Origin of the sequence: Pseudomonas sessilinigenes (assembly GCF_003850565.1) — a bacterium.
In the GTDB taxonomy this organism is placed as follows: Bacteria; Pseudomonadota; Gammaproteobacteria; order Pseudomonadales; family Pseudomonadaceae; genus Aquipseudomonas; species Aquipseudomonas sessilinigenes.
The window spans coordinates 3,464,889-3,577,793 of the sequence record NZ_CP027706.1 but is presented as its reverse complement, the minus strand read 5'-3'; the positions used below and the strand labels follow the sequence as shown (position 1 = coordinate 3,577,793).

The 112,905-nt window shown below is 63.4% G+C and carries 108 protein-coding genes and 2 pseudogenes (2 of these 110 running past the window's edge); 49 read left to right on the top strand and 61 right to left on the bottom strand.

Going from position 1 to position 112,905, the window contains the following annotated elements; genetic code table 11:
- Positions 1–501, bottom strand: the 5' portion of a protein-coding gene (locus tag C4K39_RS16475; RefSeq protein ID WP_068579434.1) for a sulfite exporter TauE/SafE family protein. It extends 315 nt beyond the left edge of the window; only the first 501 of its 816 coding nucleotides appear in the window; it begins with the start codon at positions 499–501; its stop codon lies beyond the left edge, outside the window.
- A 114-nt stretch (positions 502–615) separates the two neighbouring features.
- Between C4K39_RS16475 and C4K39_RS16470 the strand changes: the two genes are divergently transcribed.
- A complete protein-coding gene (locus C4K39_RS16470; protein WP_068579439.1) occupies positions 616–1,398 on the top strand; it encodes an AraC family transcriptional regulator in 783 nt (260 codons plus the stop codon).
- Positions 1,399–1,507: 109 nt separating this feature from the next.
- Positions 1,508–1,825: a transcriptional regulator gene (locus C4K39_RS16465; protein WP_068579442.1), complete on the top strand. Its 318-nt coding sequence runs from the start codon at positions 1,508–1,510 to the stop codon at positions 1,823–1,825.
- A gap of 56 nt (positions 1,826–1,881) precedes the next feature.
- Here C4K39_RS16465 and C4K39_RS16460 read toward each other — a convergent pair whose 3' ends face one another.
- Positions 1,882–2,940 carry an MBL fold metallo-hydrolase gene (locus C4K39_RS16460; RefSeq protein ID WP_124347001.1) on the bottom strand — a complete coding sequence of 353 codons (1,059 nt, stop codon included), beginning with the start codon at positions 2,938–2,940 and terminating at the stop codon, positions 1,882–1,884.
- A gap of 202 nt (positions 2,941–3,142) precedes the next feature.
- On the opposite strand from C4K39_RS16460, the gene C4K39_RS16455 reads away from it, so the two are divergent.
- The 4 genes from C4K39_RS16455 to C4K39_RS16440 all read left to right on the top strand — a co-directional run bounded on the left by C4K39_RS16455 (position 3,143) and on the right by C4K39_RS16440 (position 7,282).
- Complete coding sequence (locus C4K39_RS16455; protein WP_124347000.1) at positions 3,143–3,751, top strand: TetR/AcrR family transcriptional regulator; 609 nt, start codon at positions 3,143–3,145, stop codon at positions 3,749–3,751.
- A 172-nt stretch (positions 3,752–3,923) separates the two neighbouring features.
- On the top strand, positions 3,924–4,994 hold the full coding sequence (locus tag C4K39_RS16450; RefSeq protein ID WP_068579449.1) for a diguanylate cyclase: 1,071 nt from the start codon (positions 3,924–3,926) through the stop codon (positions 4,992–4,994).
- Between the two features lie 351 nt (positions 4,995–5,345).
- Positions 5,346–6,665, top strand: a complete 1,320-nt coding sequence (locus tag C4K39_RS16445; RefSeq protein WP_124346999.1) for a methyl-accepting chemotaxis protein — start codon at positions 5,346–5,348, stop codon at positions 6,663–6,665.
- An 89-nt stretch (positions 6,666–6,754) separates the two neighbouring features.
- Positions 6,755–7,282, top strand: coding sequence for a DUF1003 domain-containing protein (locus C4K39_RS16440; RefSeq protein ID WP_068579456.1), 528 nt, complete (start codon positions 6,755–6,757; stop codon positions 7,280–7,282).
- A 15-nt stretch (positions 7,283–7,297) separates the two neighbouring features.
- Here the strand turns inward: C4K39_RS16440 and C4K39_RS16435 are convergent, their stop codons facing one another.
- Positions 7,298–8,176 carry a LysR family transcriptional regulator gene (locus C4K39_RS16435; protein ID WP_124346998.1) on the bottom strand — a complete coding sequence of 293 codons (879 nt, stop codon included), beginning with the start codon at positions 8,174–8,176 and terminating at the stop codon, positions 7,298–7,300.
- Between the two features lie 86 nt (positions 8,177–8,262).
- Here C4K39_RS16435 and C4K39_RS16430 point away from each other — a divergent pair, with 86 nt between their 5' ends.
- Together C4K39_RS16430 and C4K39_RS16425 are read left to right on the top strand one after the other, a co-directional pair.
- Positions 8,263–8,982 (top strand): CTP synthase C-terminal region-related (seleno)protein, encoded by a 720-nt coding sequence (locus C4K39_RS16430; protein WP_124346997.1) that lies wholly within the window; start codon positions 8,263–8,265, stop codon positions 8,980–8,982.
- Positions 8,979–9,302: an antibiotic biosynthesis monooxygenase family protein gene (locus C4K39_RS16425; RefSeq protein WP_124346996.1), complete on the top strand. Its 324-nt coding sequence runs from the start codon at positions 8,979–8,981 to the stop codon at positions 9,300–9,302. Before C4K39_RS16430 ends, C4K39_RS16425 begins: the two co-directional genes overlap by 4 nt.
- Before the next feature lie 46 nt (positions 9,303–9,348).
- On the opposite strand, the gene C4K39_RS16420 is transcribed toward C4K39_RS16425, so the two are convergent.
- The gene (locus tag C4K39_RS16420) at positions 9,349–9,684 is read right to left on the bottom strand and encodes a DUF2025 family protein (RefSeq protein WP_068579467.1); all 336 of its coding nucleotides are present in this window, start codon (positions 9,682–9,684) and stop codon (positions 9,349–9,351) included.
- Positions 9,685–9,929: 245 nt separating this feature from the next.
- Here C4K39_RS16420 and C4K39_RS16415 point away from each other — a divergent pair, with 245 nt between their 5' ends.
- Positions 9,930–11,057: a glycerophosphodiester phosphodiesterase gene (locus C4K39_RS16415; RefSeq protein ID WP_068579472.1), complete on the top strand. Its 1,128-nt coding sequence runs from the start codon at positions 9,930–9,932 to the stop codon at positions 11,055–11,057.
- Positions 11,058–11,738 carry an AraC family transcriptional regulator gene (locus tag C4K39_RS16410; RefSeq protein WP_068579476.1) on the top strand — a complete coding sequence of 227 codons (681 nt, stop codon included), beginning with the start codon at positions 11,058–11,060 and terminating at the stop codon, positions 11,736–11,738.
- On the opposite strand, the gene C4K39_RS16405 is transcribed toward C4K39_RS16410, so the two are convergent.
- Positions 11,707–12,627 (bottom strand): sterol desaturase family protein, encoded by a 921-nt coding sequence (locus C4K39_RS16405; protein ID WP_124346995.1) that lies wholly within the window; start codon positions 12,625–12,627, stop codon positions 11,707–11,709. The genes C4K39_RS16410 and C4K39_RS16405 overlap by 32 nt on opposite strands.
- 157 nt (positions 12,628–12,784) lie before the next feature.
- Between C4K39_RS16405 and C4K39_RS16400 the strand changes: the two genes are divergently transcribed.
- On the top strand, positions 12,785–13,102 hold the full coding sequence (locus C4K39_RS16400; protein ID WP_124346994.1) for a PepSY domain-containing protein: 318 nt from the start codon (positions 12,785–12,787) through the stop codon (positions 13,100–13,102).
- Between the two features lie 65 nt (positions 13,103–13,167).
- Here the strand turns inward: C4K39_RS16400 and C4K39_RS16395 are convergent, their stop codons facing one another.
- Positions 13,168–14,793: a methyl-accepting chemotaxis protein gene (locus C4K39_RS16395; protein WP_124346993.1), complete on the bottom strand. Its 1,626-nt coding sequence runs from the start codon at positions 14,791–14,793 to the stop codon at positions 13,168–13,170.
- Between the two features lie 272 nt (positions 14,794–15,065).
- Here C4K39_RS16395 and C4K39_RS16390 point away from each other — a divergent pair, with 272 nt between their 5' ends.
- Both C4K39_RS16390 and C4K39_RS16385 read left to right on the top strand, forming a co-directional pair.
- Positions 15,066–16,088, top strand: a complete 1,023-nt coding sequence (locus tag C4K39_RS16390) for a transporter (protein ID WP_068579494.1) — start codon at positions 15,066–15,068, stop codon at positions 16,086–16,088.
- Positions 16,089–16,333: 245 nt separating this feature from the next.
- Positions 16,334–17,944 carry an inorganic phosphate transporter gene (locus C4K39_RS16385; RefSeq protein ID WP_124346992.1) on the top strand — a complete coding sequence of 537 codons (1,611 nt, stop codon included), beginning with the start codon at positions 16,334–16,336 and terminating at the stop codon, positions 17,942–17,944.
- Positions 17,945–18,136: 192 nt separating this feature from the next.
- Here C4K39_RS16385 and C4K39_RS16380 read toward each other — a convergent pair whose 3' ends face one another.
- From C4K39_RS16380 to C4K39_RS16360, 5 genes are all read right to left on the bottom strand, one after another.
- The gene (locus C4K39_RS16380; RefSeq protein ID WP_124346991.1) at positions 18,137–19,111 is read right to left on the bottom strand and encodes a 5-oxoprolinase subunit C family protein; all 975 of its coding nucleotides are present in this window, start codon (positions 19,109–19,111) and stop codon (positions 18,137–18,139) included.
- A complete protein-coding gene (locus tag C4K39_RS16375) occupies positions 19,108–19,980 on the bottom strand; it encodes a 5-oxoprolinase subunit B family protein (RefSeq protein WP_053137130.1) in 873 nt (290 codons plus the stop codon). The genes C4K39_RS16380 and C4K39_RS16375 overlap by 4 nt, the downstream gene beginning before the upstream one ends.
- Positions 19,977–21,350, bottom strand: coding sequence for an acetyl-CoA carboxylase biotin carboxylase subunit (locus tag C4K39_RS16370; RefSeq protein ID WP_124346990.1), 1,374 nt, complete (start codon positions 21,348–21,350; stop codon positions 19,977–19,979). The genes C4K39_RS16375 and C4K39_RS16370 overlap by 4 nt, the downstream gene beginning before the upstream one ends.
- A 10-nt stretch (positions 21,351–21,360) precedes the next feature.
- Positions 21,361–21,603, bottom strand: a complete 243-nt coding sequence (locus tag C4K39_RS16365) for an acetyl-CoA carboxylase (protein WP_022640376.1) — start codon at positions 21,601–21,603, stop codon at positions 21,361–21,363.
- Positions 21,604–21,696: 93 nt separating this feature from the next.
- Positions 21,697–22,455 (bottom strand): 5-oxoprolinase subunit PxpA, encoded by a 759-nt coding sequence (locus C4K39_RS16360; protein ID WP_022640377.1) that lies wholly within the window; start codon positions 22,453–22,455, stop codon positions 21,697–21,699.
- 119 nt (positions 22,456–22,574) lie between these two features.
- Between C4K39_RS16360 and C4K39_RS16355 the strand changes: the two genes are divergently transcribed.
- Positions 22,575–23,492, top strand: coding sequence for a LysR family transcriptional regulator (locus tag C4K39_RS16355; protein WP_068579511.1), 918 nt, complete (start codon positions 22,575–22,577; stop codon positions 23,490–23,492).
- A 183-nt stretch (positions 23,493–23,675) separates the two neighbouring features.
- On the opposite strand, the gene C4K39_RS16350 is transcribed toward C4K39_RS16355, so the two are convergent.
- The 4 genes from C4K39_RS16350 to C4K39_RS16335 are packed head-to-tail and all read right to left on the bottom strand — an operon-like array spanning position 23,676 to position 27,160.
- Positions 23,676–24,257: a PqiC family protein gene (locus C4K39_RS16350; protein WP_022640379.1), complete on the bottom strand. Its 582-nt coding sequence runs from the start codon at positions 24,255–24,257 to the stop codon at positions 23,676–23,678.
- Complete coding sequence (locus C4K39_RS16345; RefSeq protein WP_053137139.1) at positions 24,254–25,945, bottom strand: PqiB family protein; 1,692 nt, start codon at positions 25,943–25,945, stop codon at positions 24,254–24,256. The genes C4K39_RS16350 and C4K39_RS16345 overlap by 4 nt, the downstream gene beginning before the upstream one ends.
- Positions 25,938–26,552, bottom strand: coding sequence for a paraquat-inducible protein A (locus C4K39_RS16340; RefSeq protein ID WP_068605563.1), 615 nt, complete (start codon positions 26,550–26,552; stop codon positions 25,938–25,940). Before C4K39_RS16340 ends, C4K39_RS16345 begins: the two co-directional genes overlap by 8 nt.
- Complete coding sequence (locus C4K39_RS16335) at positions 26,552–27,160, bottom strand: paraquat-inducible protein A (RefSeq protein WP_031320352.1); 609 nt, start codon at positions 27,158–27,160, stop codon at positions 26,552–26,554. Before C4K39_RS16335 ends, C4K39_RS16340 begins: the two co-directional genes overlap by 1 nt.
- 153 nt (positions 27,161–27,313) lie before the next feature.
- On the opposite strand from C4K39_RS16335, the gene C4K39_RS16330 reads away from it, so the two are divergent.
- Positions 27,314–27,961 (top strand): TetR/AcrR family transcriptional regulator, encoded by a 648-nt coding sequence (locus C4K39_RS16330; protein WP_124346989.1) that lies wholly within the window; start codon positions 27,314–27,316, stop codon positions 27,959–27,961.
- A gap of 9 nt (positions 27,962–27,970) precedes the next feature.
- On the opposite strand, the gene C4K39_RS16325 is transcribed toward C4K39_RS16330, so the two are convergent.
- A complete protein-coding gene (locus tag C4K39_RS16325) occupies positions 27,971–28,405 on the bottom strand; it encodes a multidrug/biocide efflux PACE transporter (protein ID WP_068579359.1) in 435 nt (144 codons plus the stop codon).
- An 89-nt stretch (positions 28,406–28,494) separates the two neighbouring features.
- On the opposite strand from C4K39_RS16325, the gene C4K39_RS16320 reads away from it, so the two are divergent.
- The gene (locus C4K39_RS16320; protein WP_124346988.1) at positions 28,495–29,349 is read left to right on the top strand and encodes a LysR family transcriptional regulator; all 855 of its coding nucleotides are present in this window, start codon (positions 28,495–28,497) and stop codon (positions 29,347–29,349) included.
- 19 nt (positions 29,350–29,368) lie between these two features.
- Here C4K39_RS16320 and C4K39_RS16315 read toward each other — a convergent pair whose 3' ends face one another.
- The 5 genes from C4K39_RS16315 to C4K39_RS16295 form a co-directional block, all read right to left on the bottom strand.
- A complete protein-coding gene (locus C4K39_RS16315; RefSeq protein WP_124346987.1) occupies positions 29,369–30,610 on the bottom strand; it encodes an RNA polymerase sigma factor in 1,242 nt (413 codons plus the stop codon).
- Complete coding sequence (locus C4K39_RS16310) at positions 30,610–31,101, bottom strand: SRPBCC family protein (RefSeq protein ID WP_068579350.1); 492 nt, start codon at positions 31,099–31,101, stop codon at positions 30,610–30,612. The genes C4K39_RS16315 and C4K39_RS16310 overlap by 1 nt, the downstream gene beginning before the upstream one ends.
- Before the next feature lie 22 nt (positions 31,102–31,123).
- A complete protein-coding gene (locus C4K39_RS16305; protein ID WP_068579348.1) occupies positions 31,124–31,468 on the bottom strand; it encodes a YciI family protein in 345 nt (114 codons plus the stop codon).
- A gap of 64 nt (positions 31,469–31,532) precedes the next feature.
- Positions 31,533–31,967: a YybH family protein gene (locus C4K39_RS16300; RefSeq protein ID WP_068579345.1), complete on the bottom strand. Its 435-nt coding sequence runs from the start codon at positions 31,965–31,967 to the stop codon at positions 31,533–31,535.
- Between the two features lie 165 nt (positions 31,968–32,132).
- Positions 32,133–32,630, bottom strand: a complete 498-nt coding sequence (locus tag C4K39_RS16295; protein WP_124346986.1) for a GNAT family N-acetyltransferase — start codon at positions 32,628–32,630, stop codon at positions 32,133–32,135.
- Between the two features lie 184 nt (positions 32,631–32,814).
- On the opposite strand from C4K39_RS16295, the gene C4K39_RS31545 reads away from it, so the two are divergent.
- Complete coding sequence (locus tag C4K39_RS31545) at positions 32,815–32,967, top strand: hypothetical protein (protein WP_164487301.1); 153 nt, start codon at positions 32,815–32,817, stop codon at positions 32,965–32,967.
- On the opposite strand, the gene C4K39_RS16290 is transcribed toward C4K39_RS31545, so the two are convergent.
- From C4K39_RS16290 to C4K39_RS16255, 8 genes are all read right to left on the bottom strand, one after another.
- Positions 32,946–33,641 carry a response regulator gene (locus tag C4K39_RS16290; protein ID WP_068579340.1) on the bottom strand — a complete coding sequence of 232 codons (696 nt, stop codon included), beginning with the start codon at positions 33,639–33,641 and terminating at the stop codon, positions 32,946–32,948. The genes C4K39_RS31545 and C4K39_RS16290 overlap by 22 nt on opposite strands.
- Positions 33,638–36,331: a DUF4118 domain-containing protein gene (locus C4K39_RS16285; protein ID WP_124346985.1), complete on the bottom strand. Its 2,694-nt coding sequence runs from the start codon at positions 36,329–36,331 to the stop codon at positions 33,638–33,640. The genes C4K39_RS16290 and C4K39_RS16285 overlap by 4 nt, the downstream gene beginning before the upstream one ends.
- A 56-nt stretch (positions 36,332–36,387) precedes the next feature.
- Positions 36,388–38,460: a potassium-transporting ATPase subunit KdpB gene (gene kdpB, locus C4K39_RS16280; RefSeq protein WP_124346984.1), complete on the bottom strand. Its 2,073-nt coding sequence runs from the start codon at positions 38,458–38,460 to the stop codon at positions 36,388–36,390.
- 12 nt (positions 38,461–38,472) lie between these two features.
- A complete protein-coding gene (gene kdpC, locus C4K39_RS16275) occupies positions 38,473–39,156 on the bottom strand; it encodes a potassium-transporting ATPase subunit KdpC (RefSeq protein WP_124346983.1) in 684 nt (227 codons plus the stop codon).
- 9 nt (positions 39,157–39,165) lie between these two features.
- The gene (gene kdpA / locus C4K39_RS16270; protein WP_124346982.1) at positions 39,166–40,872 is read right to left on the bottom strand and encodes a potassium-transporting ATPase subunit KdpA; all 1,707 of its coding nucleotides are present in this window, start codon (positions 40,870–40,872) and stop codon (positions 39,166–39,168) included.
- Positions 40,873–41,038: 166 nt separating this feature from the next.
- Complete coding sequence (gene kdpF / locus C4K39_RS16265; RefSeq protein ID WP_068579325.1) at positions 41,039–41,137, bottom strand: K(+)-transporting ATPase subunit F; 99 nt, start codon at positions 41,135–41,137, stop codon at positions 41,039–41,041.
- A 255-nt stretch (positions 41,138–41,392) separates the two neighbouring features.
- On the bottom strand, positions 41,393–41,881 hold the full coding sequence (locus tag C4K39_RS16260) for a GyrI-like domain-containing protein (RefSeq protein ID WP_124346981.1): 489 nt from the start codon (positions 41,879–41,881) through the stop codon (positions 41,393–41,395).
- A 68-nt stretch (positions 41,882–41,949) separates the two neighbouring features.
- Positions 41,950–42,612: a LysE family translocator gene (locus tag C4K39_RS16255; RefSeq protein ID WP_124346980.1), complete on the bottom strand. Its 663-nt coding sequence runs from the start codon at positions 42,610–42,612 to the stop codon at positions 41,950–41,952.
- Positions 42,613–42,893: 281 nt separating this feature from the next.
- On the opposite strand from C4K39_RS16255, the gene alaC reads away from it, so the two are divergent.
- Entirely contained in the window at positions 42,894–44,108 is a 1,215-nt protein-coding gene (gene alaC / locus C4K39_RS16250; protein ID WP_068579315.1) for an alanine transaminase, read from the top strand.
- Between the two features lie 156 nt (positions 44,109–44,264).
- Here the strand turns inward: alaC and C4K39_RS16245 are convergent, their stop codons facing one another.
- Positions 44,265–45,617 (bottom strand): GntP family permease, encoded by a 1,353-nt coding sequence (locus tag C4K39_RS16245; protein WP_058433322.1) that lies wholly within the window; start codon positions 45,615–45,617, stop codon positions 44,265–44,267.
- A gap of 84 nt (positions 45,618–45,701) precedes the next feature.
- On the bottom strand, positions 45,702–46,235 hold the full coding sequence (locus C4K39_RS16240; protein ID WP_124346979.1) for a gluconokinase: 534 nt from the start codon (positions 46,233–46,235) through the stop codon (positions 45,702–45,704).
- 217 nt (positions 46,236–46,452) lie between these two features.
- Between C4K39_RS16240 and gntR the strand changes: the two genes are divergently transcribed.
- Positions 46,453–47,484, top strand: coding sequence for an HTH-type transcriptional regulator GntR (gene gntR, locus C4K39_RS16235; RefSeq protein ID WP_068579305.1), 1,032 nt, complete (start codon positions 46,453–46,455; stop codon positions 47,482–47,484).
- A gap of 6 nt (positions 47,485–47,490) precedes the next feature.
- Here gntR and C4K39_RS16230 read toward each other — a convergent pair whose 3' ends face one another.
- Positions 47,491–48,111 (bottom strand): LysE family transporter, encoded by a 621-nt coding sequence (locus C4K39_RS16230; protein ID WP_124346978.1) that lies wholly within the window; start codon positions 48,109–48,111, stop codon positions 47,491–47,493.
- 66 nt (positions 48,112–48,177) lie between these two features.
- Between C4K39_RS16230 and C4K39_RS16225 the strand changes: the two genes are divergently transcribed.
- A complete protein-coding gene (locus C4K39_RS16225; RefSeq protein ID WP_124346977.1) occupies positions 48,178–49,113 on the top strand; it encodes a LysR family transcriptional regulator in 936 nt (311 codons plus the stop codon).
- Here C4K39_RS16225 and C4K39_RS16220 read toward each other — a convergent pair.
- Complete coding sequence (locus tag C4K39_RS16220; protein ID WP_068579296.1) at positions 49,110–50,027, bottom strand: LysR family transcriptional regulator; 918 nt, start codon at positions 50,025–50,027, stop codon at positions 49,110–49,112. The genes C4K39_RS16225 and C4K39_RS16220 overlap by 4 nt on opposite strands.
- 120 nt (positions 50,028–50,147) lie before the next feature.
- Between C4K39_RS16220 and C4K39_RS16215 the strand changes: the two genes are divergently transcribed.
- The 3 genes from C4K39_RS16215 (at position 50,148) to C4K39_RS16205 (ending at position 51,978) form a co-directional block, all read left to right on the top strand.
- Positions 50,148–50,579 (top strand): PACE efflux transporter, encoded by a 432-nt coding sequence (locus C4K39_RS16215; RefSeq protein ID WP_124346976.1) that lies wholly within the window; start codon positions 50,148–50,150, stop codon positions 50,577–50,579.
- 97 nt (positions 50,580–50,676) lie between these two features.
- A complete protein-coding gene (locus C4K39_RS16210) occupies positions 50,677–51,309 on the top strand; it encodes a glutathione S-transferase family protein (RefSeq protein WP_124346975.1) in 633 nt (210 codons plus the stop codon).
- 153 nt (positions 51,310–51,462) lie between these two features.
- Positions 51,463–51,978 carry a hypothetical protein gene (locus C4K39_RS16205; RefSeq protein WP_068579286.1) on the top strand — a complete coding sequence of 172 codons (516 nt, stop codon included), beginning with the start codon at positions 51,463–51,465 and terminating at the stop codon, positions 51,976–51,978.
- Between the two features lie 54 nt (positions 51,979–52,032).
- Here the strand turns inward: C4K39_RS16205 and C4K39_RS32250 are convergent.
- The 3 genes and pseudogenes from C4K39_RS32250 to C4K39_RS16195 all read right to left on the bottom strand — a co-directional run.
- Positions 52,033–52,464: pseudogene (locus C4K39_RS32250) on the bottom strand (methyl-accepting chemotaxis protein); the annotation flags it as partial.
- Between the two features lie 114 nt (positions 52,465–52,578).
- Positions 52,579–53,247 (bottom strand): annotated as a pseudogene (locus tag C4K39_RS32245) (PAS domain-containing protein); the annotation flags it as partial.
- Positions 53,248–53,918: 671 nt separating this feature from the next.
- Positions 53,919–54,779, bottom strand: a complete 861-nt coding sequence (locus C4K39_RS16195) for a LysR family transcriptional regulator (protein WP_068579280.1) — start codon at positions 54,777–54,779, stop codon at positions 53,919–53,921.
- Between the two features lie 97 nt (positions 54,780–54,876).
- Here C4K39_RS16195 and gstA point away from each other — a divergent pair, with 97 nt between their 5' ends.
- Entirely contained in the window at positions 54,877–55,479 is a 603-nt protein-coding gene (gene gstA, locus C4K39_RS16190) for a glutathione transferase GstA (protein ID WP_068579277.1), read from the top strand.
- Between the two features lie 96 nt (positions 55,480–55,575).
- A complete protein-coding gene (locus C4K39_RS16185; protein ID WP_124346974.1) occupies positions 55,576–55,995 on the top strand; it encodes a GNAT family N-acetyltransferase in 420 nt (139 codons plus the stop codon).
- A gap of 9 nt (positions 55,996–56,004) precedes the next feature.
- Here C4K39_RS16185 and def read toward each other — a convergent pair whose 3' ends face one another.
- The 3 genes from def to C4K39_RS16170 form a co-directional block, all read right to left on the bottom strand.
- Positions 56,005–56,544, bottom strand: coding sequence for a peptide deformylase (gene def, locus C4K39_RS16180; protein WP_068579270.1), 540 nt, complete (start codon positions 56,542–56,544; stop codon positions 56,005–56,007).
- Positions 56,545–56,546: 2 nt separating this feature from the next.
- A complete protein-coding gene (locus C4K39_RS16175) occupies positions 56,547–57,491 on the bottom strand; it encodes a YihY/virulence factor BrkB family protein (RefSeq protein ID WP_068579267.1) in 945 nt (314 codons plus the stop codon).
- Positions 57,492–57,667: 176 nt separating this feature from the next.
- Complete coding sequence (locus C4K39_RS16170) at positions 57,668–57,859, bottom strand: CsbD family protein (RefSeq protein ID WP_068579264.1); 192 nt, start codon at positions 57,857–57,859, stop codon at positions 57,668–57,670.
- Between the two features lie 212 nt (positions 57,860–58,071).
- Here C4K39_RS16170 and C4K39_RS16165 point away from each other — a divergent pair, with 212 nt between their 5' ends.
- Complete coding sequence (locus C4K39_RS16165; RefSeq protein ID WP_068579262.1) at positions 58,072–58,449, top strand: hypothetical protein; 378 nt, start codon at positions 58,072–58,074, stop codon at positions 58,447–58,449.
- A 60-nt stretch (positions 58,450–58,509) separates the two neighbouring features.
- Here C4K39_RS16165 and fadD1 read toward each other — a convergent pair whose 3' ends face one another.
- Positions 58,510–60,201, bottom strand: a complete 1,692-nt coding sequence (gene fadD1, locus C4K39_RS16160) for a long-chain-fatty-acid--CoA ligase FadD1 (RefSeq protein WP_068579258.1) — start codon at positions 60,199–60,201, stop codon at positions 58,510–58,512.
- 344 nt (positions 60,202–60,545) lie between these two features.
- On the bottom strand, positions 60,546–62,234 hold the full coding sequence (fadD2, locus tag C4K39_RS16155; protein WP_124346973.1) for a long-chain-fatty-acid--CoA ligase FadD2: 1,689 nt from the start codon (positions 62,232–62,234) through the stop codon (positions 60,546–60,548).
- Positions 62,235–62,448: 214 nt separating this feature from the next.
- On the opposite strand from fadD2, the gene C4K39_RS16150 reads away from it, so the two are divergent.
- Together C4K39_RS16150 and C4K39_RS16145 are read left to right on the top strand one after the other, a co-directional pair.
- Positions 62,449–63,393 carry an alpha/beta hydrolase gene (locus C4K39_RS16150; RefSeq protein WP_068579252.1) on the top strand — a complete coding sequence of 315 codons (945 nt, stop codon included), beginning with the start codon at positions 62,449–62,451 and terminating at the stop codon, positions 63,391–63,393.
- Between the two features lie 45 nt (positions 63,394–63,438).
- Complete coding sequence (locus C4K39_RS16145; RefSeq protein ID WP_068579250.1) at positions 63,439–63,909, top strand: MaoC family dehydratase; 471 nt, start codon at positions 63,439–63,441, stop codon at positions 63,907–63,909.
- Positions 63,910–63,924: 15 nt separating this feature from the next.
- Here C4K39_RS16145 and C4K39_RS16140 read toward each other — a convergent pair whose 3' ends face one another.
- From C4K39_RS16140 to C4K39_RS16125, 4 genes are all read right to left on the bottom strand, one after another.
- On the bottom strand, positions 63,925–64,791 hold the full coding sequence (locus C4K39_RS16140; protein ID WP_068579249.1) for an efflux RND transporter periplasmic adaptor subunit: 867 nt from the start codon (positions 64,789–64,791) through the stop codon (positions 63,925–63,927).
- Between the two features lie 10 nt (positions 64,792–64,801).
- Positions 64,802–65,008: a DUF1656 domain-containing protein gene (locus C4K39_RS16135; RefSeq protein ID WP_068579245.1), complete on the bottom strand. Its 207-nt coding sequence runs from the start codon at positions 65,006–65,008 to the stop codon at positions 64,802–64,804.
- Positions 64,995–66,983, bottom strand: a complete 1,989-nt coding sequence (locus C4K39_RS16130) for an FUSC family protein (RefSeq protein ID WP_068579371.1) — start codon at positions 66,981–66,983, stop codon at positions 64,995–64,997. The genes C4K39_RS16135 and C4K39_RS16130 overlap by 14 nt, the downstream gene beginning before the upstream one ends.
- Before the next feature lie 155 nt (positions 66,984–67,138).
- Positions 67,139–67,606, bottom strand: a complete 468-nt coding sequence (locus C4K39_RS16125) for a ferritin-like domain-containing protein (RefSeq protein WP_068579241.1) — start codon at positions 67,604–67,606, stop codon at positions 67,139–67,141.
- Positions 67,607–67,837: 231 nt separating this feature from the next.
- Between C4K39_RS16125 and C4K39_RS16120 the strand changes: the two genes are divergently transcribed.
- Positions 67,838–68,074: a DUF3820 family protein gene (locus C4K39_RS16120; RefSeq protein ID WP_068579239.1), complete on the top strand. Its 237-nt coding sequence runs from the start codon at positions 67,838–67,840 to the stop codon at positions 68,072–68,074.
- 45 nt (positions 68,075–68,119) lie between these two features.
- Complete coding sequence (locus C4K39_RS16115; protein WP_068579236.1) at positions 68,120–69,310, top strand: aminotransferase class V-fold PLP-dependent enzyme; 1,191 nt, start codon at positions 68,120–68,122, stop codon at positions 69,308–69,310.
- A 153-nt stretch (positions 69,311–69,463) separates the two neighbouring features.
- Here C4K39_RS16115 and C4K39_RS16110 read toward each other — a convergent pair whose 3' ends face one another.
- The 3 genes from C4K39_RS16110 to zwf are packed head-to-tail and all read right to left on the bottom strand — an operon-like array spanning position 69,464 to position 72,316.
- The gene (locus C4K39_RS16110) at positions 69,464–70,129 is read right to left on the bottom strand and encodes a bifunctional 4-hydroxy-2-oxoglutarate aldolase/2-dehydro-3-deoxy-phosphogluconate aldolase (RefSeq protein WP_022640431.1); all 666 of its coding nucleotides are present in this window, start codon (positions 70,127–70,129) and stop codon (positions 69,464–69,466) included.
- Positions 70,130–70,146: 17 nt separating this feature from the next.
- Positions 70,147–70,860 carry a 6-phosphogluconolactonase gene (pgl, locus tag C4K39_RS16105; RefSeq protein ID WP_124346972.1) on the bottom strand — a complete coding sequence of 238 codons (714 nt, stop codon included), beginning with the start codon at positions 70,858–70,860 and terminating at the stop codon, positions 70,147–70,149.
- Positions 70,847–72,316, bottom strand: coding sequence for a glucose-6-phosphate dehydrogenase (gene zwf, locus C4K39_RS16100; RefSeq protein ID WP_068579228.1), 1,470 nt, complete (start codon positions 72,314–72,316; stop codon positions 70,847–70,849). Before zwf ends, pgl begins: the two co-directional genes overlap by 14 nt.
- A gap of 304 nt (positions 72,317–72,620) precedes the next feature.
- Between zwf and hexR the strand changes: the two genes are divergently transcribed.
- On the top strand, positions 72,621–73,481 hold the full coding sequence (gene hexR, locus C4K39_RS16095; RefSeq protein ID WP_176719805.1) for a DNA-binding transcriptional regulator HexR: 861 nt from the start codon (positions 72,621–72,623) through the stop codon (positions 73,479–73,481).
- A 37-nt stretch (positions 73,482–73,518) separates the two neighbouring features.
- Here the strand turns inward: hexR and C4K39_RS16090 are convergent, their stop codons facing one another.
- The 11 genes from C4K39_RS16090 to edd form a co-directional block, all read right to left on the bottom strand.
- Entirely contained in the window at positions 73,519–74,373 is an 855-nt protein-coding gene (locus C4K39_RS16090; protein ID WP_068579223.1) for a D-hexose-6-phosphate mutarotase, read from the bottom strand.
- Positions 74,374–74,505: 132 nt separating this feature from the next.
- Complete coding sequence (locus C4K39_RS16085; protein ID WP_068579221.1) at positions 74,506–75,855, bottom strand: carbohydrate porin; 1,350 nt, start codon at positions 75,853–75,855, stop codon at positions 74,506–74,508.
- Between the two features lie 88 nt (positions 75,856–75,943).
- Positions 75,944–77,104 carry an ABC transporter ATP-binding protein gene (locus C4K39_RS16080; protein WP_124346971.1) on the bottom strand — a complete coding sequence of 387 codons (1,161 nt, stop codon included), beginning with the start codon at positions 77,102–77,104 and terminating at the stop codon, positions 75,944–75,946.
- A gap of 3 nt (positions 77,105–77,107) precedes the next feature.
- On the bottom strand, positions 77,108–77,953 hold the full coding sequence (locus tag C4K39_RS16075) for a carbohydrate ABC transporter permease (protein WP_068579217.1): 846 nt from the start codon (positions 77,951–77,953) through the stop codon (positions 77,108–77,110).
- On the bottom strand, positions 77,946–78,854 hold the full coding sequence (locus C4K39_RS16070; RefSeq protein WP_068579215.1) for a carbohydrate ABC transporter permease: 909 nt from the start codon (positions 78,852–78,854) through the stop codon (positions 77,946–77,948). Before C4K39_RS16070 ends, C4K39_RS16075 begins: the two co-directional genes overlap by 8 nt.
- A gap of 169 nt (positions 78,855–79,023) precedes the next feature.
- A complete protein-coding gene (locus tag C4K39_RS16065; protein WP_068579213.1) occupies positions 79,024–80,316 on the bottom strand; it encodes an ABC transporter substrate-binding protein in 1,293 nt (430 codons plus the stop codon).
- Positions 80,317–80,432: 116 nt separating this feature from the next.
- Positions 80,433–81,692, bottom strand: a complete 1,260-nt coding sequence (locus C4K39_RS16060; protein ID WP_124346970.1) for a D-mannose isomerase — start codon at positions 81,690–81,692, stop codon at positions 80,433–80,435.
- A 204-nt stretch (positions 81,693–81,896) separates the two neighbouring features.
- Positions 81,897–83,324 carry an ATP-binding protein gene (locus C4K39_RS16055; protein WP_124348367.1) on the bottom strand — a complete coding sequence of 476 codons (1,428 nt, stop codon included), beginning with the start codon at positions 83,322–83,324 and terminating at the stop codon, positions 81,897–81,899.
- 31 nt (positions 83,325–83,355) lie between these two features.
- The gene (locus C4K39_RS16050; protein ID WP_068579207.1) at positions 83,356–84,087 is read right to left on the bottom strand and encodes a response regulator; all 732 of its coding nucleotides are present in this window, start codon (positions 84,085–84,087) and stop codon (positions 83,356–83,358) included.
- A gap of 38 nt (positions 84,088–84,125) precedes the next feature.
- Complete coding sequence (locus tag C4K39_RS16045; protein WP_124346969.1) at positions 84,126–85,076, bottom strand: glucokinase; 951 nt, start codon at positions 85,074–85,076, stop codon at positions 84,126–84,128.
- A complete protein-coding gene (gene edd, locus C4K39_RS16040) occupies positions 85,073–86,899 on the bottom strand; it encodes a phosphogluconate dehydratase (protein WP_124346968.1) in 1,827 nt (608 codons plus the stop codon). Before edd ends, C4K39_RS16045 begins: the two co-directional genes overlap by 4 nt.
- Positions 86,900–87,122: 223 nt before the next feature.
- On the opposite strand from edd, the gene gap reads away from it, so the two are divergent.
- The 8 genes from gap (at position 87,123) to C4K39_RS16000 (ending at position 97,630) form a co-directional block, all read left to right on the top strand.
- Positions 87,123–88,127: a type I glyceraldehyde-3-phosphate dehydrogenase gene (gap, locus tag C4K39_RS16035; protein ID WP_124346967.1), complete on the top strand. Its 1,005-nt coding sequence runs from the start codon at positions 87,123–87,125 to the stop codon at positions 88,125–88,127.
- Between the two features lie 137 nt (positions 88,128–88,264).
- The gene (locus C4K39_RS16030) at positions 88,265–88,783 is read left to right on the top strand and encodes an RNA polymerase sigma factor (protein WP_068579200.1); all 519 of its coding nucleotides are present in this window, start codon (positions 88,265–88,267) and stop codon (positions 88,781–88,783) included.
- A 114-nt stretch (positions 88,784–88,897) separates the two neighbouring features.
- A complete protein-coding gene (locus C4K39_RS16025) occupies positions 88,898–89,866 on the top strand; it encodes a FecR family protein (RefSeq protein ID WP_068579198.1) in 969 nt (322 codons plus the stop codon).
- A gap of 122 nt (positions 89,867–89,988) precedes the next feature.
- Positions 89,989–92,607, top strand: coding sequence for a TonB-dependent receptor (locus C4K39_RS16020; RefSeq protein WP_124346966.1), 2,619 nt, complete (start codon positions 89,989–89,991; stop codon positions 92,605–92,607).
- 110 nt (positions 92,608–92,717) lie between these two features.
- Positions 92,718–93,326 (top strand): biliverdin-producing heme oxygenase, encoded by a 609-nt coding sequence (locus tag C4K39_RS16015; RefSeq protein ID WP_068579193.1) that lies wholly within the window; start codon positions 92,718–92,720, stop codon positions 93,324–93,326.
- Positions 93,327–93,438: 112 nt separating this feature from the next.
- Positions 93,439–93,840: a YbaN family protein gene (locus C4K39_RS16010; RefSeq protein WP_068579191.1), complete on the top strand. Its 402-nt coding sequence runs from the start codon at positions 93,439–93,441 to the stop codon at positions 93,838–93,840.
- A 186-nt stretch (positions 93,841–94,026) separates the two neighbouring features.
- Entirely contained in the window at positions 94,027–96,171 is a 2,145-nt protein-coding gene (locus C4K39_RS16005; RefSeq protein ID WP_068579189.1) for a methyl-accepting chemotaxis protein, read from the top strand.
- A 109-nt stretch (positions 96,172–96,280) separates the two neighbouring features.
- Complete coding sequence (locus C4K39_RS16000) at positions 96,281–97,630, top strand: CoA transferase (RefSeq protein WP_068579186.1); 1,350 nt, start codon at positions 96,281–96,283, stop codon at positions 97,628–97,630.
- A 12-nt stretch (positions 97,631–97,642) separates the two neighbouring features.
- Here the strand turns inward: C4K39_RS16000 and C4K39_RS15995 are convergent, their stop codons facing one another.
- Together C4K39_RS15995 and arcD (C4K39_RS15990) are read right to left on the bottom strand one after the other, a co-directional pair.
- Positions 97,643–98,533 carry a DNA-3-methyladenine glycosylase family protein gene (locus tag C4K39_RS15995; RefSeq protein ID WP_068579184.1) on the bottom strand — a complete coding sequence of 297 codons (891 nt, stop codon included), beginning with the start codon at positions 98,531–98,533 and terminating at the stop codon, positions 97,643–97,645.
- On the bottom strand, positions 98,530–99,957 hold the full coding sequence (gene arcD / locus C4K39_RS15990; protein ID WP_068579182.1) for an arginine-ornithine antiporter: 1,428 nt from the start codon (positions 99,955–99,957) through the stop codon (positions 98,530–98,532). Before arcD (C4K39_RS15990) ends, C4K39_RS15995 begins: the two co-directional genes overlap by 4 nt.
- Before the next feature lie 453 nt (positions 99,958–100,410).
- On the opposite strand from arcD (C4K39_RS15990), the gene arcD (C4K39_RS15985) reads away from it, so the two are divergent.
- From arcD (C4K39_RS15985) to C4K39_RS15940, 10 genes are all read left to right on the top strand, one after another.
- Positions 100,411–101,838: an arginine-ornithine antiporter gene (gene arcD, locus C4K39_RS15985; protein WP_068579181.1), complete on the top strand. Its 1,428-nt coding sequence runs from the start codon at positions 100,411–100,413 to the stop codon at positions 101,836–101,838.
- A gap of 49 nt (positions 101,839–101,887) precedes the next feature.
- Complete coding sequence (gene arcA, locus C4K39_RS15980) at positions 101,888–103,144, top strand: arginine deiminase (protein WP_068579179.1); 1,257 nt, start codon at positions 101,888–101,890, stop codon at positions 103,142–103,144.
- A gap of 77 nt (positions 103,145–103,221) precedes the next feature.
- Positions 103,222–104,232, top strand: coding sequence for an ornithine carbamoyltransferase (locus tag C4K39_RS15975; protein WP_022640460.1), 1,011 nt, complete (start codon positions 103,222–103,224; stop codon positions 104,230–104,232).
- A gap of 62 nt (positions 104,233–104,294) precedes the next feature.
- Positions 104,295–105,224 carry a carbamate kinase gene (gene arcC, locus C4K39_RS15970; protein WP_068579177.1) on the top strand — a complete coding sequence of 310 codons (930 nt, stop codon included), beginning with the start codon at positions 104,295–104,297 and terminating at the stop codon, positions 105,222–105,224.
- 68 nt (positions 105,225–105,292) lie between these two features.
- Positions 105,293–105,652, top strand: coding sequence for a DUF5064 family protein (locus tag C4K39_RS15965; protein ID WP_068579175.1), 360 nt, complete (start codon positions 105,293–105,295; stop codon positions 105,650–105,652).
- 165 nt (positions 105,653–105,817) lie between these two features.
- Positions 105,818–107,326, top strand: a complete 1,509-nt coding sequence (gene gcsR / locus C4K39_RS15960) for a transcriptional regulator GcsR (protein ID WP_124346965.1) — start codon at positions 105,818–105,820, stop codon at positions 107,324–107,326.
- 118 nt (positions 107,327–107,444) lie between these two features.
- Positions 107,445–107,858 (top strand): anti-virulence regulator CigR family protein, encoded by a 414-nt coding sequence (locus tag C4K39_RS15955; RefSeq protein ID WP_124346964.1) that lies wholly within the window; start codon positions 107,445–107,447, stop codon positions 107,856–107,858.
- A gap of 386 nt (positions 107,859–108,244) precedes the next feature.
- Positions 108,245–108,628: a glycine cleavage system protein GcvH gene (gene gcvH / locus C4K39_RS15950; RefSeq protein WP_068579169.1), complete on the top strand. Its 384-nt coding sequence runs from the start codon at positions 108,245–108,247 to the stop codon at positions 108,626–108,628.
- Positions 108,629–108,638: 10 nt separating this feature from the next.
- Complete coding sequence (gcvP, locus tag C4K39_RS15945; RefSeq protein WP_124346963.1) at positions 108,639–111,488, top strand: aminomethyl-transferring glycine dehydrogenase; 2,850 nt, start codon at positions 108,639–108,641, stop codon at positions 111,486–111,488.
- 115 nt (positions 111,489–111,603) lie between these two features.
- Positions 111,604–112,905 carry the 5' portion of an L-serine ammonia-lyase gene (locus C4K39_RS15940; RefSeq protein WP_068579164.1) on the top strand. The gene runs 75 nt beyond the window's last position, so only the first 1,302 of its 1,377 coding nucleotides appear in the window; its start codon is at positions 111,604–111,606; the stop codon falls past the right edge of the window.

The window sequence follows — 112,905 nt, the reverse complement described above, 5'->3', positions numbered from 1 at the left end:
ACTGCCACCCACCCCGAGAAAGGTGGCGATAACGCCTATGCCGACACCACCAAACATGGTTTCTCCGCCCCCCAGCCGACGTGCCTCCTGCCCACCTGCCTGGTCGAGAAAGCCACGCCGCAGCAGGCAATCGGCAATGGTGATTGCCAAATAAGCGATGAATGCGTAGCGGATCACCTCGCCACTGACCCACATGGCCGCTGCCGCACCAAACACCGCCCCCAGGCCAATGTACCCGCCCAGTGGCCACAGGTAATGCCGGATGAGATTGCCGGCGCGCTGGTGTCGGCGGCTGGCAACCAATGCGTTGACTATCATCACGCAAGTGGAGGTGGCCACGGCAATATGCATGGCCGCCTGCCCCGCCGCGGAACCGCTGCCCTGGCTCGCCAGCAACATCCAGTACAACAGTGGCACCACCACGAAGCCCCCGCCGAAACCGAACAACACGGCACTGATGCCTGTCATGCAACCAAAAAGTGCCAGCAGTAGATAGAACATCGAGCAGCATCCATCAGCCAAGGAATACCCAGACGATAGAACGCAGGCGCTTGGCCGACTTTAGCAAGTCGGCCAATAATGTTGGCGTTTACGCCAACTATGGAACGTCTCGGAATGCGCAATATTCCTGTCGACCAACTGGACCAGACACCACGCCCGGTGCTGGCCATTGGCACCGATTACGCCGATGGCCAACGTCTGCCACGCCACCGCCATCGGCGGGCGCAGCTGCTATATGGAGCCACCGGCGTCATGCAAGTGGGTACCGACCAGGGGAACTGGGTAGTGCCTCCCCAGCGAGCGGTATGGATACCACCCGAAGTGGAGCACGAAGTGCTGATGCTCGGGGTCAGCACCCGCAGCCTGTACATCGAGCCTGATGCGGCTCCGCTGGGCAACAGCGGCTGCCAGGTGATCCGGGTCTCGCCGCTGTTGCGTCAATTGCTGCTGGAGGCGGTGGAGATCCCACTTGAATACGATCGGCAAGGACGCGATGGGCTGCTGATCGAACTGTTATTGCTCGAACTGCAACGGTGCCCTCCACTGCCCCTGCACATCCCACTTCCGGCTGCTCGCCCCCTGCTGCAACTGTGCCAGGCCTTTCTCGCACACCCCGACATCCATCAATCCCCACAGCATTGGGCAGACCAGTTGCATGTCAGCCTGCGTACATTCAATCGAGGATTCCGCCAGCAGACAGGAATGAGCTTCACCCAATGGCGACAGCAGGCCTGTGTGGTCCAGGCCCTTGCACGCCTGGCAGCGGCAGAGAGCGTGACACGAATCGCCCTGGATTTCGGCTACGACAGCCCTGGCGCATTCTCCACCATGTTCCGTCGGGTACTTGGACAGTCTCCGACCACCTACCTGAATCAGCTGGAGCCAAACGCCAGGTAAGGCCCCACGACCAAGGGCCATAGAGCATCCACAGTCGAGTTTGATCTGGAAATCCAATTACTGTATATACATACAGTAATTCCAACGAATCGACCTTCCGGAGAAAGCCATGGCGTCTTTAGCGATGAAAATCACCCTGGAACGTATCGCGCTCTATCAGTTCACCCCACAACACTGTGCCCAGGCACGTGACATGCTGGACTGGGACATGGAGCGTCTATCTCGTGAATCCACGGTTTCGATACAAGCTATCCAGCGTTTCGAAGCCGGCTACGAAGTCCGTGATGTGACGCGCCTGGCTCTGGCGTTCTGCCTCGAAGGCCAGGGCCTGGTATTTTTCCCAGGTTTTACCCCCGGCCGTGGCATGAACATCAAGGGTGCAACCCCCAACCCCATGGAACGTCCAGACTACGCCATGATCGAGTAATCCCTGTCCTGGCCAGTCTTACCCAGAGGGACGCCGGGTGTACCAGACGTATCGAATCAGGCGGATGCCCCTTCCTGCTGTTCCAGCGTCCCATCCACCTCCAGCCACCACGCTGTGCCTCTATCGGGTTGCGTCAGGCTGAACGCCTGTCCCATCTGCGGGGTGGTGATATTGACGCTGCGCTCCCAGGCCAAGGACAGGATACGGTCGAACGGCTCATGCCAGGCATGCATGGCCAGGTCGAAGGTGCCATTGTGGATCGGTAGCAACCAACGGCCTCGCAGGTCGATATGGGCCTGTAGGGTTTGCTCTGGTTGCATGTGCACATGGGGCCATTCAACGTTATAGGCCCCCGTTTCCATCAGAGTCAGATCGAAGGGTCCATACTGCTGGCCGATACGCTTGAAGCCATCGAAGTAGCCGGTGTCGCCACTGAAGAAGATTCTCGTCAATCCATCGATCATGACCCACGATGCCCACAAAGTGTGGTTGCCATCGAACAGGCCACGCCCGGAAAAGTGCTGAGATGGCGTAGCGATAAAGCAGATGCCACCGATTTCACACCCCTGCCACCAGTCCAACTGCCGCACCTTGGCGGCAGGCACCCCCCATTTGATCAAGGTGTCACCCACTCCCAACGGGGCAAGGAAATGCCGGGTCTTGCTTGCCAGAGCCAGTACTGCCTGATGATCCAAATGGTCGTAATGGTCATGGGACAGGATTACCGCCTCGATTTCAGGCAACGCCTCCAGGCTGATGGGCGGTTGATGAAAGCGCTTGGGACCAGCCCACTGAAAGGGCGAAGCACGCTCGGCGAACACCGGATCGGTAATCCAGAATTTTCCGCGCATTTTCAGCAACACCGTGGAATGCCCAAGGCGATAAACGCTGTGGTCAGGCGCTTTCAGCAGTTGCTCGCGGGTCAGGGAGTGGACCGGAATGGACCCAGCCGGGCGAGTATTGCGGGGTTTGTGGAACAACATGTTCCAGAATATCTGCAGCGTCTTGCCAAAGCCGGCGCGACGCACAGGGGCATGGTTACGAAAGGCCCCCTGCTCCTGGCGAGAAGTTTCCTGACGGGAAACAGGGGTGACGCTGGACGAGACAGTGGCCATCACTCAACGACTCCATGGAACGTGACTAGGTTCCGAGGTTGCTCTGCAAAACGATTCATCGGCCCAGGCCAGCAAACATCAGCCGGCCATCGTTGCTCCGAAGACGAACTACACTACACAGTGTAGTTTCTGCATTGCAACAAGATTAAGACGAAGTAGACTGCCGAGTGCTTTCACCGCCCACCCTGACTGAACCCAATTTATGACAGCTCCGAAGCGCCTCACCGACCTCAAGCGCAAAGCCATCATCCAGGCAGCGATCAACGAGTTCCGCGCCAATGGTTTCGACCTCACCAGCATGGACAAGATCGCCGCCACGGCCGGGGTCTCCAAACGCACGGTATACAACCACTTTCCGAGCAAGGAGGAGCTGTTCGCCGAGATCCTGCACAAGCTCTGGGCCAGTATCAGCGCACAGGCGGAAATCACCTACCGTAGCAACGTCCCCTTGCGCGAACAGCTGGAACAACTATTGCAGGCCAAGCTGCGATTGCTAGCCGATGAGAATTTTCTGGACCTCGCCCGGGTGGCCATAGCCGCCGCTATCCATTCACCGCAACGAGCGCAGGACATGGTGGCGCGCCTGGGTGAACGGGAAGAAGGCCTGACCGCATGGATTCGCGCCGCTCTGGCCGATGGCCAACTCAAGTCGCTGGATGTGGAGATCGCCGCCCAGCAGATACACGGCCTTATCAAGAGCTTCGCCTTCTGGCCCCAGATCAGCCTGGGCCAACCGCCCCTGACCGCGGATATGCAAACCCGGGTCATCGAATCGGCCCTGGACATGTTCCTCAACCACTACCAGGCCTGAAACCAAACGTACCCCGCACGGCTCTCCAGCTCTTGAACACGATGAAATGGCTTCGAAGGACACTGATTATTCCTACTGGAATAAATGACAATATTCATCAGAGTGATCCGATAAACGGAAAAGCCGCAGAAACGTAACAACGCGTTTCACTACAAGAACTGGTGCAGCAATCATGGAAAACCAACGCGGCAAGGGCCTTTCATTCGCCCGACGCATCTACTGGCCAAGGATCATCGGCCTCGGAATCGGCAGCATCAGTGTCTGCGCCACAATCTATCCCCTACCACTCCCCGCTTGGGTATGGGCCCTGCTGCTGTTCCACGGCCTGCTTTGGCCGCATCTGGCTTGCCAACTCTCCACGCGCTCAGCCTTTCCCTACCAGGCAGAGCGACGCAACATGCTCTACGACTCGCTGCTCGGCGGATTCTGGGCAGCGACCATGCAGTTCAATCCACTACCGACAGTCACCATCTTGTCGATGATGGCCATGAACAACGTGGCGGCAGGCGGCCTGCGACTGTTTATCCGTGGCGGTCTGGTCCAGTGCGGCGGAATACTGCTGTCCTGGGCCCTGCTTGGAGCCAGTTTCAACACCCAGATCAGCGCACTGCAAATCTACGCCTGCCTACCCATGCTGACCCTCTATCCGCTAGCGGTGGGTATGGTCTGCTATCGCCTGGCGATCAAGCTGCACGAACACAAGCGGGCCCTGAGCGCCCTGAGTCGCACCGACAGCCTCACCGGCCTGCTCAACCACGGCTCCTGGAAAGACCTGCTGCACATCAAGTTCCATAAGTGCCAGCAGCGCCAGATCGAAGCCAGCATCGCCCTCATCGATATCGACCACTTCAAGGCCATTAACGACACCTACGGCCATATCGTGGGAGATTCGGTATTGCGCCACCTGAGTAATGAGCTGCGACGCAACCTGCGCCATGACGATCTGGCCGGCCGTTACGGCGGCGACGAGTTCTGTGTGATCCTGCCACGCATGAGCCATCAACAGGCCCTGGAGGTCATGGAACGCCTGCGCCGGGTGTTCAACCAGTATCGACATCCACAGGTAGCGGAATTGCAAGTCAGCCTGAGCATCGGCCTCGCCGCCTTCAGGCCGGCCTACCTCGATCCTTCGAGCTGGCTCCATGCTGCCGACCAGGCCCTGTACCAGGCCAAACACTGTGGGCGCAACCGCATCGCCAGCAACGACGACATGGAACATCTCGTGCAAGCACAAATGGCATAAGAGGCTAGAAAACTTATACAAAAAGGAAGTAAGAATATTTTTGTATAAGTTTATTTGGATTTTTAGGGACAACTGCCATCATAATGCCGCCACTTTGCCACAGTGCCTGCCGTTCCTGTACAGCACTGCAGTAGCCCAAACCCCAACTAAATCGACTCGCAGCCGGCACCCAGCCGCTGATGCAGCCACGGTGCCCACCCTAAGCACCGTCTGCTTCATCGCTGCGAGTTTTTCTGCCAGCCATGGAACGCTGGCATTGAGCAGATAGTGCCGGATGTCAGGGAGCATTCGGCCTGCAGGCGCACTCCATAGGGATCGACGCAACGTTTCTCCCACAGAGCACCAGCCAACATGCTATTCAATCGCCACGCCAAGACCATCGATGCCCTCAACCGGACCATCGCCGAACAATCGCGCATGCTGGGAGCCATCGAACGCTCCATGGCCGTGATCGAGTTCGATATCAACGGCTCCGTACTGCGGGCCAATGACAACTTCCTCAAGGTCCTGGGATACCGCGACGACCAGGTCCTGGGCCAACCTCATAGGATGTTCTGCACCCCCGAATACGCCCGCAGCAGTGACTATCAGAAGTTGTGGTCACGCCTGAAGGACGGCCATTTCGAATCCGGTACCTTCGAACGCGTCGCCAGCGATGGCCGGAGCCTGTGGCTGGAGGCCAGCTACAACCCTATTCGTGATGAGTCCGGCAAGGTCTACAAAGTGATCAAGTACGCTCTGGATGTGACCGCCAGGATCCAGGAAGAAGTCGAGGCGCGGAACAAGCTGGACGCCATCGACCGGGCCATGGCCGTGATCGAGTTCAATCTCGATGGCACCATCCTCGATGCCAACGCCAACTTTCTCAGTCGCATGGGCTACAACCTGGCCGAGATCAAGGGCAAGCATCACCGCCTGTTCTGCAAACCGGAACTGGCCAATAGCAGCAGCTACCAGGACTTCTGGAACCGCTTGAACAAGGGCCAATTCTTCAATGGCCGCTTCGAGCGTATCGACAAGCTCGGCCGGACCCTGTGGCTGGAAGCCAATTACAACCCGGTCTACGACGCCGCCGGGCGCCTGTGCAAAGTGGTCAAGTACGCCGCCGACGTCACCGAGCAGGTGGAAAAACATGAGCGCGACGCCCAGAGCGCAGCCCAGGCCTACCACATCTCGGTCCAGACCCGCAAAGTCGCCGAGCAAGGCACCGGCGTGATCCAGGAAGCCGCCAACGAAATGCGCCAGATCGCCAGTAACATCGAAGACTCCTCCTCGCAGATCGCCCGGCTCGGTGAGCGCTCGGAGCAGATCACCGCCATCGTCAACACCATCCGGGCCATTGCCGACCAGACCAACCTGCTGGCCCTCAACGCCGCCATCGAAGCCGCCCGGGCCGGCGAACAGGGACGTGGCTTCGCCGTAGTCGCCGATGAAGTTCGCCAACTGGCTGCACGCACCAGCGGCTCGACAGCGGAAATCTCCAGCATGATCGACATGATCCAGAACGAGACCCTGCAGGCTATCAAGAGCATGGATAGCACCCGGGAACGGGCAGCCAAGGGCGTGCAACTGGCCGACCAGGCCGGCACCGCGATCCTGGAGATTCGCAACGGCGCCAGCGAGGCCGTGGACGCGGTAAGCACCTTCGCCACGGAGCGCGGCGCGCTCTGAGGCAAGGCTTTCCCGGCGTCGATAGTGGCGTCGGGAGCGGCCTGGAGGGCTATAGTGGCCCGACGTTCCAGAGCCTGGCGGAGGCCATCATGCGTTCCAGCGATACCCCGGACACCCCCACCCCGAACACCGACCACCTGCGTTTTCATCGTGCCCATGCCCACCTGGCACCGACCTTCGGTACTGACAGCTTTGCCTTGAAGGCCGAAGCCTTCGCCCGGTTTTTCGGTACGCCCACCTTCCTCGGCGCACAGACGTTGGTGGTGTTGGCCTGGGTCGCCCTGAACCTCAGCGGGCTCACCCAGTTCGATGTCTACCCCTTCATCCTCCTGAACCTGGCATTCAGCCTGCAATCGGCCTATGCCGCACCCCTGATCCTCCTGGCCCAGACTCGCCAGGCCGCACGGGACAAGGCCCAGGCCGACGCCGATGCCCAGCACCGCGAGGCCCTGGCCGTTGCCAACAGCGAACGCCAGGCCCAGGCCGCCCAGACCACCACGCAGCTCCTGGAGTTACTGGAGCAGAACACCCGCCTGACAGAGATGACCAAGCAACTGACCGAACGCATCGAGAACCTCACCAGCGAAATGCATGAGCACTTCGTACGCAAGAGCTAGTTCGGGGCCAGGCCATCAGGCCCAATGCAGATGGCGCGCCAGTTCATCGAACAGCGTGACCACCGAGCGCAGGGCCCGGCAATCCGGCCGGGTCAGCAACCACAGGGCGGTCTCCTGCCCCAAGGGTTCGCTCAATGGCACCAGGCTCCCCTCGCCAATAAGAAAGTCCGGCAGCGCCGCAACCCCAAGCCCAGCTCGCACCAGCTCAGCGACCGTCAGCATGCTGTTGCAACGATAAGCCGGTTGCACCCCCGGCCACTGCTGGCGGCGCCAGGCCACGGACGGGTGATCGGGTAGAAAATCATCCGGTGCAATCCAGGCCACCTGTGCCAGATCGCTGCAATCCACGCGCTGCCGATACTCCGAACTGGCATACAACCGATAGGACACCGCCCCCAGGCAGCGCCCCACCAGGTGTTCGGGCGGCGTGGCAGTCAGGCGCACGGCGATATCGGCATCGCGCCGGTTGAGATTGGCAAAGTCATTGGATGTGCACAGTTCGATGACCAGCGCCGGATAGTTCGGCATGAACCGCGCCAAAGCCGGTAGCAGCAGGCTCTGCAACACCGAGTCGGTGCAGGTCAGCCGTACCGTGCCGCTGATCACTTCCCCTCCCTGGGCCACGCCCACCCGTGCCGCCTCCAGGGCCTGTTCCGCGGCCTCGGCCTGCTGGGCCAGGGTCAGGGCCAGGCTGGTGGGCAGATACCCGGCGCGGCTCTTGTCGAACAGTTGCTGGCCGAGCCCAGCCTCCAGCCGGCGTACGGCACGAAACACCGTCGAGACATCCACCTTGAGCAAGGCCGCCGCACGGGCCAGGGAGCCGCCACGAACCAGGGCCAGCACCAGGGCCAGGTCGGGATAGTCCAGCTGATATTGCGCTGATGCACTGATCAATTGGGGTAACGCCAATATTGATTGCGTGAACGCCAATCTATAGTGGCCATCACCCCGCCACAAGCCCATGCGCAACAGGAGTCCCCATGCCCCCACACCCCCAAACGCCGAAGATTCGCATCGCCCTGGTGGGAGATCACGATCCTCGGATCATCGCGCACCAGGCATTGTCCCTGGCCTTGCAACACGCGGCCAGCGAAGTGGGAGCCGATCTGGACTATCAGTGGCTAGCCACTGAGCGGCTGCAAGACGAAAAAAGCCTGGAAGGCTTCGATGGCGTCTGGTGCGTGCCCGGCAGCCCCTACCGCAACATGGACGGGGCCCTGCTGGCGATCCGTGTCGCCCGGCAACGCCAGCTGCCCTTTCTCGGCACCTGCGGTGGTTTCCAGCATGCGCTGCTGGAATATGCCCGCAATGTACTGGGCTGGGCCGATGCCGAACATGCCGAAACCGCGCCGCAAGCCGAACGCGCAGTGTTGTCCCTGCTCAGTTGCGCCTTGGTGGAAACCCGCAATCTGATCCAACTGCACGCCGACAGCCGGATCTCCAAGGCCTATGGCAGCCAGAGTATCGAGGAGGGCTATCACTGCCGCTACGGTGTCAACCCGGAGTTCGCCAGCGCCCTGTTCAGCGGTGCCCTGCGCCCTACCGGCCACGACAGCCAGGGAGACTTGCGCGCCGTGGAACTCGACGATCATCCATTCTTCGTCGCCACACTGTTCCAACCCGAACGAGCCGCACTGTTGGGCCACACTCCGCCACTGGCCCGAGCCCTGCTCCAGGCTTGCCTGGAGGTGCAGCCATGAGCGCTGGCACACCTGCCCCGCCCTACTACGCGGTGATCTTCAGCTCCCAGCGCGGTGAAGCCGATCCCGCCTACGACCAGGCGGCCGAGCGCATGCTGGCGCTGGCTCGCCAGCAGCCGGGGTTTCTTGGGGTGGAATCGGCACGCGGCGCGGACGGTTTTGGTATCACCGTGTCCTACTGGAGCAGTGAGGAGGCGATCCTGGGCTGGAAGCAGCACGCCGAGCACAGCACCATCCGCGAACGCGGCCGCAGCCATTGGTACCGGCAATTCCATACCCGGATCAGCAAGGTCGAGCGGGCCTACAGCTTCGGTGAATGAGAGCGCTCCCGGCCTTCGTCGAGAAGGTCCGGGAGTGGGTGGAGGATCAGCCCTGGCCGCCCGGCAGCAGGCTGCGCACGGCCTGGATTTCCGGCAGGTCGCTGCGGCGCATGTACACCCGCAACGGTTCACTGATGTTGATCCGATCGTCGATGTTCTGGTCCAGCAGCAACTGGATCTGTTCACGCCGCAGGCTCATGGCTTCGTCGGACACCCGTGCCCAGACGAATTCACTGGCCGGGACTATGGCGTCATCGGCCACATCCATGCCGAAGGAGTCTTCGCTGAAACGCACGATGTAGCGACCGGTCTTGCGATTGAGGCCGACAAAGCCCTTGAGCTGGTCGGCGGCCTGGCAGATGAGTTCGGAAGTGATGCTCATGGTAAACCTCGCTGTGGATGCCACAGGGCTGGTGATCGATGGTCTACACGCGAGGCAAGGAAAGCGATGTTCTCAGGCTTCCCTCTGATGGGGAAACTGCGGCGCCCAAGATTACTGCAAAGCGCCGGGAAAAACCGTGAAAGATGCGAATCAGAGCGATACATGTCGCTCTGGCGATAGCACAAGCGTCATTGAGTTGCTAAAAGATAACCCCCTGCACCCGCCCCCACGAAAGGATTTCGAGCATGCCAGCAACCTTCACCCCCAGCGCCCTGATGCTGGGCCTGATGCTCGCCTGCGGCCTGGCCCAGGCCGCCGAACAACCTGACCCCGAAGCCCTGGCGGCCCGCCAGGGTATTCCCCGGCCAGCGGTAATTGCCCACCGCGGCGCCTCCTTCGATGCCCCCGAGTCCACCGCCGCCTCCTACAAGCTGGCCCGGGACCTGGGAGCCGATTACCTGGAGATGGACTTGCAGCGCAGCAAGGATGGCGTGCTGTTCGCCCTGCACGACAACAACCTGCAACGCACCACCGATGTGGCGCGCAAGTTCCCCGAGCGCAAGGACAGCCCGGCCAATGCCTTCACCATGGCCGAGCTGAAAACCCTGGATGCCGGCAGTTGGTTCAACCAGGCCCACCCCGATCGCGCCCGGCCTGGCTTCGCCGGCCTGCAGATCCTCACCCTGGATGAAATCATCGACATCGCCCAGGGCAGCACGGCGCACAAGCCCGGGCTCTACATCGAGACCAAGGAACCCCAGCTGTTTCCAGGCATCGAGCATGACCTCAAGGCACAGCTCCAGGACCGCGGCTGGCTGAGCCCGGCCGGGTCGACCCTGGCCAAGAGCGATCTGGCTGTGGGCCAAGGCAAGGGCAAGGTGGTCCTGCAAACCTTCGACAAGCACAGCCTGGAACTGCTCCACAAGGAAATGCCCCAGGTACCCAAGGTGCTGTTGCTGTGGCTTGCGCCTGGCAGCATCGAGCCAGCCTCCGGGCAGAGCTTCGCCGGCAGCGGCGAAACCGACAAGGCCGCCTTCTATGCCCGCCAGCAACCCCGGGACCAGGCCGAGTTCAAGCGCTGGGTAGATTTCGCCAAGGCCCAGGGCGCCGTTGGCACTGGCCCTTCCGCCGCGCTCACGGCTGGAGGCGACCAGAGCTACGCCGACCTGGTACAACCCTGGATGAACCAGTACACCCACGAGCAGGGCTTGCTGGTCCATGTCTATACCGTCGACGAACCGGTGGACTTCCAGAAAGTCATCGGCGCCGGGGTCGATGGCATTTTCACCAACCGTAGCGACCAGTTGCTCAAGTACTTCCAGCGTCCGGCCGGCACCAGCGTCACCCGGTTGCTGGAGGCCAGCGGCTACTGAATGCCTGCCTCGCGCTGGAACGGCGAACTCTGGCTGGGCCGTGACTTCGGCCTGGTCCATGGGCACATGGGGCCTACCACGGCCCATGCCCATTACGCCCACCAACTGATCATCGCCCCCGGGCAGCCGGTTACCGTGGAACTGGACGGCGTACGGCGCAGCGGTCACTACCTGTTGATCGAGGCCTTGTGCCGCCACGCCATCGTCCAGGCTCCCGAAGCTGCCTTCACCGTCTATGCCGAACCGCTGTCGATCGATGCCCGGGACCTGCACCAGAGCATGTGCGATGTAACGCCAACGCTGCCCGACCTGGAAGCAGCGCTGCGCACTTGCCGACGCCAGCCCATGGCCGACCAGCGTGTCGAACGCGCACTACAGGCACTGGACGCGTCCCTGGATGGCAAAGTCGCTGCGGCACAGCTAGCGGTCCAGGCCAACGTCTCCCTGAGCCAGCTGGAGCGCTTGTTCGCCCGAGACGTGGGCCTGCCGGTTCGGCGCCTGGTGCTCTGGCGACGCCTGCGCCTGGCCATGGCCCTGATGCTGCAAGGCATGCCCATGACCCAGGCCGCCCACGACGCCGGCTTCGCCGACGCCGCGCACTTTTCCCGGACGCTGAAGGCCTTGTTCGGCATCACCGCGGGCCAGGCTCTCAAGACCCTGAAGACGCGTTTGCTGGCTTGACCTGCCGGCGCAAGGCCTGTGGCACCTTGGGCTCGGCGCTGTAGCGCTGGGCCTTGAAAGGCTCGAGCAATTGCCCCCAGTAGTTCACCGGATAATCCGGACGGCTGCCTATACCCAGATCCCCCGGGCGCATCTGATAGTCATGTCGATAGAAAGCGGTACCTAACAACCCGTCCCACAGGTTGAAGAACAGACCGAAGTTCACATCCCCGGCACGACCGTACTTCATGTGATGAAAGCGATGCACCGGAGCCCAGGCGAACACCAGGCGCAGCACACCAAGGCGCATGTCGACATTGGAGTGCTGCAACAGCAACTGGACACCGATGGCCAGGGCCAGCAATTGCGCCACCGGCAGCGGGATACCCAGCACCAGCAGCGGCAACAGCCCCGCCGAAGCCTCGAGCAACTGGTGCAAAGGATGCTTGAGCAAGCCGTTGAAGCCATACATGCGTTGCACGCTGTGGTGCACCGCATGCAGGCGCCAGAGCCAGGCCCAACGGTGACTGGCGTAGTGCGCCAGGGTGATCCCGCAGTCGGCGACGGTAACCGCGAGCAACAACTGCCCCCAGAGCGGCCAGTCCCGGGGCCACAAGCCCTCATGGGCCAGCAGCATCGCCAGCCCCGGCAGCGCCAGCAGGCCGATGGCATTCAACCCCTCGTTGACCACGGCGTGCAGGCAGTCGCGCAACCGATCCCCGTGGGAGCGGTTCCAGGCGGGCTCATAGGGCAAACCCCATTCGGCCAGGAAGGACACGCCAAGGGCCGCCAGGAATAGCCAGAGCAGGCCCGCTGCCGAGCCGCCCGCGCTACCCATCCACCAGACACCGGCGCCGATGAAACCACCAAAGAACAGCGGCCCATACAACCACGCAAGCATTCGTTTCATCCGTCTTGTCTCCATCATTAAGGAGACAGCAGCTTGCCGGCCACCCACGGCCACAGGCTTGAACAAACGGCGCAATCGGTGGCGGGAATTAAGGGTGAATTAAGTTGCGCTGGTTAACCTGTGTCCATCCAAACCCATCACCCCCAAGGAATCATCCATGAGCAAATTCTCCGCACTACTGGCCGCCACCGCCCTGACCCTGACCGCTGGCCTGGCCCAGGCCGATGTCCGTCCAGACCTGATCCCGGGCCTGCTCAAGTCGGGCGCCATCATGGACCTGGAGAAACTCAACCAGCTGGCCCTGGCCCAGCACCCCGGCACCAGCGCCGCCAACATCACCGACACCGAGCTGGAACAGACTGCCAGCGGCGCCTACGTCTACCAGGTGGAATTGCGCGACGGCAAAGGCATCGAGTGGGATGTGGACCTGGATGCCAAGACCGGCCAGGTCCTGGCCAACAAACAAGACCGGTAACCGGCAGATAGCACAAGGCCGCGCCTCTATAAGGGGCGCGGCCTTGTGTTTTGCGGGTCCCGGGATCAGGCGCTCAGGCGCGCCGTGACTTCGTTCAGTTGTCCCGACAGGCCATGCAGGTTGCGGCTCGCCGCCTCGGTACGCTGGACGTTGTCCAGGTTGGTGCTGGCGATGGAGGTGATCTCGGTCAGGTTGCGCGAGATGTCCTCGGCCACCGAGGTCTGCTCCTCGGCAGCGGTGGCGATCTGCCGGTTCATGTCGCGAATCGCTTCCACCGCCTGGGTGATGCGCTCGAGCATGGCCCCGGCCTCGGTCACCTGTTGCACGCTCTGCTCGCTGCGCTCCTGACCGCTCTCGATGGCCTGGGCCGCATCCACGGCACCGGTCTGCACGGTCTGGATGATCTGGTTGATCTCGGTGATCGAAGCCGCGGTGCGCTGCGCCAGGCTGCGCACCTCGTCGGCGACCACGGCAAAACCACGCCCGGCCTCGCCGGCCCGGGCCGCCTCGATAGCGGCGTTGAGGGCCAGCAGGTTGGTCTGCTCGGCGATGCCCTGGATCACCTCCAGCACCTTGCCGATCCGCCCGCTGTCGGCTTCCAGGCGACGGATCACGGTCGCGGTATTGGCGATTTCGCCACGCATCTGGGTGATGCTATCGATGGTGCTCTGCATCACCTGCTCGCCCTGCTGCGCCGACTGGTCGGCATCGTCGGCGGCACGGGCAGCGTCGGCGGCATGGCGCGCCACCTCCTGGGCCGTGGCGGACATCTCGTTCATCGCCGTGGCCACCTGGTCGGTACGGCTGAACTGCTCGTTGGTGCCCTGGGACATCAAGGTGGCGATGGAGTTGAGCTCGCCGCTCGAGGTGTCCAGGTCCGAGGCACTGCGCTGCAGGCTGGTGAAGGTCTGGGCGAGGAAGTCGCGCAGGGTGTTGGCCGCGGCCGCCAGCTTGCCCAGTTCGTCCTGGCGCGTGTTGTCCACCCGCTGGGAGAACTGGCCACGGCTGAGCTGGGCCACGTAGTCGATCAACTGGCGAATCGGCTCCACCAGGCTGCGGTTGACCAGCCACAGGCTGAGCAGGCCGATCAACAGGCCGGAGACGAGCATCACCAGGATGCCCAGCCACACCGTACGATCGGCGGCCGAGCTGATCTGCAACGACTGCTGCTGGCCTTGCTTGCGCAGTTCAGTCACCAGCTCGCTCATCTGGTCGCTGGCAGCACGGTCGAAGCCCTTGACCGCAGCATCGCCGGCACTCGGATCGGCGCCACCGGCCACATAGGCATCACGGGCCTTCTGGTAGGCCTGGCCCAGGGCCAGATGCTCCTGGGCCAAGCGCTGGACCCGGCTCTTGAGCGACGCGTCCAGGTCTGGGGTCTGTGCCAACTGTCCCAAAATGCTCTGCACGTCGCGCTGACGATCTTCGAACTGCTGCCAGTACTTGTTCATTTCCTGGGGCTGCTTGCCTCGCAGCAGCACGTTCTTCCACTCCTGCACCTGGATCTTGAACTGCAGGTTGGCCTCGTCGATCAGCTGCGAACTGTGCAACGGGCCTTCGATCAGCTCGCGGTAGCTCTGCACGCCATTGGACAGCAATTGAAAACACGCCAGGGCGATCAACAGCATCGCCAGCAGGCTGCCACTCAGCAGGGCAAGAATTTGCGCCCTCAGGGATTTTTGCAAAAACATCGAGGAGATCTCATGGCAGGGAAGGAACAGGCCCGAAAAGGCATGCGTAAGTCCGAACTTCCCTGTCGGGCACATTCGAGACAGCTCGAATGCACGTGGCATGTGAGCGTGATCGGCATCGACGACACATTCTTGAGGGCCGCCGACCACCGGTATAACGCGGCGAATCATGGACTTTCAATTGTCACAAAACCGTCAAAAAGCATTGCCATGATGTGGCTCAAGTGAACCTGTGAAACCCGCGCCAGGCACCGTCCCTCCTGCGAGCCCCCATGAACCACAGCATCGACCAGAGTCACCGCGATTCCGATCTGTTTGGCCTGCTCTACGGTTACCGCTTCCGCCCCGGCGAACGTGGTCGCGAACTGGATTCGGCCAAGGCCCTGCAAGCCCTGCAATCTGCCGAACACCAGGATGAATTTCTCTGGCTGCACCTGAACCTGGCCCATGCCGCCTGCGAGCGCTGGATGCAGGCCCACCTGCAACTGCCCGAGGAGTTCTTCGAAGCGTTGCATGAGGGCTCGCGCTCGACTCGCATCGAGCACGTGGACTCGGCCCTGCTGGCGGTGGTCAACGACGTGGTGTTCAACTTCAGCAGCATGGTGTCCTCGGACATCTCCACCCTGTGGGTCTGCGTGCGCAGCAACCTGATCATCAGTGCTCGCCTGCAACCCCTGCACTCGGTGGACAAGTTGCGGTCCTCGGTCAAGGCTGGCGAACAGTTCCGCTCGCCCCTTGAGCTGCTGGTGCACCTGCTACGGGACCAGGGGGAAATCCTGACCCAGATCGTGCGCAAGACCAGCCTCAGCGTCGACCAGATCGAAGACCAGTTGCTGGCGGCCCGGGCCTCGGCCAACCGTGCCGAACTGGGAGCCATGCGCCGGGTGCTGGTGCGCCTGCAACGGCTGCTGGCCCTGGAACCCGGATCGTTGCTGCGCCTGCTCAACCGACCGCCACAATGGCTGCAAAAGGACGACGTCAAGGAACTGCGCAAGTCCACCGAAGAGTTCGCCCTGATCATCAACGACCTCACGGCCCTGGGGGAGCGGATCAAGCTGTTGCAAGAGGAAATTGCCGCCAACCTCAACGAACAGAGCAACCGCACCCTGTTCACCCTGACCGTGGTCACGGTACTGGCCCTGCCGATCAACATCATCGCCGGCTTCTTCGGCATGAACGTCGGCGGCATTCCGTTCTCCGGCGATCCGGAAGGCTTCTGGATCCTGGTGGCGCTGGTGGTCACCTTCACCGTGATCGCCGGGCGCTGGGCCTTTCGCAAACGCCAGGACTACTGACCCTGCGGCCGCTGCGCGCCCGTACGCAGCCTCGCTGGCGCTCGACAGCGGCTACAGCACCAGCGTATCCGCAACCCCGCCTCGTGTAGCCGCTGCCGCAGTCTGCGCACGGCTCGGCACGAGCCGCCGGGGCAAACGGATCAACGGGCCAGTCAATTGCACAAACCATGACCTGGGGCAGTCTGCCTGTAACATTCGGCAACGATCATGGAAGCCATTCCTTCCAGCCACAGGATTGTCCAGCAATGGCCACCCCTTCCCTGACCGTCGCCTCCCCCAGCGTCGACGCCAAACCGCAACTGGATAAGAAACCCGGCCCCTTCACCCTCGTGGTGTTCTTCGCGATATTGGCCATGGGCTTGCTGTTCACCGCCTACAGCCTGATCCACGACATGCATGAACTGGGCACCACGGTCACCACCTGGACCCCGTTCCTGCTGCTTGGCGTCGCGCTGCTGATCGCCCTGGGCTTCGAATTCGTCAACGGCTTCCACGACACCGCCAACGCGGTGGCCACGGTGATCTACACCCATTCGCTGCCACCACAGTTCGCGGTGGTCTGGTCCGGCCTGTTCAACTTCCTCGGGGTGCTGCTGTCCAGCGGCGCAGTGGCCTTCGGCATCATCGCCCTGCTGCCGGTGGAGCTGATCCTGCAGGTGGGGTCTTCCGCCGGCTTCGCCATGATCTTCGCCCTGCTGATCGCCGCCATCCTGTGGAACCTCGGCACCTGGTGGCTGGGCCTGCCGGCCTCTTCCTCCCATACCCTGATCGGCTCGATCATCGGCGTCGGCGTGGCCAACGCCCTGATGCACGGCCGCGACGGCACCAGCGGTGTGGATTGGGGCCAGGCCACCAAGGTCGGCTACGCCCTGCTGTTCTCGCCACTGATCGGCTTCGTGTTCGCCGCCCTGCTATTGCTGGCCCTGCGCCTGTTCGTCAAGAACCGCGCGCTGTACAAGGCGCCCAAGGGCGACACCCCGCCACCGTGGTGGATTCGCGCTCTGCTGATCCTGACCTGCACCGGGGTGTCGTTCGCCCACGGCTCCAACGACGGCCAGAAAGGCATGGGCCTGATCATGCTGATCCTGGTGGGCACCCTGCCCATGGCCTACGCCCTGAATCGCACCATGCCCGCCGACCAGGCCCTGCAGTTCGCCGCCGTGGCCGAAGTCACCCAGCAAGCCCTGGTCAAGAGTGCTCCACAGGCCGCGCCAACCGATCCTCGCGCGGTACTCTCGGAATACATGCGCAGCAAGCAAGCCACGCCCGAACTGGTGCCGGCCCTGGCCGCCCTGGCCGGTGCCATCGGCAATGAAGTGAAGGGTTATGGCTCGCTGTCCAAGGTTCCGGCCGAAGCCATGGGCAACGTGCGCAACGACATGTACCTGACCAGTGAAACCATCCGCCTGATGGACAAGAACCAGATCGGCCATTTCGACCAGGACACCCGCGACAAGCTGCAACTGTTCAAGCAGCAGATCGACAATGCCACGCGCTTCATCCCGTTGTGGGTGAAGATCGCGGTGGCCATCGCGCTCGGCCTGGGCACCATGGTCGGCTGGAAACGCATCGTGGTGACCGTCGGCGAGAAGATCGGCAAGACCCACCTGACCTACGCCCAGGGCGCCTCGGCGGAGACCGTGGCGATGCTGACCATCGGCGCGGCGGACATGTTCGGCCTGCCAGTGTCCACCACCCACGTGCTGTCCTCGGGGGTGGCCGGGACCATGGTGGCCAACGGCGGCGGCTTGCAGATGCGCACCATCCGCAACCTGGCCATGGCTTGGGTGCTGACCCTGCCGGCAGCGATCCTGCTCTCCGGCAGCCTGTACTGGCTGTTCACCCAACTGTTCTAGCCGGCAGTCCCCCGCGGCTCGTTCCGAGCCGTACGCAGCCTGCGGCAGCGGCTACACGGAGCAACCCTGTCGACTCCTGTAGCTGCTGTCGAGCACCAGCGAGGCTGCGCACGGGGGCGCAGCACCCGCAGAACCCGAGGGCTCGTACCTAACCAGCGGCTACCCGATGCGTGAGCCGCCACGGACGGGGGATCAGGACGCAAACAGCTTGCTCAGGCAGGCCAGTTTCTTCTTGTAGGAACGCCGGGCCTCCAGCGCCTCTTCCAGGGTCACCGGAATAAAGCGCGCCTTCTGGTTGGGCTGCATCTGCCCCACCAGGTCCAGGTCGGCGCTGATCACCGTGCCGATCATCGCGTAGCCGCCACCGGACACCGCATCCCGATGCAGGACGATGGGCTCCAGCCCCGCCGGCACCTGGATCGAACCGATGGGATAACAACTGTCGACGATGTTCGACGGATCGGAACCGGCACCGAACGGCTGCTCCCGAGGCTGGAAGCCCAGGGCACTGCCACCCTTGAAGCGATAGCCGATGCGATCCGCCTCCGAGCCCACGGTCCAGGGTTCGGCGAAGAAACTCGCCTTGGCCCCCTCGCTCAGGCGTTCGTAATAGAGCCCCGGCACCACCCGCAGACTGATCTCGCCCCCCAGGGACTGGCGCAGCGCCATGGGCAGGCTGGCCCCCGGGCGGCCCTTGCCACTGTCGATCCCCACCGGCAGCTCATCGCCGGCCGCCAAGCGCCGCCCCTGGAAACCGCCCAGGGCGCCCAGGGCATAGGTGGAACGGCTGCCCAGCACCAGCGGCACATCGATGCCACCGGCCACCGCCAGGTAGGCCCGGGCCCCGGCCTTGGGGAAGTCGAAACGCAGCACTTGTCCGGCCTTGACCGCGAACGCGGTATCCAGGTGCCTGTCCACGCCGTCGAGCTTGGGCGTCATGTGTGCACCACAGACCGCCACCAGGGCATCGGCAGTGAACTCAAGTTCCGGCCCGAGCAAGGTGCACTCCAGGCCCGCGGCGCCAGCCGGGTTGCCCACCAGTTGGTTGGCGGCGCTCAGGGCGTACTGGTCCAGGGCCCCGGACGGCGGGATGCCCAGGTGATAGAAGCCCTCGCGGCCCAGGTCCTGTACCGACGTGGCCAGGCCCGGTTTGATGACCTTGATCATGCCAACACCTCCTGCAGCGACTTGGGATAACCGACCGGGTCGGCGAGAAAGGCATCCAGGGAAAACTCCACCTCACGGATGCGCAGGTCGAAGCGCCCGGCCTCCACCTCGGCCACCGCGTGGTCATAGGCCTCGCGGTCGATAGGCTTGAACTGCACGATGTCCCCGGGGCGGAAGAACACCATGTGCTGCTTGAGGTAGGCCAGTTGCTGCTGCGGGTCGTAGATCGGTGCCGGGGTCACGCCGAACATCTGGTAGCCACCAGCGCCGCGCACCGAGTAGATGCAGCCGAAGCAGCCGCCATGGCCCAGGGTCAGCTTCGGCGTGTCGGTGCGCGGCCGCAGGTACTTGGGCACCTGCAACTGGCGCTCGCGCTCGACCATCTGGAACATGAACGGCAGGCCGGCGACGAAACCCACCATGGAGACGAACCAGGGGGCGCCACTGTGGGCGGCGATAAAGGCGTCGACATCCGCCAGGCCATTGATCCGAGCCGCGTACTCCAGGTCGGTGGCGTCCGGGTCCTGGTGCCGGTCGCGAAAACGCATCAGGGTTTCATGGGTCCAGGGGTCGTTGTACAGCACCGGGATCTCGATGATCCGCGTGTGCAGACTGCGCTCGGCCACGGCGCCGGCCTCGGCCTCGCGCACGGCCTCCAGCAGGGCCTGGGGCGCGATGCGATCCGGATCGAAGCGGATCTGGAACGAGGCATTGGCCAGGCATACGTCCAGTACCCCATCCAGGGCCAGGCGCTCCACCGCGCGGGTGACCGCCATGCCCTTGAAGAAAGCCTCAAGGGACATGCTGTCGCTGACTTCGGCAAACAGGTGCTCGTCGGCACCAAAGCTGTAGCGGATCGGTTGGTTCATGCGACACCTCCGGCACGGCGCCCGGCCAGCCAGGTTTCCAGGGTTGCGGTATGGAAGTCCGCGCCCGCCAGCCAAGGCTCGGCCAGCAGCTCGCGATGCAGGGTCAAGGTACTGGCCATGCCAGTCAAGGTCGTTTGCTCCACGGCCGCCCGCGCCCGAGCCAGAGCCTGCTCGCGGTCGGCGCCATGGACGATCAGCTTGGCCAGCAGCGAGTCGTAGTAAGGCGGCACGGCGTACCCCGGATACAGGTGACTATCGACCCGCAGCCCCGGCCCTTGCGGCCAGGACAACTCCTGGACCTTGCCCGGGCAGGGGAAGAAGTCCCGCGCCGGGTCCTCGGCGTTCAGGCGCATCTGCAGGGCCGCGCCATTGAGGTGGATATCCTCCTGGCGCAGATCCAGCGGTTCGCCACCGGCAATGCGCAACATGGCCTGGACCAGGTCGACACCGGTGATCAGCTCGCTGATGGGATGCTCCACCTGGATGCGGGTGTTCATCTCGATGAAGAAGAACTCGCCGGTGCTGTCGTCATACAGGTACTCCAGGGTGCCGGCGCCCTGGTAACCCAGGGCCTCGGTGAGGCGCACCGCACTGCTGCACAACTGCTCGCGCTGGGCGGCATCGAGTACCGGCGACGGCGCCTCCTCGAAGATCTTCTGCCGCCGCCGTTGCAGCGAACATTCACGTTCGAACAGGTGCACCGCACGCTTGCCATCGCCCAGCACCTGGACCTCGATATGCCGGGCCCGGCCAATGAACCGCTCCAGGTACAAGGCGCCGTTGCCGAACGCCGCCTGGGCCTCGCGCTGTGCCCGGGGAAACTCCTCGGCCAGTTGCGCCGCATCCTCGGCCAGGCGAATACCCCGCCCGCCGCCACCGGCCGATGCCTTGATCAGCAATGGAAACCCCACCGCCTGCGCCGCTTGCAACGCAGCTGGCAGGTCGAACAGTTCGCCGGGCGAACCGGGCACCACCGGCACCCCGGCGGCCTGGGCGGTACGCCGGGCCTCGGCCTTGTCACCCATGCGGCGGATGGTCCGCGCATCGGGGCCGACGAAAATCGCCCCAGCCTGGACCACCGCCTCGGCGAACTCGGCATTTTCCGAAAGAAAGCCATAGCCCGGGTGCACGGCACTGGCGCCGCTGGCCTCCAGGGCTGCCAGCAGGGCCTGGATATTCAGGTAGCTCTTGTCGGCCCGGGCCGGGCCGATGATCTGCACTTCGTCGGCCAGGCGCGCGGCCATGGAGTCGGCGTCCGCCTCGCTGCAGGCAGCGACGGTGGGAATGCCCAGGGCCTTGGCCGCGCGAATGATGCGCACGGCGATCTCGCCACGGTTGGCGACCAGCAGCTTGCGAATGGATTCGGTCATGGGACGGCCCTCACTCGACCAGGGTCGCGACGACCTGGCCCGGTTCCACCGGGTCACCGTCCTCGACCAGGAAGGCGCCGACCTGGCCGGCGCTGCCGGCAGTGAGCTCGGAAAACTGCTTCATGACTTCGATCAGGCCGATCACGGTATCGGCGCTGACGCTGTCGCCGACCTCGACGAAAGGTGCCGAGTCGGGCGTGGCCTTGCGGTAGAAAGTGCCCGGCAAGGGGGTGATGACGTTGTATTCGGCCATGTCTGTTTCTCTTGGAATAGTTGTCGAAAGGCAGGCAAAAAAAGCAAAACCGCTTGGAGTCGCGTCGATGCGCGAGGCTTGGCGGGCAACGCCTCAGCGCGGTGCTCGCACCTGGATACCGGCCAGGTCCAGCGCTGCGCGGGTGGCTTCCACCAGGTCCAGGGCACCTGGGGTGTCGCTGTGCAGGCAGATGGAATCGAACTCGATGGCCAGGTCCTCGCCTTCCACGGTGCGGACCAGCCCTTGCTGGCAGGCGCGCAGGACCTTGGCGGCCACCTCATGGGGATCCAGGACCCGCACCCGGCGGGTAAAGACGATGGAGCCGCTGAGGTCGTAATCGCGATCGGCGTAGAACTCGCGGATCACCGGTTGCCCCAGCTCCTGGGCGATCCGGCAGATCACCGAGCCGGGCATGCAATACAGCAGCAGTTCGGGTTCGAGTTTCTGCAGGTTTTCCACCAGCAGCCGCGCCGCCTCCTCGTCCCGGGCCAGGTGCATGTACAGCGCGCCATGGGGCTTTATGTGCTGCAACTTAAGGCCCTGGACTCGGGCCAGCTCACGCAGGGCGCCCAGTTGGTAGAGCATGTCGTCCACCAGCTCCTGGGCCGGGGCGTTGATGTGGCGCCGGCCGAACCCCACCAGGTCGCGAAAGCCTGGGTGGGCCCCGATGGCCACGCCCCGCAGCCGGGCCTGCTCGATGGTGCGGCGCATGGTGCCGGGGTCGCCGGCATGAAAGCCGGTGGCGATATTGGCCGAGCTGATGAAGCCCATCAGCTCGTTGTCGACGCCATCGCCGATGGTCCACGGGCCGAAGCTTTCGCCCATGTCCGAATTGAAATCCACTGCCTGCATCACTGTTGCTCCAACGTTCGTGACTTCGTGCGATGGACGTTAGAGCGGCCTTGACCCCTTGGGAAGATCTATTATCAGATAGAGCTTGTTCTGAAAATCAGATACATGGACGGATAGAAATGTCGTTGACCCTGCGCCAGGTACGTTACTTCGTGGCCACTGCCGAGATCGGCCAGATCTCCCAGGCGGCGATCCACCTGAACATTTCCCAATCGGCGGTGACCACCGCGATCAAGGAACTGGAAGCGATGCTCGCCGTGCAACTGTTCGTGCGGTCGGCCCAGGGCATGAGCCTGACCGATGCCGGCCGGCACTTCCTCAACCGCGCCTACGTGATCCTGCGCAGCGTCGACGATGCGCTGAACAGCCCGCTGCCCGACTACCGCGCCAGCGGCACCCTGCACCTGGCCGCCAGCTACACGGTGATCGGCTACTTCCTGCCGCACCATCTGCAGCGCCTGGGGCACTGGCACCCGGACGTCACCATCGAACTGCATGAGCAGGAACGCCAGGCCATCGAACAGGGACTGCTGGCCGGGCGCTTCGACATGGCGGTGGTGCTCACCGCCAACCTGACCCACCCGGACATCGTCTCCGAGACGCTGTTCAACTCCGAGCGCCGGCTGTGGCTACCGGCCCATCACCAGCTGTGCGAGCGGGCCAGCGTCAGCCTGGCGGACGTGGCCGAGGAGCCGTTCATCCTGCTCACCGTCGACGAAGCGGAACAAAGCGCCATGCGTTATTGGGAACAGGCCGGCCAACAGCCCAGGGTGCGGGTGCGCACCAGCTCGGTGGAGGCGGTACGCAGCATGGTGGCCAACGGCAGCGGCGTGGCGATCCTCTCGGACCTGGTGCATCGGCCCTGGTCGCTGGAAGGCAAGCGCATCGAGACCCTGAGCCTGAGCGACCCGGTCACGCCCATGAGCGTCGGCCTGGCCTGGCGTCGCGACCGCGCCTTCACCCCGGCGATGCAAGCACTGCGGGACTACTTTCGCGATGCGTTCCTCGCCCCCCAGCAACTCTCCGCCCGGCGCTGAAGCGACCAGGCGACCTTCAGCGATTACGGGCGCAGCCTGCGGCAGCGGCTACACGAAGCCTGGGCGATGCGCCTAAGGAGATACCTGCCTGTAGCCGCTGCCGAGCTTGCGAGGCGGCTCAGCGATCATCGCCACTGCACGACGGCAGCGGCGACATGAAGCGGCTTGGGTCGCTGTATCGGATCAGGGGCAGGACCAGCGCTGGGCGGCGCCGGCGATCTGCCCGGCCAACTGGGCGATGGCCTGCTGGTGGGCCTGCACCAGGCTACCGAGCTCGACGCCCGCCGGCTGGCGGATCTGGCTGCTGCAGGTCAGGCTCCGGGCCGGGGTGCCTTCACTGCGCTGGCGCAGGCTCCAGACTACATCGATCAAGGCATAGCGCCCGGGCAGGGATTCGAAGCGCCGCACATCGGTCTGCAACGACAGCACCGGGCGCCCAGGCTGCTTCGGCAGGCCCTCGAGGTTGCGGGTCCCCAGCTTCGCCTCCATCTGGCTGGCCAGCGCATCGTGGAACTCATCCACCAATGGCGCGCTCCAGCGCTGGGTCTCGAGGATCGCCAGGGTGCCGCTGTCCTGGCGCACCACCAACTGTGGCTGGTCCACCTGGACCGGGATGCGCACCGTGGACATCTCGAACTGCAATCCCGAGTTCCTGGCCGTGGCGCCTTCGGTCACCGGCGGCATCAGGGTGTAGTAATGGGTGGGCGCGGAGCTGCACGCGGCAAGTCCCAGGGTCAGGCTCAACAACAGGGCACGGGTTTTCATGGCTGGGCTTCCGGTACGGATTCGCGAACGGAGGAGGATGGCGACTGGTAGGCATCCGGTTGATTGTCCTTGAGGCGTCCGCGAATCAGCGCCTCAGGATGGCGACCGAGGAAGTCGGTGAGCACCCGCACCGAACGGGCCGTGCGCTGCACCTCCTCCATGGCCTGGCCAAGTCTCTGGCGCTGTGGCGAGTCCTCGGAGAAGCTCTCGTTGGCGCTGGCCAGGGTCTTCTTCGATTGCTCCAGGGTTTCGCGCATCTGCGGCAGGACCTGGCCGTTGACCTGCTTGAGGGTCTTGTTCATTTCCGCCAGGCTGGAATCCAGGTTGGCGGCGATGGAATCGATCGGCAGCTTGCTGATCTTGTCCATGGTCGCTTGCAGTTGTTCCTGCAGCTTGTCCAGGCTGCCAGGTACGGTAGGAATCTCCAGTGGCCGGGCGCTGGGGTTGTAGGCCACGGGCTTGGCGTTGGGCACGAAGTCCAGGGAGATGAACAACTGCCCGGTCAGCAGGTTGCCGCTGCGCGCCTGGGCCCGCAGGCCATTTCTGACGAAGGCGCCGATCAGTTGCGCGGAGCGGGCGTCGTCTTCGCCGCCGGTCTGCTTCAGCAGTTTTTCATGGGCCTTGCCCAGGCGCTCGGGGTAGATCACCGCCCCCACCAGGGTCGGGAAGTACTTGCGCTCCTGGTCGTAGTCCAGGTCCATGGACACCACCTTGCCGATGTTCACCCCGAGGAACTCCACCGGAGCGTTGATGGCCAGGCCACGCAGCGCCTGGTCGAAACGCATGCGGATGTAGTACGGGGCACCGTCTGGCGGCGCCAGGGCGGTGTCCTGGTCCCCGAACAGGTTGTATTCGGCGTTCTCTTCAGCCGGCTTGGCGTTGGGGCTGTACTTGGGTTCGACGAAGGCGATGCCACCGGCGAGGATCGACGACACCGACTCGGTGTTGACCTTCAGCCCGTTGGCGCCGAGGGTCACGTCCACCCCGCTGGCATTCCAGAAGCGGCTATCGGTAGTCACGTACTTGTCGTTGGGCGAGTTGACGAAGATCTTCACGTCCACGCCCTTGCCGCTGTTGGCCAACTGGTAGGACACCACCTGGCCAACCTGGATGCGCCGGTAGTAGACCGGCGAGCCGATATCCAGGGAACCCAGGTCATCGGTATGCAGGGTGAAGCGCTTGCCCTTCTGGCCATAGGTGATGGGCGGCGGAGTCTCCAGGCCCTTGAAGCTGTCCTTGCGCTTGTCCGAGCGGCCGGCGTCGGCGCCGATGAAGGCCCCGGACAGCAGGGTGTCGATACCGGAAACGCCACTGGCGCCGATGCGCGGACGCACCACCCAGAACATCGAGTCCTCGGCGGTGAAGGGCTCGGCGGACTGGTCCAGCTCGACCTTGGCCACCACCTTGCGCCGGTCATCGCTCAAGGCGATGGAGGTCACCTTGCCGATCACCACGTTCTTGTACTTGACCTGGGTCTTGTTGGCCTCCAGGCCCTCGGCGGTCTGGAAGCTGATGCTGATCTCCGGCCCGGCCGACATCGACTTGTGGACCACCATCGACAGCCCCACCAGGGCCGCGACAATGGGCACCAGCCACACCAGCGAGACATTGAAGCGTCGCGTGCGCAGCGCCGGGGCGCCAGGGGCTGAGGGGGAACTTGCTGCGTTGGAACCTGGATGATCAGACATCTTCAACCTCTACATCCCAGATGAGCCGGGGATCGAAACTCATGGCGGCGAACATCGTCAGCACCACCACCAAACCGAAAAACAGAATGCCCATGCGCGGGTCGATGGAGCTCAAGGCACGAAACTGCACCAGGGCCGCCACCAGGGCCACCACCAGCACATCGAGCATCGACCAGTAGCCAATCACCTCGACGAAGCGATACAACCTGGCCCGCTCGCGCTGGGCCCAGCGCGAGCGGCGCTGGCAGGTCACCAGGAGAATGCCGAGGACGAAGAACTTGATGCCCGGCACCACCACGCTGGCGATGAAGATCAGCAGCGCGATGTCCCAGGAACCGGCTTTCCAGAACTCCACCACGCCACTCATGATGGTGTTCTCGCTGGCATTGCCAAAGATATTGGTGTGCATCACCGGCAACAGGTTGGCCGGGATGTAGAAGATCAGGCTGGCCAGGAGCAAGGCCCAGGTGCGCGACAGGCTGTTGGTCTTGCGCGCATGCACCGCCGAATCGCAACGCGGGCAATAGTGCTCGGATGCCTGGCAGACCTGGCCGCAGGTATGGCACAGCTTGAGTTGATGGTCCCGGGCATAGGGCGGCGTGCTCATCAGTAGCGACCCTCCAGGTCATCCCAGAGGTAGCGGATGTCCTTGCCGGAAATCAGGATGATCAGCACCGTCAGCATCGCCAATGCCCATAGCCCCAGCCCGGGATGCACATCGAGCATGCCCGCCAGCTTGACGATGGCCACCAGGATTCCCAGCAGGCAGACCTCGAGCATGCTCCAGGGCCGCAGGTGCTCCAGGGCGCGCATGCAGGCCTTGAACCCCGGTGCGGCGCGGCCGAAATTGGCAAAACCCAGCACCCAGCACAACAGGACGATCTGCAGGCCCGGGGCGAGGATGATGGTCAGGCCGGTGACCGCGGCGATCAGGCTGATCCGGCCCTGGGCCAGGGCCTCCACCGATTGCCAGAGCGTCGCTTCGTTGCTCAGGCCCTCGAGGCTGATCTTGATCACCGGGAAGAAATTGGCGAAGACGAACAGCAACCCGGCGGTGATCGACAAGGCGAACAACTGCTGCACGTTCAGGTGCCGGGCGCGGGCCAGCAGCGCACCGCAGCGCGAACACTGCGCCGCCTGACCTTTACCGAGCGGCACGGACTCATACAGGGAGTCGCAGTGTTCGCAGATGATCCAGTTGCGAGAATTAGTCATGTTCTTCAGAAAGCCGGAAGGTTGGCGAGCACAGAGGAAGGCTCTCGCCGCCGGGTATTTTCAGCAAAAGTAGAGGGCAGTGTCTAGTTTTATCCGGGGACTGGACACCACCATCTACGCCATAATAGGCGCCCCCGGAAAACTTCGCCGACCATGACCGACACAGCCCCCTCCTCCACCAAGCTCCAGCGCACGCCCAAGCAGACTCGTGGCCACCAGCGGGTCACGGCCATTCTCCAGGCCTGCGCACGCCTGCTGATTCAACTGGGGGTATCGAACCTGACCATGCACGGTATTGCCCGGGAAGCTGGCACCTCCATCGGTTCGCTCTATCACTTTTTCAGCGACAAGCAGCAGGTACTGGAAGCCCTGGGCCAGGGCCATATCGCCGCCATGAGCGCGATTGCCGAACCGTTGCATGTCGTCGATGAGAGTCATTGGCGGGGCTTGAGTTCCCAGCAGGTGATAGAACAAACCACCTTGCCGCTCTTGCAGTACATCGAGCAGCACCCCGACCTGCTGCAGATGCTCACTCCGGGCTATGCCCTGGGCCAATTGCAAGCCCCGGACCTGCACGTACAAATGCAGAACCTCTATGACCGGGTATTGAAGGCGCGCCTGCCCAATGCCAGCGCCCGGCAGCGCGAGACCTGCGTGCAGGCGCTGCTCGGCCTGCCCCTGGGCCTGTTCCAGCGGGCCCAGGAACACCAGGAGCTCAAGCGCGAGTTATTGCTCGAAGAAGTGCCGCGGGCATTGGCGGCCTACCTGGATGTCATCGAGAAACTGCATGGCCCGACCTGAAGCTGGCCCTCAATGGGCCAGCCGCACTTGCAGCCACTTGTCCCGCAACAGGTCGTAGGCCCAGTGGTAGACATAGGTGTAGGGCAAGAAGAACAACAGCACGCCAATGTCGAGGATCAACGCCTGCATCAGGCTGATATCCAGCCACCAGGCAATCAAAGGTACGGCGAACGCAACCAGGCCACCCTCGAAGAGCAAGGCGTGGATCACCCGGGTCCAGCCATTACGCACCCGCCGCAGACCCTTGAGCGCCCGGTCGAACAGACTGTTGAACAACACGTTCCAGGCCAGGGCCAAAAGACCGATGCACAGCGTCACCACGCCCATGTCCACCATCGGTTTGTCCATGATCCAGGACAGCAAGGGCGTACAGATCAACAACGCCAGCAATTCGAAGGCAACGGCCTGGGCAATGCGTTCGGTCAGGGATTTGTGTGGGCTCATCGCCGCGCTCCTTGAGTGAATGTGTTGGCGATAATCAATGATCTCATCGATACTTCATAATCAATAACCATCGATCAAGGCGATACATCATGGCATCCAACGAAGTGCTGCTGGCATTCGTCCAGGCCGCGACCCAGGGTTCGTTCTCCGCCGCCGCGCGCAAGCTGGGCAAGAGCCAGTCGACCATCAGTGCAGCGGTAGCCAGCCTGGAAATCGATCTTGATGTGCCGTTGTTCGACCGCTCCAGTCGCAAACCCGGGCTGACCCCAGCCGGGCAGGTGTTGCTGCGCCGCGCCGAGGAAATCCTCGCCGCCACCAGCCGCCTGGAAATGGCCGCCAGCCAGCTGTCCCAAGGCATCGAGGCGAGGCTCACCGTGGCCCTCTCCGACACCTACCAGTCCGATCGTTTTGAAAGCTGCCTGAGCGCCTTCGAACAGCGCTACCCGGACCTGGAGCTGGAATGCCTGATTGCCGAATGCGAAGACCTGGTGGCCCTGGTACAGAGTGGGCGGGCACAGATCGCCTTTGCTGAAATGCAGCTCCAATACCCAGCAGACCTGGAGCACAAGACCATGGATGAGCAGGGCGAGGTGTCGCTCTTCGTATCGCGCCAACATCCCCTGGCCAAGCTGCACCGCGTCGATGAGCAAACCCTGCGGCAACACCGGGAGCTGCGCCTGGCCACCGTGCTCAACCCCGATGAAAGCCGCTCCCAGGGGCGAGTCTGGTCGGCCCCCAGCTACCTGATGCTGATGGAAATGGCCCAGGGCGGCTTTGGCTGGGCCCCGTTGCCACGCTGGCTGGTGGACAACTTCGGCGCCGGCAGGCTGCAGGAACTCAAGGTCCGGGGCTGGCCGCGCCCGGTGGTGGTGGACGCCCTCTGGTCACGCCTGCGCCCACCCGGCCCGGCTGGTAGCTGGCTGCTGGAGCGGATGCTGCAGTAACCGCAGCCTCCGATAGCCACTACAGGCTATGCAAGCGGCGTTCGAGAAACCGTCGCTCCGGGGCTTGCCGAACCAGCTCCAGGGCACGCAGGTAAGACACGCGCGCCGCCTCCACCTGCCCCAACTGGCGGCAGAAATCGGCACGGGCAGCATGCGCCAGGTGGTAGTCCTCAAGGTCGCCACGCTGCAGGATGATCTCCACGAGCGCCAATCCAGCCGCCGGCCCATCGCGCTGGGCCACGGCCACCGCGCGGTTGAGCTCGATCACCGCAGAGGGCTGCAAGCGCAGCAACACATCGTACAAGCCAACGATCTGCGGCCAGTCGGTCTGCGCCGCGCTAATCGCTTCGGCATGCACGGCGGCAATGGCGGCCTGCAGGCAGTAGGGGCCGCCGCGCCCGGTGCGCAATCCACGCTCCACCAACGCACAGCCTTCGTCCATCAACGCTTGCTGCCACAGGGAGCGGTCCTGATTCTCCAATAGGATCAACTCGCCATCGGCTCCCATCCGTGCCGCCCGACGCGACTCGTGCAGCAGCATCAGGGCCAGCAACCCCATCACCTCGGCCTCCGGCAGCAGCTCCAGGAGCAGGCGCCCCAGGCGAATCGCTTCGCAGGTCAAATCCTCGCGGGTCAGCTCGGCGCCAAGGGAGGCCGAATAACCCTCGTTGAACACCAGGTAGATCACGCGCAATACGCTGTCCAGGCGCTCGGGCAGTTCGTTCAGCGCCGGTACCTGGTAGGGAATCGCCGCATCGCGGATCTTCGCCTTGGCCCGCACGATGCGCTGGGCGATGGTGGCCGGGGCAACCAGGAAGGCCCGGGCGATTTCCTCGGTGCTCAAGTCGCAGATTTCCCGCAGGGTCAACGGCACCTGGGCATCCGCCGCCAGGGCCGGATGGCAGCAGGTGAAGATCAGTCGCAGACGATCGTCTTGCACGTCCTCGCCACTCCAGTCCTCCTGCTCCAATTGCTCCAACTGGTTGGCCAGGGCAGCCTGGGAAGCAGCGAAGCGTGCCCGCCGACGCAAGCCATCGATGGCCTTGAAGCGCCCGACGGACACCAGCCAGGCCCTGGGGTTGGCCGGGATGCCGTCGTCCTGCCAGCGCTCCACCGCCACGAAGAAGGCCTCGTGCAAGGCCTCCTCGGCCAGGTCGAAATCCCCCAGGAGGCGGATCAGGGTGGCAAGGATGCGTCGCGACTGCTCGCGGTAGACCTGCTCCACCAGCGCCCGTACCGCCCCACCGGACTGGCCCGGCATCAGTCCGGCATGCCCTGGGTCACCAGCGTCACCAGGCGCTCCAGGCTCTGCCCCCAACCCTCGTGGAAGCCCATGGCCTCATGGGCCTTGCGGTCGGCTTCGGTCCAATGCATGGCGCGGGCGGTATAGAGGGTTTTTGTGCCCTGCTCCTCGAACGTCACCTCGGCGGTCATGAAGGGTTTGCCGGAAGGAATCCAGCCCGGCACATAGGCATCGGTGAACACCAGCCGCGAGGGGGCGTCGATCTCCAGGAACACCCCCATGGTCGGGTACTCGCTGCCATCCGGGGCGCGCATCAAGGTACGAAACTGGCCGCCGACCCACAGGTCCATTTCGCACTCCGGAGTGGTCATGCCATGAGGGCCCCACCACTGCACCAGCAACGCCGGTTCGGTCCAGGCGCGAAACAGCTTGCGGCGCGGAGCATCGATCAACCGACTGATGGACAATTCATGGGTGGCGGGTCCACGGCCCGCAGTCTGCAAAGTCATCGCGAAACTCCTTTTAGGGTTATCAGGGATTGAGCTCACGTACCGGACGCACTTCCACGCTGCCAACCCTGGCCGCCGGGATCTGTCCGGCGACCTGGAGCGCTTCGTTCAAGTCGCGGGCTTCGATCAGGTAGAAGCCGGCCAGCTGTTCCTTGGTTTCGGCGAACGGGCCATCGGTGATCGACAGCTTGCCGCCGCGCATGCGCACCGTGGTAGCGGTCTGCACCGATTGCAGGGCCTCGGCGGCGAGCATCCGCCCGCTGTCGCGTACCGCCTCGGCATAGGCCAGGCACTCGGCGTCCCGCGGGCTGTCGGGCAGGCTATGCAGCAGTCGTTCGTCGCTGTACACCAGGCATAGGTATTTCATGGACGTCTCCGTGATCGGGCTGATCAACTATGGTCGCTGTTTTGACCTTTGGCGAACCCGCGGCTCAAGGTTCAAGGTCGAACAAGGTAGTGCCGGTTTGCATATCGAAGGGCGCCGACCAATGCTCGTGCACCACCTGCCACTGGCCGCCCAGGCACTGGTAGGCCGCACTGACCCGCATCCAGCAGGCCTTGCTCACACCGTCGGCATCGGTGCCGCCGCAATGGGCCAGCCAATGGGCGAACGCCAGCTCGTCACTGGCCTGCACGTGTAGCTGGTGGAACTCGAAGATCCCAGGGCCTGGGCAGACCTGCATGCAAGCCTGCCAATGCGCACGGTAGGCCTCCTTGCCTTTGAATTGCAGGGCGCCGACCGCATCGAAGGAGACGATGTCATCGGCGTAGAAGCTGACGATCTGCTCGATATCCCTGGCCATCACCGCCTGCCGCCAGTGGTCGATCAGGCTGCGTACGCGGGCTTCACTGGATGGATTGGACATGGCGAAATTCCTCGAAAGGTGAAGTGGATGTCACCGAGCAGGCTGCTCGATTCATCCCTAGTCGCCTGGGGTTTCGCACAATCGACAATGCAGGTGAAAAAAAACCACACCAACCATGCAGGCACAAAAAAGGCCGCGACATAGCGGCCTTTGGCGGTGGCGGAACTACAGAGCCCGCACCATCTCATGCCAGGCCATGCCGCCGTGGTCCGAGGCCGATGCCTTGAGGTAGACGAAACCGAAGCGCTCGTAGAGCGGCACATGACGCTCCTTGCACATCAGGTGGATACGCACCTTGCCAGCGCCAGCCATGCGCGCGATGAACGCCTCCAGCAACTGCCGGGACAAGCCCAGGCCCTGGAAGTCCGGATGCACCACTACCGACATGATCACCACCTCGGGGCCTGCCGGGTCGTGGCCGACCAGTTCCTTGAAGGCCTCGTCGGCCATCTGCACCTCTAAGGTGGCGCCGGAGTTGATGAAACCGGCCACCACGCCCTCGACCTCGGCGACGATGAAACCCTCGGGCCAGGTGGCGATACGCGTGGCGATCTTGTCCCGGGTCGCCGCTTCGTCGCCTTCGTAGGCCAGGGTCTCGATGGCGAAGCAGCGGTCCAGGTCGGCAGGCAGGACGGTGCGGATCAACGGGGTCGGAGCGGTCATGGAACACCAGCCTGAAGTCAGTTGGGGGTGGCCGATTCTAGCAAGGACCCGGCGATATGTATGACCGGCATAGCGTTCGCTGGCCGCCCCGTAAAGCTTTCATATAAGCCCTGGCCAGGCTCGCGCCGAGGGACTATCTATCAGCTCCCCGACGCTTCGCCGCGTCTTGCCAAGGACCTAGACCATGAGCTCTGCCCAGATCGGTTTTTTCGTGTTGTTCGCCATTGCCACCTTCGGCGGCATCACCTTCTACCTCGACTTCTTGCACGAGCGCCGTCGCGACAAGCGCGTATCAGACGCTAGCCAGGCCCGGGCTCAGAGCCCCACCAGGCGATAACCCACCTGCAACTCGGTAATCAGATGCTGGGGCTGGGCCGGGTCGGCTTCCAGCTTCTGCCGCAGATGGGCCATGTGTACCCGCAGGTAATGGGCCCGGTCGACATAGTCCAGGCCCCAGACCTCCAGCAGCAGTTGACGATGGGTCAGGACCCGGCTCTGGCCGCGGATCAGCGCGCAAAGCAGGCGGTACTCGATTGGCGTCAAGTGCACCAACTGTCCGTCGCGGTGCACTTCATGGGTCGCCAGGTCCACCTCGATGGCGCCGAAGTTCACCTTGCTGGTGGCCGCTGCCGCCCCACTCTGGCCATGGCGGCGCAGTTGCGCGCGAATCCGCGCCAGCAGCTCCGGCACGCCGAACGGCTTGACCAGGTAATCGTCGGCTCCGGCGTCCAGGGCGGCGACCTTCTCCGCTTCCCGATCCCGCGCCGAAAGCACCAGGATCGGTACCGCCAGCCAGCCCCGTAGTTCGCTGATCAATTGCTTGCCATCGCCGTCCGGCAGGCCCAGGTCGACGATCACCAGGTCCGGCTGGCGGCTGGCCGCATGGATCAGCGCGCGCTTGACGCTGTCGGCCTCGAACACCTGGAAACCTTCGTCTTCCAGGGCGATACCGACGAAGCGGCGGATATTGGCTTCGTCCTCGACGATCAGGATGCGGGGGCTGCTGCTCATAGGGTTTCCATCGAAGGCGGTTGTCCCGCCGGCAAGGTGATGACAAAACTCAGCCCGGCGTCGGCGTGAGGCTGGGCCTCGATCCGTCCGCCATGGGCCTCGACGATACGCTTGGCCAGGGCCAGGCCCAGGCCGATCCCGGCCACGGCCGATTCCTGCTGGCCACGGCTGAAGGCCTCGAACAGGCTGGCCGGGGAACTGCCCTTGGGGCAACCAGGGCCGCTGTCGCTGACCTGCAGGATGATCTGCTGGTCGACCTGGCGCGCGCTGACCTGCACCAGGGTCCCGGTCGGGGTGTACTTGGCAGCGTTGTCCAGCAGGTTGACCAGTACCCGCTCCAGCAACAGCGCGTCCACCTCCACCAGCGGCAACTGCGGCGCCATGGCGACCCGTACCTGATGCCCGGCCAGGGGCTCGCGCAACTGGCGCAGGGCACTGCCGACGATCTCCTCCAGGGAGTTCCACTGGCGATTCAGACGCACCCCACGCTCCTGCATGCGGGCCATGTCCAGCAGGTTCTCGATCAGCCGCTGCATGGAGCCGGCCTGGTCATGGATACCCCGCAGCAACTGCGCCAGGACGCCGTCGGGGGCATGGGGCAAGGCGGCGTCGGCAGCGCCGATGATGGTGGTCAGGGGGGTGCGCAAGTCATGGGAGATCGCCGCCAGCAGGGTGTTGCGCATGCGCTCGCCCTCCATCTGCACCACGGTGCTCTGGGCCACCTCGACGTAGTGCACCCGTTCCAGGGCGATCGCCAGCTGGCTCATGCAGGCTTGCAACAAGCGTTGTTCTTCCGGCTCGCGCAGCCGCTCGGGGTCCGCCAGTTCCAGCACCAGCACGCCACGCACGCGCATCGGCGCCTTGAGCGGCAGGTAGCGCCCCCGGGCTGCCGCCAGGGTATCGGTGCCGCTACCGGCCGGCTGGCCATGATCGTAGGCCCACTGGGCGATGCTCTCGTCCAGCTCCAGGCCATTGGCGCTCAAGGCCCGCATGCGATCGCCGGCATCCGGCAGCGCCAGCCCGACCCGGGCCGCGAACACCCCGCTGAAGGTGCGCAGGGCCACGGCGCAGATCTGCTCCTCGGTGAGCGCCGCCGACAGCTCCCGGGCCAGCCCGGCCAGGGACGTGGCCCGGCGCTCGCCCTCGGCGGCGGTACGCGCCTGGTGGCGCAGGCGCGCGGTGAGCTGGCCGGTGATCAGGGCGATACCGAGCATCAGGGCGAAGGTGAAGAAGTACTGGGTGTCGTTGACCGTGAACGACCACACCGGCTGGACGAAGAAGAAATCGAAGCACAGCACCGCCAGCATCGCCGCCCAGACCCCGGGCCCACGCCCCAGGCGCAGGGCCACCAGGACCACGGTGAGCAGGAACAGCATCACCACGTTGGCCGGATCGAAGACCTTCAACAACAGCGCCGCCACCGCCGTGGCGGCAAAGCACGCCAGGCTGGCCCACAGGTAGGCCGGCGCACGACTGGGCGCCAGGCCGGCCTCGGGCTTGGGCGCCACGCTGCGCTGGCGGTCCGCTGGCCCATTGGCGATCACGATCTGGTCGATTTCCGGGTGCTGGCGACTGAGGCGATCACTCACCGACTGGTGCCAGACCTGCCACACCCGTCGCGGGTAATGACCCAGCACCAGGCGATTGGCGTTGTGCTCGCGGGCACAGGCGGCCAGGGCCTCGGCCACATCCATGCCGGGCAGGGTCGCGGTCTCGGCACCGAACTCGGCGGCCAGGGCCAGGGTCTTCATGGCAGCCGCATACCGACTGGCGCCGATGCCCCGACGCTGGGCCGGTGCCACGTGCACCACCATCCAGTCGGCCTCGAGTTTCTGCGCCAGGCGCGCCGCCTCGCGCACCAGGCGCTCGTCCGCCGGGTCCCCGGCGATCCCCACCAGCAACCGCTCCCGGGCCGGCCACAGGGCGTTGATCGAGCGTTCGCGGCGGTAGTCGCGCATCTGCGCGTCGACCCGGTCGGCGGTGCGACGCAGGGTCAGCTCGCGCAGGGCCAGCAGGTTGCCCTTGCGAAAGAAATTGCGCGAAGCCCTCTCCGCCTGGGGCGCCAGGTACACCTTGCCGTCCTTGAGCCGGCGCAGCAGATCGTCCGGCGGCAGGTCGATCACCAGCACTTCGTGGGATTCGTCGAACAGATGATCGGGCACCGTCTCGCGCACACGGATGCCGATGATCCCGCTGACGATGTCATTGAGGCTTTCCAGGTGCTGGACATTGAGGGTGGTCCAGACGTCGATGCCGGCCCGCAGCAGTTCTTCGACGTCCTGCCAGCGCTTGGGATGCCGGGAACCCTGGACATTGCTGTGGGCCAGCTCGTCCACCAGCAATACCGCCGGCTGGCGGGCCAGGGCGGCATCCAGGTCGAATTCGGGCAAGGCATGCTCACGGTGCATCAGCTGGTGCCGGGGCAGCACCTCGATGCCTTGCAGCAGCTCGGCGGTGTCGCGCCGGCCGTGGGTCTCGACGATCCCGGCCACCACGTCGCGACCCTGGGCCAGTTCCTGGCGGGCGGCGGTGAGCATGGCACAGGTCTTGCCGACCCCGGCGTTGGAGCCGAAGTAGATCCGCAACTTGCCGCGCCGGGCGGCCTGCTCGTCCTGCTGCAGTTTTTCCAGCAACGCATCGGGATCGGGGCGCCCGTCGCGGGTTGTCGTACCAGTGTCGAGAACAGCCATGTGCATCCTTGAATGAACAAGGCGGCGCTCCGGGGAGCGCCGCCTTGCGAGTCCTGTCAGACCAGGCCGAGCCCGGCCAGCAGCATGTCGATCAGTTTGATCCCGGCAAAGGGTACCAGCACCCCGCCCAGGCCGTAGATCAGCAGGTTGCGGTTGAGCAACGCCGCCGCCCCGATGGAGCGGTACTTCACGCCCTTGAGCGCCAGGGGGATGAGGAAGACGATGATCAGGGCATTGAAGATCACCGCGCTCAAGATCGCCGAGTTCGGGCTGTTCAAGTGCATCACGTTCAACGCCGCCAACTGCGGGTAAGTAGCAACGAACGCGGCCGGTACGATAGCAAAATACTTGGCCACATCGTTGGCCACGCTGAAGGTGGTCAGCGCGCCACGGGTCATGAGCATCTGCTTGCCCACCTCCACCACCTCGATCAGCTTGGTCGGGTTGCTGTCCAGGTCCACCATGTTGCCGGCTTCCTTCGCCGCCTGGGTGCCGCTGTTCATGGCCACGGCCACATCAGCCTGGGCCAGGGCCGGGGCGTCGTTGGTGCCGTCGCCGGTCATGGCCACCAGCTTGCCCTTGGCCTGGTAATCGCGGATCAGTTGCAGCTTGTCCTCGGGCCGGGCCTCGGCGAGAAAATCGTCGACCCCGGCCTCCACGGCAATGGCGGCGGCGGTCAGGCGGTTGTCGCCAGTGATCATCACGGTCTTGATGCCCATGCGCCGCAGCTCGGCGAAGCGTTCCTTGATCCCGCCCTTGACCACGTCCTTGAGCTCCACCACGCCCAGGGCCTGGGCCCCGTCGCTGACCACCAGCGGCGTGCTGCCACGGCGCGAGACTTCATCGACCTTGGCCTGCAGGGCTGGCGCAAAGCTGCCGCCCAGGGCCTCGATGTGGCGGCGGATGGCATCGGCGGCGCCCTTGCGGATGCAGCGGCCCTGGGGCAAATCGACGCCGCTCATGCGGGTCTGGGCGGTGAAGGGCACGGCACTCGCACCCAGGGTCGCAAGGTCGCGCCCAGCGATGTCGAACTGTTGCCGGGCCAGGACCACGATGCTCCGCCCTTCAGGGGTTTCATCGGCCAGGGACGCCAGTTGCGCGGCATCCGCCAGTTCGCTGTCGCGGATCCCCGGGGCCGGCAGGAAGGCGCTGGCCTGGCGATTGCCCAGGGTGATGGTGCCCGTCTTGTCCAGCAGCAGCACGTCCACGTCACCGGCCGCCTCCACCGCGCGGCCGGAGGTGGCGATGACGTTGGCCGACATCATCCGGCTCATGCCCGCCACGCCGATGGCCGACAGCAGGCCGCCGATGGTGGTGGGGATCAGGCACACCAGCAGCGCCACCAGCACCGTGGCACTGACCACGCTGCCGGTGCCGCTCATGGCCACAGCGAACAGCGAATACGGGCTCAGGGTGACGATCACCAACAGGAACAACAGGGTCAGGCCCACCAGGAGGATGGTCAGGGCCACCTCGTTGGGGGTCTTCTGCCGCCGCGCCGATTCCACCATGGAGATCATGCGGTCCAGGAAGGATTCGCCGGGGTTGACGCTGATGCGCACCACCAGCCAGTCGGACAGCACCTTGGTGCCGCCGGTGACCGAGGAGAAATCACCGCCGGCCTCGCGGATCACCGGCGCCGACTCACCGGTGATGGCGCTCTCGTCCACCGTGGCCACGCCTTCGATGACCTCGCCGTCCAGGGGCACCAGGTCGCCGGCCTCGATCAGCACCACCATGTCCTTGCGCAACTCACTGGCGGCCATGGGCAGCCAGGCCGCGCCGTGCCGTGGCTGTTGCAGCAACTTGGCCAGGGTCTGGCGCTTCATGCCCTTGAGGCTCGCCGCCTGGGCCCGGCTGCGGCCCTCGGCCAGGGCCTCGGCGAAGTTGGCGAACAACACGGTGAACCACAACCACAGGGCGATGCTCAGGATGAAGCCGCTGGGGGCCTCGCCCTGCCCGCCCAGGGACTGCAGCCACAGCAAGGTGGTGAGCAGGCTGCCCAGGTAGACCACGAACATCACCGGGTTCTTCCACTGCGCCTGGGGCAGCAGCTTCTTCACGGCATCCAGGCACGCCGTTAACAACAACCCACGGTCGAACAAAGCTATACGAGCGTTCTTACTCATGATCGGCGTCTCTTACTCACTGGCCGCGAGGGGCGAGGCAGGCATGGGCGCCAGGGCGTCCAGTGCGAGGTTCAGTTGCAGCACATTGACCCGGGGCTCGCCCAGCAGGCCGAAGGTGCGGCTTTCGCTGTGTGCTTGCAGCAGGGCTTGCAGCTCGCCCGGCGGCAGGTGCCGTGCGCGAGCCACCCGCTCCAGCTGCAGCCGGGCGTTGGCCAGGGAGATGTGCGGGTCCAGGCCGGACGCCGACGCCGTCACCGCGTCCACCGGCACCAGGCTGTCGGCGGCCAGGCCATTGAGTTGGCGGTAGGTACGGGCCCGCTCGGCGACGCTGTCCAGCAGCTTCTGGCTGGTGGGCCCCAGGTTGCTGGCACCACTGGCCCCGGCGTTGTAGGGCTGCGGCACGCTCTTGCTCGGGTCCAGCGGATCGCTGCCCAGGGTCATGCTGGGCCGACCCTGGAAATACTCCGGCCGCTGGAAGGCCTGGCCGATCAGGCTGGAGCCCACCACCAGGCCGTTGCGTTGCACCAGGCTGCCCTGGGCCTGGAACGGAAACAACAGGTTGGCCAGCAGCGTGGTCGCCAGCGGATAGGCCAGGCCGGTCAGTGCCAGGCACAGCAACGCCGCCACCAGCACCGGGCGCAGCAGGCCCTTGAACAGCACCGCGGTGGTGCCCTGGGTTTGCATTTGCGTAGTCATCACAACCCCTTACTTGTAGGTCTGGCCGGCCAGCAACTGCAGTTGCTCCACCAGCGGGCCGAGCGCGAGCGCCGGCAGGAAGGTCAGGCCACCGACCACCAGCACCACGAACACCACCAGGAACATGAACAGCGGGGTCGCGGTGGGAATGGTGCCGGCGCCGGCCGGGATGTTCTTTTTCGCCGCCAGGGAGCCGGCCACGGCCAGCATCGGCAGCATGGTGAAGAAGCGCCCCATGAGCATCGCCAGGCCGATGGTGGTGTTGAAGAACGGCGTGTTGGCGTTCAGCCCGGCGAACGCCGAACCGTTGTTCGCGGTGCCCGAGGCGTAGGCATAGAGCACCTCGCTGAAACCATGGGGACCCAGGTTGTTAAGGCTGTTGAGGGTGTCCGGCCAGAGCGCCGCCAGGGCGGTGAACCCGAGGATGCAGATCGGATGCGCCAGCACCGAGAGCATCACCAGCTTGATCTCCCGGGCCTCGATCTTCTTGCCGAGGAACTCCGGACTGCGGCCGATCATCATGCCCACCAGGAACACCGTCAGCAGGGCGTACTGGATCAGGTTGATGAAGCCCACGCCGTCGCCGCCGAACACGCAGTTGAGCATCATCTGCGCCAGGGGTACGAAACCGCCCATGGGGGTCAGCGAGTCGTGCATGGCGTTCACCGAGCCGGTAGTAGCACCGGTGGTGGTGGTGACGAACAGCGCAGTGTCAGCGATGCCAAAGCGCAGCTCCTTGCCTTCCATGTTGCCGCCGCTCTGGGTCGCCGACAGTTGCTGGTCGGCTCCGGCCAGGGTCAGCAGCGGGTTGCCGCTCTGCTCGGCAGTGAACACGATGGCCAGGAAGCCTGCGAACATCACCAGGAAGGTGCCGAAGAACACCCATCCCTGGCGCCGGCGCAGCAGCATGCTGCCGAAGGTGTAGGTCAGCGCCGAAGGAATCAGCAGCATGCTGAGGATGTGCAGGACGTTGGTCAGCGGCGTCGGGTTCTCGAACGGGTGCGCGGCGTTCATGCTGAAGAAACCACCGCCGTTGGTGCCGATGTGCTTGATCGACTCGAAGCTGGCCACGGCGCCGACGATCAACTGCTGGCGACCACCTTCCAGGGTGGTGGCCAGGGCCTCGGAGTCCAGGGTCTGGGGCATGCCTTGCCAGACGTAGACCAGCGCCATCAGCAGGCACAAGGGCAACATCACCCGGTACAGCACGCGGATGAAATCCACCCAGTAGTTGCCGATGTCCGCCGAGCTGGAACGGCTCAAGCCACGGATGAAGCCGGCGGCGGCCACCACTCCGGCGGTGGCGCCGACGAACATCAGGAAGGTGATGGCCGCCATCTGGCTGAAGTTCGACAGGCTGCTCTCGCCGGAGTACGCCTGCCAGTTGGTATTGGTGATGAAGGAGGCGGCGGTGTTGAACGCCAGGTCCGGGCTCTGCGCTGCCAGCCCCAGCGGGTTCAGGGGCGTCAGCCCTTGCAGGCGCAGCACCAGGTAGCCCAGCAGCATCATCGCCGCGTTGGACAGCAGCAAGGCCGAACCGTAGCGGGCCCAGCCCATGGCCTCGCCAGGGTCGATCCCCAGCAGGCGGTAAGTGGCGCGCTCCGCCAGGGCATGGCCACGGCCGCTGAAGACCCGTGCCAGCCACTTGCCCATGAGCACGGCGAGCCCGGTCATCAGGCCGAGGATCACCGCGTATTCCAGCACAGTACTCAACATGTCGATGCTCCGTTCAAATCTTGCCCATGGCGACGATGCCCAGGGCCGTCAGTACAAAGAACCCCAGGGACAGGCCCACGAAGATCAGGTCGTACATGGCTGGTTTCCTTTCTCGAGAACGCCCCAGGGGCGCATGCAGGTAGGTGGCGAAGACTGGGAGCGCGCATCAGAACTTCTCGGCGCGGATCAGTGCATAACCCAGGTAGGCGAACAGCAACACAGCGCAAAAACCACTGGCGCCGTAGATGAATGACAGTGTCAGCAAGGCAGCTCCCCTCGAATGCGTTGAGGTCGCACCAGGGGCGTTATCAGCAACCCATGGCGCAACCGTTCGAGGCGCCCGGCAAGGGGCGCCGACAGGGAGTCGGGAACGAGCCGTCCACCGCCCTCCTCTGCGCCACGCAGGTTAGGTGAGCGCGCATCAAGGCCGGGCACTGATTGCAGGGGGCGGTATTAAGACGGCATAAAGATTGCGTTGAACGCGCTGTAGATCGGGGGGCGGACTACGCCCCCGCCAGCTTCAAGCAGCCTTGAGAGGCAGCCAGATTTCCACGACCCCGGTGCCGGTATCGGGGTTGAAATCAGCGCTATAGCGTTCGAACGAGGGTTCGTCGGCAGCCTGGCGCGCGGACTGCGGCAACCAGGTACGCCAGATGTAATCGAAGGTACGGGGCAGGTCCTGCAATGAGCCACCGTGCTCGAATACGGCATAGTGCTGCGACTGCATTTCGATCCAGCGGTAGTGTTCCGGCAGATCGTCGAGCTTGCTGATCTCGACCCCGGCGATGTACTCGAACCCGCCTTGCCCGTCTGGGTTGGAGTGCACGCCGTAGGTTACGTCGTTGACCTGGCCCGGCACTTTGCCGACATGGGGAATGAAACGCTGCCACAGCTGGCTGATCGCCTGGGCGCTGGCAGGAACGAAGCGCTGGCTGAAACCGGCGACCAACAAGAAATGCCCTCTTTCGAAGCGCGGCTCTGGACCTGTGCCTGGTTTTTGCTCATCCATGAATGCCACTCCTGCCACTGAAAAATGGGTTCGAGGGCAAGTATAGAAGCCCTTGGGCGGCTCTTGGCTCAGAGCGCCGGAAGGTCGCTTACCCGGGCATCGACAATAAACTCCTGGTAACCGGAAAGGATCACATACACCGCGAAATAGCAGAAGATCGCTGCAGATGCCAGGTAGGAATAGCGCAATAGCTTGTCCCCCAGCAGCTTGCCGCCCTGGGTCGCCGCCAGGCACAGCCCCAGGGTCCAGGTCAGCCCGGCACAGAAGAAGCCGCCAAGGAACAAGGCGGAGTCGACGATGCTGCCACCTCCGGAGCGGGCAATCAGGGTGCCACCCACGGCGGCGAACCAGAGGATCGCACTGGGAGAGGACATGGCCAGGAAAATCCCCCGCAGGAACTCCTTGCGCGGCGAGCCCCGCTCCACCTCCCCGGCGGTATTGAGCAACGCATCGTGATGGATCGCGGCGTAGAGCATCTTCGCTGCGAAATACACCAGCAGCGCCGACCCACCCAGCCAAAGTACCCAGCGCACCGTCTCGTACTGCAGCAGCACGGTCATTCCGGCCAGGGCCAGCAGCGCATAGATCAGGTCACCGAAACAGGTTCCCAGGCCCAGGCAAAAGCCCTGGAAATAGCCACGCTGCATGGCCAGGGTGATCATCGCGATATTGGCCACGCCGATGTCCAGGCACAGCGAGAGGCTCAGCAAGAAGCCGCTGGTAAACTCCATCATTCATCCTGTTTGCTGCTGTTGTTCGAAGGGCTTGCGGGCCTTGGGGAGCGCTTGAAAAACCACTCGGGCAGGTATTGCCCGCAACCGTTGCAGGCAAGAAGCGTGCACGTTATAGCGACAAAGCCTGCGCTCTCGCAAATCCCCGGGCGGCCTGCAAAATAATTTTTCGCCCCCCTGGACAAGCCCTCGCCGGCGCCTTTATCGTCTGCCTCGCAGGCCACCGCAGTGGCCAACGTCGCTCGGACGGTTCCGGGCGCTTACGTCTATTCGAGGCAACAATGGCCGAACAAGGTTCGCCGCGCCGCTTTGCGCGCATTGATCGACTCCCCCCCTACGTTTTCAATATCACTGCCGAGCTGAAGATGGCTGCGCGTCGGCGCGGCGAAGACATCATCGACTTGAGCATGGGTAACCCCGACGGTGCGACCCCGCCGCATATCGTCGAAAAGCTGGTGCAGGTCGCCCAGCGCGAAGACACCCATGGCTATTCCACTTCCAGGGGCATCCCACGGCTGCGCCGGGCGATTTCCCGCTGGTACCAGGAGCGCTACCAGGTCGACATCGACCCGGAAAGCGAAGCCATCGTCACCATCGGCTCCAAGGAAGGCCTGGCGCACCTGATGCTCGCCACCCTGGACCACGGCGACACCGTGCTGGTGCCCAACCCCAGCTATCCGATCCATATCTACGGCGCGGTGATCGCCGGCGCCCAGGTGCGCTCGGTGCCACTGGTGCCCGGCGTGGACTTCTTCGCCGAGCTGGAACAGGCCATCCGTGGCTCGATTCCCAAGCCGAAGATGATGATCCTCGGCTTCCCGTCCAACCCCACCTCGCAATGCGTGGAGCTGGACTTCTTCGAGCGGGTCATCGCCCTGGCCAAGCAGTACGACGTGCTGGTGATCCACGACCTGGCCTACGCCGACATCGTCTACGACGGCTGGAAGGCCCCGTCGATCATGCAGGTGCCCGGGGCCAAGGACATTGCGGTGGAGTTCTTCACCCTGTCCAAGAGCTACAACATGGCCGGCTGGCGCATCGGCTTCATGGTCGGCAATCCGGAGCTGGTCAGCGCCCTGGCGCGGATCAAGAGCTACCACGACTACGGCACCTTTACCCCGCTGCAGGTAGCCGCCATCGCGGCCCTGGAAGGCGACCAACAGTGCGTGCGCGATATCGCCGAGCAGTACCGGCAGCGGCGCAATGTGTTGGTCAAGGGCCTGCATGAGCTGGGCTGGATGGTGGAGAACCCCAAGGCCTCGATGTACGTCTGGGCCAAGATCCCTGAAGCCTATGCCCACCTGGGCTCGCTGGAGTTCGCCAAGAAGCTGCTGGCCGAGGCCAAGGTCTGCGTCTCGCCGGGCGTAGGGTTCGGCGAGTACGGTGACGATCACGTGCGCTTTGCCCTGATCGAGAACCAGGACCGTATCCGCCAGGCCGTACGCGGCATCCGCGGCATGTTCCGCGCCGACGGCCTGGTGCACAAAGGCGCGTGATGCGGCTTCTGTAGGAACCAGGCTTGCTGGCGCTGAACGATAACGCTGAGCCAGCCATCGCGGGCAATCGAGCGTCGACCGGCCGCTCCTACAATCGAACAGGCACAAAAAAACCGCATCGCTGCGGTTTTTTTGTGGGCGGCGTAGCGCAGGAGGTCAGACCACCAGCGACAGCAGCAGGATGAAGATCAGGCCCACCACCGACAGGATGGTCTCCATGGCCGTCCAGGTCTTGAAGGTCTCGGCCACGGTCATGTTGAAGTACTGCTTGACCAGCCAGAAGCCGGCATCGTTGACGTGGGACAGGATCAGCGACCCGGCGCCGGTGGCCAGCACCAGCAGTTCGCGGTTGACCCCGGGGATCATCCCCACCACCGGGACCACGATCCCGGCGCCCGTGATGGTGGCCACGGTGGCAGAACCAGTGGCGATGCGGATCACCGCCGCTACCAGCCAGGCCAGCAGGATCGGCGAGATCTGCGCGTTGACCGCCATGTGGCCGATCACATCACCCACGCCGCTGGTCACCAGCATCTGCTTGAAGCCACCACCGGCACCGATGATCAGGATGATCGCCGCGGTCGGCGCCAGGCTGGCGTCCAGGAGCTTGAGCATGCGCTTGGAGTCGATGTTCTGCTTGTAGCCGAAGGTGTACAGCGACAACAGCAGCGCCAGGAGCAAGGCAGTGATCGGGTGGCCGATCATGTCCATCCAGATGCGGAAGAAGTGTCCGTCCGGCAGGGCCACGTCGGCGAAGGTCTTGAGCAGCATCAGGAACACCGGCAGCAGCACGGTCACCAGGGTCACGCCGAAGCTGGGCAGCTCGCTGCTCTGGGGTTCGCGGGCCAGCTGGTCCACCAATTCCTGGGATGGGTTGCCAGGAATGTACTTGGCAATGAAGGTGCCGTAGATCGGACCGGCGATGATCGCCGTGGGCAGCGCCACGATCAGGCCGTAGAGAATGGTCTTGCCGATATCGGCGCCGAACACGCCGATGGCCAGCAGCGGCCCCGGGTGCGGCGGCACCAGGCCGTGGACTGCGGACAGGCCGGCCAGCAGCGGGATACCGATCTTGATCAGCGAGACCCCGGTACGCCGGGCGACGATGAACACCAGCGGGATCAGCAGCACGAAGCCGATCTCGAAGAACAGCGGGATCCCCACCAGGAAGGCGGCGAACATCATCGCCCACTGCACCCGTTCCTTGCCGAACGAGCGGATCAGGGTCTGGGCGATCTGATCGGCGCCGCCGGACTCGGCCATCATCTTGCCGAGCATGGTGCCCAGCGCCAGGATGATGCCGACGAAGCCGAGCACGCCACCGAAGCCGTCCTGGAACGCCTTGATGATCTTGTCCACCGGCATGCCCGAGGTCAGGCCCAGGAAGCCGGCCGCGATGATCAGGGCGATGAAGGGATGCAGTTTGAAGCGGGTGATCAAGACGATCAGCCCGATGATGGTGACCACTGCATCAACCAGCAGATAGGTCTCTTGGGACATGCCAAACATGAGTTTGCCTCCGGTTTGTTGTTTTTATTAAAGCGTTAAAAACAAGGGCCGAGTGGGATAGCGCTACCTTTTTCGAGGCGACACTTAGCGTGAAGTTTCGAGGCCATTTGCCAGCCACCATTGGTGGGCCAGCTCGGCCAGGCGCAGGACGCTCAGGTTGCTGGCATCCAGGGCCAGGGTGAGCGGCTCCCCCACCGGGGATTCGAGGGTGGCGAACTGGCTGTCGATCAGGGTCGATGGCATGAAATGCCCTGGCCGGTGCGCCACGCGATCGGCGGCGACTTGCGGCGTCAGTTCGAGGAAGACAAAGCCCAGGCCGGGGGTCGCGGCGCGCAGGCGCTCGCGATACTGGCGCTTGAGGGCCGAACAGGTCAGCACTGGCTGCTGGCCGGCGGCCAGGGCACGGCGCAATTCCTCGCACAGGCTGTCGAGCCAGCCGGCGCGATCGTCGTCGTCGAGGGGGATTCCGGCACTCATCTTGGCGATGTTCGCGGCGGGGTGGAACGTATCGCCTTCAATGGCCGTGGCACCGCTGCGCTGGCACAGGGCCTGGCTGACGCTGGATTTGCCACAGCCGGCAACGCCCATGATGACCAGGGCGGTAATAGGTTGACTCATATAAGACCTCAGCGCGCAGACAGCGCTACCTTCGCTAGTTCTAGTTCTAGTACAAAAACAGTGTCTGCCGACGCCTTCTTGTCATTTTTGTGGGTTGCCGCGTATATAGTCCGCCAAAACCAAAGAGCGAGGAGTCAGGCACACCTCGCTCACGCATTGCAGCTGTTTTAGGACAGCGCTACCTTAGTGACTTGAATTTTGTTTGGCAAGCCGTCTGATGACCACCCAGAAGAACGATAAAAATTCCCGTACCACGGGCCGCCCAACCCTCAACGAAGTCGCACGCCTGGCTGGCGTCAGCCCGATCACCGCCTCCAGGGCGCTGCGCGGCGTCAGCAGCGTGGCCACCGAACTGGTGGAGAAGGTGCAGAAGGCGGCGCTGGAGCTGAACTACGTGGTCAATTCCGCCGCCCGCGCCCTGGCCTCCGCCCAGAGCCAGTCGGTGGTGGTACTGGTGCCGTCGCTGTCGAACCTGCTGTTCATCGAAACCCTGGAAGCCATCCACCAGGTGCTACGACCCAAGGGCTTCGAAGTGCTGATCGGCAACTACCACTATTCCCGGGACGAAGAAGAGAACCTGCTGCGCAACTACATGACCTACCAACCCCGGGGCCTGCTGCTGACCGGTTTCGATCGGACCGAAAGCGCCCGGCGGATGATCGAGGCCAACAACATTCCCTGCGTCTACATGATGGACCTGGACAGCGCATCCGGGATCAACTGCGTGGGCTTCTCGCAGCTCAGCGCCGGGGAGACCGCCGCCCAGCACCTGATCTCCCGTGGGCGCCGGCACCTGGCCTACATCGGTGCGCAACTGGACCAACGCACCCTGCTGCGCGGCGAAGGCTTCCGCCGGGCCCTGCAGGCTGCCGGGCTGTACAACCCGGACCTGGAACTGCTGACCCCCCGCCCCTCCTCCGTGGGCCTGGGTGGCGAGCTGTTCCTGCAACTGATGCAGAGCCAGCCCCAGGTGGACGCGATCTTCTTCGGCAACGACGACCTGGCCCAGGGCGCCCTGCTGGAAGCCATGCGTTGTGGCATCAAGGTTCCCGAGCAGGTGGCGGTGCTGGGCTTCAACGACCTGCCGTCCTCGGAATACATGGTGCCGCGCCTGAGCAGCATCAGCACGCCACGGGAAGCCATTGGCCGGCGCGCCGCCGAGCAGATGCTGACCCTCCTGGCCGGCAACAGCGTGGCCGAACCGGTGGTGGACATGGGCTTCGAGCTAAGGGTCCGCGAAAGCACCTGAGGCACCTCAGGGGCGCACGTTCAAGACACCGAGCAACAAGCCGAAACCCACCAGCACCGCGCCGAACAGTTGATCGATCCGGCGCTTGTAGGCCAGCAGCCGGCCAGCGATGGCCGGCGCCGAGAAGAACAGCGCCACCGCCACGAACCACAGCACATGGGCCAGGACGATGATCGCGCCGTAGCCCAACTGCACCGGCAAGCGGGTTCCCGGCTCGATCACCTGCATGAACAGGCTGAGGACGAAGATCATCGTCTTCGGGTTCAGCGCATTGGTCAGCAGGCCACTGCGCAGGGCCGCCCAACCGGACATCACCTGGCGCTGCACCAGCGTCTCCTGCCCAGCCGGCGCCGGGCTGCGCAGCAGTTTGTAGCCCAGGTAGATGAGGTACATCGCCCCGGCGCTCTTCAGCACCGTGAACCACAGCAGCGACTGCTGCAGCAGCACTCCCACCCCCAGCAAGCTGTAGCCGATATGCAGCATGACCCCAAACCCGATGCCCAGGGCAGTGAGCACGCCGTGGCGCCGCGAAAGCATCAGGCTATTGCGGGTGACAAGGGCAAAATCGGCACCCGGACTGAGCACCGCGAGAATGGTAATAGTGAGTACGACTAACAGTTCGGTCACGACAGCTACGCCTTGGTTATAGAATCAGGCGCTACTGTATGGGGACCTCGACGGAAACAGCCAACGATGAAAACTGACACCCACGGTGATAAAAACTCACAGTTGTTGCGTCGCCGCCTGCCGCCCCTGGGAGCCCTGCGCTGCTTCGAGGCAGCGGCGCGCCTGGAGAGCTTCACCCGCGCCGGTGCCGCCCTGCACTTGACCCATGGCGCCATCAGCCGCGCCGTACGAGCCCTGGAAGAGGACCTGGGTACGCCGCTGTTCGAGCGGCGCAGCCACCGGGTATTCCTCACCCCAGCTGGCCATGAACTGTTGCACAGCGTGAGCCAGGCCCTGGACCTGATCGAAGGCACCACCAGCCGCTTGCGCGCATCCGAACCCAAGGCGCCGCTGGTGCTGTCCTGCGAGCCAACCTTGTTGATGCGCTGGCTGATCCCGCGACTGCCGCAGTTCCAGGCCCAGTACCCTGAGGTGTCGATCCAGTTGCTGGCCGGCGGCGGGCCCTTCTCTTTCAATGCCGGGATCGACCTGGCGATTCGCCGCAACGATTTCACCTGGAGCAACCCAACCCAGGCCCACTGGCTATTCGACGAGAGCATCGGCCCAGTCTGCCGCCCCGAACGCCAGGCCGATTGGGCGCCCCTGGACCAGGGGCTGGCGCGCCTGAGCGAACACGCACCACGACTGCACAGCGCCACCCGCCCCGAAGCCTGGCAGCAGTGGTTGCAGCTACAGCGACAGCCAGGCCGGGCGACGCCCCAGGAACAGGTCTTCGAGCATTTCTATTTCAGCCTGCAAGCAGCGGTGGCAGGCCTGGGGGTGGCCATGGCGCCCTGGCAACTGGTGCGCGACGACCTGGCCAGCGGGCTGCTATGCGCGCCTTTCGGCTTTATCGCCGATGACAGCGCCTATTACCTGCTGGCGCCACAGCCCATCGACGAAGATTCGGCGGCCGGGCAGTTGCTGCGCTGGCTGCGCCAGCAAGCCCTGCCGACTGGCTAAGCCCCTGGCATCAGCGGCTGATCCAGGGCCGGGTCCTGGCCGCTGAGCAACTGCACCAGGGCCAGGGCGCCCTTCTGCAACGGCTGGTTCTTCAGCCATACCGCATGCACCGGCAAGGTCAGGCCGTTGTCGATGTTCTTGAAGCGCAGGCGCTGCAGGCGCCCGGCCGCGAACAACGGACGCAACACCGACAACGGGAAGTTGCCCCAGCCGATACCCGTTTCCACCATGTGCAGGGCCATGGCCAGGCTGTCGGTACGCCAGCGGGATTCGCCCACCAGGGGCCGGGTGTCGCTGATGGGCAAGTCACGGCTGGCCACCACCACCTGGCGTACCTGGATCAGGTCCTCCAGGTACAAGCTGCCGTCGCTGGCCTGGAACAGCGGATGGCGGGCGGAAATACAGGCCGTCATGCGCTCGCTGCCCACGTACTGGAAGTACTCCAGGGCATTGACGCTCAAGCCGGCGAACGCCACCGCGACACTGACCCGCCCATCGTGCAGCAACTGCAACACGTCGTCCTGTGGCGCACAGAGCACCTCTACCTCGAGCAGTGGATGGCGCTCGGCAATCAGCTTGATGGCCGCCAATACCCGTTGTTTGTCGATGTCGTCCACCACCGCCACCGACAGCTTGCTCTCCAGGCCCAGGGACAGCTCGACGGCATGCACCTGCAGTTGCCGCAGCTGGTCGGCGATCAAGCGCGCATGGGGCGCCAGGGACAAGGCCAGGGGGGTGGGCACCGGCTCGCGATGGCTGCGGTCGAACAAGGCATAACCCAGCTCGGCCTCAAGGTTGGCGATCCCCATGCTCACCGCCGAGGGCACCTTGCCCAGGAACCGGGCAGCCGCAGAAAAAGATCCGCGCTCAAGCACGGCAAGAAACAACTGGATGCTGTCACTGGAGAAATTCATGGCGCCAACCTATCAGAAAACCTGAAAGCTTCCGACTTTTTCTGTCACTCCAACTGAAGCTATCGTTCACGCCCCTGCCAGCTAAGCCCTGGCCACTCCATTCAAGACAAAGGAACCCCCATGCAAGGCGTGAAACGCAAACTGGTCTACGTCTCCCTGTTCGAAGTATTCGGCATGACCTTCTCGGCCCTGGGCCTGGCCTTGCTGTCCGGCACCTCGCCCACCAGCACCGGCCCACTGGCCGTAATCATCACCAGCATCGCCGTGACCTGGAACTTCATCTACACCAGCCTGTTCGAGCGCTGGGAAAGCCGCCAGGCCTCGCGCACCCGGACCGTCAAGCGGCGCATCGCCCATGCCGTGGGCTTCCAGCTGACACTGATCATATTCCTCATCCCGCTGATCGCCTGGTGGATGAACATCAGCCTGGTACAGGCCTTTCTCCTGGACTTGGCATTGATCCTGTTCATTCCTTGCTACACCTTCGCCTTCAACTGGCTGTTCGACAAAGTCTTCGGCCTGCCGGCCTCGGCCTTGCCCGATCCCGCCTGAGGCTTGCAAACCGTATCGAAGGCCACATCACCGTCGCCGCCGCATCGCCACACTGATAGATTCCCATGGCCGTCCGAACCACGAACAAGGAAGCGTCATGGGAACCCCCTGCAGAATTCTCGGTAAAGCCTCGTCCATCAATGTCAGGAAAGTCTTGTGGACTTGTGAGGAGCTTGGCTTGCCCTATCAACAGGAAGACTGGGGCAGTGGCTTTCGCTCGACCCACACCCCCGAATTCCTGGCCCTCAACCCCAATGCCCAGGTGCCCGTGCTGATCGACGAAGCCGGCGTCCTGTGGGAATCCAACAGCATCTGTCGCTACCTGGCCAACCTGCACCCAGGCAGCGGCCTGTTGCCGATCGCTCCACGGGCCCGGGCCCTGGTGGAACAATGGATGGACTGGCAGGCCACGGAACTCAATCCTTCCTGGAGCTACGCGTTCATGGGCCTGGTACGCCAGCACCCCGACTGCCAGGACAGCCGGCGCCTGGGCGCCAGCCTGCAGGCCTGGAATGCCAAGATGGAAATCCTCGAACAGCAGCTGGCACGTACACAGGCCTACGTTGCCGGTGACGATTTCAGCCTGGCGGATATCGTCCTCGGGCTCTCGGTCAATCGCTGGCAAATGACCCCCATGGAGCACCCGGACTTCCCCGCCGTGGGCGCCTACTACGAGCGCCTGAGCCAACACCCGGGGTTCCTGTTGCACGGGCGCAACGGCACGCCATGACGCCACCGGCTTTGCCAGGAAGCGGCAAGAACTGTCCGCTTTCTGCCCCCGGCTCCCTACCGACAAAAGCAAACCATTGATTTAAAAGGACTTAAATATCGGCATGGAATTTGCTGTATCAATAACCTAGTTCCCTAACACAGGTTCCAGATCATGTTGGTCAACGCCCAGAACTCCGTTTCGGTGCAGCCCACTTCGCGCACCGATATGGACCCGACTACTGCCGCCGCCAGCGCTCTGTACAGCGGCATGCTGCAACAGGCCCAGAATTCCGTGACCGTGCCGGCCAGCCAGTCCAGCCAACAACAGCAGATCAACAGCGTGACTGACAACGTCAACGCAGCCTTCGCCAAGACTCGCGTCCTGCTGCAACAAGCCACGCCACCCGCCACCAGCGCGCCACAGGCCAACAATGCCACCCAGAGCGATGCCATGTCCGAATTCAAGGACTACATGAGCAAGACTCCGGAGCAACGCCTGCGCGACAGCATCCTCCAGGAAATGGGCCTCACCGAGGATGATCTGCAGAGCATGTCTCCCGAACGCCTGATGGCGATCAACCAGGAAATCTCCCAACGTATGCAGGACAAGCTGAAACTGGCCAAGCAAGAGCAGCAGTCCAACGACAGCATGAAGCCGGTCGAAGAGAAATTCCTCGCCTCGCTGTAATCACGCGCAATGAAAAAGGGTTCCCTGCGGGAACCCTTTTTTGTGCCCGAGCGCCTACTGCAACTGCAAGGATGAGTTGAACTGGCTGATGGCATCCACCACATGGCGCGAGCCTTGCTGGATCTCCAGGATCACCTCCCCGGCTTCATTCGCCAACTCGACCCCGAGCCCGGTACGACTCAGGCTCGACTGCATGCTGCTGACCGCGCTCTTGGACAGGTCGTGGTTCTTGCGCACCACCTCGACGATCTCCACCGTCGCCTGGCTGGTACGGGCCGCCAAGCTACGCACCTCGTCCGCTACCACCGCAAAACCTCGCCCATGCTCGCCAGCCCGGGCAGCCTCGATGGCCGCATTGAGCGCCAGCAGGTTGGTCTGGTCGGCGATCCCGCGGATGGTCTGGACGATGGTGCCGATGATCTCCGATTGCTTGCTCACCGCATCGATACTGAGCGCCGCCGCATTCAGGTCATGGGAGATCTGCTGGATGATCTCCACAGTCTGCTGTACCACTTCCGAGCCCTTCTGGGCGCAGGCGTCGTTCTGCACCGACGTACTGTGGGCCGACTCGGCCGCCGATTGCAGCGTGGTCATCTGCTGGGTGATGTCACTGGCGAACTTGACCACTTTGTACAAGCGCCCCTTGGCGTCGAACAAGGGGTTATAGGAAGCCTCGAGGAATACGGTCTGGCCATATTTGTTTTCCCGCTCGAAACGGTGGGAATGGTATTCGCCGCGATTCAACGAAGCCCAGAACTGCTTGTACTCGGTCGATTCGGCTTCGGCTCGGTGGCAAAACATGCTGTGGTGCTGGCCGACGATTTCGTTGAGCGAATACTGCATGGTCTTGAGGAAGTTATCGTTGGCCGTGATGATCCGGCCGTCCGGACTGAACTCGATGATCGCCATGGAGCGCCCGATAGCATTGAGCAGGCTCTGGTTCTCATGCTCCAGATGAATGCGATCGGAGATATCCGAGGCCACCTTGATCACGCTGCGCACTTGGCGATTGGCATCGAACACCGGCATGTAGCTGGCTTCAAGCCATATTTCCTCGCCCTTCTTGTTCAACCGCACGAAGGTATCGCTGATCGGCTCCCCCCGGGCGAGATCGCGCCACAACTTGTTGTAGGCCTCGCTGCGATAGAACTCTTCCTCGCAAAAGATTCGATGATGCTTGCCACGTATTTCCTCGACCGAATACCCCATGACCAGGCAGAAATTCTCGTTGGCATCGAGCACGATACCGTCGGGGGAAAACTCGATCATCGCCATGGAGCGACTGATGGCCGCCAACTTGCCATTGGCTTCGTCCAGGGCGCAATTGAAGCGCTCGATTTCCAGCAGGTCAGCCTTGTGATGTAGGTTAAACATGGTTGTATCACCTTCAACGCTGTCTTTTGTTTGACGGAAGTTCCTAGTCTTTCAACTGATCCACCACAACGTTCATAAAGCATGGCAAGCGCCCTCCCATATACGAGAGGAAGTGTCAGGTGATAAGTGATGTTTAATCGGAGAGTCCGTGTTGCAACGCTCTTATCAAGCCATCCTTTACTTGATGACCCATGACCGGGTCGGACCTAACAAAGAAAGCAGACTCCATCTAATTTCAACGCTCCTGGCCCGCTGGTGCCTCTAGTTGCGCACTCTTGCGGCTATCGGTAACACCGGCACGGCTGCAAAAATAGTTGCAGCAACATCAACTACAAGAACATGAACATCGCAAAAGCAGACACTCCAATGCCAACAGATACGAATTTTCACGTTTGAGCATAGACAGCCAATGCCTCTATGCAAGGCCACTAGTCAGGCTGTTTTCACAACTTCCAGGGCACTGGAATTCATTCGCGATAAGTAACAAATAAGACATAAACATTGCTTATCAGAAGATCCTGGTGCCGGGCGGCCAGAGTCGTTGCAGGTGCTGCCCGGCAGGGTATCTAACGCGCTTCGAGAGTAGCCAGGAACGCCTGTGCCATGGCGCCTGGCTCTTGCCCGGGGGCGGACACCAGCGCGAACTCTCGCTCCACCGTGGAACTCAAGGGCAGCACCCGCAAACCCTGGCGCTGCTCGGGCAAGGTGCTCAGGGGAACCAGGGTGACCCCCAGCCGTTCGCGCACCAGGCTGAAGGCACTGCTCCACTCGCGTACCTCGACCCGTATATCCGCCAGCGTCAATCCGGCAGCGGCAGCCAGGCTGCGGGCGTTCACCGAACAACCACCGGTGGCCAGGATGAAAGGCTGCTCCAGAAGGCTCGCCAGGTCGATGCTCGGCTCCGGCCAGGGATGATCCTCAGGCAATACCGCCACCCAGGAGTCGCGCCCCAACAGCCAGGAGCGACGTCCGGGATCAGGGTTGAGCACCACCCCAAGGTCCACCAGCTGCGCATCGAGCAAGGCATGCACCTCATCATCGCTGACTTCCAGTTGCACCACCTCGATTCCCGGATACAGCTGGTTGAAACGGCGCAACAGCGGTGGCAGGAAGGTCGCCAGGACCACGGGAAAACCCGCCAGGCGCAGGCTACCCTGGGGAATGCCCCGGGCCGCTTCCACCTCTCGGCGGATCTGTGCCAGGGCTCCGAGCATCACTCGCGCCTGCTCCAGGACCTGCAAGCCGATCGCGGTGGGCAGGGCCTGGCGATTGTCGCGAATGAACAACTGCACACCCAGCATGTCCTCCATCTGGGCCAGGGCCTGGCTGGCCCCGGACTGGGTCATGCCGACCTGTTCGGCGGCGCGGGTGATGGTGCCGCGTTCGGCGATCGCCACCAGCAGGCGCCAGTGCATCAGGTTCATCATGGCAGTAGCTATCCTTATGGCCGCTTTCTGAAAGATTAATTTTACCCATGCTACCAGCGTCCACGACACTGGCTCGCCCCTTACTAGAGACCTGTCGATGAAACTCTATTACGCCCCTCAAGCCTGCTCCATGGCCTCCCATATCATCCTGCGCGAACTGCAACTGCCCTTCGAAGCGATCCGTGTCGACAACCGCAGCAAGCGCACCGCCGACGGCCAGGACTTCCTCGGCATCAACCCCAAGGGTTATGTGGCCGCCTTGCAACTGGACAACGGCGAGGTGCTCACCGAGGGCCCGGCCATCCTGCAATACCTGGCTGACCTCAAGCCCGAGAGCGGCCTGGCTGCCCCCAATGGCACCTGGCAACGGGTGCGACTGCAGGAAACCCTGAACTTCATCACCACCGAGATCCACGGCCCCCTGGGCTACCTGTTCAACTCGGCCTTCGATGAACCGGCCCAAAAAGTGTTCCGCCAGAAGCTGGCCAAGCGCCTGGCACTGCTGGAGCAGACACTGGAACGCCAGGACTACCTGCAAGGCTCACAATTCGGGATTGCCGATGCCTACCTGTTCACGGTGCTGCGCTGGACCGCCCTGTTCGCCATCGAGCTGGCGAACTGGCCGGCCCTGGTGCGATTCCAGGCCCGGGTAGAACAGCGCCCGGCCGTGCGTGATGCACTGGCAGTGGAACTGGCCTGAGTCCTCCCCCTCTGCCGGACACGGCCCCCAGAATGGCCTGTGCTTGGCGGAGGGTTTCCTTATAATCCGCGCCTCTTGCCACCCCTTTGCGCGCCCATGCCCAACGTCCATATCAGCCTGCTTAGCGAAGCTTCACGCCCCTTGCTGAACAAGTTCTATCGCCAGCACCGGTCAACCATGCGTGCCTCCGGCGAGGGTCAACTGTGGGTGCTCAGGGATGAAGAGATCGTGGCGGGGATGAGCCTCACACCAGTGGAACAGGGGCATTGGCTGACGGGTTTGTTCGTCGCCCCACTCAGCCGGGGCCAGGGCCTGGCCAGGCGCCTGATCGAACAGGCGCTACAGGAGACGCCGGGGCCGGTCTGGCTATTCTGCCACCCGGACCTGGAAGGCTTTTATCAATGCCTGGGCTTCACTCGCGATCCCCGACTACCGCCGCCCCTGGCGGAGCGACTGGCCCGCTACCAACGCAGCAAACCCCTGCTGGCCATGGCCAGCAGGGATTGTCGGGCCTGAGCCTCGGCGTCAGTCGTCAGCATTGGGATCGAGGTCGGGAAACAGCACCTCGGTGAAACCGAACTTGCGAAAATCACTGATGCGCGATGGATACAGCCGACCAATCAGGTGATCGCATTCATGCTGCACCACCCTGGCATGAAAGCCCGAAGCCACGCGCACTACAGGCTCGCCCTTGGGGTCGAAGCCTTCATAGCGAATATGCTGGTAGCGCGGCACCACGCCCCGCATGCCGGGGACCGAGAGGCAACCTTCCCACCCCTCTTCCTGAATCGGGCTCAAGGGGGTGATCAGCGGGTTGATCAGGATGGTCTGCGGCACCGCCTCGGCCTCGGGGTAACGCTCGCTGTGTTCGAAGCCGAAAATCACCAGTTGCAGGTCGACACCGATCTGCGGTGCAGCCAGGCCTACGCCACCCACGCTCTCCATGGTCTGGAACATATCGTCGATCAGTTCCCACAGTTGTGGGCTATCGAACATCTCGGGCGGTACCGCAGGAGCGACGCGCAGCAGGCGCTCGTCACCCATCTTGAGGATTTCACGGATCATGTTCAGGCTTCGTCTGTGCTCGGCTGGAGCGAGTGATCCCGACCCAGTCCCGAAATATGTTGTTTGTCGCCGGGGCCGCCAAAGTCCTTTTCACCAGGATCCTTGCCTTCAGCCGACATGTGCTCGATCACCGCATTCATCTCTGCCCCCAGCAGCAGCACTGCGGACGAGATATAGAAATACAGCAACAACACGATGATCGCGCCGATACTGCCATACATCGCGTTGTAGTTAGCGAAGGTTTTCACGTAGTAGGCAAACCCCAGGGAGGCGACGATCCACACCACCACCGCCAGCACCGAACCTGGGGTGATGAAGCGAAATTTCTGCTTCACATCGGGCATCACGTAGTACATCAGGGCCACGGCCACCATCATCAACAGCACGATCACCGGCCAACGCAGGATGGTCCACAAGGTGACGATGAAATCCTCCAGGCCCACCTGCCCTGCCAACCACGCCATCACCTGCGGGCCCAGCACCATCAATGCCGCGGCGGCCAGCAGCATGCCGGCGATGCCTACGGTGTAGAAAATCGACAGCGGGAAGCGCTTCCAGATCGGCCGCCCCTCCACCACGTCGTAGGCGGCATTCATGGCGCTCATCATCAGCCGCACACCCGCCGAGGCGGTCCAGAGGGCGATGACGATACCCACGGACAACAAGCCGCCCTTGGACTGCTGCAACTGGTCGATCACCGGATTGACCTGCTCCAGGGCCTCGTGAGGCAGCACCATCTCAGCCTGCATGCGCAGCCAGGAGAAAAAGTCCGGCAGGTGCAGAAAACCGATCAGGGCGATGAGAAACAGGATGAAGGGGAACAACGAGAACAGCATCTGGTAGGCCAGGGCCGAAGCGTAGGTGGACATCTCATCCGCGATGAACTCATTGACCGTACGAATCAATACGCGGTGCAGGGGCAGGCCTTTGAGGTCCGGAAAAATCATAGCGTCTCCTTTCGCCGCAAAAAGATTGAAGTCGCTGGCGACTCAGGGGGGCGTTTTCTACAACAAATTAGCCTAGTTGGCGAACCACAACCACGGCCATCGGCAGATTGCCAGGGCCCATGCATGACGACGGCCATCCGTGGATGGCCGTCGTGTCAACTACAGGGTACGCCTGCTCAGGCCTTGTCGATGGTCTTCTTCACTGCATCCTTGGCCTTGCCGAGCGCCTGCTGGGCTTCGCCCTTTTTTTCCTGCAACTTGCCTTCGGCCTGCAACTTGCTGTTGTCGGTGGCCTTGCCGATGCCTTGCTTGACGTTACCGATGGCTTCATTGGCCAAGCCCTTGGCCTTATCCGCTGCACTACCCATGGTATTTCTCCGGTGAGTTGTCGTTGGTCGAATCAGGAACAAAATGCCTCGTTGCCCAAGGTTGACTCGAAGCGCTCGCGCAGAGTTTCAATTATTTTTACCGGGCCTTTCATCGCCGACCCACGGTTGCACTTTATGTTTGCCAGGCAACCCGGGAGAATGCTCGCCCTGTTCAGGCCAGGCCCTGAAGATCCAATTTTCGTAGGAAGCTTATGAAACTCGATAAAAAGCAGGCTATCGCCCGTAGAAACCAGGAACTGGGCGGGGCGGTGCTGGACGTCAACAACTGCCAGTTCGCGGAGCTCAACCGCAACCGCAATATCTGGTGGTTCGACATCCTGCTGGCCCGCCTGGCCGTCGGCCAGCACGAATGGCTGCACCTGCTGCTGCATACCCCGAGTACCGACCAGTTGATCCACCTGAAGGTGCCCACCGCCTTCCTGCGCAAAAGGCGCGAGGGCCTGGTGGTGCGCAACGAAGGCAAGCGCAAGTCCGCCCTGAGCCTGGAGCTGAGCGCCGACAAGGACTCGTTCCTCAAGGATGTACGCCCGGCGGGTACTGGCGTGGGCTTCGCCCAGTTCCGCCAGTAACCTCTTGGCGCAGAAACAGAAAAGCCCCGCACTGGCGGGGCTTTTTCTGACTGCGGCGAGTTACTTCTTCACGCCGAGCTTCTTCAGCTCTTCATCGCGCAATTCGCGGCGCAGGATCTTGCCGACGTTGGTGGTTGGCAAGGCATCACGGAACTCCACGGCCTTGGGCACCTTGTAGCCGGTGACATTGGCCCGCATGTGGGTCATCACCTGCTCCTTGGTCAGGGTAGCCCCCGGCTTGACGACGATAAAGACCTTGATGGTCTCGCCGGACTTCTCGTCCGGCACACCGATCGCCGCGCATTGCAGGACGCCTGGCAGCGAAACGAGCACGTCCTCCAACTCGTTGGGGTACACGTTGAAACCCGAGACCAGGATCATGTCCTTCTTGCGGTCGACGATACGGATGTAGCCATTGGGTTGAATCAACGCAATGTCGCCCGTCTTGAGCCAGCCTTCGCTGTCCAGGACTTCATCGGTGGCGTCCTGGCGCTGCCAGTAGCCCTTCATCACCTGCGGGCCCTTCACGCACAACTCGCCGACTTCGCCCAGCGGCAATTCCTCACCGGCATCGTTGACCACCCGGCACAGGGTAGACGGTACCGGTATGCCGATGGTGCCGACCTGGATGTTCTGGGCCGGGTTGACCGTGGCCACCGGGCTGGTCTCCGTCATGCCGTAGCCTTCGCAGATCGGGCAGTTGGTCACGGACTTCCAGCGCTCGGCGGCTGCCAGTTGCAGGGCCATGCCGCCGGAGAGGGTGACCTTCAACGCGGAGAAATCCAGCTTGCGGAACGCCTCGTTGTTGCACAGGGCAACGAACAGGGTGTTGAGGCCGACGAACCCGCTGAACTTCCACTTCGACAGTTCCTTGACCATCGCCGGCAAATCCCGCGGATTGCTGATCAGGATGTTGTGGTTGCCCATGAGCATGATGGCCATGCAATGGAAGGTGAAGGCATAGATGTGGTACAGCGGCAGAGGGGTGATGAGGATCTCGCAACCTTCGTTGAGGTCCGAGCCCATCAGTGCCTTGCACTGCAGCATGTTGGCCACCAGGTTGCGGTGGGTCAGCATCGCGCCCTTGGCGACACCGGTGGTACCACCGGTGTACTGCAATACCGCCACTTCGCCGTTGGCGGGGTTGGCTTCCTGGACCGGCTGGCCCTGGCCCATGCGCAGCGCATCATTGAACTTCACGGCCTGGGGCAGGTGGTAGGCCGGCACCATCTTCTTCACGTACTTGATGACGCTGTTGATCACCAGGCGCTTGAGCGGGGGAAGCAGGTCCGCCACCTCGGTGACGATCACATGCTTGACCCCGGTCTTGGGCACCACGGCTTCCGCCAGGTGGGCCATGTTGGCCAGGCAGACCAGCGCCTTGGCACCGGAGTCGTTGAATTGGTGCTCCATTTCCCGTGCGGTATACAGCGGGTTGGTGTTGACCACGATCAGGCCAGCACGGATCGCACCGAACACCGCGATCGGGTATTGCAGCAGATTGGGAAGTTGCAGAGCGATTCGATCACCGGGCCGCAAATCGGTATGCTGTTGCAGATACGCGGCAAAAGCCCCGGACAGCTCGTACAGTTCACCGTAGGTGATTGTCTTGCCGAGGTTGCTAAAGGCCGGCTTATCGGCGAAACGTTGGCAGGACTGCTTCAATACCGCCTGAATATTCGGATACTCGTCTGGATTGATATCGGCAGCAATCCCAGCTGGGTACTTATCCTTCCAAAAGTCTTCGATCATGGAAGCCCACTCCTCAGCAACGCGAATTCATCACCGCATTCGATGCGATTTTTATTGGGTGTGTGTTTTTTATTGATGTCTTAATTTGTGGTGAGTCTGGCTTTTTTCTAGGCCGAGAAGTCACAAAGCGCGCCGAGAGTAGCAGCTTTGGAAAAGGCCGCCTAGAGCCAAAAAAGGCCTGAATAGTCACAGATATGACTCAAGACCATTTAATGGTCATTTTTAGAGTAAAAATTCTACAACCCTGAATTCCGCTCTGGTCCGCGGCTTTGCGCCCGACCAAAGCAGAGCGGGCAAGCCGTCGAACCGACCGGCTTGCCCGCGCAAGGTCGAGCGGACGGACCTCAGGCGATATCACGCAACTCGCGACGCAGGATCTTGCCCACTGGAGTCATCGGTAACGACTCGCGCAAGACGATGTGCTTGGGCACCTTGTAGCCGGTGAAGTTTTCCTTGCAGTAGGCCTTGAGTTCCTCAAGGCTGACCCCGGTTTCACGGGGTACCACGAACAGCTTCACGGCCTCGCCGGAACGTTCGTCCGGCACTCCGATTACCGCGCAGTTGGCCACCTTCGGGTGAGCCATCACCACATCCTCGATCTCGTTCGGATACACGTTGAAACCCGAGACGATGATCATGTCTTTCTTGCGATCGACGATACGCACGAAACCATCTGGATCGATGACGGCAATGTCGCCGGACTTGAACCAACCCTCGGCATCGAGCACCTCTGCCGTGGCCTCGGGTTTGTGCCAGTACCCCTTCATGATCTGCGGGCCCTTGATGCACAGTTCGCCACGCTCGCCCAGGGCCAGCTCCACGCCCTGGTCGTCGATGACCTTGACGAGGGTGCCAGGCACCGGCAAGCCGACGGTCCCCAGGCGTGAACTCTCGCCATAGGGGTTGGTGCAAGCCACCGGCGAAGTCTCGGTCAGGCCATAGCCCTCGGTGATCCGGCAACCCGTGATCTGCTGCCAGCGCTCGGCCGTCGCCTTGACCAGCGCCGTGCCACCGGAGTTGGTCAGCTTGAGGTTGGAGAAATCCAGGTGCTTGAACTCCGGATGCTCCATCAGCGCGACGAACAACGTGTTCAGCCCCAGCAACGCCGAGAAACGCCAGTTCTTCAGTTCCTTGATGAAGCCGCCGATGTCCCGCGGGTTGGTAATCAGCACATTGTGGTTGCCGGTGACCATCATGCACATGCAGTTCGCGGTGAAGGCATAGATATGGTACAGCGGCAGCGGCGCCACCATCACCTCCTGGCCCTCGCGCCACTGGGTGTGGCCGTCCGGCCCATGCTGGCCGAGGCAGGCACGAACCTGCTGCATATTGGCCACCAGGTTGCCATGGGTCAGCATCGCGCCCTTGGCCAGGCCTGTAGTACCACCGGTGTACTGCAATACCGCCACATCATCGAGCCCCGCGGCCTGGGGCTTGAGGCTCTGGACACGCCCCAGGCGCAAGGCGCTCTTGAAAGAGATGGCCTGGGGCAGGTGGTAGGCCGGCACCATCTTCTTCACCTTGTCCACTATGGTGTTGACCAGCCAGCCTTTGGCGGTGGGCATCAGGTCGCCCATCCTGGCCTCGATCAGGTACTGGATATCGGTGTCGCCCTGCACCTCCTGGACCTTCTGCCCGAACATGTTCAGGTAGACCAGGGCCCGGGCCCCGGAGTCCTTGAACTGGTGGCGCATCTCCCGCGCGGTGTACAGCGGATTGGTGTTGACCACGATCAACCCCGCACGCAGTGCACCGAACACGGCGATCGGGTATTGCAGGACATTGGGCATCTGCACCGCGATGCGATCCCCAGGAGCCAGGTCGGTCTGGCTCTGCAGGTAGCCGGCGAAAGCCGCGCTGTAGCGTTCCAGCTCGGCGTACGTCAGCGTCACCCCCATGTTGCTGAAGGCCGGGCGATCGGCAAATTTCTTGCAGGAACGCTCAAACACCTCGATCACCGACTTGTAGGCCCCCAGGTCGATCTCGTTGGGGACTCCGGCAGGGCGCTTATCATTCCAGAAATCAGGTTGCATTATTCTTGTCCTCTTATTTGCCTGAACGGTCCTGGCCACCTCTGTAACGCTGTCAGCGGCGGGGCTCCTGGGACGTTAGCAGCTATGGCGATTCAGGCAAATATGCGCGAGTGTGTCATTAATTGTGTGAATCTTGCGTCCAACAGGCCTGCGAATCAGACGCACGACCGGCGATGCGCTATAAAGTGCAGCGTCTTCGAGCAAAGGAATAGCCATGACCCACGACATGTTCTGGTTGACCACGAGTGATCATCAGCGCCTCTTCGTCAACCAGTGGCTGCCAGAGAGCCCGCTAAAGGCTGTGATCCTGCTGTCCCATGGCATGGCCGAGCACAGCGGCCGCTATGCACGCCTGGCCCAGGCCATGTGTTCTGCGGGCTATGGCGTCTATGCGCCAGACCAGCGCGGCCATGGCCAGAGTGCCGGACACGGGGTCCTCGGCCACTACGCCGACCATGGCGGCTGGAACAAGGTGGTTGGCGACCTGGCCAGCCTCAACCAGCATATCGGCCAGCAGCATCCCGCCACGCCCATCGTGCTGCTGGGACACAGCATGGGCAGCTACATCGCCCAGGCCTACCTGCTGCACCACAGCGCCAGCCTGTACGGGGCGATTCTCAGCGGCTCCAACTTCCAACCCGTGGCCCTGTACCGTGCCGCTAGCCTGATCGCTCGCTTCGAACGCTGGCGCCAGGGCGGCCAAGGACGCAGTGCATTGATCGAGTGGCTGTCCTTCGGCTCCTTCAACAAGGCCTTCAAGCCCAATCGCACCGCCTTCGACTGGCTCAGCCGCGATCCGGCGGAGGTCGACAAGTACGTCAACGACCCGCTGTGCGGATATCGTTGCACCAACCAGCTATGGATCGACCTGCTGGGCGGCCTGCAACAGATCAGCAAGATCACCAACCTGGCGCAGATCGACCCGGGCCTGCCATTGCTGGTAATGGGCGGCGAATGTGATCCGGTGAGCGATGGCAAGCGTCTCAAGGATCTGGCCGGTGCTCTGCGCGAGGCCGGCAGCCAGTGCCTGCAGCTCAACATCTACCCGCAGGCACGCCATGAGCTGTTCAACGAGAGCAATCGCGACCAAGTAACCCAGGACGTACTGGCCTGGCTGGAGCAGGCACTGCAGCACCGCCGCCCAGCACGCTCTGAATAGGGCTGCGCCAGTACGCTCATTTATCTGTCAGAGGATTTCCGCAAGATGACCCAGGTGACCAACACACCTTACGAAGCCCTGGAGGTCGGCCAGACCGCCCAGTACAGCAAGACTGTCGAGGAGCGTGATATCCAGTTGTTCGCCGCCATGTCCGGCGATCACAACCCGGTACACCTGGACCCCGAGTTCGCCGCTGCGACCATGTTCAAGGAACGCATCGCCCACGGCATGTTCAGTGGCGCCCTGATCAGCGCCGCAGTCGCCTGCGAGCTGCCTGGCCCGGGCACCATCTACCTCGGCCAGCAAATGAGCTTCCAGAAGCCGGTGAAGATCGGCGACACCCTGACCGTGCACCTGGAAATCCTGGAAAAACTGCCCAAGTTTCGCGTACGCATCGCCACCCGCGTGCTCAACCAGCGCGATGAGCTGGTGGTCGACGGCGAAGCCGAGATCCTTGCCCCGCGCAAGCAGCAGACCGTGACCCTGCCCACCCTGCCGGCCATCACCATCGGCTGAGGCCTGGGCAAGCCCCTACTTGCCACTCCCCTCTTCGACCTGGACGCTGGCGGTCATGCCGGCGCTCAGGTTGACACCCTCGGGCACCTTGTCGAGCTTGATCCGCACTGGAATCCGCTGGGCCAGGCGTACCCAGTTGAATGTCGGCTCCACCTCGGCCAGCAGTTGCCCGTCAGGCGTGGCGTTGCGGTCAGTGATCCCTCGGCTGATGCTTTCGACATGCCCCTGCAAGGCCTCCCCGGCGCTCATCAGCCAGACCTTGACCGGGTCACCGACCTTGATCCGCGGCAATTTGGTTTCCTCGAAGTAGGCCTGTACATAGAACGTCGAGTCGTCGATCAGCGCCATCACCGACTGCCCGGCATTGACGTAATTACCCTCGGCCAGGCGCAAGTTGGTGATGTGCCCGTCACGGGGTGCATGCACCTGGCTGCGCGCCAGGTTCAATTCAGCGACCTTGGCTTCGGCCTGGGCCTGGCGCAGCTCGCCACGGGCGATGCCGGCATTGATCTGGGCATTTTCCCGCAGCTCGGCACTGATGGCCTGGGGCCCCAGGGCAGCACGACGACTGGCCTCATGCTCACGCAAGCTCAATTGCTGCTGGCGGGTCTGCACCACCGCCTGGGCTTTTTCCAGGGCCGCCTCGAAGCGATCGCGGTCGATGCTCAGCAACAGCTGCCCGGCCTTCACCGACTGGTTGTCCGCCACCTTGAGTTCACGGACCCAGCCGGATACGTCCGGAGCCACGATCACCACGTCAGCGCGAATTCGGGCATCGCGAGTCCAGGGGGTAAGCATGTAGTACTGCCACAGGTGATAACCGGCGAAGACCGCCAGCGCCACCAGGCACAAGGTAAACACGACACGTACGGGTGTACGCATGATCAACTCCTTATAAAGGCCCGAGAACGAGCGTCACCACCGTCAACACACAGACGTACAGGGCACAATCGAACAAAGCCTCGTGCCAGATCCAGCGCCCCAGCCCGGTGGCTCGCACCAGGAGGCGCAACCCGCCGGTAATCAGCAGCGCCAATAGCACATAGATCAGGAACGGGCTGAGCAACACCCCACCCAATGCCCACTCACGCAGCCCCATGACTGTCCTCCTGCTGCCGGCACCAACTGCGCCAGCTGTTTTGCAATTGCCACACTGCGCCCTTGGCCAGCTTCAGCGCATCGCTGGAAGGGTACTGCTCCAGGGCCTGGAGCAAGGCTGCACCCGGCGCGACCAGGGCATCCTGGCGACTGCCCGCAGGTCCTTGCTGCAGGACCTTCTGCAATTGCTCGAAGTAATCGCGTTGCGCCTTGCTCGCCGGTACCTGGGCCACCGCAAGGCTCAAGCGCAGGTGCATCAACTCATCGCCGATATCCAACCCCAGCAGGCCATCGTCCCAACGGCTGCGGGCCGGCTCCGGCAGCTCCGGATAATGTCGCGCCAATTGCAACAGCCGATCGGCCATGCGCCCACCGAACCAGCTTTCGGCGCCCCGCAGATTGCGCCGAGTCAGGCGCACCAGATCGCTCAGGGTCGCCGCCAGCAAACGTCGACCGTGCCAGGCTGGATCACGCAGGATCAGAAGGTGGAAGGCCAACACGGCAGCGCCCACTCCCAACACCATGGCCTGGGCACTGTTGAAGAAATTGGCCACATCGAAGCTCATCCGGTTCATCGGCGAGATCAGCACAATGAAATGCAGGCAGAACGACGTCGCGGTCGCGCCGATCTGCGGCTTGGCCATGCCCAGGGCACCAAGGAACAATGGCACGCCCATGGCCATTGCCAGCATCGGGAAGCCACTCCACTGAGGCAGCAGGATCTGCCCGACCACAAAGGCCGAAGGGACCGCCAAAAAGATCCCGCGCATGAAGCTCATGCCGATCTGCGCGCCGTTCTCCCGACTGGCGAACAGGCCACACACCACGCAGGTCAGCAACATCGCCCCGGAAGCGGCGGGCCAGGCCGTGGCCAGCCAGAAGCTGGCCACGGCCAGGAACGCCAGGGCACTGCGTGCGCCGAATACCAGGGCCAGAGAGAGATCACGATGGGGGCTCAGGTTCGCCGGTTGCTCCAGCGGTGCCCGCCCCTGCTGCACCGCATCCAGGGCCAGGCTCGCGGCCAGGGCGGTGTCCAGCAACAAGGCAAAACGTGCCAGGCAGAAACTCTGTGCCGGGCTGATCCGCTCATCGTGGGAAGCGTCCAGCAAGCGTCTTCGCAATGCCTGCAGGGCGGCCATGTCCGCAATTGCCAGGGCTTGCTGTACTTCCTCCATCCAGGGCTGCAACTGCCGGGCTTGCTCCACGTCCAGTTGTTTCCACTGGCGCCGCACCGAGCGGGAGATACGCAGCAGCATCAGCAACTTCTGGCTCAGGCCACTGATGGCCCGGGCCCGCAGGCGTCCGGAAGGCCCTTCGAACCAGGCATGTTCACGCTGGGAATCCACGGCAACGATCCGCCCGAGGATCTCCAGCAAGCCCTTGCGATCCAGGGCCTCGCCGGCCAGCGTGGCACGGGCTGCCTGCATGCCGCTTTGCCAGGCAGCACGGGCCTGGTCGGCCAATTGGCGTTCGACACGCATGGGCCAGATCAAGGCGCTGCTGGCGGTTGCACAAATGATCCCCAGGGAAATCTCCGTACAGCGCGCCACGGCCTGATCGAAGATACTCAGTGGATGGCTGATGGCCGGCAGGGCAATGATCGCCACGGTGTAGCCCGCCAGCACGAAAGAATAGGACCAGGCACTGCGCAGCAATGTCGAACTGGCAGTGCACAGCCCCAGCCACAAGGCGAGTACCAACAGGAACAACCAGGGCGTCTGGGCGAACAGCGCCATGAACAACACCGACATGATGGTTCCGATCAAGGTCCCCAGCAGCCGCGCCAGGCCCTTCTGCAGGACCATCCCGGACAGCGGTTGGGCAACGATGAACGCCGTCATCAAGGCCCACGACGGTTGCTCCAGGCCCCAGCGCAAGGCCAGCCACAGGGCCACACCTCCCCCCAACAGGGTCTTGATCGCGAACTGCAATGCGCGAAGGTCGGGAGCAAGCAAGGCCTGCAAGGTGATGGGCACGGGCAAGGACTCTCAGGGTATTGATTGAACGATAGCCGGGAACGGATGAGGTGGGCGCGAGCTAATTATTAGCAAGCTAACTAAATGCCGTCCAGCATTAAATTCCAGGCATAAAAAACGCCAGACTGGCTGGCGTTTTTGACAGGTTTTTAGCCTTAGTGACGAGCACGGGCCTGATTGCGCAGGGCCTTGACCTGATCATGGTTGCGTTGCGCGCCATGGTACTGGCGCTCCACGACATCGCGGATTCCCACCAGGTTGTGCTTGCCGATTTTCTCCAGGGCATCCTTGTAGGCCTTGAGCGCATGATCTTCACCACGCTCGGCCTCATTGAGCACCGCCTCCTCGTCCTTGCCTGTGACCAGGGATTTGAGATCGACCCACCGCCGATGCAGATCGCCGCTGACACTGGTGGAGGTCTCAGGATCGCCGCCCATCGAACGTACCACCGACTGCAGTTCCGCCGCTGCGCTGGCACAGTCGGTGGAGCGCTTGATGAACAGGGCCTTGAGCTCGGGATGCTTGATGTCCTCGGCGCAGGTCTTGAAGCCCTCCTGGCCATCCTTGCTGGTCTCGATCAGGCTGTTGAGTACCGAAATCGCTTCTTTGTTCAAGTCAGTCATTTTCAGGTTCCTTGCAGGTTACGAGAATGGGATCGACCGTCGCCGACCTTCCTGTCGTTTACCATTGCAGTGCCCATGCCAGACTTTTCGATAAAATATTTATCTTTAAATTCAATAGGTTAACCATAGCCAGCAAATCTGTATCCGCGTTATTTGCATGATCTGTCATTTGGCCTGCATGCAGAATGCCTGTATTTTCCAAGGCTCTCGAATCACACCACGGTGGCCGCCATGAACCCTGAAACACTAGAACTACTGGTCACCCGGGAAATGCCCTTCGGCAAGTACAAGGGCCGCATCCTGGCCGACCTGCCTGGCCCCTATCTCAACTGGTTCGCCCGCGAAGGCTTCCCCAAGGGCGAACTCGGTGGCCTGCTGGCCCTGATGCAGGAAATCGACCACAACGGCTTGTCCGACCTGCTCGATCCGCTGCGCGCCAAGCACGGCAAGCCCAAGCCCCGCCATTGACCGCTACCCCTTCCCTGAACCTCCATCACCGATAAAGAGCCCAGCATGCCAAGGACTGTCACCACGCTGGCCCGCGACGAAGAGCATTGGCGGGGCATTGCCCGGCAATTCGACCTCGAGTCCGGACCGATCAACCTCGAGAACGGCTATTTCGGACGCATGACCCGCACAGTGGCCGAGGACTACCAACGCAATATCCTGTGGGTCAACAGCAGCAATTCGGTGCATGTGCGCCAGCGCTTCGAGCAGGTCGAAGCGCTGCAGATCCGCCACCAGCTGGCACAACTGCTAGAGGTCCCGGATAACGCCGTGGCCTTGACCCGCTGTGCCTCCGACGCCCTGCAATCACTGATCCGCAACTACAATCGCCTGCAACCCGGAGACCAGGTGCTGCTCAGCGACCTGGAGTACGACACGGTGAAAAGCGCCATGCGCTGGCTGGCCCGCCACCGCGGCGTGGAAGTGATAGAGATCCAGCACCAGCACCCTGCCAGTTTTGACAGCCTTGTGGCGACTTACAAGGATGCATTCGAGCGCTATCCGCGCCTCAAGTTGATGCCCCTGACCCACGTCACCCACCGCAGCGGCCTGGTGATGCCGGTCCAGGCCATCGCAGCCCTGGCCAAGGAATACCAGGTCGATATCATCCTCGACGGTGCCCACGCCCTGGGCCAGATCGATTTCGACCTGCAGCAGCTGGGTATCGCCTTCGCCGGTTTCAACCTGCACAAGTGGATCGGTGCGCCATTGAGCCTGGGCTTTCTCTACATCGATCCCGAGCGCCTGGACGCGATCGACCCCGACATGGACGAGTTCCACTTTCCAGTGGACGACATCCGCGCCCGCACGCCCTACAGCACGCCCAACATCCCGGCCTTGATGACCTTGCCGCGGGTGTTCGAAGAACACCGGGCCATGGGCGGCGCGGCAGCCAAGGGCGCGCGCCTGAATTACCTGCGCGAAACCTGGACCGAAGCCGTGCGCCAGTTGCCGGGCATCGAGGTGATGACGCCGGCAGACCCGCGCCTGTGCTGTGCCATCAGCGCCCTGCGCTTCACTCGCCACCAGGATCAGCAAGCCCTGGTGGACCGGCTACTGCACGACTACGACCTGTTCACGGTGATCCGCAAGGGCGCAGGCTTTGGCCCCTGTATCCGCATCACCCCGGGACTGGTGACGCCGCTGGAACATATCCAGCGCCTGGTCGTCGCCCTTGAGGAGCTGGCCACCAGCTGAAGCCCTCCGGAGCCGCTGCCCCAGGGCCTTCATCAGCCCTTTGTGCCAGCGGTTCCGGGGAGTTCAGGGCGGCACTTTTTTCCGGGCAAAAAAAAGGTGCGCCGACCAAGCGCACCATAAAGCCGTAGAACACACCAACGAATAGGATTGGATTCAGTCCAGCAGGGCCAGGGCCTGTGCCGTGCACTCCTGGATACGGGCCCAGTCGCCGTCCTTGATCCACTGCGGATCGAGCATCCAGCTACCGCCCACGCACATCACGTTCTTCAACGCCATGTAGCTCTTGATATTGGCCGGTCCGACTCCGCCGGTAGGGCAGAACTTGACCTCGCCGAACGGACCGCCCAGGGCCTTGATCGCCGCCACGCCACCGCTGACCTCAGCGGGGAACAGCTTGAAGCGGCGATAACCCAGGGCATACCCCTCCATGATCCCGGAGGCGTTGCTGATTCCCGGCAACAGCGGGATTGGGCTGGCGACGCTGGCTTGCAGCAGCTCGCGGGTGATGCCCGGGGTGACGATGAACTGCGAGCCCGCCGCCTCAGCCGCCGCCAGCATCTGCGGGTCGAGCACGGTGCCGGCGCCGGTCACCAGTTCCGGGCGCTGCTCGCGCAGGATCTGGATGGCCTTGAGGCCGAACTGCGAACGCAGGGTGACTTCCAGGGCCGTCAGGCCACCTGCGGCCAGGGCATCGGCCAGGGGCAGCACATCCTGCTCACGGGCGATGGTGATCACCGGCAGGATCCGCGCCTTGGCGCAGAGGCTGTCGAGCAGGGCTACTTTGTCCGCCATGGAAACGGTCGGAGGGAGGTTTGTCATCGCGGCTGATCCTTGGCTCATGGGCACCAGTAAATCTCTAACGGGGTTTGCAGAAAGGCACGAATCGGCATGTCGGCGACCACGTCGCCAGCCAGTGCGGTACTCAGGGTGGCCAGCTTGGACTGGCCGGATATCGACAGCAGGCTGCTACGGGCCGACGCCAACAGGGCCCGGCTCATGCTCAGGCGCTGACGGGGCACGGTGGGCGCCAGCATCGGCCAGCAACGGCGGCTGCCAGCGGGCTCGAGCGCCTCGGCCAGGTTCGGGCTGCCAGGGAACAGCGAGGCGGTATGCCCGTCATCGCCCATGCCCAGTACCAGCACGTCGATCCCACGCAACTGCGCCAGGGCCTCGTCGGCTTGCTGGGCAGCTTCTTCCAGGCTGGCCGCAGCGCTATACAGACCAAGGAAACGCGCCTTGGCCACCGGCCCCACCAACAAGTGCTGCTTGAGCAGGCCGGCATTGCTATCGGCGTGTTCCACCGGGACCCAACGTTCGTCGGCCAGGCTGATCAGTACCTTGGACCAGTCCAGCTCCTGCTTGACCAGGGCCTGGAAGAACGCCACCGGACTGCGGCCACCCGATACCACCAGGGTCGCCTGGCCACGGGCTACGATGGCCTCGCGCAGTTGTTCGGCGACCTTCAGGGCCTGGCCCGCAGCCAGAAGAGTCGAGCTGCGAAATTCGTGGGCGCGCACGCCCGCTGGCAATTGCAAATCAGATATCGCCATACCATGACCTCCCATCCCGCGTGATCAGTGCAATGGAACTCATCGGCCCCCAGGACCCGGCCGCATAGGGCTTGGGCGCATCGCCGGACTTCTTCCAGCCGGCGATCAACTGGTCGCACCACTTCCACGCGGCTTCGATTTCATCTTTGCGCACAAACAGGTTCTGGTTGCCGCGCATCACTTCCAGCAACAACCGCTCGTAGGCGTCGGGAATCCGCGTACTGCGATAGGTATCGGAAAAATTCAGCTGCAACGGGCCGCTGCGCAATTGCATGCCCTTGTCCAGGCCCTGCTCCTTGGTCATCACCCGCAACGAAATGCCTTCGTCCGGTTGCAGGCGGATGATCAGCTTGTTGCTGATCTGCAGGCGCTGCTCGGGAGCAAAGATGTAGTGCGAGGGTTCCTTGAAGTGGATGACGATCTGCGACAGTTTCTGCGGCATGCGCTTGCCGGTGCGCAGGTAGAACGGCACCCCGGCCCAACGCCAGTTGCGGATGTCGACACGCAGGGCGACGAAGGTCTCGGTGTCGCTTTGGGTGTTGGAATTCTCTTCCTCCAGGTAGCCCGGCACCGACTGGCCTTCGCTATGGCCGGCAATGTACTGGCCACGCACCACCTGGGTGGTCAGGCCTTCGGGGCTGATGGGCGCCAGGGCCTTGAGCACCTTGACCTTCTCGTCGCGGATGCTGTCGGCCGAGAGGTCGGCCGGCGGGTCCATGGCGATCAGGCAGAGCAATTGCAGCAAGTGGTTCTGGATCATGTCCCGCAGCTGGCCAGCCTTGTCGAAATAGCCCCAGCGGCCTTCGATGCCGACCTTCTCGGCCACGGTGATTTCCACGTGGGAGATGTAGTTCTGGTTCCACTGGGTTTCGAACAGGCTGTTGGCAAAACGCAGGGCGATCAGATTCTGTACCGTTTCCTTGCCCAGGTAGTGGTCGATCCGATAGATGCGGTTTTCCGGGAAGAACTGCGCCACGGCGTCATTGACCTTGCGCGAGGACTCCAGGTCCGAGCCGATGGGTTTCTCCAGGACCACCCGGGTGTGCTGGTTCAGCCCGACCCGGGACAGGTTCTCGCAGATTGCCCCGTACACCGCCGCCGGAGTGGCGAAGTAAGCAATCAGGCGTTGCTCGCTGCCCACTCGCTCGGCCAGGCCCACATAGTCGTCGGCCTTGAGGAAGTCCACGTGCACATAGCTCAGGCGCACCAGGAAACGCTGCAAGACCTCGGCATCGATATTCTTGTCGCCAACGTACTTGTGCAATTCGGCTTCGATATTGGCCAGGTGTTCCTGCTCGCTGCCCGGCTCGCGGGCCAGGGCCAGGATCCGCGTGTCCTCATGCAAGAGGCCGGCGGCATCGAGCTGGTACAAGGCAGGAAACAGCTTACGCAGCGCCAGATCGCCCAGCGCGCCGAACAACGCAAAGGTGCAGGGTTCAACCGTAATCGAAGGCATGATGTTTGTTCTTTTATCAAGTTAAGCTACAAATACCTTTTTTCAAGGTATCACTCAAGGAAAAATGTAGTAATAAACACAACATTTTTACAAAATATCGATTCTAGGTGGTCCTCATTCCGGGCCACCAGTACGATAGGCCACCTCTCACCTTCGCATTGCAGGCGCGGCGAGCCCGGTACATAGCGCAATCACAGGCCCCTTGAAGGCAGTGCAGCAAGCACCATTGCCTACCCTGGGTTGACCGCCTCCCGGCCCCGCCGTTTCACCTGTCTAACCGATCTAGGAAACCTGAATGGACCGAGTGCGAAATCTACTGGAGCAGATCCAGAACCGCCTTGAAGATTTGAACAAGGCGGAACGCAAAGTCGCCGAAGTCATCCTGCTCAACCCACAGCAGGCCACCCGCTTCAGCATCGCCGCCCTGGCCCAGGCCGCGTCGGTCAGCGAACCGACGGTCAACCGCTTCTGCCGTTCGTTCGGCGTCAGCGGCTACCCCGAACTCAAGCTGCAACTGGCCCAGAGCCTGGCCAGCGGCGCGGCCTATGTCAGCCGTGCCGTGGAAGCCGACGACAACCCTGAAGCCTACACGCAAAAGATCTTCGCCAGCGCCATTGCCTCGCTGGACAGCGCCTGCCAGCAGATCGATCCGCAGCAGGTCAGCCGCGCCGTAGACATGATGATCCAGGCCCGGCAGATCCACTTCTTCGGCCTCGGCGCCTCGGCCCCGGTGGCCATGGACGCCCAGCACAAGTTCTTCCGCTTCAACCTGGCCGTGTCGGCCCACCCAGACGTGCTGATGCAGCGCATGCTCGCCTCGGTGGCGCACACCGGCGACCTGTTCGTGATCATCTCCTACACCGGCCGTACCCGCGAGTTGGTGGAGGTCGCGCGCCAGGCCCGGGAAAACGGCGCCTCGGTACTCGGCATCACCGCCGCCGGCTCGCCGCTGGCCAAGGCGTGCAGCCTGAGCGTGCACCTGCCACTGCCGGAAGACACCGACATCTACATGCCCATGACCTCGCGGATCATCCAGCTCACGGTGCTCGATGTCCTGGCCACCGGCATGACCCTGCGCCGTGGCGTGGACTTCCAGCCACACCTGCGCAAGATCAAGGAAAGCCTCAACGCCAGCCGCTACCCGGCCGGCGACGAGCTCGACTGAGACCACAGGCTCCCGCGAGTTGCGGGAGCCCTTTGCCCTACCCCGCTGCCCGCGCCTGCAGGCTCAGGTGGGCCCGTTCCCCCGGCGCCAGGCGCAGGCTGTCGGTGCCACCGGCGGCCGCTTCGACACAGACGAAACGCGACACCTCGCTCCAACTCACCCCCAGCAGTGGCCGGGTACCGGGATGCCAGACCACGGTGTCGGCGTCCTCGCCAGTATCGATGCGCAGCGCACGCTGCCAGGCACGGTCCTCGATCTGCAACTCGCCCTCGTGCTGGAACACCCGCTGGCAGCCACCGTCGACCCGCAACTCGCCCTGTTGCCGACAGGCCTGGCGATTCAAATGATCGTAACCCTCGGCGCCATCGAGCCCGGACAGCGCTACCTCACCGACATCGCCAATACGCCAGTAGGCGTGCAGAGCCTGGCTCAACTGGCAGGGTTCGCTGTCCTGGTGCTCGGTGCTCAAGCGCAGGTCCATGTCCTGGCCCAGGTGCGCATGCAGCTCGACCTTCCAGTCGCACAGCTGCAATTGCCAATGCAGGCGCACACCGTCGTCATCGCTGTCGCTGTCCAGCAGCTTCCAGTCCAGCAAGCGCGCCCAGCCATGGGACGGCCAGGCGTTCTCGCTCGGATGACGGCCATACCAGGGCCAGCACACCGGCACCCCACCCCGGATCGCCCCCACCTGCGGCCACTTCGCCGCGCACCAGAGCCAGGGTTTCTGCCCGGTTGGCTGGAAGTGCAGGAGCTGCGCGCCCTGGCGGCTGAATACCGCCTGGCACAGCGGATGGTCGATCACCAGCACATCACGCATCTGGTAGCGCTCCCAGGCAAACACCGGGCGCTCGCGCAGGGTCTTGAAAAAGCGTTGCAAGGGATGCTCATGCATATGCCGCGATCCTGAAAATCATGGGGTAGCCATACTGGCGAACGGCTGTGGCGAAGGAGTCATCCAAAAAAAAGCGGATAGCCAAGGCCATCCGCAATATGCGCACAGAGAAAGGAGCTTATCGCAACAGCGTCAGAACACCGACTGAATTTTCAGGCCGGCCACCAGGGCGTTGTCGACCTGGTCCACACCGCCCGGATGGGTGATGTACTGCAGGTTCGGCCGCACGGTCAGCCAGTCGGTCACATGGAACCCGTAGTTGATCTCGTAGTTGTACTCGGTTTCGCGCAATGGCGAGTACAGCGGGTTGTCGTAGTCGCTCACACCGATGGCGGCGTTGGCCAGCTGGGCGTTCTTCTTCACGTCGTCGTTGACATGAATCCGGGCGAAACCGATGCCCACGTCATCCTTTGGCCGGGCGTCGAACGGCCCCTTGTAGACGAACATCAGCGACTGGTAGTTGTCGATGATGTTGGTGTCCTTGTCATGGAAGGTGGCGTTGGCGGCGATGTTCAGGCCGCGCGAGGCATCGCCGTTATGGGTGGTGAGCTGCTGCTGGGCGACGAACCAGTAGCCGTGCTTGCTGTTGTGCACGCGATAGGCGCTGCCGGTGGTAGCGGCGTCCTGGCCGTTGGCGTCCTCACGCACGTCATTGGCCTTGGCCGTGCTCTTGTAGTAACCCACACGGTACTCGCCCGGCAGGTTATTGACCTTGGGCGACCACACCAGCTCTACCGGCAGTACCGTGCCCTTGGTGCCGCTGCCGCTGAGCTTGAAGCCATTGCCGTGCTCGGTCTGCGAAGGGTTCTGGTTGTAGGCGCCGATCTGCGCATAGAACTCGGGAGTGATGTGGTACTTGATCCGCAGCGCCGCCTGGCTGACCGGCCAGTTGTACCAGATGTTGGTCGCCCAGTTGCCCACCTGGGAACCGCAGAAGGCCAGGTTCTGGAACTCGCAGGGGAAGGTGTTGAAGTCCTCGCCCTCGCCGAAGTAACCGGCCTTGACGTCCAGCTTGCCGTCCAGGAACTGGTGCTGGATCCACAGTTGGGTCAAGCGCACCATGTGCCCACGGCCGTAGACCTCCTGGGAGGAACTCAAAGTGCCAGCCCGGGGATCGCCGACGCGATCGTTGGAGATGTTCTGGCCATTACGGTTGGTCAGCTGGATCTTGGCCTGGGTGTTGTCCCAGCCCAGCAGTTTTTGCAGGTCGAACGCCACGCCCAGGCCGAACTGGTCACTGTAGCGCCCGGTTTTGTCGTCGTTGTAGCCACCATGGAGGTTGGCGCCCATCTCCGCGACGTAGTCGGCCTTGATGTCGATCCCCTGCTCCAGCAGCTTGGTGCGCGTACCGCCCCAGTCACCGGTCATCCACTTGGAATTGGCGCCGAACGCTTCGTCGGCCATGGCCTGGCCAGACAGGACCAGCGCCGCCACCGCCGAAAGCTGGCAGAGCAGGCGGGTATTGCCGTGTTGCTTTTTCATCCCTACATCCTCGTCTTTATTGTTATTAACGGTTTATCCAACGCGGTTTACAGTCCCTGCGACGGATGACAGGCCATCCGCCACGAATTCATCGCCCCTTGAATTGCGCCACATTGCCGCCGTGGCCCTGGGCCATGGCAGGGCTGGCCGCGCCCAGGCGCTCGCCGCTCTGGGCATCGAACAGCAGGACCCGGGCCGGGTCGAACTGCAAGGTCAGGTTCTGCCCGGCCGCGGGCGCCTGGTCCGGGGCCAGCCGGCAGCAGACCTTGGTGCCGTTGAGGGTGACGAATACCAGGGTGTCGGGCCCGGTCGGCTCCACCACCTGGACCTCGGCACGGATACTCGGCAGGCCGTTGGCCTCGGCGGGCGCCAGGGCGATCTGCTCCGGACGGATACCAAGGATCACCTCGCGCTCCTCGAGCCCGGCGTCACGCGGCCCCAACGGCAGCTCGCAACGGGCCTGGCCACTGTCCAGCAAGGCCAGCAACCGCCCCTCCTGGCGCTGCAGGCGCAGGGGAATGAAGTTCATCGGTGGCGAGCCGATGAAGCTTGCCACGAACAGGTTGGCCGGTTCGTTGTAGATCTGCTGCGGCGTCCCGAATTGCTGGATGATCCCGTCCTTCATCACCGCCACCTTGTCCCCCAAAGTCATGGCCTCGATCTGGTCATGGGTGACATACACCGTGGTGGTCTTCAGGCGTTGGTGCATCAACTTCATTTCGGTGCGCATCTCGACCCGCAGCTTGGCGTCGAGGTTGGACAGCGGCTCGTCGAACAGATAGATCTTCGGCCGCCGCGCCAGGGCCCGGCCCATGGCCACCCGCTGCTGCTGGCCACCGGAAAGCTGGCCCGGCTTGCGCGCCAGCAGGTGCTCGATCTGCAGCAGCTTGGCCACCCGCGCCACCTCGGTATCGATCTCGGCGGCAGGCATCTTGCGGATCTTCAGGCCGAAGGCAATGTTGTCGCGCACGCTCATGGTCGGGTACAGCGCGTAGGACTGGAACACCATGGCGATGTCCCGGTCCTTGGGGCTCATGCCGCTGATGTCGGCGTCATCCACCAGGATCGCCCCGCCGCTGATGGTCTCCAGGCCAGCGATGCAGTTCATCAGGGTCGACTTGCCGCACCCCGAGGGGCCGACGAGGATCAGGAACTCGCCGTCGTCGATCTTCAGCTCGATGTTCTTCAAGGTGTCCGGCAAGCCGGCACCGTAGGTCTTGTTGACGTTGCGTAATTCGAGAGTTGCCATGCCTTACCCCTTGACCGCGCCGGACGTCAGCCCGCGCAGGAAATACTTGCCGGCGAAGATGTACACCAGCAGTGTCGGCAGCCCCGCGATCATCGCCGCCGCCATGTCAACGTTGTATTCCTTGACCCCGGTACTGGTGTTGACCAGGTTGTTCAGGGCCACGGTGATCGGTTGCGCGTCGCCACTGGCGAACACCACGCCGAACAGGAAGTCGTTCCAGATCTGGGTGAACTGCCAGATCAGGCAGACCATGATGATCGGCACCGACATTGGCAGCAGGATCTTCCCGAAGATGGTGAAGAACCCCGCCCCATCCAGGCGCGCGGCCTTGACCAGGGCATCCGGCACGCTGACGTAATAGTTACGAAAGAACAGCGTGGTGAAGGCCAGGCCGTAGACCACATGCACCAGCACCAGGCCGGTGGTGGTGTTGGCCAGGCCGAACCGGCCAAGGGTGAACGAGGCCGGCAGCAGCACGGTCTGGAACGGCAGGAAGCAGCCGAACAGCAACAGGCCGAAGAACAGCTGCGAACCGCGAAAGCGCCACATCGACAGCACATAGCCGTTCAGCGCGCCGATCAGGGTAGAGATCAGCACCGCCGGCACGGTGATCTTCACCGAGTTCCAGAAATAGCCACCCACGGTATCCCAGGCCTTGATCCAGCCGATGCCATCGACCACCTGGGGCCAGCTCAAAAGGTTGCCGGTGCGGATGTCCTCGGGGGTCTTGAAGCTGGTGAGCAGCATCACCACCAGCGGCACCAGGTACACCGCCGCCGCCAGCAGCAGCGTGGCGTAGATGGCGATCCGGCTGAAATTCAGGCGCGGCCTGGCGAGCGAATCAGTCATGGCGCTTGCCTCGCAGTTCGGAATACAGGTACGGCACCAGGATGGTCAGCACCGCGCCCAGCATCAGCATGGCGCTGGCCGAACCGATGCCCATCTGGCCACGGCTGAAGGTAAAGGAGTACATGAACATCGCCGGCAGGTCGGAAGAGTAGCCAGGGCCGCCGGCGGTCATCGCCGCCACCAGGTCGAAGCTCTTGATCGCGATGTGGGCCAGGATCATGAAGGCACTGAAGAACACCGGGCGCAGGCTCGGCAGGACGATCTTCAGGTAGATGGTCGGCAGGCTGGCGCCGTCCACCTGGGCCGCACGGATGATCGACTGGTCGACACCCCGCAGGCCGGCCAGGAACATCGCCATGACGAAACCCGAGGCCTGCCATACAGCGGCGATCACCAGGCAGTAGACCACGCGATCCTGGTCCACCAGCCAGTCCAGGCGAAAGCCTTCCCAGCCCCAGTCGCGCAGCATCTTGTCCAAGCCCAGGCCGGGATTGAGCAGCCATTTCCAGGCGGTGCCGGTGACGATCATCGACAGCGCCATGGGGTACAGGTAGACGGTGCGGATGAAGCCTTCGCGGCGGATGCGCTGGTCCAGCAGCACCGCCAGGAACACCCCCAGCACCAGGCTGATACCGATGAACAAGCCGCCGAACACGGCCAGGTTCTTGCTCGCCACCCACCAGCGGTCGTTGTCCATCAACCGCAGGTATTGCTGCAAGCCGACCCACTTGTAGCTCGGCATGAAGCTGGAATTGGTGAAGGACAGAATGAAGGTCCAGATGATGTAGCCATAAAAGCCCACCAGCACGATCACCATGCTCGGCGCCAGCACCAACTTGGGCAACCAGCGCTGCAAGGCATCCAACGGCGAGGCTTTGCTGAAAACCGCCACAGAGCTCATCGAGATAATCCAGAGTGAAGGAGTGAGTATCCGTAGGAATGAGGCTCGCCCGCGAATGGGCACCGACACTCAAGTCGAGCCCACCGATGCACCGCCTTCGCGGGCAAGCCTCGCTCCTACCAGGGAGAGCGTTTCGGGAATGGCCGCAGGCACGCCTGCGGCCCAGGCCTCACTGCGCGGCCTTGACCGCCGACGCCAGTTGCGCACTGGCCTTGGCCGGGTCCGCATCCTTGTCGTTCATGAAGTTGGTCACCACATCGAAGATCGCGCCCTGCACCGCCAGGGACGTGGCCATGTTGTGCGCCATGCTCGGCTGCAGCCCGCCGGTCTTCTCGTCCGCCAGGAAGTCCTTGGCGGCGGCCTGGGCGCAGGAGTCGAAACCTTCGGCGCCCATGTCGTTGAGCATGTCGGTACGCACCGGGATCGAGCCTTTGTTGATGCTGAAGACCTTCTGGAAATCCTTGCCCAGGGCAACCTTGGCCAGGTCCTGCTGGGCGGCGATATCGCCCTTGCGGTCGGCCTTGAGCTTGAATACCGCCAGGGAGTCGATGTTGTAGGTGAAGGCCTTGTCGGTGCCCGGGAACGGCACGCATTGGTAATCCTTGCCGGCGACTTTCTTGGCCGCGGTCCATTCGCTCTTGGCCCAGTCGCCCATCATCTGCATCCCGGCCTTGCCGTTGATCACGTCGGCGGCGGCGATGTTCCAGTCACGCCCGGCACGGTTGGGGTCCATGTAGCCGGAGAGCTTCTTCAACTCGGCGAAGGTCTTGGTCATCTCCGGGCCTGCGAGGGTCTTCTGGTCCAGGTCCACCAAGGCCTTCTTGTAGCCTTCGGCGCCCATCACCGAGAGCACCATGTCTTCGAATACGGTGCTGTCCTGCCAGGGCTGGCCACCGTGGGCCAGGGCGATGAAGCCGGCCGCCTTGAGCTTGTCACCGGCGGCATAGAATTCTTCGAGGGTAGTGGGCGCCTTGGCGATCCCGGCCTTCTTGAACACCTCGGGGTTGATCCACAGCCAGTTGACCCGGTGGATGTTCACCGGCACGGCCACGTAGTCCCCTTCGTACTTGACGGTATTGGCCACCTTGGGCGAGAGCAGGCCGTCCCAATTCTCGCTCTTGGCCACGTCCTTCAGGGTATCGGTGCTGAGCAGGCCGGTGCTGCCCCACTCCTGGATGTCCGGGCCCTTGATCTGCGCCACGCCCGGCGGGTTGCCGGCCACGGCGCGGCTCTTGAGCACGGTCATCGCGGTGGAACCGCCACCGCCGGCCACGGCGCCGTCCTTCCAGGTGAAACCGTCTTTCTCCACCTGGGCCTTGAGCACATCGACCGCAGCCTTTTCACCACCGGACGTCCACCAATGGACCACTTCCACGGAGCCTTTGGAATCGGCGGCCAGGGCGCTCAGGGGGAACAGGGAGGCAAGGGAAATGACAGTGGCGAGGCGAGAAATCGCATTCATCTGAAGTACCTTTCTTGTTGTTATGCATGCAAGTCTGGTGCTTGCGCTGCAAACGAGTCTAAACAGCCTAGTCCAGCGCCCGAGTAACGAAGCGATGGGGAAATGTCACCGCATGGTTACACAGAGCCCGTGGCAGGCACTTGGGCCAGGGCCGAGGCCATGCTCGGCGCCAGGGGCAGGCGCGGAATCAGCACGGCCTGCCAGGCGTGATAAAGGTCCGGCTTGCCGCCCCAGATTTCTGCCGCAGGGCGGTTGTCCAGGCCCAGTTCGTGGTGCCAGCTGCCGAACTCATGATCGATGAAATGCTCCTGGCAGAACTCCCAGAAAACCCGGTACCAGGTCTCGTAGCGCTCCTCTGCGGTGCGCCTGAGCAGGGCACTGGCGGCGGCGCTGGCTTCGGCGTGGGTCCAGTGCAGGCGCTGGCGCACCACCGGGCGGTTGTCCCAATCCAGGGTGTAGACGATCCCCGGGGCGCCATCCACGTTCCAGCCGTGACGGCAGTTGCTGTCGAACAGGCGCTGGGCATCCAGCGCCAGCCAGCCAGGGGTCAGCATTCCAGCCTGGCCCCGCGCGGCTTCCAGGTGCAGCAACAGCCGCGCCCACTCGAATCCGTGGCCCGGCGTGGTGCCGAAGGGGCGAAAACCATCGGCGGGACACTCCCGGTTGTAATCGCGCAAGGGCTGCCAATCCAGGTCGAAGTGTTCGACCACCATGAAGTCGTTGGCCGCGGCATGGCCGTGGATCAAGCGCTCTGCGATGCGCAGGGCGCGGCTGAGCCAGCGCGGGTCCTGGGTGACATCGGCCAGGGCGAGAAAGGCCTCGGTGGCGTGCATGTTGCTGTTGGCCCCGCGATAGGCCTCCTGCTCGCTCCAGTCGCGGCTGAAGGACTCGATCATTGCGCCCTCCTGCTCGCTCCAGAAATGCTCCTCGATCACGCCAACCGCCTGCTCCAGCAAGGCCTCGCCCCCCGGGCGCCGGGCCACCACCGCGGAACTGGCGGCCAGGGCGACGAAGGCATGCAAGTAGGCAGCCTTGCCGCCATTGCCGTCGGCCTGCCCGGCCACCGCGAACCAGCCGCCGTGCTCGGCATCGCGCAGCGGACCCAAGAGTGCCGCGACACCGTGGTCCACCAGTTCGGCAAAGCCAGGCAGCCCCTGGATATGGGCCATGGCGAAGCTGTGGGTCATGCGCGCGGTATTCATGGTTTCGGCCCGGGCGCCAGCAGGCAGGCAGCCCCGGGCATCCAGGTTGCCGAAGCCCTCGGCAAGTCGTGAAGCCTTGGCGAAGTCCAGCAGCCGCAGGCCCTCGGCGGCCAGCCAGCTGTGGTGTGCGGGAGCGTTCAGCCAACTGCTGAACGGCAGGGAAAGAGGTTCCATGGACGACCTGTTGTTGTTCTTGTCGAAGGCTTGAGTCTAATCAAGCCAAGGTTCGCCCCAGGTAACGAAGGACACGGCAAATGTCACCAGGCCGTGACAAACCAGCGGACGCCGGTAGGGGCGAAGCTTGCTCGCGATGCACGATAACGCGCCCTGCCAGGCACGACGCTTGCCAGGCAAGCCCCGCTGCTACAGGAGGGTTGTTCAGTCCGCGAAACGCGGTAGGTACAAGGTCACCCGCAGGCCACCCTCGCGCAGGTTCTGCAGGCTGACTTCCCCGCCATGGCTATGGGCGATGTTGCGCGCGATGCCCAGGCCCAGGCCGTAGCCCTGCTGCTGGCCGGCCAGGCGAAAGTGTGGCTCGAAGACCTGCTCCAGCCGCTGCTGGGGCACGCCGGGGCCCTCGTCGTCCACGTGCAGGATGAAAGCGCCGGCGTCATCTTCGATATGCAGGTGGGCGTTCTGCCCATACTTCAGGGCGTTGTCGATCAAATTGCCCATGCAGCGCTTGAGCGCCAGGGGCTTGCCCGGGTAGCTGGCCAAAGCTCGTCCCTGCTGGGTCACCCGGCCATTGCCATTGGGCGCCAGATACGGTTCCACCAGGCAATCGAGCACCTGGTTGAGGTCGACCGGCTCGATGTTCTCGTGGATGTCGGTGTCCTTGACGCATTGCAGGGCGCCCTTGACCAGCAGCTCCAGCTCATCGAGGTCGCGGCCGAACTTGGCTTGCAGCTGTTCGTCCTCCAGCAGCTCCACCCGCAACCGCAGGCGGGTGATGGGGGTGCGCAAGTCGTGGGAGATGGCGCTGAACAGCTGGCTGCGCTCGGTCAGGTAGCGGCTGATGCGCTCGCGCATGCTGTTGAAGGCCCTCGCCACTTCCACCACCTCGCTGCCGCCGCCCGGCGCCACCGGCTGCACATCGGCGCCCAGGGACAACTCGCGGGCGGCCCGGGCCAGGCGCTTGAGGGGCCGACTCTGCCAGTGCACCAAGAGGCCGATGAACAGCAACAGGAAGCCGCTGGTCAGCAGGATGAACCACACCTGTTGCGCCGGCAGCCCCTGCTCTTCAAGGCTGGTGTAGGGCTCGGGCAGCAATGAAGCGATGTACAACCACTCGCCCGGGGCCATCTGGATCTGGGTCACCAGCACCGGCGGATTCACCGGTTCCAGGGTCAGGGCGTAGTGGGCCCAGGACCGTGGCAGCTCGTCGAGCTTCAGGCCGCCATTGAAGATCCGCAGGTCGTCGGGGCGCACGAAGGTCACGGAGATGTCCGCATCGTTGCCCAGGGACTGGCGCAACACCTGCTCCACCGCCTGCAGTACCGCCTCCTTGCGCGGCGTGGCCGGCAACACCTGCATGTCCAGCGGCTTGTCGTTGAGGGTCACGACAAAACGCGTGCCGCCCATGCTGCGCAACTGGTCGAGTACCAGCGGCCGATAGGCCACCGGCAGCGAACGCAGGTAACTGACGCTGGCGGTCATCGAATGGGCCAGGCTGCGGGCGCTGGTCACCAGGCCCTCGAGCTGGGTGGCGCGCAACTGCGAGACCCAGATCACGCTGGACAGGGCCTGGGCCAGCAGCACCACCAGCAGGGTCAGCAACAGCATCCGGCCCAACAGCGAACGCGGCATAGGCACCCGTTGCAGGCAGCCCTTGAGGGTTTCAGCGAGCACAGTCAGCTACCACATTGGCCGCCAACTGGTAGCCGCTGCCGCGCACCGTGCGAATCAGCCGCGGGGGCTTTTCAGTATCCCGCAGGCGCTGGCGCAAGCGGCTGACCGCCATGTCGACGATGCGATCCAGGGGCATCAGGTCGCGGCCACGGGTGGCATTGCCGATGGTGTCGCGGTCGAGGATTTCCTGGGGATGATCGAGAAACAGCTTGAGCAGGGCGAAGTCGGCGCCGGAGAGGATCACTTCCTCGCCGTCATTGTGGAACAGGCGGTGGCTGATCACGTCCAGGCGCCACTCGTCGAAGCACAACACTTCGCCGCCAGCCCGTTCCTGGGCGAATTGCGCGCGGCGCAACAAGGCCTTGATCCGTGCCTGCAACTCACGAGGGCTGAACGGCTTGCCCAGGTAGTCATCGGCCCCCAGCTCCAGGCCGATGACCCGGTCGGCTTCATCGGAGCTGGCGGTGAGCATGATGATCGGCACCTGGCCGCGCTTGGGGTGCTGGCGAATCCAGCGACACAGGCTGAAGCCGTCCTCATCGGGCAGCATCACGTCGAGGATCACCAGATCACAGGGGGCCTCGCTCAGGGCCTGGCGAAAGCCCGCGCCATCGGCGGTGCTGCGCACCTGGAAGCCACAGCGACTGAGGTAGGTCTCCAGCAGCTCGCGGATTTCCTGATCGTCGTCGACCAACAAGATCGACCTACTGACTGAACTCACCCATGCCGTCCTTTGTTGTTGTCATGAATGGGGGGCGATTATGCCTGTTCCAGGGCCACCCCGGCGCCGGTCAGTCCGGAATAGGGCGCCGTCACCAGCCACACCGGGATGCCCTTGAAGTAGTCGCTCATGCAGCCCTTGTCGGCAAAGCTCTTGGCGAAGCCGCTCTGGATGAAAAAGTCGGCAAAACGCGGGATCACCCCGCCGACGATGTATACCCCGCCCCGGCCACCGGTGGTCAGCACATTGTTGCCCGCCACCCGGCCCAGCCAGCAACTGAACTGCTCCAGCACCTCGCGGGCGATGGGGTCGCCGGCCAACCCCGCAGCGGTGATCGCCTCGGGGGTATCCAGCCGCGGCTCGTGGCCGTCCACTGCGCAGATGGCCCGGTAGACCCGGGGCAGGCCGCCACCGCTGAGGGCGGTTTCGGCGCTGACATGGCCGATTTCGTCGTGGATGTGTTGCCAGAGCTGGGTTTCCCGGGGACTGCTCAAGGGCAGGTCGACATGCCCACCCTCACCCGGCAGGGCCATGTAGCGGCCATCACCGAAGTTCAGCAGGGTGCCCACCCCCAGGCCGGTACCCGGGCCGATCACCACCGCCGGACGCAACGGCTCGGCAACGCCCTCGCAGACCACGCGGAACTCATCCGGCTGTAGGCGAGTCATGCCCAGGGCCATGGCCGAGAAATCGTTGACCAGCAGCAGGCGTTCGACCTGCAGCGCCTTGCAGAACGCCTGGCGGTTGAGGTGCCAGTGATTGTTGGTGAAGCGGAACTCGTCGCCACTGACCGGCCCGGCCACCGAGAGGCACACCGAGCCCACCGCGCCCAGGGCCAGGCCCTGCTCCTTCAGGTAGGCCTTGATGGCATCTTCCGGACAGCTGTAGTCCGCCGTCGCATGGACCTGGATCGCGTCCAGCTGTTGGTCTTTCCACAACGCGAACCGAGCGTTGGTGCCGCCGATGTCACCGACCAGGGCCAGTTTCAATTCAATGTCTCCAGGGCAGAAGTGAAGGCGCTGGCGCCCTGCTCTGCCGAGCTGAAGGCCATGCGCATGAAGGCGAAGAGTTCGCGGCCGGTGCCGACGTTGTTGCCCAGCAGGCCCTTGGCCGGCTCGCGGGCGGCGAACTGTTCGGCGTCCACCTTAAGCTCCAGGGTGCCCTTGACGCCATCCACGCGAATGATGTCGCCATCCCGCACCCGGGCCAGCGCCCCGCCGACATGGGCTTCGGGGCTGACATGAATGGCCGCCGGGATCTTGCCCGAGGCGCCAGACATGCGCCCGTCGGTGACCAGGGCCACCTTGAAGCCACGGTCCTGCAGCACACCCAGGAAAGGGGTCATCTTGTGCAGCTCGGGCATGCCGTTGGAACGCGGACCCTGGAAGCGCATCACCGCCACGAAGTCTTTCTCCAGTTGGCCGGCCTTGAAGGCATCGGCCAGGTCCTGCTGGTCCTGGAACACCATGGCCGGAGCCTCGACGACCTGGTGCTCGGGAGCCACGGCGGAGACCTTCATCACCCCGCGCCCCAGGTTGCCTTCCATGACCCGCAGCCCGCCTTCCGGCGAGAAGGCCCGGGCCACCGGGCGCAAGATGCTTTCGTCGAGGCTTTCGATCGGGCCGTCGCGCCATACCAGCTTGCCGTTGTCGAGGAACGGCTCCTGGGTATAGCGGCTCAGGCCCGGGCCGGCCACGGTGTTGACGTCTTCGTGGAGCAGCCCGGCCTCCAGCAGTTCGCGGATGAGGAACGACATGCCGCCGGCGGCCTGGAAATGGTTGATGTCGGCCTTGCCGTTGGGATAGACGTGGGACAGGGTCGGCACCACCTCGGAGAGGTCGGCCATGTCCTGCCAGGTCAGCTGGATGCCCGCAGCCTGGGCGATGGCCGGCATGTGCAGGGTGTGGTTGGTGGAGCCGCCGGTGGCGTGCAGGGCGACGATGGAGTTGACCAGGCAACGCTCGTCGACGATTTCACCAATGGGCGTGAAGTGGCCGCTCTGGCGGGTCAGGCGGGTGACCTGTTGCGCCGCCTCATGGGTCAGGGCGTCGCGCAACGGCGTGTTGGGGTTGACGAAGGACGCGCCGGGCAAGTGCAGGCCCATGACCTCCATCAGCAACTGGTTGGTGTTGGCGGTGCCATAGAAGGTGCAGGTGCCCGGGCTGTGGTAGGACTTCATCTCCGATTCCAGCAGCTCTTCGCGACTGGCCTTGCCTTCGGCATAGCGCTGGCGCACGTCGGCTTTCTGTTTGTTGGAGATCCCCGAGACCATGGGGCCGCCCGGGACGAAAATCATTGGCAGGTGGCCGAAGCGCAGGGCTCCCATCATCAGGCCCGGGACGATCTTGTCGCAGATACCGAGCATCAGGGCGGCATCGAACATGTTGTGCGACAGCGCTACCGCCGTGGACAACGCAATGACCTCGCGGCTCGGCAGGCTCAGCTCCATCCCCGCCTCGCCCTGGGTCACGCCATCGCACATGGCTGGGGTGCCGCCGGCGAACTGGCCCACCGAACCGATCTCGCGCAGGGCCTTCTTGATCAACTCGGGGAAATGCTCGTAGGGCTGGTGCGCCGACAACATGTCGTTATATGACGAAACAATCGCCACGTTGGCCGCGTTCATCATCCGCAGGCTGTGCTTGTCTTCGGCGCCACAACCGGCCACCCCATGGGCGAAGTTCGCGCATTGCAGCTTGCCGCGCTGCGGGCCGTCGCTGGCCGCACCGCGAATCAGGGCGAGATAGGCCTGGCGAGTGGCGCGACTACGGGCGATGAGCCGTTCGGTGACCTCAAGAACGCGGGGATGCATGTGTAGAACTCCAGGCTAACGGATGTGGCGACCTGTTTGTCTATGCTGGTCCAAAGCCCCGCCACTGGGGGACAGTGGAGGAAATTCCTGACCATTCGGACCAGTTGATTCAGGTCACTCGTTGTAGATAAAACAAAATACTGCCACTAAAAAGGCTTGTTTTCTATTTCTATGCGAATAATCTTGTAATTCCAACAACAAATCCTACGACAGGCGCTTACCCATGACTCTTCGAATCGCAATCAATGGTTTTGGCCGCATCGGCCGCAACGTCCTGCGCGCACTCTATACCCAAGGCTATCGCCAGGACCTGCAGGTCGTCGCCATCAACGATCTCGGAGACAGCGCTATCAATGCCCACCTGCTCAAGCACGATACTGTCCACGGCCTGTTCGACGCCGATATCCAGCATGATCAGGAAAGCCTGACCGTCAACGGCGACCGCATCGCGGTCAGCGCCATCCGCAATCCGGCCGAGCTGCCCTGGGCCGCAGAGAAGATCGACGTGGTGTTCGAATGCACCGGGCTGTTCACCGACCGCGCCAAGGCCGCCGCCCATCTTACGGCCGGCGCGCGCAAAGTGATCATCTCGGCTCCGGCCAAGGGCGCCGATGCCACCGTGGTCTACGGGGTCAACCACGACATCCTGCGCCAATCGCACCAGATCATCTCCAACGCCTCCTGCACTACTAACTGCCTGGCCCCGGTGGCCCAGGTGCTGCACCGCGAGCTGGGGATCGAGAACGGCCTGATGACCACCATCCATGCCTACACCAACGACCAGAACCTCACCGACGTCTATCACACCGACCCCTACCGCGCCCGCTCCGGCACCCAGAACATGATCCCGAGCAAGACCGGCGCAGCCGAGGCCGTGGGCCTGGTGCTGCCGGAGCTGGCCGGCAAGCTGACCGGCATGGCGGTACGGGTACCAGTGATCAACGTCTCCCTGGTGGACCTGACCGTGACCCTCAAGCGCGACACCAGCGCCGAGGAAGTCAACGCCCTGCTCAAGAGCGCCAGCCAGCATTCGAAGATCCTCGGCTACAACACCCTGCCGCTGGTCTCCAGCGACTTCAACCACAACCCGCTGTCGTCGATCTTCGACACCAACCACACCAAGGTCAGTGGCGGCCGCCTGCTCAAGGTCCTGGCCTGGTACGACAACGAGTGGGGGTTCTCCAACCGCATGCTGGATAACTGCCTGGCCCTGTGCAACGCCGAATGAATGGCTGACCTGCGGGAATCGCCCCGGGTTCCCGCCACAGCACGACTCACTGCCAGGGCAGACAATCCAAACAAGGCTTGACCACGGACGTAGATGACAATCATTATCATCTGCTAAAAAATGGATCAGGCCTTGCTGTGAGTCAATCGCACTTCAACCACGTCTTCCTCACTCAACGAACGTCCCTGCTACGCACGCTGGAGCGGATGGTCAACAACCACAGCACCGCCGAAGACCTGCTGCAGGAGACTTACCTGCGCGTGACCCGGGCGCTTGCCGAGCGCACCATCACGCACCTGGAACCGTTCGTGTTCCAGACAGCTCGCAACCTGGCGCTCGACCACTTGCGCGCCCGGCGTATCCAGGACCGGACCCTGCTCGAGGACGTACCGGCCCAGGTGCTGGAAAGCGTTGCCGCGCCAGTCAGCAGCGCCGAGGACGCCGCCCACGCCGAACAGTTGCTGGAACGCCTGAACCTCAGCCTGGGTCAACTCAGTGCCCGCCAGCAGCGAATCTTCATCCTCAGCCGCCTGCACGGTCACAGCTATCAGGAAATCGCCGACGAACTGGGGGTGTCCCTGAGTACGGTACAAAAGGAACTGAAGCTGATCATGGCCATCTGCATTGGTGTCGCCGAGCGCCTGGACGGCGAGTGAACAGCAACTGCCAGGCAGAATGACTGCGTCAGCCCCCTGGCCTTTGCTACCCTTGGCCGGCTTTCGCTCTCTATTGAAAAAACAGCTGTGCACAGACACAGCCGAGGAACACCCGTGACGGATTCTCACCGTGCCGAGCCGCCCACTCCCTCCGGCTCGACCCCAAGCACCCTGGCCATGGATCAGGCCCTGGACTGGCTGATCGAGCTGGAACAGCCAAGCCCGGAACAAGTGCGTCAGTTCCAGCAATGGCTCAGCGCGTCGCCGCTCAACCCCCAGGCCTTCGCCAAGGCCCAAGCCATCTGGAACGGCCCGCAGGTGGCCCAGTGCGCCCTGGCCCTGGCCGCTCCTGCGAAAGTCTCGTTCCTGTCCCGTCTCAAGCCCCACTGGAAACCCCTGGCCAGCGCAGCTGTGCTGGTGCTGGGACTGTTCAGCTTCAGCAACCTGCCCCTGCGCCTGCAAGCCGACCACCTGACCCTGGTGGGCGAGCGCCAGCGCCTGCAACTCGAGGATGGCTCCCAAGTACTGCTCAATACCAATTCGGCGTTCTCCAGCGATATCGACGAGCACCGGCGCACCGCGCGGTTGTACCAGGGCGAGGCGTTCTTCGAGATCCCGGGCAATCGCGGACTGCCCCTGGAGCTGGACGCCGGCCCGGTGCGTGCCAGCGTGCGCGATACCGCTTTTGCCGTGCGTTACCTGGATGGTATCGCCCAGGTCCAGGTACAACGCGGGGATCTCGACCTGCGGGCGACCCATGCCGACCAGCGCCTGCGCCTGAGCGCTGGCGAAAGCGTACGTGTCGGCCCCGAGGGCTTCGACCGGCCGGCCAAACTCGATGCCAGCAAGGACCTGGCCTGGGTCGAAGGTCGCCTGGTGTTCGAGAATTGTCCCTTGAGCCAGGTCCTGGCGGAGCTGCGTCGCTACTATCCCGGCTGGATCGTCAACAACAACGACAAACTGGCGAATGTCGCCGTCACTGGTAACTATCGTCTCGACCAGCCCCTGGATGTGGTCCGCTCCCTGGCCCACATCACCTCGGCGCGGCTGTCGGAGCTACCGGCGCTAGTCATTCTCAATTGAGAACAATTATTTTTACGCGATAACCCCGGGTCGTACGTCTCGTTATAGCCAATGCAATTGATTCGCATTTTTGCGTGTAAATCTGCACCTATAAAAGATTCGTGCGACCCGGAGCGCTTTCGATGTCTTCTCGTCCCAACTACCGATCCCCTGTTCCCAACTCCCGCCTGCAACATTGCACCTTGTCGCTGCTCACCGCAGCGATCCTGCTGGCCGGCACCCATGCTGCGCCCGTTGTGGCCGCGCAAACCTCGGGCAGTTCCAGCCAGCGCATGGGCAACTACAACTTCGCCATTGCCCAGCAGCCCCTGGTATCGGCGCTCAATGCCTTCAGCACAGTGACGGGCTGGCAGGTTGGCCTGCCCGCCGAGTTGGGCACAGGCGTCAACTCCCCGGGCGTCCGTGGCTCACTGCCACCGGAGAAGGCCCTGGATCGGCTGCTGGCCGGCACCAACCTGAGCTATCGCAAGCTGGGCAACAACAACATCGTCCTGGAGAAGCGCAGCAATCCGAATACGGTGAACTTGCAGCAAGTGACCATCAGCGCCACCCGCCAGGAACAGGACATCAATTCGGTGCCCAGCACCGTGAGCGTGCACACCCGGGAAGAGCTCGACCGGCAGAACGTCACCAATATCAAGGACCTGGTGCGCTACGAACCCGGCGTGTCGGTAGGTGGCGCCGGCCAGCGTGCCGGCATCAGCGGCTACAACATCCGTGGCATCGACAGCGACCGGATCCTGACCCAGGTCGATGGCGTCGAGGTTCCAGGGCACTTCTTCAGCGGCCCCTATGCCAAGACCAACCGCAATTACGTCGACCCGGAAATCGTCAAGCGCGTGGAAATCCTCCGTGGCCCGGCCTCGGTGCTGTATGGCAGCAACGCCATCGGCGGTGCCGTCAGCTACTACACCCTGGACCCCGACGACATCATCAAGCCCGGCCAGGATGTCGGTGCCCGCCTGAAGACCGGCTACAGCTCGGCCGACGAAAGCTGGTTGAAGTCCGGTACCTTCGCCGGCCGCATCGGCGAGTTCGACGGCTTGCTGCACCTGAGTCGACGCGATGGCCACGAAACCGAATCCTACGGCAGCAACAACGGCACCGGCCTGGGTCGCACCGCCGCTAACCCGGAGGATGTACGCACCACCAACGTATTGGCTAAGCTGGGCTGGAACTATGCGGACGACGCCCGCCTGGGCCTGACCTACGAAAAATACAAGGACGACCGCGACACCAACCAGAAAAGCGCTGTAGGCGGCCTGTTCATCAACGGCGTCGGGCAAAACTGGTACCGCTCGCGCACTGGTAACGACACCATCACCCGGGAACGCTTCGGCCTGGAAAACAGCTTCGCCCTGGAATCCCCCGTGGCAGACCGGATCAAGTGGAGCCTGAACTACCAGATCGCCAAGACCGACCAGACCACCAGCGAGCGCTATAACCCGGTCTCGATATACACCCCGGTGGCCCGTGACGTGCTGCGCGAGCGCAAGACCCTGTACGAGGAAAAGCAATGGGTATTCGACGCTCAGCTGGAAAAGGCCTTCGCCCTGGGTGAGACCGACCACCAGCTGACCTACGGCACCACTCTCAAGCAGCAGAAGGTTACCGGCTCGCGCTTTGGCACTGCCACTTGCCTGAAGGTCGGCGCGGGTTGTACCGCCATCGGCGCCCCCAGTCCGACCGCCAGCGACAGCGTGAAGAAATCCAGTGACTTCCCGGACCCGACCATCAACAGCTATGCCTTGTTCGCCCAGGACCAGATCAGCTGGAACGCCTGGACCTTCACCCCGGGTCTGCGCTACGACTACATCCAGCTCAAGCCGCACGTGACCCAGGAGTTCCTCAATACCGTCAACCCGAACGGCGCCTTCCCGGTCAGCGACGAGAAGAAGACCTGGCACCGGGTCTCGCCAAAATTCGGCCTGACCTATGCCTTCGACGAGCACTACACCGCCTATGGCCAATACGCCGAGGGCTTCCGCACACCGTCGGCCAAGGCGCTCTACGGTCGCTTCGAGAACATCGCCGGTGGCTACGTCGTCGAGCCCAACTCCAACCTCAAGCCAGAGACCAGCAAAGGCATCGAGACCGGTCTGCGGGGCAGCTTCGACGCCGGTTCCTTCGACGTGTCGGTGTTCTACAACCAATACCGCGACTTCATCAACGAAGATGCGATCACTGCCGGTGCGCTGCAAGCCGTCATCCAGAGCAACAACATCAAGCGCGCCACCATCAAGGGCGCCGAAGCCAAGGGCCGCTTGAACCTGGATGCCTTCGGCGCGCCCCAGGGCCTGTACACCATGGCCTCGGTGGCCTATGCCCACGGTCGCAACAATGACAACGGCGAGCCGATCAACAGCGTCAATCCGCTCAAGGGCGTGTTCGGCCTGGGCTACGACCAGGATGACTACGGCGCGTTGCTGAGCTGGACCCTGGTCAAGCGCAAGGACCGGGTCGACGACAGCACCTTCAAGGCTCCGGACGGACGCCTGACCAGCAGTCAGTTCAAGACGCCCGGCTTCGGCATCCTCGACCTCACCGGCTTCTACAAGGTCACCAACGACCTGACCGTCAATGCCGGCCTGTACAACCTGACCGACAAGAAATACTGGAACTGGGACGACGTACGCGGCTACGACAGCGTCGGTGAAGCCGGACAGACGGCCCCGGCCAACCTCGACCGCCTGACCATGCCGGGCCGTAATTTCTCGGTCAACCTGGTCTGGGATATCTGACCCTGCCCCCTCACTGCTCTTTTTCATCCAGGGCAGTGAGGATTTTTTACTGTGTCGCGTCTTCTTGTTCGTCTAGTCACTAAGTGCCTCTCATTCTCAAGGACATCGGTATGACCGCCCAGGCTTGCGCCCAACCTCACCACCTGCGTTCCCAGCGCCTGAACCAGATCACCCACGAGCCGCATTCCAAGCTCGATGCCCTGGTCAAGGCCCACGCACCTTTTGAAACCCAGGGTGCCTTCGCCCGCTTCGTGGTAGCCCAGTACCTGTTCCAGTCGGAGCTGGTGGAGCTGTACAACGATCCCGAGCTGATCGCGATCGTCCCGGACCTGGCCGAGCGTTGCCGCGCCGAAGCGGCCAAGGCCGACCTCGCCGACCTGGACACCGAAGTACCGGCCCCGGTAGCCGGCGCCGTGCGCAACCCGAGCAAGGCCGAGGCCCTGGGCTGGATCTTCGTGTCCGAGGGTTCCAAGCTTGGCGCAGCGTTCCTGATCAAGCGCGCCGTGGGCCTGGGTCTGAGCGAGACCTTCGGTGCCCGTCACCTGGGCGAACCGGCCGGCGGGCGTGCCGAGGGCTGGAAAACCTTCACCCGCATCCTCGACGGCCTGCAATTCAGCGCCGAAGAAGAAGCGGCAGCGGAAAAGGGCGCCCTGGATGCCTTCAACCGCTTCACCGTACTGCTGGAACAGGCTTACTCCAGCGCGGCACAGCCAGCCTGATCCGATAGTTGCAGGCAGGGCGCCATGGAGTGTCCCTGCCCGCCACGGTATTCTGTCGGCCTGCCCGCCTTGCGGATTGAGCCGTACGACGCGTTACCTCATCATCGACGCCATGACCCCCACTCGCCCCTCGCCCTCGAAAATCTCCCGCCTGCTGTTCGGCGCACTGGCCTATGTCAGCCTGGCCATCGGCCTGATCGCCATCGTAGTGCCGGGCCTGCCGACCACCGAATTCATCCTCCTGGCCGCCTGGGCCGCCACCAAGAGCTCGCCAAGGCTCAGCGCCTGGATGGAGAACCACCGCCTGTTCGGGCCGATCCTGAGCAACTGGCGCAACGGCCGGATCGTCAGCCGCAAGGCCAAGGTCAGCGCCACCGTCAGCATGCTGCTGTGCGCCGGGCTGATGCTGACCCTGCTCAACCATCACTGGACCCTGTATGCCGCCATCGCCGGCATGACCCTGGGCAACCTGTGGATCTGGTCGCGCCCCGAGAGCCTGCCACAGGCCTCCTGAATCCAGCTACGTGGCAGCTATGCCCTCGGCAGTGGGGCCATATATGTCAAGGAGATGACCGTTCGTCGGCAACACCTCACGCAAAGGCCGTCCGAGCCGATGTTGCGGGCATAGCGCTGAAATGGACTTGGCGAGCGGAATCATCCGACTCCGTGCTATCCATCCGTCCTTTCGCGAGATCGCCCCATGTTCGACTCTCTCTCCATTCGCCTGAAGATCGTGCTGCTGTCCGGCCTGTGCCTGCTAGGCGTGGTGGCCTTGATCGTCAGCATGAACCTGTACCAGAGCCGGCAGAACAACCAGTTGGTCAATACCTCCAGCACACGGATGCTGACCGCTGGAGTCGAGGACCTGCTGCAAGCCAAGGCGACCGACCAGGCCGTTCGGGTCCAGAAAACCTTCGGTGAAAGCCAGGTGGCGCTCAACGCCCTGACCGATCAGGTCCGCGACTTGCGCCAGATGGCCAGCAAGCGTGGCCTGGAGGCCTCGGTACTGCGCGAGGAACTCAACCACAGCCTCAAGACCGCCTTCGAACGCAATCCCAAGGTATTGGGCATCTGGCTGGCCTATGAACCCAACGCCCTGGATGGCAAGGACAGTGAGTTCGCCAACGATACGGCTCGCTCGTCCAACGAGCGCGGGCGCTTCGCCACCTACTGGAGTCGTTCCGGTGGCCAGGGGCTCAACACCGTGATGGCCGAGGAGGACCTGACCAAGACCACCCTCAACCTCAGCGGTACTCCCTACAACATCTGGTACACCTGCCCTCGCGACAACCGCCGCACCTGCCTACTCGATCCTTATGCCGACACCATTGGCGAGGACAAGAAACAGGTACTGATGACCACCATCTCCCAGCCCCTGCTGGTGGATGGCAAGGTGATCGGGGTCATGGGCATCGATATCGCCCTGGACTCCCTGCAAGCCGCCGCCGGTGAGGCCCAGCGCTTCCTGTTCGATGGCGCCGGGCACATGATGATCGTCGCCGGCAGTGGCTTGCTGGCGGCTGTCGGCGCCGACGCCAGCCAGGTCGGCAAGAACGTCAACGACGCCTTCGCAGCCCAGGGCAAGGACATTCTCGCGACAGTCACCGGCAACCAGGCCAAGACCCTGCAACAGGGCGAGCTGATTCGCGCGGTCTACCCTTTCAGCCCCATCGCCGATGCCAAGCCCTGGGGCGTGACCATCGACCTGCCACAACAGGTGCTGCTGGCCGACTCGGTAAAACTGCAAGCCCTGCTGGATGAAGCCCAGACCAGCGGCATGGTCAAGACCGTGCTGGTGGCCATCGGTGCCGGCCTGCTGGGCCTGGCCCTGATCTGGCTCAGCGCCTCGGGCGTGACCCGGCCGATCAACGGCGTGGCCCAGATGCTCAAAGCCATCGCCAGCGGCGACGGCGACCTGACCCAGCGCCTGGACTACAGCAAGAAGGACGAACTGGGCGAGCTGGTGGGCTGGTTCAACCGCTTCCTCGACAAGCTGCAACCGACCATCGCCCAGATCAAGCAGAGCATCACCGAGGCCCGCGGCACCGCCGACCAGTCCTCGGAGATCGCCCGCCAGACCAGCGAAGGCATGCAGGTGCAGTTCCGCGAGATCGACCAGGTGGCCACCGCCTCCAACGAAATGAGCGCCACGGCCCACGAAGTCGCCAGCAGCGCGGCCAATGCCGCCCAGGCCGCCCGCGGCGCCGACCAGTCGGCCAAGGAAGGCATGACCATCATCGAGCGCAGCACCCGCGACATCAGCCTGCTGGCCGACGAAGTGAGCAAGGCCGTGGGCGAAGTCGAAGCCCTGGCGGTGAGCAGCGAGCAGATCGGTTCGGTACTGGAGGTGATCCGCAGCATCGCCGAACAGACCAACCTGCTGGCCCTCAATGCCGCCATCGAAGCCGCCCGGGCCGGTGAAAGCGGTCGTGGTTTCGCGGTGGTCGCCGATGAAGTGCGCAACCTGGCCAAGCGCACCCAGGACTCGGTGGAAGAGATCCGTGTGGTGATCGAACGCATCCAGAGCGGCACCCGCGAGGTGGTGACCACCATGCATGCCAGCCAGGATCAGGCGCAGAGCAATGCCGGGCAGATCCAGCAAGCGGTCCTGGCCCTGGGCAAGATCAGCGACGCGGTGACGGTGATCAGCGACATGAACCTGCAGATCGCCAGCGCCGCCGAAGAACAGAGCGCCGTGGCCGAAGAGGTCAACCGCAATGTCTCGGCAATCCGTAGCGTCACCGAGACCCTCACCGAACAGGCCAGCGAATCGGCCCAGGTCAGCAGCCAGCTCAATGCCCTGGCGACCCAGCAGATGAAACTGATGGACCAGTTCCGCGTCTGAGTCCGGCCCTTGTGACGCGGCAACCCGCGTCACAAGACCCGCGCCTGCGCCTCGACAGGCCATGGGATTTCAGGGTGCAATGCCCTCCTCTTGTCGAGAGGAGCCGTCCATGCACCCGCTACTGACATCCATTCAAGCCGCCCTGCACCTGCCACCGTCCGAGCTCCACGAACAGGGCGAAGGCGCCCTGCCCTCGGCCTTTGCCGTCAGCGACCTGGCCAGCGCCAGCATCGGTGCCGCCGGGCAGGCACTCGCCGAACTCTTGTACCACCACACCGGCCGGCGCCCTACGGTCAGTGTCGACCGGCGCCTGGCCTCGTTCTGGTTCGCCAGCTCGCTGCGTCCCCAGGGCTGGAGCCCGCCCGCACTCTGGGACCCGATTGCCGGCGACTACGCCACCTGCGACGGCTGGATTCGCCTGCACACCAATGCCCCTCACCATCGGGCCGTAGCCGAACAGGTCCTGGGCCCCGCCAGCGAGCGTTCGGCCATGGCGGCCAGGGTGGCAAGCTGGAAAGCCCACGAGCTGGAACAGGCCATCGTCGAGCACGGTGGCTGCGCGGCGCAGATGCGCAGCTGGCAGCAGTGGCAGGTCCACCCCCAGGGGCAGGCGGTCAACAGCGAGCCCCTGGTGCATTGGTTGCCCGGCCACGAACCTCGGAAAAAGTCCTGGAGCCGGTCCAGCGAGCGACCGCTGGCCGGGCTCAAGGTGCTGGACCTGACCCGGGTCCTGGCCGGTCCCGTGGCCAGCCGCCTGCTGGCCGGGCTCGGCGCCGACGTGCTGCGCATCGATCCGCCCTGGTGGAACGAACCGGCAGTGGAACCGGAAATGACCCTGGGCAAGCGCTGCGCCCGCCTGGACCTGCACGTTCTTGAAGACCGCGCCCTCTTCGAAAGCCTTCTGGCCCAGGCCGACCTGCTGCTGCACGGCTACCGCGGCGACGCCCTGGACGGCCTGGGCTATGACAGTGAACAGCGCCAGCGCCTGTCCCCTGGGCTGATCGAGGTGAGCCTCAACGCCTACGGTTGGAGCGGACCCTGGCGTAACCGCCGGGGGTTCGACAGCCTGGTGCAGATGAGCTGCGGCATCGCCGAGGCCGGCATGGCCTGGAAAGCAGCGGAACAACCCACGCCCCTACCGGTGCAGGCCCTGGATCACGCCACCGGCTACCTGATGGCAGCCAGCGCCCTGCGCGCCCTGGACCCGTCCTGGCAGCAGGGCGGGCAAGCCCGTTTGTCCCTGGCCCGCACGGCCAGGTTGCTGATCGATCACTCCAGCCAGGGACAGGCCAGCACCGGACTGCGGCCCGAGGGGCCGGAGGATCAAGGGCTGGTGCAGGAGCAGACGGCCTGGGGACCGGCTCATCGCCTTCAGGTGCCCCTGAACATCAGCGGCACGCCGCTACAGTGGGACTGCCCGGCAGGCCCCTTGGGCGCTCATCGGGCCAGGTGGTGGTAGCGGCCTCGTGACTCAGCCGCCAGCCGCCCACAGGTGCTGCGCGGCATAGCCGCGCCACGGCCGCCAGGCTTCGGCGCGGGCCAACAGCTGGCGCGCATTCGGCCGCTGGCCCTGCAATGTCGCCATGGCATTGAGCAACCCGACGTCTGCCGCCGGAAAGGCATCCATCTCGCGCATGTGCCGCAGGGCGATGTAGTGCGCCGTCCAGTCACCGATTCCAGACAGTTGCAACAGCCCCTGGACACCTTGCTGCAGGCTGCCCTTGGGCTCCAGCAGCAACGGGTCGTCCAGCAGCGCCTGGGCCACCCCGGACAGGGTCCGAGCACGACTGCGGGGCATCCCCAGCGCGGCCAGGTCTGCCGAGGCCAGGGCCGTGGGCGTGGCAAACACATGGCTCAGCCCTGGCCACAGGGGATCGCCACAGGCCAAGGGGCGGCCGTGCAACGCCACCAGCCGCCCTGCCAGGTCGATAGCGCCCTGTACGGTAATCTGCTGGCCCAGCACGGCGCGGATCGCCAGTTCGAAACCATCCCAGGCTCCCGGGACCCGCAATCCGGGACGGCTGCGTAGTAACGGCTGCAGCAACTCGTCCCCAGCCAGTTCACGAGCGATTCGCTGCAAGTCGGCGTCCAGGTCGAACTGGCGGCGCACACGCATCACCACCTGCCCGATCAGCTGCGGCGACAAGTCCTGGCCGGCCGACTGGAAACGCACATCCAGTTGCTCCCCTGGCCCCGGGCGTACGCTCAAGGTGCCGGACTGTCCGTCGAGTTCGAAACTCCGGGCGTAGGCCTCGCCCTGCACCACCTCCAGGCCAGCGATGGCGCGCCGCGCCAGAAAGCCCAGCATCGCCTGCCAGTCGTAGGGCCCGGCATAGGGCAGCAGCAGTCGCAGCTCATTCATAACGCCAGCAAACCACTGTAGAGGCCGTAGGCCGCCAGCAACGCGCCGACGATCACGGCACTGAAGATCAGCTTCTCCGGCAGGGTGAACAACGGCTCGCCCTGCTCATGCTTGGCCTTGGCAAACAGGATCACTCCCGGGGCATAGAGCAGGGCCGAGAGCAGCAGGTACTTGACCCCGCCGGCGTACAGCAACCAGATGGCGTAACTCAGGGCAATGCTGGCGATAAGCAGGTCCTTCATCCGCTGCCCGGTGGCTTGCTCGTAGGTTTCACCACGGCCACTGAGCAACACCGCATAGGCGGCGGACCACAGATAGGGCACCAGGATCATCGACGAAGCCAGGTAGATCAGCTTGGTGTAGGTGCCGGCGGAGACCAGGGTGATCAACAGGAACACCTGGATCATCACGTTGGTCAGCCACAGGGCGTTGACCGGTACATGGTTGGCGTTTTCCTTGCGCAAGAACGCCGGCATGGTCCGGTCGCTCGCGGTGGCGTGGAGGATCTCCGCGCACAACAGGGCCCAGGACAACAGGGCCCCCAGCAGCGATACCGCCAGGCCGATGCTGATCAGCAAGGCGCCCCATGGCCCGACAATGTGCTCCAGTACCGCCGCCAGGGACGGGTTCTGCAACCTGGCCAGCTCCGGCTGGCTCATGATCCCCAGCGACAGCACGTTGACCAGCACCAACAGCGCCAGCACGCCGAGGAAACCTATCACCGTGGCCCGCCCGACATCCTCGCGCTTCTGCGCCCGCGCCGAGTACACGCTGGCCCCCTCGATGCCGATGAAGACGAAGACCGTGACCAGCATCATGTTGCGCACCTGGTCCAGCACCCCGCCGAAATTCGGGTTGCTGTGCCCCCAGATATCGCGGGTGAAGATCTCCGCCTTGAAGGCCACCGCAGCGATCACGATGAACATCACCAAAGGCACGATCTTGGCCACCGTGGTCAGCTGGTTGATGAACGTGGCTTCCTTGATCCCGCGCAGTACCAGAAAGTGCACGGCCCACAGCAGCAGCGAGGCACAACCGATGGCCACCGGGGTATTGCCCTGGCCGAACACCGGGAAGAAATAGCCCAGGGTGCTGAACAGCAGGACGAAGTAGCCGACGTTGCCCAGCCAGGCGCTGATCCAGTAGCCCCAGGCCGAAGAAAAACCCATGTAGTCGCCAAAGCCGGCCTTGGCATAGGCGTAGACCCCGGAATCCAGTTCAGGCTTGCGATTGGCCAGGGTCTGGAACACGAAGGCCAGGGTCAGCATGCCGACCGCGGTAATCGCCCAGCCGATCAGGACCGCCCCGGCGTCGGCCCGGGCCGCCATGTTCTGCGGCAAGGAAAAGATCCCCCCGCCAATCATGGAACCCACCACCAACGCGATCAGCGCACCCAATTGAAGTTTTTGTGCCGGTTGTGACATCCCTACTCCTTATATCAGCGAGTCGCCCTGGCGATAAAATTAGACGCAATTAAATAACTTTCTAGGAAATTGATTCTGATAGTAACAGTCAATTAACCATCCTTTATTCGGATACTCCGCGAACACCCGCCAGAACACACTGAATAACCGAGTATTTTGTTAAGAGTATGCGCCAAGTGCCATCACCCATCTCGCCTTAATTAGCGAGCGAGATGATTTGCATATTCTTTGAAAGGGTCTAGCGTCAATCGACATCGATAATGGAAGCCGCCTCTTTGAAAGGAGATCAAAGCCTTATGGGATGGGCCTTACAGGGCTGCATTCTACCTCTCGCTACACGTCTTAAGTCATTCATTCACAACGAAATGCAGCAATTGACTGATCCAAGTCAGCAGTTTGGATTGGCGACAGACTTAATCTGAAGTCTCTCTTCTCCTGCATTGGAGTCATGCAATGTCTGAATCTCCCGGAAAACTAAAACTGGGCGCATTAGTCGCCTTGGTAGTGGGTTCCATGATTGGCGGGGGGATCTTTTCCTTGCCGCAGAACATGGCAGCCAGCGCCGATGTCGGGGCAGTTCTTATTGGTTGGGCAATTACTGCAGTCGGCATGTTGACATTGGCATTCGTCTTTCAAACCCTGGCCAATCGCAAACCTGACCTGGATGGCGGTGTATATGCCTACGCCAAGGCCGGATTCGGCGACTACATGGGCTTCTCCTCAGCCTGGGGCTACTGGATCAGCGCCTGGTTGGGCAACGTCGGCTACTTCGTCCTGTTGTTCAGCACCCTGGGTTACTTCTTCCCGATCTTCGGTGAGGGCAACACTCCTGCGGCGGTGATCGGTGCCTCGGTCCTGCTCTGGGCCGTGCACTTTCTGGTACTGCGCGGTATCAAGGAAGCGGCCTTCATCAACCTGGTGACCACGGTGGCCAAGGTGGTGCCGCTGCTGCTGTTCGTGCTGATCGCGCTCTTCGCCTTCAAGCTGGACATCTTCACCGCTGACATCTGGGGCGTGAAGAACCCGGACCTGGGCAGCGTGATGAACCAGGTGCGCAACATGATGCTGGTCACCGTCTGGGTGTTCATCGGCATCGAGGGCGCGAGCATCTTCTCTTCCCGGGCGGAAAAACGCTCCGACGTGGGCAAGGCCACCGTCATCGGCTTCATCACCGTGCTGCTGTTCCTGGTGCTGGTGAACGTGCTGTCCCTGGGGATCATGACCCAGCCGGAACTGGCCAAGCTGCAGAACCCATCCATGGCCGCGGTCCTGGAACACGTAGTGGGCCACTGGGGCGCGCTGCTGATCAGCATCGGCCTGATCATCTCGCTGCTCGGAGCCCTGCTGTCGTGGGTCCTGTTGTGCGCCGAGATCATGTTCGCCGCCGCCAAGGACCACACCATGCCGGAGTTCCTGCGCCGCGAGAACGCCAACCATGTACCGGCCAACGCCCTGTGGCTGACCAACGTCATGGTGCAGGTCTTCCTGGTCATCACCCTGTTTTCCAAGGGCACCTACCTGTCGCTGATCTACCTGGCCACCTCGATGATCCTGGTGCCGTACCTGTGGTCGGCGGCTTACGCGGTACTCCTGGCGGTACGTGGCGAAAGCTACGAACAGGCCCTGGCCGAGCGCAAGAAAGACCTGGTGATCGGCTGCATCGCCCTGCTCTACGCCATCTGGCTGTTGTACGCCGGCGGGGTCAAGTACCTGCTGCTCTCGGCCCTGCTGTACGCCCCCGGCGCGGTGCTCTTCGCCAAGGCCAAGATGGAATTGCACAAACCGATTTTCACCCGTGTCGAGAAGCTGATTTTCGCAGCCGTGCTCCTGGGCGCCGCCCTGGCGGCCTACGGACTCTACGACGGCTTCCTGACCCTATAGCTGCACCGGCAATACCCCCTGATTGTTTTACCTCTGGAGGATCACAGTAATGACCACGGAAAAAGTTAAGTACGGCGTCCATTCCGAAGCCGGCAAACTGCGCAAAGTCATGGTTTGCTCCCCAGGCCTGGCCCATCAGCGGCTGACCCCGAACAACTGCGATGAACTGCTGTTCGACGACGTGCTGTGGGTGGCCCAGGCCAAGCGCGATCACTTCGACTTCGTCACCAAGATGCGCGAGCGGGATATCGATGTGCTGGAGATGCACAACCTGCTGACCGACATCGTCGCCATCCCCGAAGCCCTGGACTGGATCCTGGAGCGCAAGATCACCGCCAACACCGTGGGCCTGGGGCTGGTGGAGGAAGTCGGCTCGTGGTTGCGCAGCCTGGAGCCGCGCAAGATCGCCGAATACCTCATCGGCGGGGTCTCGGCCGATGACCTGCCCAGCAGCTTCGGCGGCAAGACCATCGAGATGTTCCGCGACTTCCTCGGCCACGCCAGCTTCATCCTGCCGCCTTTGCCCAACACCCAGTTCACCCGCGACACCACCTGCTGGATCTATGGCGGCGTGACGCTCAACCCCATGTACTGGCCGGCGCGACGCCAGGAAACCCTGCTGACCACCGCCATCTACAAGTTCCACCCCGAGTTCACCAACGCCGACTTCCAGATCTGGTACGGCGACCCCGACCAGGAGCATGGCGCCTCCACCCTGGAAGGCGGTGACGTCATGCCCATTGGCAACGGCGTGGTCCTGATCGGCATGGGCGAGCGTTCGTCCCACCAGGCCATCGGCCAACTGGCGCGCAACCTGTTCAAGAACAAAGCCGTGGAGCGAGTGATCGTTGCCGGCCTGCCGAAATCCCGCGCAGCGATGCACCTGGATACCGTGTTCAGTTTCTGCGACCGCGACCTGGTCACCATCTTCCCCGAAGTGGTCAATCAGATCGTTCCTTTCACCCTGCGCCCTGACGAGAGCAAGCCCCACGGCATCGATATCCAGCGCGAGAAGACCAACTTCCTCGACACCGTGGCCGCCGCCCTCAACCTCAAGGCTCTGCGAGTCGTGGAGACCGGCGGCAACAGCTTCGCCGCCGAACGCGAACAATGGGACGACGGCAACAACGTGGTGGCCGTGGAGCCCGGCGTGGTCATCGGCTACGACCGCAATACCTACACCAACACCCTGCTGCGCAAGGCCGGCGTGGAAGTCATCACCATCAGCGCCGGCGAACTGGGTCGCGGCCGTGGCGGCGGCCACTGCATGACCTGCCCGATCGTGCGCGACCCGATCGACTACTGAGCCTTTAGACGACCCGCTGTCCGACCGCGCCCGCCCGGCGCCGGTCGGGCCGATCACTGAATTCGAGGAGAATCACCATGGCTTTCAACATCCACAACCGCAACCTGCTGAGCCTGGAACACCACACCCCACGCGAGCTGCGCTATCTGCTGGACCTGTCCCGCGACCTCAAGCGCGCCAAGTACACCGGCACCGAGCAGCAGCACCTGAAGGGCAACAACATCGCCCTGATCTTCGAAAAGACCTCCACCCGTACCCGCTGTGCCTTCGAGGTAGCGGCCTATGACCAAGGGGCCAACGTCACCTACATCGACCCCAATTCCTCGCAGATCGGCCACAAGGAAAGCATGAAGGACACCGCCCGGGTGCTGGGGCGCATGTACGACGCCATCGAGTACCGCGGCTTCAAGCAGGAGATCGTCGAGGAACTGGCGAAGTTCGCCGGGGTACCGGTGTTCAACGGCCTGACCGACGAATACCACCCGACCCAGATGATCGCCGACGTGCTGACCATGCGTGAGCACGCCGACAAGCCGATCCACGAAATCAGCTACGCCTACCTGGGCGATGCCCGCAACAACATGGGCAACTCGCTGCTGCTGGTGGGCGCCAAGCTCGGCATGGACGTGCGCATCTGCGCGCCCAAGGCCCTGTGGCCCCATGACGACCTGGTCGAGCGCTGCAAGAAATACGCTGAGGAAAGCGGCGCGCGCATCACCCTCACCGAGGACCCGAAAGCCGCGGTCAAGGGCGTGGACTTCATCCACACCGACGTCTGGGTCTCCATGGGCGAGCCGGTGGAAGCCTGGGCCGAGCGCATCGAGCAACTGCTGCCCTACCAGGTCAACACCCAGCTGATGAAGGCCACCGGCAACCCACGGACCAAGTTCATGCACTGCCTGCCGGCCTTCCACAACAGCGATACCAAGGTCGGCAAGCAGATCGCCGAGCAGTATCCGCACCTGGCCAACGGCATCGAAGTCACCGATGACGTGTTCGAGTCCCCGGCCTGCATCGCCTTCGAGCAGGCGGAGAACCGCATGCACACCATCAAGGCGATCCTGGTCTCGACCCTGGCCGACCTGTAATTCCCCTTCGGCACCGGCGCTGCCCAGGTAGCGCCGGCACCGGACTCTAGAAGGACTGCATTATGCGTATCGTCGTTGCATTGGGCGGTAACGCCCTGCTCCGCCGTGGTGAACCCATGACCGCGGACAACCAGCGCGCCAACATCCGCATCGCCACCGAACAGATCGCCAAGATCCATCCCGGCAACCAGCTGGTGATCGCCCACGGCAATGGTCCGCAAGTGGGACTGCTGTCGCTGCAGGCGGCGGCCTACACCCAGGTCTCGCCCTACCCGCTGGACGTACTCGGCGCCGAGACCGAGGGCATGATCGGCTACATCATCGAACAGGAACTGGGCAACCTGCTGGACTTCGAGGTGCCGTTCGCCACGCTGCTGACCCAAGTGGAAGTGGATGCCAAGGACCCGGCCTTCAAGAACCCGACCAAGCCCATCGGCCCGGTCTACGACAAGGAAGAAGCCGAGAAGCTGGCCAAGGAAAAAGGCTGGGCCATTGCCCCGGACGGTGACAAGTACCGCCGTGTAGTGGCGAGCCCGAAACCCAAGCGCATCTTCGAGATCCGTCCGATCAAGTGGCTGCTGGAAAAAAGCAGCATCGTGATCTGCGCCGGTGGCGGCGGTATCCCGACCCTGTATGGCGAGGACGGCAAGCTCAAGGGCATCGAGGCGGTGATCGACAAGGACCTGTGCTCGGCACTGCTGGCCCGGCAACTGGAAGCCGACCTGCTGGTGATCGCCACCGACGTCAACGCGGCGTTCGTCGACTTCGGCAAGCCGACCCAGAAGGCCATTGCCCAGGCCCATCCGGACGAAATCGAGAAGCTCGGCTTTGCCGCCGGCTCCATGGGACCCAAGGTCCAGGCGGCCTGCGAATTCGCCCGGCAGACTGGAAAAGTCGCGGTGATCGGTTCACTCTCGGACATTGAAGCCATCGTCCAGGGCCAGGCCGGTACGCGCATCAGCACAGGCAAACCCGGCATCAGCTACCTGTAGACGCCCGCTGCTGGAACACGGGCAGGCCCATCGCCTGCCCCTCTTCAACGCCCAGGAGGACAACGCCTATGGCCATGTTTGAGCCCGGTCACCTGCATATCGAGCGCCATGCGCTGAACAAGGACGACTACAGCTACAACCTGTGCATCGACTATGAACTGGCCCAGGACCCCAAGGAGGGTCGCGGCATGCAGTTCACCCTGCACGGCACCATCGAGGACAAGCCCCTCAAGGAGCAGTTCTTCCTGGCCAAGGACCAGGCCTTCGACTTCGCCCGCCATGCCGCGCGTATCGCCCAGCAACACGGGATGCCCAAGAGCGCGAATATTTCGTCCTTGCACAAGTACTACGACGAGATGTTCGAAGACGTGCGCAGGCAACTGGACATCAAGCCCGGCGACCCGATGAAACCCGAGCATCTGGAATAGCACCTCGCCTTGCGCAGGAGTCGGCCGGCCCCCCCTGCCTGGCATCGGCTCCGTGCCTGATGCAAGCGCCCCGCAGGGCTGCACGATAGCCGCGACGATTTCGACTAAGCCCTTCGTCCAAGGCATACTGGCGCCCCTCAGTGTCCCAGAACCTTCCGTCACCCCATGCGTATCCATGTCAGCTTCATCGACCGCGTCGGCATCACCCAGGAAGTCCTGGCCCTGCTGGGTGGACGTAATCTCAACCTGGATGCGGTGGAAATGGTGCCACCCAACGTCTACATCGACGCCCCGACACTGAGCCCCGAAGTCCTGGAAGAGCTGCGCGACGCCCTGTTCAACGTACGAGGTGTACAGGCAGTGACCGTGGTCGACATCCTGCCCGGCCAACGTCGCCACCTGCAGCTCGATGCCCTGTTGGCAGCCATGACCGATCCAGTGCTGGCCCTGGACAGCGCCGGCAAGGTCCTGCTGGCCAACCCGGCGCTGATTGCCCTGTGCGGTCGCGAACCTGCGGGAGAAAGCGTCGCCGAATTGTTTGCCGACCCTGGCCTGCTCGCCTCCCTCCTGGAAAACGGCTTTCGCCTGCCCCTTCGGGAAATCATCCTCAATGGCCAGACCCTGCTACTCGATGCCACCCCCATCACCGATGCCGGTGCGCTGCTGACCCTGTACCAGCCCAACCGTATTGGCGAGCAGTTGTCGGCGCTGCACCACGATCACGCCGAAGGCTTCGACGCCCTGCTCGGCGAATCGCCAGCGATCCGTACCCTCAAGGCCCGGGCCCAGCGGGTAGCGGCCCTGGATGCCCCGTTGCTGATCCAGGGTGAAACCGGGACCGGCAAGGAACTGGTGGCCCGGGCCTGTCACGCCATCAGTACCCGCCACAGCGCGCCGTTCCTGGCGCTGAACTGCGCCGCGCTGCCGGAAAACCTCGCCGAGAGCGAGTTGTTCGGCTATGCCCCGGGGGCCTTCACCGGGGCCCAGCGCGGGGGCAAGCCAGGGCTGATGGAGCTGGCCAACCAGGGCACGGTATTCCTCGATGAAATCGGCGAGATGTCGCCCTACCTGCAAGCCAAGCTCCTGCGCTTTCTCAACGACGGCAGCTTTCGTCGCGTCGGCGGCGACCGCGAGATCAAGGTCAATGTGCGCATCCTCAGCGCGACCCATCGCGACCTGGAGAAAATGGTCAGCGAGGACAGTTTCCGCGAGGACCTGTTCTACCGCCTCAATGTGCTGAACATCGAGGTACCGCCGTTGCGCGAGCGCGGCCAGGACATCCTGCTCCTGGCCCGCTACTTCATGCAGCAGGCCTGTACCCAGATCCAGCGACCGGTATGCCGCCTGACGCCGGGCACCTACCCGGCGCTGCTGGGCAATCGCTGGCCAGGCAACGTGCGCCAGTTGCAGAACGTGATCTTCCGGGCCGCAGCGATCTGCGAGAGCAACCTGGTGGACATCGGTGACCTGGATATCGCCGGTACGTCGGTGGCACGCCAGAACGATGTCGAGGTACAGAGCCTGGAACAGGCCGTGGAAAGCTTCGAGAAGGAGCTGCTGGAAAGCCTCTACGTCAACTACCCCTCCACCCGGCAATTGGCCAGCCGACTGCAAACGTCCCACACCGCCATCGCCCATCGCCTGCGCAAATACGGTATCCCCGGCAAGGCCTGAAAGCCCCTCATGCCTGTTGCTCCACGCCCGATGAGCCCCTGCGGCACCTTCATCCTTACGCCCTATTGAACAGCAGCTACGCTCAAACACTCGGGCAGGCATACGAGGATGACCGGGCATGAAAACCAAGTCTCTGCTGGTGGTCGCATTGGGCGCGGCCCTGGTCGGCACCTGCCTTTCACCGCAGGCAGACCCGGGAAAAGGCAAAGGCCATGGCGAACAGCATGGCCATCAAGGAAATGCCGGTGACAGCCAGGCGGGTCCATCCATCGACCCAGGCGGGATACGCGGCATCCTCGAGGGCAACCGGGGGTACTGGAGCCCCGGCCCGTCACTGCCTCCCGGTATCCAGAAAAAACTCGCTCGGGGCAAACCGCTCCCACCCGGCATTGCGAAGAAACTCGATGGCCGGCTGCTCGGGCATCTGCCTCGCTACGACGGTTATGAATGGCAGCAAGCCGGAACCGACCTGATCCTGGTGACGATCGCCACTGGGGTGATCTATGAAGTGCTGCACGGCATTCTCGATTGAATCCCAGTGACCGCAGGCCAGGGCCAATGAGCCTGGGGGCCGAAGAGTTTGGTTGTCGGCCCTGCCAGGCTCCATCACCGGCTGCACGCCTGGAAACGACCTTTACCTGTACTGAAAGCGCTACAGTGGAACGATTTCGATACAGCCAGAGCCAAGCACCGTCGCCCAAGGCTTTGATACCCAAAGCGTTTTTTCAGGGCTCTCTACTGTAGCGATTTCGCTACAGCGAACAAATCCCCAGATCCTAAAAACATCAATAACCAATTGATTTATAAGAAATAAATCAATATTGGCCACATTCTTGCTATGGACATCGTCATTCGGCTCGGCCTGGCCCGAGCATTCAATCGCGTCCACCAGACGAAATCTGGCCCTAAGGAGTTTCCATGAGCGAGTTGCGTTTCACTGAAGATCACGAATGGCTGCGTACCGAAGCCGATGGCAGCGTCACCGTCGGCATCACGGCTTTCGCCCAGAACGCCTTGGGCGATGTGGTGTTTGTGCAACTGCCTGAACTGCAGGGTTACGAAAAAGGGGCCGAAGCGGCCACCGTGGAATCGGTAAAGGCGGCAAGCGGCGTGTACATGCCCCTGGATGGCGAAGTGGTAGCCACCAACCCGGCCCTGGAAGACAGCCCGGAGCTGGTCAACGAAGACCCGCTGGGCGAAGGCTGGTTCTTCCGCTTCATTCCTGCCGACGCCGCTGCCGTTGGCCAACTGCTGGACCAGGACGCCTACGACCGCCTGATCCAAGCCAACGCCCAGGCCTGAGGAGTCCGCCATGACCGTCAACCTGACCACCACCAACGAATTCATCAGCCGCCACATCGGCCCGCGCCAGGGCGATGAGCAAGCCATGCTCGCCAGCCTGGGCTTCGACTCCCTGGAAGCCCTGAGCGCCAGTGTGATCCCCGAGAGCATCAAGGGCACTAGCGTACTGGAACTGGGCAACGGCCAGAGCGAAGCCCAGGCCCTGGCATCGATCAAGGCCATCGCCGCCAAGAACCAACTGTTCAAGACCTATATCGGCCAGGGCTACTACAACTGCCACACCCCTTCGCCGATCCTGCGCAACCTGTTGGAAAACCCGGCCTGGTACACCGCCTACACCCCGTATCAGCCGGAGATTTCCCAGGGCCGCCTGGAAGCCCTGCTGAACTTCCAGACCTTGATCAGCGACCTCACCGGCCTGCCGATCGCCAACGCCTCCTTGCTCGACGAAGGCACCGCCGCCGCCGAAGCCATGACCTTCTGCAAGCGCCTGAGCAAGAACAAGGGCAGCCATGCCTTCTTCGCTTCCGTGCACTGCCATCCGCAGACCCTCGACGTCCTGCGTACCCGGGCCGAACCGCTGGGCATCAATGTGGTGGTGGGCGATGAACGTCAACTGACCGATGTCAGCCCGTTCTTCGGCGCCCTGCTGCAATACCCGGCCAGCAACGGCGATCTGTTCGACTATCGCGAGCTGACCGAGCGCTTCCATGCTGCCAACGCCCTGGTGGCCGTCGCCGCCGACTTGCTGGCCCTGACCCTGTTGACCCCGCCGGGCGAATTCGGCGCCGACGTGGCCATCGGCAGCGCCCAACGCTTTGGTGTACCGCTGGGTTTCGGCGGCCCGCACGCCGCCTACTTCTCCACCCGCGATGCGTTCAAGCGCGACATGCCCGGCCGCCTGGTCGGCGTCTCGGTGGACCGTTTCGGCAAGCCGGCGCTGCGCCTGGCCATGCAGACTCGCGAGCAGCACATCCGCCGCGAGAAGGCCACCAGCAACATCTGCACCGCCCAGGTACTGCTGGCCAACATCGCTAGCATGTATGCCGTTTACCACGGCCCCAAGGGTCTGGCGCAAATTGCCCAGCGCATCCACCAACTGACGGCGATCCTGGCCCAGGGCCTGGCCGAAATGGGCCTGCCTGTCGAGCAGCAAGGCTTCTTCGACACCCTGAGCCTGCACACCGGTGCCCGCACTGCCGCGCTGCATGAGCAGGCGCGTGCACAGCGCATCAACCTGCGGGTGATCGACGCCGAGCTCCTGGGCCTGTCCCTGGACGAAACCTGCTCCCAGGCCGACGTCGAGACCCTGTGGACACTGCTGGCCGAGGGCAAGTCGGTGCCAGACTTCGCCACCGTGGCCAAGGCCACTTCCAGTCGCATTCCTGCGGCACTGGTGCGCCAGTCGGCGATCCTCAGCCATCCGGTCTTCAATCGCTATCACTCGGAAACCGAGCTGATGCGCTACCTGCGCAAGCTGGCGGACAAGGACCTGGCCCTGGACCGCACCATGATCCCGCTGGGCTCGTGCACCATGAAGCTCAACGCCGCCAGCGAAATGATCCCGATCACCTGGGCCGAGTTCGGCGCCCTGCACCCCTTCGCTCCGACCGCGCAAAGTACCGGCTACCAGCAACTGACCAGCGAACTGGAAGCGATGCTCTGCGCCGCCACCGGCTATGACGCCGTCTCCCTGCAGCCCAATGCCGGCTCCCAGGGCGAGTACGCCGGCCTGCTGGCGATCCGCGCCTATCACCAGAGCCGTGGCGAAGGTCGTCGCGATATCTGCCTGATCCCGTCTTCGGCCCACGGCACCAACCCGGCCACCGCCAACATGGCCGGCATGCGCGTGGTGGTCACCGCCTGCGACGCCCGTGGCAACGTGGATATCGAAGACCTGCGAGCCAAGGCCATCGAGCACCGCGAGCACCTCGCTGCGCTGATGATCACCTACCCATCGACCCACGGCGTGTTCGAGGAAGGCATCCGCGAGATCTGCGGCATCATTCATGACAACGGCGGCCAGGTGTACATCGACGGCGCCAACATGAACGCCATGGTCGGCCTCTGCGCCCCGGGCAAGTTCGGTGGCGATGTGTCCCACCTGAACCTGCACAAGACCTTCTGCATTCCCCACGGCGGTGGCGGCCCGGGTGTCGGCCCGATCGGCGTCAAGTCGCACCTGGCACCGTTCCTGCCTGGCCATGCGGCCCTGGCCAACAAGCAAGGCGCGGTTTGCGCCGCGCCGTTCGGCAGCGCCAGCATCCTGCCGATCACCTGGATGTACATCAGCATGATGGGCGGTGCCGGCCTCAAGCGTGCCTCGCAGATGGCGATCCTCAATGCCAACTACATCTCCCGTCGCCTGGAAGAGCATTACCCTGTGCTCTACACCGGCAGCAACGGCCTGGTAGCCCACGAATGCATCCTCGACCTGCGCCCATTGAAGGACAGCAGTGGCATCAGCGTCGACGACGTGGCCAAGCGCCTGATCGACTTCGGCTTCCATGCCCCGACCATGTCGTTCCCGGTGGCTGGCACCTTGATGATCGAGCCGACCGAAAGTGAATCCAAGGAAGAACTGGACCGTTTCTGCGACGCCATGATCCGTATCCGCGAGGAAATCCGCGCGGTGGAGAACGGCGCCCTGGACAAGGACGACAACCCGCTGAAGAACGCTCCGCACACGGCTGCCGAACTGGTGGGCGAGTGGAGCCATCCGTACAGCCGCGAACAAGCGGTGTATCCGGTGGCTTCGTTGGTCGAAGGCAAGTACTGGCCTCCTGTGGGTCGGGTCGACAACGTGTTCGGCGACCGCAACCTGGTGTGCGCCTGCCCGTCGATCGAAAACTACGCTTAAGGCAGCAACAAGCTAATAGCCTCAAGCTGCAAGCAAGAGTCGCCCGACTTCTGACTTGCAGCTTGCGGCTTGTGACTTACCGCTGCCGCTATAACAAGAAACCGGAGAACCCCACATGTCCCTGAGTGTGTTCGACCTGTTCAAGATTGGCATCGGCCCCTCCAGCTCCCACACCGTTGGCCCGATGCGCGCAGCCGCGCGCTTCGTCGAGGGCTTGCGCCGTGAGCAGCTACTGGCCGCCACCACCAGCGTCAAGGTCGAGCTGTACGGCTCGCTGGGCGCCACCGGCAAGGGCCACGGCAGCGACAAGGCCGTGCTGCTGGGCCTGGAAGGCGAACAGCCGGACACCGTGGATACCGAGAATATTGCCGCGCGCCTGCAAGCCATACGTAGCAGCGCCAGCATCAACCTGCTCGGCGAACAGCGCATCGCGTTCAACGAGAAAGAACACCTGGCACTGATCCGCAAGCCCCTGCCCTATCACCCCAACGGCATGATCTTTCGTGCCTTCGATAGCGCCGGCCTGCAGATCCGCAGCCGCGAGTACTACTCCGTGGGTGGTGGTTTCGTCGTCGATGAGGATGCCGCCGGCGCCGACCGCATCGTCGAGGACACCACGCCCCTGACCTTTCCCTTCAAGACCGCCAAGGAGCTGATGCTGCACTGCAGCACCTATGGCCTGTCCATCAGCCAGGTCATGCTGGGCAACGAAAGTGCCTGGCGCCCGGAAGCCCAGACCCGCGAAGGCTTGCTGAAGATCTGGCAAGTCATGCAGGACTGCGTGGACGCCGGTTGCCGCCATGAAGGCGTGCTGCCGGGCGGGCTCAAGGTCAAGCGCCGGGCCCCGGCCCTGTACCGCCAGCTGTGCAAGCACCCGGAAGCGGCCCTGCGCGATGCGCTGTCGGTACTGGACTGGGTCAACCTCTATGCCTTGGCGGTCAACGAGGAAAACGCCAATGGCGGCCGGGTGGTCACCGCGCCCACCAACGGTGCCGCCGGCATCATCCCGGCGGTCCTGCACTACTACATGCGCTTCATCCCCGGGGCCAACGAGGACGGGGTGGTGCGTTTTCTCCTGACCGCCGCCGCCATTGGCATCCTCTACAAGGAAAACGCCTCGATCTCCGGCGCCGAAGTCGGTTGCCAGGGGGAAGTGGGCGTGGCCTGTTCGATGGCCGCCGGCGCCCTGTGCGAGGTACTGGGTGGCAGCGTGCAGCAGGTGGAGAACGCCGCGGAAATCGGCATGGAACACAACCTCGGACTGACTTGCGACCCCATTGGCGGGCTGGTGCAGGTGCCCTGCATCGAACGCAATGCCATGGGCTCGGTGAAAGCCATCAATGCGGTGCGCATGGCCTTGCGCGGAGACGGACAACATTTCGTCTCCCTGGACAAGGTGATCCGCACCATGCGCCAG

Bases quoted from the DNA above. Each gene is read 5' to 3' on its own strand.
- C4K39_RS16410 (WP_068579476.1), top strand. From the start codon at position 11,058: ATGCCTGCCTCGCGCTGGAACGGCGAACTCTGGCTGGGCCGTGACTTC.
- C4K39_RS16310 (WP_068579350.1), bottom strand. From the start codon at position 31,101: ATGACTTTGCAGACTGCGGGCCGTGGACCCGCCACCCATGAATTGTCC.
- C4K39_RS16195 (WP_068579280.1), bottom strand. From the start codon at position 54,779: ATGATGAACCTGATGCACTGGCGCCTGCTGGTGGCGATCGCCGAACGC.
- C4K39_RS16140 (WP_068579249.1), bottom strand. From the start codon at position 64,791: ATGCGTACACCCGTACGTGTCGTGTTTACCTTGTGCCTGGTGGCGCTG.
- C4K39_RS16295 (WP_124346986.1), bottom strand. From the start codon at position 32,630: ATGACCGCTCCGACCCCGTTGATCCGCACCGTCCTGCCTGCCGACCTG.
- C4K39_RS16350 (WP_022640379.1), bottom strand. From the start codon at position 24,257: ATGAAAACCCGTGCCCTGTTGTTGAGCCTGACCCTGGGACTTGCCGCG.
- C4K39_RS16335 (WP_031320352.1), bottom strand. From the start codon at position 27,160: ATGACTAATTCTCGCAACTGGATCATCTGCGAACACTGCGACTCCCTG.
- C4K39_RS16075 (WP_068579217.1), bottom strand. From the start codon at position 77,953: ATGACTGATTCGCTCGCCAGGCCGCGCCTGAATTTCAGCCGGATCGCC.
- C4K39_RS16150 (WP_068579252.1), top strand. From the start codon at position 62,449: ATGACCCACGACATGTTCTGGTTGACCACGAGTGATCATCAGCGCCTC.
- C4K39_RS16375 (WP_053137130.1), bottom strand. From the start codon at position 19,980: ATGAACCAACCGATCCGCTACAGCTTTGGTGCCGACGAGCACCTGTTT.
- C4K39_RS16380 (WP_124346991.1), bottom strand. From the start codon at position 19,111: ATGATCAAGGTCATCAAACCGGGCCTGGCCACGTCGGTACAGGACCTG.
- C4K39_RS16360 (WP_022640377.1), bottom strand. From the start codon at position 22,455: ATGCAGGCAGTGGATTTCAATTCGGACATGGGCGAAAGCTTCGGCCCG.
- C4K39_RS15975 (WP_022640460.1), top strand. From the start codon at position 103,222: ATGGCTTTCAACATCCACAACCGCAACCTGCTGAGCCTGGAACACCAC.
- arcC (WP_068579177.1), top strand. From the start codon at position 104,295: ATGCGTATCGTCGTTGCATTGGGCGGTAACGCCCTGCTCCGCCGTGGT.
- C4K39_RS16090 (WP_068579223.1), bottom strand. From the start codon at position 74,373: ATGCATGAGCATCCCTTGCAACGCTTTTTCAAGACCCTGCGCGAGCGC.
- C4K39_RS16300 (WP_068579345.1), bottom strand. From the start codon at position 31,967: ATGTCCAATCCATCCAGTGAAGCCCGCGTACGCAGCCTGATCGACCAC.
- C4K39_RS16330 (WP_124346989.1), top strand. From the start codon at position 27,314: ATGACCGACACAGCCCCCTCCTCCACCAAGCTCCAGCGCACGCCCAAG.
- def (WP_068579270.1), bottom strand. From the start codon at position 56,544: ATGATCCGTGAAATCCTCAAGATGGGTGACGAGCGCCTGCTGCGCGTC.
- C4K39_RS16240 (WP_124346979.1), bottom strand. From the start codon at position 46,235: ATGAGTCAACCTATTACCGCCCTGGTCATCATGGGCGTTGCCGGCTGT.
- gstA (WP_068579277.1), top strand. From the start codon at position 54,877: ATGAAACTCTATTACGCCCCTCAAGCCTGCTCCATGGCCTCCCATATC.
- C4K39_RS16285 (WP_124346985.1), bottom strand. From the start codon at position 36,331: ATGGCTGTTCTCGACACTGGTACGACAACCCGCGACGGGCGCCCCGAT.
- C4K39_RS16020 (WP_124346966.1), top strand. From the start codon at position 89,989: ATGTCTTCTCGTCCCAACTACCGATCCCCTGTTCCCAACTCCCGCCTG.
- C4K39_RS16370 (WP_124346990.1), bottom strand. From the start codon at position 21,350: ATGACCGAATCCATTCGCAAGCTGCTGGTCGCCAACCGTGGCGAGATC.
- C4K39_RS16170 (WP_068579264.1), bottom strand. From the start codon at position 57,859: ATGGGTAGTGCAGCGGATAAGGCCAAGGGCTTGGCCAATGAAGCCATC.
- kdpA (WP_124346982.1), bottom strand. From the start codon at position 40,872: ATGTTGAGTACTGTGCTGGAATACGCGGTGATCCTCGGCCTGATGACC.
- C4K39_RS16290 (WP_068579340.1), bottom strand. From the start codon at position 33,641: ATGAGCAGCAGCCCCCGCATCCTGATCGTCGAGGACGAAGCCAATATC.
- C4K39_RS16215 (WP_124346976.1), top strand. From the start codon at position 50,148: ATGCAAGGCGTGAAACGCAAACTGGTCTACGTCTCCCTGTTCGAAGTA.
- C4K39_RS16245 (WP_058433322.1), bottom strand. From the start codon at position 45,617: ATGTTTGGCATGTCCCAAGAGACCTATCTGCTGGTTGATGCAGTGGTC.
- C4K39_RS16325 (WP_068579359.1), bottom strand. From the start codon at position 28,405: ATGAGCCCACACAAATCCCTGACCGAACGCATTGCCCAGGCCGTTGCC.
- fadD1 (WP_068579258.1), bottom strand. From the start codon at position 60,201: ATGATCGAAGACTTTTGGAAGGATAAGTACCCAGCTGGGATTGCTGCC.
- gap (WP_124346967.1), top strand. From the start codon at position 87,123: ATGACTCTTCGAATCGCAATCAATGGTTTTGGCCGCATCGGCCGCAAC.
- C4K39_RS16430 (WP_124346997.1), top strand. From the start codon at position 8,263: ATGCCCCCACACCCCCAAACGCCGAAGATTCGCATCGCCCTGGTGGGA.
- C4K39_RS16205 (WP_068579286.1), top strand. From the start codon at position 51,463: ATGTTGGTCAACGCCCAGAACTCCGTTTCGGTGCAGCCCACTTCGCGC.
- C4K39_RS16070 (WP_068579215.1), bottom strand. From the start codon at position 78,854: ATGAGCTCTGTGGCGGTTTTCAGCAAAGCCTCGCCGTTGGATGCCTTG.
- C4K39_RS16420 (WP_068579467.1), bottom strand. From the start codon at position 9,684: ATGAGCATCACTTCCGAACTCATCTGCCAGGCCGCCGACCAGCTCAAG.
- C4K39_RS16340 (WP_068605563.1), bottom strand. From the start codon at position 26,552: ATGAGCACGCCGCCCTATGCCCGGGACCATCAACTCAAGCTGTGCCAT.
- C4K39_RS16005 (WP_068579189.1), top strand. From the start codon at position 94,027: ATGTTCGACTCTCTCTCCATTCGCCTGAAGATCGTGCTGCTGTCCGGC.
- C4K39_RS16355 (WP_068579511.1), top strand. From the start codon at position 22,575: ATGTCGTTGACCCTGCGCCAGGTACGTTACTTCGTGGCCACTGCCGAG.
- C4K39_RS16175 (WP_068579267.1), bottom strand. From the start codon at position 57,491: ATGATTTTTCCGGACCTCAAAGGCCTGCCCCTGCACCGCGTATTGATT.
- C4K39_RS16415 (WP_068579472.1), top strand. From the start codon at position 9,930: ATGCCAGCAACCTTCACCCCCAGCGCCCTGATGCTGGGCCTGATGCTC.
- C4K39_RS16080 (WP_124346971.1), bottom strand. From the start codon at position 77,104: ATGGCAACTCTCGAATTACGCAACGTCAACAAGACCTACGGTGCCGGC.
- C4K39_RS16010 (WP_068579191.1), top strand. From the start codon at position 93,439: ATGACCCCCACTCGCCCCTCGCCCTCGAAAATCTCCCGCCTGCTGTTC.
- C4K39_RS16225 (WP_124346977.1), top strand. From the start codon at position 48,178: ATGAAAACTGACACCCACGGTGATAAAAACTCACAGTTGTTGCGTCGC.
- C4K39_RS16210 (WP_124346975.1), top strand. From the start codon at position 50,677: ATGGGAACCCCCTGCAGAATTCTCGGTAAAGCCTCGTCCATCAATGTC.
- gcvP (WP_124346963.1), top strand. From the start codon at position 108,639: ATGACCGTCAACCTGACCACCACCAACGAATTCATCAGCCGCCACATC.
- C4K39_RS31545 (WP_164487301.1), top strand. From the start codon at position 32,815: ATGAGCTCTGCCCAGATCGGTTTTTTCGTGTTGTTCGCCATTGCCACC.
- C4K39_RS16385 (WP_124346992.1), top strand. From the start codon at position 16,334: ATGGCCACCCCTTCCCTGACCGTCGCCTCCCCCAGCGTCGACGCCAAA.
- C4K39_RS15995 (WP_068579184.1), bottom strand. From the start codon at position 98,533: ATGAATGAGCTGCGACTGCTGCTGCCCTATGCCGGGCCCTACGACTGG.
- C4K39_RS16255 (WP_124346980.1), bottom strand. From the start codon at position 42,612: ATGGAGTTTACCAGCGGCTTCTTGCTGAGCCTCTCGCTGTGCCTGGAC.
- fadD2 (WP_124346973.1), bottom strand. From the start codon at position 62,234: ATGCAACCTGATTTCTGGAATGATAAGCGCCCTGCCGGAGTCCCCAAC.
- C4K39_RS16390 (WP_068579494.1), top strand. From the start codon at position 15,066: ATGAACCACAGCATCGACCAGAGTCACCGCGATTCCGATCTGTTTGGC.
- C4K39_RS16425 (WP_124346996.1), top strand. From the start codon at position 8,979: ATGAGCGCTGGCACACCTGCCCCGCCCTACTACGCGGTGATCTTCAGC.
- C4K39_RS16220 (WP_068579296.1), bottom strand. From the start codon at position 50,027: ATGAATTTCTCCAGTGACAGCATCCAGTTGTTTCTTGCCGTGCTTGAG.
- kdpC (WP_124346983.1), bottom strand. From the start codon at position 39,156: ATGACTACGCAAATGCAAACCCAGGGCACCACCGCGGTGCTGTTCAAG.
- C4K39_RS16260 (WP_124346981.1), bottom strand. From the start codon at position 41,881: ATGGATGAGCAAAAACCAGGCACAGGTCCAGAGCCGCGCTTCGAAAGA.
- C4K39_RS16455 (WP_124347000.1), top strand. From the start codon at position 3,143: ATGACAGCTCCGAAGCGCCTCACCGACCTCAAGCGCAAAGCCATCATC.
- gcvH (WP_068579169.1), top strand. From the start codon at position 108,245: ATGAGCGAGTTGCGTTTCACTGAAGATCACGAATGGCTGCGTACCGAA.
- C4K39_RS16165 (WP_068579262.1), top strand. From the start codon at position 58,072: ATGAAACTCGATAAAAAGCAGGCTATCGCCCGTAGAAACCAGGAACTG.
- C4K39_RS16115 (WP_068579236.1), top strand. From the start codon at position 68,120: ATGCCAAGGACTGTCACCACGCTGGCCCGCGACGAAGAGCATTGGCGG.
- C4K39_RS16000 (WP_068579186.1), top strand. From the start codon at position 96,281: ATGCACCCGCTACTGACATCCATTCAAGCCGCCCTGCACCTGCCACCG.
- C4K39_RS16065 (WP_068579213.1), bottom strand. From the start codon at position 80,316: ATGAATGCGATTTCTCGCCTCGCCACTGTCATTTCCCTTGCCTCCCTG.
- C4K39_RS16405 (WP_124346995.1), bottom strand. From the start codon at position 12,627: ATGAAACGAATGCTTGCGTGGTTGTATGGGCCGCTGTTCTTTGGTGGT.
- C4K39_RS16400 (WP_124346994.1), top strand. From the start codon at position 12,785: ATGAGCAAATTCTCCGCACTACTGGCCGCCACCGCCCTGACCCTGACC.
- C4K39_RS16125 (WP_068579241.1), bottom strand. From the start codon at position 67,606: ATGACTGACTTGAACAAAGAAGCGATTTCGGTACTCAACAGCCTGATC.
- edd (WP_124346968.1), bottom strand. From the start codon at position 86,899: ATGCATCCCCGCGTTCTTGAGGTCACCGAACGGCTCATCGCCCGTAGT.
- gcsR (WP_124346965.1), top strand. From the start codon at position 105,818: ATGCGTATCCATGTCAGCTTCATCGACCGCGTCGGCATCACCCAGGAA.
- C4K39_RS16315 (WP_124346987.1), bottom strand. From the start codon at position 30,610: ATGCCGGGCCAGTCCGGTGGGGCGGTACGGGCGCTGGTGGAGCAGGTC.
- C4K39_RS16110 (WP_022640431.1), bottom strand. From the start codon at position 70,129: ATGACAAACCTCCCTCCGACCGTTTCCATGGCGGACAAAGTAGCCCTG.
- C4K39_RS16445 (WP_124346999.1), top strand. From the start codon at position 5,346: ATGCTATTCAATCGCCACGCCAAGACCATCGATGCCCTCAACCGGACC.
- C4K39_RS16460 (WP_124347001.1), bottom strand. From the start codon at position 2,940: ATGGCCACTGTCTCGTCCAGCGTCACCCCTGTTTCCCGTCAGGAAACT.
- C4K39_RS16060 (WP_124346970.1), bottom strand. From the start codon at position 81,692: ATGGAACCTCTTTCCCTGCCGTTCAGCAGTTGGCTGAACGCTCCCGCA.
- zwf (WP_068579228.1), bottom strand. From the start codon at position 72,316: ATGCCTTCGATTACGGTTGAACCCTGCACCTTTGCGTTGTTCGGCGCG.
- C4K39_RS16365 (WP_022640376.1), bottom strand. From the start codon at position 21,603: ATGGCCGAATACAACGTCATCACCCCCTTGCCGGGCACTTTCTACCGC.
- C4K39_RS16135 (WP_068579245.1), bottom strand. From the start codon at position 65,008: ATGGGGCTGCGTGAGTGGGCATTGGGTGGGGTGTTGCTCAGCCCGTTC.
- arcA (WP_068579179.1), top strand. From the start codon at position 101,888: ATGACCACGGAAAAAGTTAAGTACGGCGTCCATTCCGAAGCCGGCAAA.
- C4K39_RS16450 (WP_068579449.1), top strand. From the start codon at position 3,924: ATGGAAAACCAACGCGGCAAGGGCCTTTCATTCGCCCGACGCATCTAC.
- C4K39_RS16305 (WP_068579348.1), bottom strand. From the start codon at position 31,468: ATGAAATACCTATGCCTGGTGTACAGCGACGAACGACTGCTGCATAGC.
- C4K39_RS15955 (WP_124346964.1), top strand. From the start codon at position 107,445: ATGAAAACCAAGTCTCTGCTGGTGGTCGCATTGGGCGCGGCCCTGGTC.
- C4K39_RS16185 (WP_124346974.1), top strand. From the start codon at position 55,576: ATGCCCAACGTCCATATCAGCCTGCTTAGCGAAGCTTCACGCCCCTTG.
- C4K39_RS16015 (WP_068579193.1), top strand. From the start codon at position 92,718: ATGACCGCCCAGGCTTGCGCCCAACCTCACCACCTGCGTTCCCAGCGC.
- C4K39_RS16465 (WP_068579442.1), top strand. From the start codon at position 1,508: ATGGCGTCTTTAGCGATGAAAATCACCCTGGAACGTATCGCGCTCTAT.
- C4K39_RS16320 (WP_124346988.1), top strand. From the start codon at position 28,495: ATGGCATCCAACGAAGTGCTGCTGGCATTCGTCCAGGCCGCGACCCAG.
- pgl (WP_124346972.1), bottom strand. From the start codon at position 70,860: ATGGCGATATCTGATTTGCAATTGCCAGCGGGCGTGCGCGCCCACGAA.
- C4K39_RS16440 (WP_068579456.1), top strand. From the start codon at position 6,755: ATGCGTTCCAGCGATACCCCGGACACCCCCACCCCGAACACCGACCAC.
- kdpB (WP_124346984.1), bottom strand. From the start codon at position 38,460: ATGAGTAAGAACGCTCGTATAGCTTTGTTCGACCGTGGGTTGTTGTTA.
- C4K39_RS16145 (WP_068579250.1), top strand. From the start codon at position 63,439: ATGACCCAGGTGACCAACACACCTTACGAAGCCCTGGAGGTCGGCCAG.
- C4K39_RS16470 (WP_068579439.1), top strand. From the start codon at position 616: ATGCGCAATATTCCTGTCGACCAACTGGACCAGACACCACGCCCGGTG.
- alaC (WP_068579315.1), top strand. From the start codon at position 42,894: ATGGCCGAACAAGGTTCGCCGCGCCGCTTTGCGCGCATTGATCGACTC.
- arcD (WP_068579181.1), top strand. From the start codon at position 100,411: ATGTCTGAATCTCCCGGAAAACTAAAACTGGGCGCATTAGTCGCCTTG.
- gntR (WP_068579305.1), top strand. From the start codon at position 46,453: ATGACCACCCAGAAGAACGATAAAAATTCCCGTACCACGGGCCGCCCA.
- C4K39_RS16055 (WP_124348367.1), bottom strand. From the start codon at position 83,324: ATGCCGCGTTCGCTGTTGGGCCGGATGCTGTTGCTGACCCTGCTGGTG.
- C4K39_RS15965 (WP_068579175.1), top strand. From the start codon at position 105,293: ATGGCCATGTTTGAGCCCGGTCACCTGCATATCGAGCGCCATGCGCTG.
- C4K39_RS16345 (WP_053137139.1), bottom strand. From the start codon at position 25,945: ATGTCTGATCATCCAGGTTCCAACGCAGCAAGTTCCCCCTCAGCCCCT.
- arcD (WP_068579182.1), bottom strand. From the start codon at position 99,957: ATGTCACAACCGGCACAAAAACTTCAATTGGGTGCGCTGATCGCGTTG.
- C4K39_RS16395 (WP_124346993.1), bottom strand. From the start codon at position 14,793: ATGTTTTTGCAAAAATCCCTGAGGGCGCAAATTCTTGCCCTGCTGAGT.
- C4K39_RS16120 (WP_068579239.1), top strand. From the start codon at position 67,838: ATGAACCCTGAAACACTAGAACTACTGGTCACCCGGGAAATGCCCTTC.
- C4K39_RS16085 (WP_068579221.1), bottom strand. From the start codon at position 75,855: ATGAAAAAGCAACACGGCAATACCCGCCTGCTCTGCCAGCTTTCGGCG.